The sequence below is a fragment of the Yersinia sp. KBS0713 genome, assembly GCF_005937895.2.
Lineage (GTDB): Bacteria > Pseudomonadota > Gammaproteobacteria > Enterobacterales > Enterobacteriaceae > Yersinia > Yersinia bercovieri.
Window position 1 is genome coordinate 1671802 of sequence record NZ_CP042173.1, and the last position, 115343, is coordinate 1787144.

Below are 115343 nucleotides of genomic sequence, written 5' to 3' on the forward strand. Positions count from 1 at the left end.
CGGCATGTAATTTGTCTTTTTTCTTCCCCCGATAGCGCCAGTTTTGGTAAATGTGCGTGGCATTGCCGACGGCAATAATTTGTGTTCCTCCCATCAGTTTTGCCAAGGTGCAGGCGGCCTCTAATACCAGACGTTTAGGAAATAATCCAAAACATGCTTTGGTGCTGAGGTGAATTTCGTTATGGGGTGTTTCTTTATCGGCACCTTGTAGACCGCCAATAAACAGTGTTTTTTGCTGCTTATAATAAAATAGACTGAAAGTCAGCACCGCCAGAGTTTGTTGTTGCTCATTGGTCAGCATCAGGGTAATTTCGCCCTCCTTATTGAATTTTGAAATAACGGCCAAATAAAGAAAATACTTTTCTTCGTTTTTGCCAGTTAACTCAGCCAATTTATAAGGCGAATGGTGTAAATAGTTATGCAGCAATGATACGGGCATATATTGATTTATTAGCTGGAAATGATCTTGTAGCGCCGCCAGTTTTTGACGATTATTGAAGGTATTCGCCAAATAAGGGCGATGTAATTTACAGGGTAAATCCGGTTGATCGCGTAACATTTTGTTTAGAAAGGGTTGCTCCACCAGTATCGCCAACAGATTTAGGGTCAGTTTGGGGCAAATTAATGTTCTGGCTATAAATTTAAGTCGAAATTGTAATTCATGCCATGAGCCACCTAGCGGCTGGTTGCCTTTGAATAGCAATGTAATCAACCCCCAACAGTTAAGATTATCAGGCGTTGATTTGATGTTATTATTGTTTTGCATGGTTAAAACCCGTTATATCACTGAGCTTTCAGTGGCACTGAAATTTTCAAGCGCCATTGAAACAAAGGGGAACTAAACCAAGTTTCAATGCATCTTAGGTTTCATTGATAGCACGGTGGTATTGATATTTCGTTTAGCTAAATGAGAATTTCCGATGTTAACTTCGGCAATTTAAAGAGTGACATAATAAAGGAAGGTAATTGATTTGATGCAGTTCAGTAGACGTCAGCGCCGATGGCTCATCGTATTTGCTGTATTGATTATTGGTGGTTTTTTCATCACCAGACACCTGATGACCCCTGCGCCGATTCAATATCAGACGGTGAAAGTCGCCAATCGTGATCTGCAACAGAATGTCCTGGCCACAGGCAAACTCGACGCGGTGCGCAAAGTTGATGTGGGTGCGCAGGTCAGTGGTCAGTTGGAGAAACTGTATGTGCAAATTGGCGATCAAGTTGAGCAAGGCCAGTTACTGGCGATGATCGACCCGCAACAGGCGCAGAACCAAATCAAAGAGGTGGAGGCGACACTACAGGATTTGAATGCTCAGTTGGCGCAGGCGAAAGCTGAAATGCAACTGGCTGCGGTGACGCTGCGCCGTCAGCAGGATCTGGCAAAGTTACAGGTGGTATCACGCCAGGATCTGGATCAGGCCAGCACCACGCTGGCGGTAAAAAAAGCGCAAGTTGAAACCATTAATGCGCAAATCAATAAAGCTAAGGCCAGCCTGGATACGGCTAACATTAATCTGGATTATACCAAAATCTCTGCCCCGATGGCTGGCGATGTGGTGCAAATCACCACCTTGCAAGGCCAGACCGTGATTGCGGCGCAACAAGCACCGAATATTCTGACGTTGGCCGATATGAGCACCATGCTGGTAAATGCGCAGGTGTCAGAGGCGGACGTGATTCACCTTAAACCGGGGATGAAAGCCTCGTTTACGGTGTTGGGTGATCCCGAAAAACGTTTTGATGGCGTGTTAAAAGATATTCAGCCAACGCCGGAAAAAGTGAATGATGCCATTTTCTACTCTGCGCGCTTTGAGGTGCCGAATCCCGATCGCGTATTGCGCTTGCAAATGACCGCGCAGGTTTCAATTCAGCTGGCAAAGGTGCCGCAGGCGGTGGTGATCCCCTTATCGGCATTAGGCGAGGAGTTGGGCATCAATCGTTATCAAGTCGCGGTGCTAAAAGAGGGCAAAGAGGAGAAACGTGAAGTGACTATCGGCATTCGCAATAATGTTGATGCGCAGGTCGTTTCAGGTTTGAAGGTCGGCGAGGAGGTCATCGTTAGCCGCGGTGGCACGGAGGAAGCATAATGACGGCATTGCTTGAATTAAAAGGCATTCGTCGTAGTTATCAGTCCGGCGGAGAAACCGTTGACGTATTACAGGATGTCTCACTGACCATAAATGCCGGTGAGTTGGTCGCGATTATTGGTGCCTCTGGCTCGGGTAAGTCGACGCTAATGAACATCTTGGGCTGTCTGGATAAGCCAAGTGCCGGCATCTATCGTGTTGCCGGTCAAGATGTCGCCACATTGGATAATGACGCACTGGCGGCACTGCGGCGCGAGCATTTTGGCTTTATTTTCCAGCGCTATCATCTGCTGCCTCACCTCAGCGCGGCCCATAACGTAGAGGTTCCCGCAGTCTATGCTGGTTTAGGTAAGCATGAACGGCGTGAGCGGGCGAATATGCTGCTAACCCGCCTGGGGCTGGAGGAACGTGTTAACTACCAGCCCAACCAGCTCTCCGGCGGGCAGCAGCAACGGGTCAGTATCGCTCGCGCCTTGATGAATGGTGGGCAGGTCATTCTGGCCGATGAACCGACCGGGGCGCTAGATAGCCACTCCAGTGTTGAGGTGATGGCTATCCTAAAGCAGCTACAGCAGCAGGGGCACACGGTGATTATTGTCACCCATGACCCTAATGTTGCGGCTCAGGCCGAGCGGATCATCGAAATCAAAGATGGCCGCATTATGGCGGATTCAGGCTCGAAAACAGTACCCACGGTTGTGGCTTCTGAGGCGGTGAGTCTGGCACCATCCGCACCATCATGGCAGCAACTGGCAGGCCGTTTTCGTGAGGCATTACTCATGGCCTGGCGTGCGATGTCGGCCAATAAAATGCGCACCGCACTGACCATGCTCGGGATCATTATTGGTATCGCCTCAGTGGTCTCGATATTGGTGGTCGGGGATGCCGCCAAGCAGATGGTGTTGGCCGATATCCGCGCGATTGGCACCAATACCATTGATATCTATCCCGGCAAAGATTATGGCGATGACGACCCCAGCACGCGGCAGGCATTGGTCTATGACGATATGGTGGCGCTAAAAGAGCAATCCTATGTCAGCGCCGTGTCGCCCACCATTTCTGGCAGTATGCGGCTGCGATACGGCAATGTGGATGTCGCAGCCAGTGTCTCGGGGGTCAGTGAGCAGTATTTTCATGTGTATGGCATGAAACTCGAACAGGGGACCCCCATCACCCGTGAGCAGGTTGAACGCCAGTCGCAAGTGGTCGTGATTGACCGCAATACCCAGCGCCGGCTATTTCCGCATATCAAAGATGTGGTTGGGCAAGTGATCCTGGTTGGCAATATGCCCGCAACTGTGGTGGGGGTGGTGGAAGAGAAGCAATCCATGTTCGGTAGCAGTAAAGCGCTGCGAATATGGGTGCCGTACAGCACCATGGCGAGCCGTCTGATGGGGCGCTCCTACTTTGATTCGATCACTATTCGGATTAAAGAGGGCTATAGCAGCAAAGAGGCCGAGCAGCAGCTGGTCCGCTTGCTGACCATGCGCCACGGCAAGAAAGATATATTCACCTACAACATGGATAGCTTGCTGCAAACCGCGGAAAAAACCACCCGCACCATGCAACTGTTCCTGACATTGGTGGCGGTAATTTCACTGGTGGTAGGTGGGATTGGCGTGATGAATATTATGCTGGTTTCAGTGACCGAGAGAACCCGCGAAATCGGTATCCGTATGGCGGTGGGCGCGCGATCCAGTGATGTTATGCAGCAATTCTTAATTGAGGCGATTCTGGTTTGCCTGGTCGGAGGGGCGCTGGGTATCACGCTATCCTTCGCCATTGGACTGATTGTCGAGATGTTTTTACCTAACTGGCAGATTGCTTTCCCACCGGTGGCGTTGTTCAGCGCGTTCTTGTGCTCAACCGTGATTGGCGTGGTATTTGGCTATTTACCGGCACGAAGTGCTGCCAGACTCAATCCGATTGATGCGTTAGCGCGCGAATGATTTACGTGTGAATATTGTGTCGGCTAAATGGCTCTAGCGGCGCGTTTTTAAGTCTGAATTGGAGGTTGACCCTAGCGGCTCTGGTAGCATAATAGAGCAATAAAAATGCCAGTCATGATTGGCTGGCATTTTGAAACGTATTTGATGTTGGTAGCAACAGACCGCTCAGGAAATACCTTAATCACCGGCGTGTTTGAGGTGAGGTATTACCATGATATTTAAGCGAATGAGTGCGTGGTGTCAGGCCAATGCGGCAAGTTCTTGCGGTATGTCTTCTTGCAAGACCACATCTAACCCGAGTGGCACTATCAGACTGGCGTGGTTCCCTTTTGGCCCTTGGTGGACATCAAAGTTAACCATCTGACCGGCTTTTAACGTTCGGTAACCATCCATCTGGATAGTTGAATAGTGAGCGAATATATCTTCGCCACCGCCCTCAGGGCAAATGAAGCCAAAACCTTTGGCGTTATTGAACCATTTAACAGTACCCGTCTCCATACTTCTACGTCCCTCGCAAGGCTATTCTAGTTTGAGATGAGGTAATCGCTGGTTAAAGTGAGCGCAAAGTGGTTAAAACTGTAGTCTTGGTTAACCCAATTTTGGTTAAAACCGCCAATATTGGTTAAAACTACAGCAGCTCACGAAAATACACTCTAGTGGAAATGGTCCCAACGTCAAGGGGAGGGCTTTTGTCTGGCAGGGGCAGTTCTTCAAAGTTTGATGCAGCTAACGCTATTGTGTTCGTTTGGTTACAATTTAACCGCTTTTAAGGCAAAAGAATCGACTTTTTTCTCTGGCGGCGTTATGGCATAAGTGATGTTAAAATAATAATAGATATCTGCATCAAATGGTCTTATAACCGGAGTGAGGTATTGCTCCTGTGTGGTTCAGTGAAACGATGGGCAGGCAATGGGTAAGAATAACGACTGGCTAAATTTTGAACATTTAGTCAAAGATAAACAGAAAGAGGCGCTCAAACCGCCGTCTATGTATAAAGTTATACTTAACAACGACGATTACACACCGATGGAGTTTGTGATTGACGTTCTGCAAAAGTTCTTTTCTTATGATATTGAACGTGCAACACAATTGATGCTCAATGTGCATTACCAAGGAAAGGCGATTTGTGGTGTTTTTACTGCTGAAGTGGCAGAGACAAAAGTCGCACATGTAAATCAATACGCCAGGGAGAACGAGCATCCATTGCTTTGTACGCTGGAAAAAGCCTGATTAAGGCAATTATTGGGAGGTGCCTATGCTCAATCAAGAACTTGAACTCAGTCTCAATATGGCTTTCGCCAGAGCGCGTGAGCACAGACACGAGTTTATGACCGTGGAGCACCTATTGCTGGCATTGCTAAGCAATCCAGCTGCGCGGGAAGCGCTGGAGGCCTGTACGGTTGATCTGGTGGCATTACGCCAGGAATTGGAAGCGTTTATCGAACAAACCACACCTACATTACCTGTCACTGAAGAGGAGCGTGATACCCAACCTACACTCAGTTTCCAGCGGGTGTTACAACGCGCGGTCTTCCACGTTCAGTCATCAGGGCGCAATGAAGTCTCTGGTGCCAACGTGTTGGTTGCCATCTTTAGTGAACAAGAGTCTCAGGCGGCCTACTTGCTGCGCAAGCATGATGTCAGCCGCCTGGATGTCGTGAACTTTATCTCCCACGGCGCCCGTAAGGACGAGCCGGGTCAGGCACCGAATGCAGAAAATCCGGTGAATGAAGAGCAGGCAGGAGGGGAAGACCGTATGGAGAACTTCACCACCAATCTGAATCAACTGGCCCGCGTTGGCGGCATAGACCCACTTATTGGGCGCGATAAAGAGCTGGAACGCGCTATTCAGGTGCTGTGCCGCCGACGTAAAAATAACCCGCTGCTGGTGGGGGAGTCAGGTGTGGGTAAAACTGCCATCGCCGAAGGTCTGGCCTGGCGTATCGTGCAGGGCGATGTACCGGAAGTGATGTCTGAATGCACCCTATACTCACTGGATATCGGCTCGCTACTGGCTGGAACCAAATACCGTGGTGACTTTGAAAAACGCTTCAAAGCGCTGCTGAAACAGTTGGAAAACGATAAAGACAGCATCCTGTTTATCGATGAAATTCATACCATCATTGGCGCTGGCGCTGCCTCTGGTGGGCAGGTCGATGCCGCTAATCTGATTAAGCCGCTGCTTTCTAGTGGCAAAATTCGGGTGATTGGCTCGACTACCTACCAGGAGTTCAGCAATATCTTTGAAAAAGATCGTGCCTTGGCACGTCGTTTCCAGAAAATCGATATTACTGAACCGACGCCAGAAGAGACCGTTCAGATTATCAACGGTTTGAAACCGAAATATGAAGCGCATCATGACGTGCGTTATACCGCGAAAGCGATACGCGCTGCGGTCGAGTTATCGGTTAAATATATCAATGACCGCCATTTGCCGGATAAAGCCATTGATGTGATTGATGAAGCAGGTGCTCGTAGCCGTCTGATGCCCGTTAATAAGCGTAAAAAAACTGTCAATGTATCGGACATCGAATCTGTGGTTGCTCGTATCGCGCGTATTCCGGAAAAAACGGTCTCTGCCAGTGATCGCGATGTGCTGAAAAATCTGAGCGACCGCCTGAACATGCTGGTATTTGGCCAAGATAAGGCAATTGATGCACTGTCTGAAGCGATCAAAATGAGCCGTGCAGGGTTGGGACATGAGCACAAACCTGTCGGCTCGTTCCTGTTTGCTGGCCCAACCGGTGTTGGTAAAACGGAAGTGACGGTGCAGTTGGCTAAGGCGCTGGATATCGAGCTGTTGCGCTTTGATATGTCCGAATATATGGAGCGTCATACTGTTAGCCGCCTGATTGGTGCGCCCCCGGGCTATGTTGGCTACGATCAAGGTGGTCTATTGACCGATGCGGTTATCAAGCATCCTCATGCCGTTTTGCTGCTGGATGAAATTGAAAAAGCTCACCCGGATGTGTTTAACCTGTTATTGCAGGTGATGGATAACGGCACGCTGACGGACAACAATGGCCGTAAAGCTGATTTCCGCAACGTCATTCTGGTGATGACCACCAATGCCGGTGTACGCGAAACGCAGCGCACCTCCATTGGCTTTAAACAGCAGGACAACAGCACTGACGCATTAGAAGAGATCAAAAAAGTGTTTACACCGGAATTCCGTAATCGGTTGGATAACATCATTTGGTTCAATCACTTGTCGCCGACTGTTATCCAGCAGGTGGTGGATAAATTCATCGTTGAGTTGCAGGCGCAATTAGATGCCAAAGGCGTATCACTGGAAGTCAGTGAAGAAGCGCGCAATTGGTTATCTGATAAAGGTTACGATAAGGCGATGGGTGCACGACCAATGGCGCGAGTCATTCAGGAAAACCTAAAGAAACCACTGGCAAATGAGCTGCTATTTGGTTCTTTGGTTGATGGTGGTTCAGTCACTGTCGGGCTTGATAAAGAAAAACAACAGCTGGCTTATGAGTTTCAGAGTGCGCAAAAGCGTAAAACTGAAGGTGCAGTTCACTAAGTCAGTGCGTTAATAAATAAAAAAGGGCAATAAGTTAACAGCTTATCGCCCTTTTTGTTTTTGGGTATTTCGTTTTTCATGGCTGACAAAGCCAGATGAACAGGTAAATAAAAGAAAACGCAAAACGCCCTTGCCATAAATGGGAAGGGCGCCGGAGGGGGACTACATCCTCAGAGCTCGCAAGTCATCGACTTACGACAGATTAGCCGATTAACGGCTACGGAAGACAATGCGGCCTTTGCTCAGGTCGTACGGGGTCAGCTCTACAGTGACTTTGTCACCCGTCAGGATGCGGATATAGTTTTTACGCATTTTACCGGAGATATGAGCGGTTACCACGTGCCCGTTTTCCAATTCAACGCGGAACATGGTGTTCGGCAGCGTATCAAGAACGGTGCCCTGCATTTCAATATTGTCTTCTTTGGCCATCGAATCCTCTAGGTGTAACTACCTTAGTTTTTAACCGGCAAGATAATGCCGAAAAACCCACATTATGTAAAGAAGTGTTGGCGGTCATCACACCATTTCAGCAAAATTAGTCTGCCGGTAAGAGGGGGATAAAGCCTAATGTGGGGTTCTTTTCAACGGTTGAGCTTTACTGCATCGTGGATGAAAAACTCAACGATTGCGGTAACCAGCATTCAGCCGGTAGTGGACTAAACTGGAGTTGACTCAACTGCTGCAAAAAAAAGTTGCGTGGGATCTCAATCGCACCCAGCGACGCAGTGTGAGCGTTGAGGACCTGACAGTCAATCAGTTCTCCACCCTGACGGGTAAAATGATGACAAAAAACCATTAATGCGCTTTTTGATGCATTGTCAGCACGGCTAAACATGGATTCGCCACAAAATAATGCGCCGACTGCAATTCCATACAAACCACCAACCAGTTTGTTTTCCAACCAAACTTCCACTGAGTGGGCATGTCCCAACGCGTGTAGCTCGCAATACGCTTGCTGAACATCATCGCCAATCCACGTCCCCTCATCACGTTGAGAAGCACAGGCGCGGACAACATCCTCAAAAGCATGGTTGAGGGTAAATCGATAAGGACAATGCCGCAAAAAGCGCCGCATACTCCGACTGACATGTAAATCTTCCGGAAACAATACCGCCCGAGGATCAGGTGACCACCATAAAATCATCTCCCCAGGGCTGAACCACGGGAAAATCCCTCGCTGATAGGCGGCTAGTAAGCGGGGCGCAGACAAATCGCCCCCCAGAGCCAGCAACCCGTTTGGTTCGCGCAGAGCCAGCTCAGGTGACGGAAAGGCGAATGATTGAGAAGAGAGCTGTGTGATGCGCATAAATCTCCTTGGCAACGGCTAACAGACCAATTTGGGTATAATCATAAATAATACTGCTTTAGTTTCAGCAGCTTTTAATCATATTAGCTGAAAATTAGCTGATTATCGGCCTGTGCTCAGCCAATTCGGAGACCGTAAAAGCACCATCCTTGCCCTAATATCACGGCCTCAATGGCGTTGATGGAACTGGTAATAACGGCCCTTATTTTGCAATAAACTTTGGTGGTTGCCTTGTTCGACTATCATCCCGCCATCCATTACGCAGATGCGGTCCATATACTCCAGCCCATACAAACGATGAGTCACAATAATTAGGCTTTTCTGGCGACAATGTTGACGTAGCAGCGCTAAAATTTGCTGTTCGGTTTCAGCATCCAACCCTTCGGTTGGTTCATCAAGCAGCAACAGGGGTGTAGGATGTAACAAGGCGCGGGCAATTCCCAAACGCCGCTGTTCACCACCAGACAATGGCCGCCCACCATCCCCCATCCATGCATTCAGCCCTTCGCTGTTATCCAGCAAGTTGGCTAATCCCACTTGCTCTAGCGCCGTTTTTAGCTGTGCATCTGATGCAGAAGGGCAGGCAAGTAACAGGTTTTCACGCAAGGTGCTGCTGAAAATGTGCACCCGCTGGCTGACTACGGTCATCATTTGACGCAATGTGGTTTCATCATATTGGGCCAATGGCATCCCATTGAGTGTGATAGTGCCCTGACTGGCATCCCAGGCACGGGTTAATAACTGCAAGAGTGTGGATTTGCCACAACCAGTGCGGCCCAATAGCGCAATATGCTCTCCTGCGGCCAGTGACAGCGATATATTCTGTAAAACAGGTAAAGATTGCTGTGAGTAGGTAAAACTCAACCCTGTCACTTCCAGCTCCACCTGTAAGGTTGCCGCTGGGCCACTCGCTGGGAATGTCACTTCAGGTTTTTGTTCCATCAACTGAGCGACTCGGGTTGCCGATGCGATAACTTGTCCCAAATGTTGGAATGCACCGGCTACCGGCAGTAGGGCTTCAAACGCAGCCAATGAAGTGAAGACAAACAGCGCCAGCAGTGCGCCAGGCTGGCTATTATCACCAATGCCACCCGCCGCGAGCCATAAAATATAGGTTACGGTCAAACCGGAGGCTAGAATCATGAGTGCTTGCGCCAAACCCGCTAATGAAGCCTGTTGCTTCTGGCGTCCCATCCAGTGCTGCTCAATGTTGTCCAGTGAGGCACGGAAACGACTTAACGCACCGAATACCAATAACTCGGCCTGCCCTTGTAACCAAGAGGTCAGCTGTGAACGATACAGACCGCGCAAATTGGTTAGATCACGGCCAATAGGTTGACCGGCACGGTAGAAAATCAATGGAACCAGCAGTAACAATCCGAGCAGAATCGCACCGAGGGTCAGTGCTAAATTGATGTCCAGATAGCTCAGACCAAAAGTCACTACTGCGATAATGACGATGGCGGCTACCAGTGGTGAGATCACTCGCAGATAGAGATGATCCAGCGTGTCGACATCAGCCACCAGACGGTTTAGCAGCTCACTTTGGCGAAAACGGGCGATACCGGCAGGGGAGAGTGGCAGGATTTTCTGAAAAGCGAAGACCCGCAGATGTGCCAGTACACGAAATGTTGCGTCATGGCTGACAACGCGCTCGGCATAGCGGCCCGCTGTGCGGGTAATCGCCGCACCACGGACACCGGCAGCTGGTAGCAAATAGTTAAATGTGTAGAGTCCAGCAGGGCCAGCGATGGCGGTTCCTGCCAGGAACCAGCCTGATAACGTGAGTAAACCGATACTGGCCAGCAGGGTAACAATTGCCAACACAATGCCCAGACAAATTAGGAACCAATGGCGACGATACAGCGCCAGAAAGGGAAGAAGTACGCGCATGATTAAAGCTCCTCACTGCGGTGGGACAGCAGATTGGCAAATGAACCGGTAGATTGACTCAAGCTGGAGTAATCACCTTGTTGAATCAAAAGGCCATTATCCATTACCCAGATTTGATCATACCCCAGAGTATCTTCCAACTGGTGAGTAACCAGTAAGGTTGTCTGCCTGCGAGACGCTTCCTCTAGTGCTCTCATTACCAACTGTTCACTGTGGGCATCAAGGCTGGCTGTTGGCTCATCTAGCAGCAGTAAACGGCAGGGGTTGAGTAATGCGCGAGCGACCGCGACCCGCTGGGCTTGCCCAACGGAAAGACGAGCAGAGTGGTCGCCGACCTCAGTATCCAACCCTTGTGGTAAATCTGAGAGAAATTCGTTGATATATGCGCGCTCAACCGCTTGCTGCAATTGGCTGTCGTCAGCGTCAGGTTGACCTAGCAAAATATTGGCAACCAGTGTCTGTTCCGGCAAGTGTGGATTTTGCCCGACCCAGCTTAACTGGCTACGCCAGGCTTGTGGTGCCAACTCATGTAATTCAATGCCGTTGACTTTTAACGAGCCACGATAGGGTAAAAAACCCAGTAACAGGTTGAGTAATGAGCTCTTGCCTGCACCGCTCAGGCCCACGATAGCGACACGTCTACCTGCGGACAGGGAGAACGTTAGCGGCCCAGCTAAGCGGGTACCGTTGGGGGCCAAAATCTCCAACTCATCCGCTTCAAGAGTGATGGCATCTGAACCACTCAGTACCTTATCGCCCTGACCTATAGACTCACTCTCACTGCTTAAGAATGTGACCAGTGATTCAGCCGCGCCTACTGCCTGTGCTTTGGCATGGTAGAAGGTTCCTAAATCCCTCAATGGCTGGAAAAACTCAGGTGCCAGAATCAAGACCAGAAAACCAGCAAACAGTGTTACGCCTAAACCGTAGCTGCCAAAATTCAGTTCGCCTAAATAGGAGAAACCAAAGTAAACCGCGACCACGGCAATAGATATGGCCGCGAAAAACTCCAATACAGCTGAGGAGAGGAAGGCCATCCGCAGCACTTCCATGGTACGGCGGCGGAAATCTTCCGAGGAGTTGCGAATTTGGTCTGTTTCTGCCTTGGCACGGTTAAATAACCGCAGGGTATCTAGCCCCCGTAAGCGATCAAGGAAATTGCCACTCAGACGTGCTAACGCGACAAAGTTACGCCGGTTGGCGTCAGCCGCCCCCATCCCGACTAATGCCATGAATAACGGAATCAGCGGCGCGGTGACAAATAAAATCAAACCCGCCGCCCAGTTGATTGGGAAGAGGGCAATTAGAATCAGCACCGGAATAAATACCGCCAGATACATTTGCGGCAGATAGCGGGAGTAGTAATCCTGCATATCTTCAATTTGTTCCAGAATAATGGTCGCCCAACTTCCGGCAGGCTTGCCTTTTACCCAAGCCGGGCCAAGTTGTTCTAATCGGTCTAATACGACTTTACGAATCTGCTGGCGGACTTTCATGCCGCAAATAAATCCTACCCGCTCACGTAACCAACTGATCACGGCACGCAATGCAAAAGTCCCTGCCAGGAGCCAAAAATCGGCAGTTAATGCAGTTCGGGGCAATTTGTCGATAATCAGAGATTGCAGCAAGGTGGCTAGTAACCATGCTTGAGCGATAATCAATAGTCCGCTAAAGAGGCCAAGTAACATGGACAGGCGGAGCCAACGTTGCGCCGGAACGCTTTGTTTTTTCAGCCAACGAATCAACTCATACTGTCGTGTCTTATTCATCAGGCAATTTGTCTGCGCAAATATACCCGTGGTGCTCAGAGATGCAGGGAAGCTAGCAACCTTGACCCATACAAACAAAAAGTCGTGTGAGCATGGTGTTACCTGCAACGCCGATTACTTTGGGTATAACAAGATCAAAAGGTTTGTCACCATTGGAAGTGGCAAACTGCGAAGGGCAATCTTACCTCGTGATGCTATGAGGTGAAACCATAATGCTTGTGATAGTCACCGCATTAGTGGATTTCTATAATTTGCTGTTTTTCATTGGTATGTTCAATGTACAAAAAATACAGAACAAAACAGAAATAAAAACGGGCGGCTCACATAGTGTCAGCTGCCCGATATGTATTCAGTGAAACCCTGATATCAGATTCAATATCAGTGGGCGTTATTTATCGTTCATCAATCCATCAAGATAACGTTCTGCATCTAGCGCAGCCATACAGCCAGTACCCGCTGAGGTGATGGCTTGGCGATAGATGTGATCCATGACATCACCTGCCGCGAACACCCCTGGAATAGAGGTTTGTGTCGCATTGCCCTGAGTACCTGACTGAACTTTGATATAGCCATTCTCTAGCGCCAGTTGGTCACCAAAGATAGCGGTGTTAGGACTATGGCCGATCGCAATGAAGACACCCGCGACGGCTAACTCTTCAGTTTCGTCACTCTGGGTTGATTTCAGGCGAACACCCGTGACACCCATATCATCACCCAGCACTTCGTCTAAGGTTCGATCAGTGTGCAGCACAATGTTGCCGTTCTTCACTTTTTCCATCAGGCGGTCGATCAGTATTTTTTCTGAGCGGAAGCTATCGCGGCGGTGAATTAAATGCACTTCAGCGGCGATATTAGCCAGATAAAGTGCTTCTTCAACCGCAGTATTACCGCCACCGACAACCGCCACTTTTTGATTACGATAGAAGAAACCATCACAGGTTGCACAGGCAGAGACCCCTTTACCTTTAAATGCCTCTTCTGACTCCATGCCCAGATAGCGGGCAGAGGCACCGGTTGCGATAATCAGTGCATCACAGCTGTATTCTGCGCCATCGCCAAATAAGCGGAATGGACGGTTTTGCAAATCAACGCGGTTGATATGGTCAAACAGAATTTCTGTCTGGAATTTTTCTGCATGCTCATGCATCCGTTCCATCAGCGCCGGGCCAGTCAGACCCTCAGGATCACCCGGCCAGTTTTCGACATCGGTGGTGGTGGTCAACTGACCACCTTTTTCCATTCCGGTAATCAATACAGGTTTCAGGTTGGCGCGTGCAGCATAAACTGCGGCGGTATAACCCGCAGGGCCAGAACCCAGAATAATCAATTTGCTATGTTTAGCCGTGCTCATGAATACCTCTTTCCCACAATGGCGGACAATGTTATCGATTGTAGGGAAAATCGTGCATTAAAAAAAGCAAACAAAAATGTTGTTAGCGATTTGTTTGATAGGTAATGCCTATTTAATAATCTAAATGCAGTGAGAATCGACAGTTAACCAATAAAAAAATAGGGCTGATGACAAATTGGACCAAAATTCATTTTTGCATTATGAGGTGAATACCCTCAAAAAGCTTTGACCCCACAAAGAATGTGGCTTGCAAGGTGATAGCTCAAAAAAAGCCGTAATAGCTGGAGGGCAATTTGCACCATTTTATAGCAAATAAACGATGAAAAAATAGCTAAGAGAAGGGCGCTGAGATTTTAATTCTGGCACGTTGTACTGATTTAACTTCTTTTACTTTGACAATCGGCTGCGCATTTGCGAAAACATCATAGGAAGAAGAAATTATCTGCGCGCCATAATTTCAGATTTGGTATCAGTGATGCCAAGCGAAAACCCTGGAATGTTTTCGATTAATGCTGGATGGCATGTGGAGTTAGTTCTCGAACAACTGTAGGGGGGATGTTTCTGCGGTTGTTCGTGATGCGTTATTTCTTCCTCAACGCTAATAATCATCGAGTACCTCGCATACAGTTGGACAGACAGGGTGTGAGATAACAACGTATTGATATATTTGCATAAAACAGGCTGCGGGTCGTTGTCTGTAACAGGCTCTAAATTTAATGACACTTAGGGCATGTCACAGACTCAAGGAAATTAAGAGAGACTATAAGATGATAGATAATAAAAAGCGCCCGGGGAAAGAGCTTGATCGTATTGATCGTAACATCCTGAATGAATTACAAAAGGATGGGCGTATCTCTAACGTTGAGCTTTCAAAACGAGTAGGGTTGTCACCAACACCATGTTTGGAACGGGTTCGCCGCTTAGAGCGTCAGGGCTTCATTCATGGCTATACCGCACTGCTTAATCCACAGTATTTGGATGCATCATTGCTGGTTATCGTTGAGATTACTCTGAATCGTGGCGCTCCGGATGTATTTGAGCAATTTAATGCTGCCGTCAAAAATCTTGAGGAAATTCAAGAGTGTCACCTGGTATCAGGCGATTTCGACTATTTGTTGAAAACCCGAGTACCCGATATGTCTGCTTACCGTACACTACTCGGGGAGACCTTGCTTCGCCTGCCGGGCGTCAACGACACCCGTACCTATGTGGTCATGGAAGAGGTGAAGCAGAGTAACCGCCTAGTAATTAAAACGCGGTAAACAGGCAGGTGCAAAACCTAAGTAATTTGGTTACACTCCTGTTTATTCATACAGTTTCAGCGCCGGGAGGGTTCTCGGCGTTGTTACTCATACCAGTTAACAGGAACCTGGAGAGCCTTTCTTGAGCCAGGAATATACAGAAGACAAAGAAGTTACTCTGAAAAAACTCAGCAGCGCTCGACGTGTGCTTGAGGCTATTTTGATTGTAGTAACTATTCTGGCAGCCTACCTGATGGCGGCGCTGCTGAGTTTCAATCCTTCGGACCCAAGTTGGTCCCAAACTGCCTGGCACGAACCTATCCACAATCTTGGTGGGGGTATTGGTGCCTGGATGGCAGATACACTGTTTTTCACCTTTGGTGTTTTGGCATACGCAATCCCTGCCATTATGGTGATGTTGTGCTGGGCGGCATTTCGTCAGCGCGACGCCAGCGAGCATGTCGATTACTTTGCCCTGTCATTGCGCCTGATTGGCACATTAGCCCTGATTTTAACTTCATGTGGCCTGGCGGCTCTGAACATTGACGATCTTTATTACTTCGCTTCTGGTGGGGTGATTGGCAGCTTATTCAGCAATGCCATGTTGCCGTGGTTCAATGGTGTGGGTGCAACACTAACACTGCTCTGTATTTGGGCTGTTGGTTTGACGCTCTTTACCGGGTGGTCATGGCTGGTCATTGCAGAGAAAATTGGCGGTGTGGTCTTAGGCTCACTGACATTTATGACTAATCGCTCCCGTCGTGAGGAGCGCTATGACGATGATGATTACCAGACCGATGATGTAGAGACTGTCGAGCAAGAAAATGGTCCTGTGGCAGGGAAGGTAGCGGCAGCGGGTGTTGCCGCTGCAACAGGGCTGGCGGCGAGCTCTGCCTATGCAGACGATGACGATATACTCTTCTCCGCACCATCTGTGACTGATGCGCCATTACCGCTGGTTGAAACCGACGATAAATATGATCCACTATTAAGTACGCTACGTGTGACGGATAGTGATGAACAGTCGCCGTTATCTGCGGCTTCTACAGAGAGTGTCGCTGATTCTGTTACTCGTCATGGTGCTGCTGACCCTAGCTATACTCACACCCACACCCACTTTGTCAACGACACTACGGCACCGGTGGTTGAGCATCTGGCCGCGACCCCACCACTCTATTCTTTTGAAATTCCAGAAGAAATACCACCTTCAGTGCCGACTCGCGTTATGTTACCGGCTGAGCACCCTGAGCCTCAAATGGGGTCATGGGATACGCCAGTAGCCGCTGCCAGCCATTCGCCATTTGATTTTTCAACGGCACAACGCCATAGCGGTCAGGTGGAAAATACGCCTCATATGAACCCTGGGCTGGGTTCAACTGTTGATGGATTGACCGCAGCGGGCATGGCCGCTGGCGCTGCATCAACATCTGGGCCAATATCTACCAACGGAATTGTTGCCGCAAGCGCAGCAGCAGCGACATTTATGCCTGCATTTACAGCAACCAGTGATAGCAGTTCCCAGATTAAGCAGGGGATTGGCCCAGAATTACCACGACCGAACCCTGTTCGTATTCCAACGCGGCGTGAGCTAGCTTCTTACGGTATCAAACTGCCTTCTCAGCGAATAGCTGAGCAGGAACAACGTGAGCAGCGCGAGGACGAAACACAAAGTTCTCAAAATCCAGCTCCATTTGGTACAGAGGTCGAGTCTGAAGATGAGGCGGCGTTGCAGCAGGCCATCTTGCGTAAAGCTTTTGTCGACCAACAGTCTGAGCGTTATGGGCAATCAACGGACGCGAGCGTAAACATCTTTTCAGCACCAGAGCCTGAAGATGAACAGGCTTTGCAAGAGGCCGCATTGCGACAGGAGTTTGCTGCGCAACAGCAGCACCGTTATAGTGCGACTCAGCAGGAGGATGCTGCTCATCGTGAGAATGCTAGTTATAGCAAAAATAGTATTTATAGTGAAAACAGTGGGTTGAACGAAAACAGTACAGTTGAAGGAGTGCAATCGGTTGATACCAGCCGTGCCTTCACATTCTCGCCAGTTGCAGATTTAGTGGATGAGACCCCGCGTGAACCACTGTTCACACCTTCTCCGTATGTTGAAACCGCCGCCGAAGAGAGTTTTGCGCCAGAACAGCTGTCGCCACATCAGCAGCCACACTTGCAGCAATCATATTCAGAGCAACCAGCACCGGTTTCACCGAGTTATGTTTCGTCGGCAAATACGCAGTCTGTGCATAGTCAACCGATTGCAGCATCGCCTTATGCTCAGTCAGCGCTACAGTCTGCTGTTCAGCCCACAGCACCAGTGCAATCAGCACAACCCGTGCAACCGATCCCGGCGATGGACAGTCTGATTCACCCATTCCTGATGCGTAATGACCAGCCTTTGGTTAAACCAACGACGCCATTACCGACGCTAGATCTGCTCTCTTCGCCGCCTGCGGAAGAGGAGCCAGTCGACATGTTTGCGTTGGAGCAGACAGCGCGTTTGGTTGAAGCACGGCTTGGCGATTATCGGGTGAAAGCTGAAGTGGTCGGTATCTCTCCAGGGCCGGTCATTACCCGTTTTGAGCTGGATCTGGCACCAGGGGTCAAAGCTTCGCGCATTTCCAATCTTTCCCGCGATTTGGCCCGCTCACTCTCGGCTATTGCGGTGCGTGTTGTGGAAGTTATTCCCGGTAAACCGTATGTCGGGCTGGAACTGCCAAATAAACACCGTCAGACGGTCTATCTGCGGGAAGTGCTTGATTGTGCCAAATTCCGCGATAACCCATCACCATTAGCTATCGTGTTGGGTAAAGATATCGCCGGGCAGCCAGTGGTGGCTGATTTAGCCAAAATGCCTCATTTGTTGGTCGCAGGTACGACTGGTTCGGGTAAATCGGTTGGGGTGAACGCGATGATCCTCAGTATTTTGTATAAAGCCACGCCGGATGAGGTGCGCTTTATCATGATTGACCCGAAAATGTTGGAATTATCGGTCTATGAGGGTATTCCGCATCTGTTAACCGGCGTGGTTACCGATATGAAGGATGCCGCAAATGCACTGCGTTGGTGTGTCGGTGAGATGGAACGGCGCTATAAACTGATGTCTGCATTGGGCGTGCGCAATCTAGCCGGTTATAACGAGCGAGTGGCACAAGCTGAAGCCATGGGGCGGCCAATTCCCGATCCATTCTGGAAGCCATCCGACAGCATGGACATCTCTCCACCCATGTTGGTGAAACTGCCCTATATCGTGGTGATGGTAGATGAGTTTGCTGACCTGATGATGACCGTGGGCAAAAAAGTTGAAGAGCTGATTGCCCGCTTAGCGCAGAAAGCGCGTGCTGCCGGGATTCATCTGGTTCTGGCAACACAGCGCCCGTCAGTGGATGTGATAACGGGTTTGATTAAAGCTAACATTCCTACGCGTATCGCCTTTACGGTCTCCAGCAAAATTGACTCCCGTACCATTCTTGATCAGGGGGGGGCAGAATCACTACTGGGCATGGGGGATATGCTGTATATGGCACCTAACTCATCAATTCCAGTGCGTGTGCACGGTGCCTTTGTCCGTGATCAGGAAGTACATGCTGTCGTTAATGACTGGAAAGCTCGTGGTCGCCCTCAATACATTGAGAGTATTATCAGTGGTGGTGACGAGGGGGAAGGCGGTAGCCTTGGCTTGGACAGTGATGAAGAGTTAGATCCACTGTTCGATCAGGCGGTGAGCTTTGTGTTGGAGAAGCGCCGTGCGTCGATCTCTGGTGTTCAGCGTCAATTCCGAATCGGCTATAATCGTGCTGCACGTATTATTGAGCAGATGGAAGCTCAACAGATTGTGAGTACCCCGGGCCATAATGGCAATCGTGAAGTTTTGGCACCGCCACCTCATGAGTAATCTTTTGTTCTGAGGCTGTTAACCTAGACAGGGCCGCTTTGCGGCCCTTATGCCAAGAAGCATCACCCGTATTTATCAGAGAATTTTATAAGGTATTTAGAATAATGAAAAAACTGCTTGTTGCGTGCTGTCTGTTATCTGGCTTAATTTCAACCTCAGTCTTGGCGGATGCCAGCACTGATCTGCAAGGTCGCCTGAGCAAGGTGAACAGTTTCCATGCTAATTTCTCGCAGAAAGTCACCAGCTCTGAAGGGGCTGCGGTGCAAGAAGGCGAGGGTGAGCTATGGGTAAAACGCCCTAATCTGTTTAACTGGCATATGACCTCACCGGATGAGAGTGTGCTGATTTCCGATGGTGAGACACTGTGGTTCTACAACCCCTTTGTTGAACAAGCTACTGCGACCTGGCTGAAAAATGCCACCGGCAACACACCTTTCATGCTGATTACTCGCAACAACCCAGATGACTGGAAGCAGTACAATGTTAAGCAAAAAGGCGATGACTTTGAGTTGACGCCAAAAAATGCCAGCGGCAATCTGAAGCAATTTACAATAACAGTTACCCCAACAGGCACCATTAAAAGCTTTGCTGCAGTTGAGCAAGATGGGCAGCGCAGCGCGTATACCCTGAAGGGGCAACAAAATAGCTCAGCGGATGCCAGCAAGTTTAAATTTACCCTACCAAAAGGTGTGACGCTGGACGACCAGCGGCAGTGAGGTTTGAGTGAGTAATATGTCCCTCGATTTTTCCCAAAATGAGTTTCAGCCACTGGCCGCGCGGATGCGGCCTTTGACGTTGGATCAATATATTGGTCAGCAGCATCTGCTGGCAGCGGGTAAACCGCTACCGCGGGCAATAGTCGCGGGGCAGTTACACTCGATGATCCTCTGGGGGCCGCCGGGGACCGGCAAAACCACGTTAGCAGAGATTATTGGCCGCTACGGTCAGGCGGATGTTGAGCGTATCTCTGCGGTGACCTCTGGTATTAAAGAGATCCGCGAAGCTATTGAGCGAGCGCGGCAAAATCGTGATGCTGGGCGGCGCACAATATTGTTTGTCGATGAGGTTCATCGCTTCAATAAAAGCCAGCAGGATGCATTTTTACCGCATATTGAAGATGGCACGATCACCTTTATCGGCGCCACCACTGAAAATCCTTCGTTTGAGTTGAACTCGGCACTGCTCTCCCGTGCACGCGTCTACTTGCTGAAATCATTAACTGCCGCAGATATCGAAAAAGTGATTGATCAGGCGATGTCTGACTCTCAGCGTGGCTATGGTGGGCAGAATATCAAACTGCCCGATGAAACCCGCCGCATGATGTCTGAATTAGTGGGGGGGGATGCGCGTCGTGCCTTGAATAGCCTCGAAATGATGGCAGATATGGCAGAAATAGATGCCAACGGGGTACGTGTGCTCACCCCTGATTTGCTAAAAGAGGTCTCTGGCGAACGAAGCGCTCGCTTTGATAATAAAGGCGACCGCTATTACGATTTGATTTCGGCAGTGCATAAGTCTATTCGTGGTTCAGCCCCAGATGCGGCGCTGTACTGGTATGCCCGAATTATCACCGCTGGTGGTGATCCGCTTTATGTCGCCCGGCGTCTGCTGGCGATTGCGTCAGAAGATGTGGGTAACGCAGACCCACGCGCCATGCAAGTGGCAATTTCAGCTTGGGACTGTTTTACCCGAGTAGGGCCAGCAGAAGGTGAGCGGGCGATTGCTCAGGCGATTGTTTATTTGGCCTGTGCGCCGAAGAGTAATGCTGTTTATACCGCGTTTAAAGCAGCGATGCAGGATGCTCGCGATAAACCTGATTTTGATGTTCCAGAGCATCTGCGTAATGCGCCAACCAAACTGATGAAAGAGATGGGGCTGGGGGCTGAATACCGATATGCCCATGATGAGCAACATGCTTATGCTGCGGGTGAGAACTATTTCCCGCCAGAAATGGCCGCTACACGCTACTATTCTCCGTCATCCCGAGGTCTGGAAGGGAAAATCGGTGAAAAGCTGGCATGGTTGGCTGAGCAGGATCAAAATAGCCCGATAAAACGCTACCGCTAGCCCTGTCGTTGCGGTAAGGTTAACGCTATAACCACTTGGTAAGTGGCGGTTTACGTCGCTTACCGCGTTAAATTTTTCTCCCATTAACCATTTATACCCAGAGTTTATCTATACGGAAGTATATATGTGGGTATATCCATAACTACAAGCACAGGACTAGCATGCTCGATCCCAATATGCTGCGCAATGAGCTAGACGCAGTCGCCGAAAAACTGGCTCGCAGAGGTTTTAAACTTGATGTTGAGATGTTGCGCCAACAAGAAGAGCGCCGCAAAGTTTTACAGGTTGAAACAGAAAGTCTGCAAGCAGAACGTAATGCCCGATCGAAACTAATTGGTGCGGCCAAGGCGCGTGGCGAAGATATCGAACCATTGCGTTTGGAAGTCAATGTGCTGGGTGAAAAACTGGATGCGGCTAAGGTCGAACTGGATAAGTTGCAAAACGAAATCCGCGATCTGGCACTCTCTATCCCTAACCTGCCGGATGATTCTGTGCCAGTAGGCAAAGATGAAAACGATAACCTTGAAGTCAGCCGTTGGGGTGAACCACGCAAGTATGACTTTGAGGTGAGAGATCACGTCTCGTTGGGCGAGATGGCCGGCGGCCTCGATTTTGCTGCCGCAGTAAAACTGACCGGTGCACGTTTTGTGGTGATGAAAGGGCAAATTGCCCGTATGCACCGCGCGTTATCCCAGTTTATGCTGGATCTGCATACTGAGAAGCATGGCTATCAGGAAGCTTATGTTCCTTATCTGGTTAACCATGCCACTTTGTATGGTACTGGTCAGTTACCTAAGTTTGGCGAGGATCTGTTCCACACCAAACCACTGGAAGAGGAGTCAGACAGCAGCAACTATGCGCTGATCCCTACAGCTGAAGTCCCGCTGACTAACCTGGTTCGTGATGAGATTCTGGAAGAGGAGTCTCTGCCATTGAAAATGACCGCCCATACACCGTGCTTCCGTTCAGAAGCTGGCTCTTATGGTCGTGATACCCGTGGCTTAATCCGTATGCATCAGTTCGACAAAGTTGAGATGGTGCAGATAACCCGCCCGGAAGATTCAATGGCGGCACTGGAAGAGCTGACCGGTCATGCAGAGAAAGTGCTGCAATTACTGGAACTGCCATACCGTAAAGTGCTGTTGTGCACTGGTGATATGGGCTTTGGCTCCAGCAAGACTTACGATTTGGAAGTGTGGCTGCCAGCGCAGGATACTTACCGCGAAATCTCTTCCTGCTCAAACATGTGGGATTTCCAGGCTCGCCGTATGCAGGCCCGTTGCCGCAATAAAACCGATAGAAAGACCCGTTTGGTTCACACCCTGAATGGTTCTGGTCTGGCAGTCGGCCGTACGCTCGTTGCGGTGCTAGAGAATTACCAGCAGGCTGATGGCCGCATTCAGGTGCCAGAAGTATTGCGCCCGTACATGGGTGGGCTGGAGTTCATTGGTTAAAAAATACGGATTAATAAATTGTGGGTGAACAAAATAGCCGCGATTTATCCTCAGTATTGATCAAGCGCCTACGGGCGCTTTTTCTTTTTAGGTGTACCGATCGAATATCGCCAACTCACTGCTGACAAAAACGAACCAACATATCGTGCTATCCCCACCTGAGAGGGAATTGACTTTTTTATCGCCAGTGGCATGATGCGCTCACTTTCATCGTCCCGACGGCTTCTCTCTTACTATGTCCGCATACTCTCGCCCGGTGCTGCTTCTGCTCTGTGGGCTTTTGCTGTTTACTATCTCTATCGCGGTGTTAAATACATTGGTTCCCCTATGGTTATCCCATCAACAGTTGCCGACCTGGCAAGTGGGGATGGTGAGTTCATCCTATTTTACCGGGAATCTGGTCGGGACCTTGATTGCCGGGCGATTGATCCAACGGCTCGGCTTTAATCGCAGCTACCACTACTCCTGCATTTTGTTTGCGCTGGCGACTTGCGGATTAATGCTTTCTGTCGATTTTTGGAGCTGGCTGGGGTGGCGCTTCTTTGCTGGCGTGGCCTGCGCGCTGATTTGGGTCATTGTTGAGAGTGCGTTACTGCGCAGTGGCACCTTAACCAATCGCGGGCAACTGTTGGCGGCCTACATGATGGTTTACTATCTGGGGACTGTCACCGGGCAACTGCTGTTAGGTGTGGTGTCGACACAACTGCTGAATGTCATCCCTTGGGTCAGTACATTGGTGATTACCGCGATGCTGCCGCTGTTGTTTGCTCACTTCTCACATCAGGATAGTGACGCCACCCATATTGCGGTTTGGCCGATGCTCAAGCGCCGTAGCGCGCGTCTGGGCATCAATGGCTGTATTATCTCAGGTGTACTCTTAGGCTCGCTCTATGGGTTGCTGCCGTTGTATTTATCCCATCAAGGGATGAGTGATGCCAGTGTGGGATGGTGGATGGCATTACTGGTCAGTTCAGGGATTATCGGTCAGTGGCCGATTGGCAAAATGGCTGATCGCTATGGTCGCTTGCTGGTGCTGCGCATTCAAGTATTCGTGGTGATCCTTGGTAGTGTGGCCATTCTGGGCAATTACGCTTTGGCTCCCGCACTCTTTATTTTGGGCTGCGCTGGTTTTACCCTCTATCCAGTGGCGATGGCGTGGGCGTGCGAAAAAGCCAGTGCCGATGAGTTAGTGGCGATGAATCAGGCACTGCTGATGAGCTATACTATCGGCAGTCTGACTGGCCCGACCATGACTTCATTGCTGATGCAACGCTATTCAGACAATTTACTGTTTATCATGATTGCGGGTGTGGCGTTGGTGTATTTGATGATGTTACTGCGCAAACCTGATCAGCAGCAAACACCGTACGCGGCAGTCTAGTCACCAAAAAAATGCCGCCAGTTGGGTATCCAACATGGCGGCATTGATTGAGTCTCTGATTATTGGTTGGCGATCATCAGTAGATTACTTTGTGACCATAGCTTTCCAGAATACCTTTCACGCGGTCCATAATCTCCGCAGTAGGGGGTTTGACCCCATCTAATTTGTACTCTTCGCCCATGGCAATCCATTTATGCTTACCCAACTCATGGTAAGGCAGCAGTTCGATCTTCTCGATATTGGTCATATTCTGGGTGAACTCACCCAACATATGTGCTGATTTATCATCATCCGACCAGCCCGGCACCACCACATAGCGGATCCAGGTTTTCTGGTTACGTTTTGCCAGATAGCGGGCAAACTCCAGAGTGCGATGATTGGAGACACCAACCAGATTTTGATGCACGCTGTCATCCATCTGTTTCAGATCCAGCATCACGAGATCGGTGGCATCAAGTAACTCATCAATGACGGGGTCATAACGGCGCACAAAGCCGTTGGTGTCCAGACAGGTGTGAATACCCTCTTCGTGGCAGGCGCGGAACCAGTCGCGCACGAATTCAGCCTGTAGGATAGCTTCGCCACCGGAGGCGGTCACGCCACCGCCAGAAGCATTCATAAAGTGACGATAAGTGACGGCTTCTTTGACCAACTCTTCAACGGTAACTTCTTTACCGCCATGGGTGTCCCAGGTATCACGGTTATGGCAATACAGGCAGCGCATCAAGCAGCCTTGGAAGAATACGATAAATCGGATCCCAGGGCCGTCAACGGTGCCACAGGATTCGAATGAGTGAATGCGGCCAAGTACGGACATTGCAGGTTACTCCAATACTGAATAAATAAAGGCCCCACAAAGGTGGAGCCTTTTAGTCTAATCTATTTTAGTTAGAACTTATATTGACTGAGTGAATGTACGTGTAATTACATCTTGCTGCTGTTCTTTAGTCAGCGAGTTAAAACGAACAGCGTAACCTGATACACGGATAGTCAACTGCGGATATTTTTCCGGGTTTTCCATCGCATCTAACAGCATTTCACGGTTCATGACGTTCACGTTCAGGTGTTGACCACCTTCGATGGACGCTTCGTGATGGAAGTAACCATCCATCAGACCCGCCAGGTTAGCTTTACGCACTTCGTCGTCTTTACCCAGTGCGTTTGGCACGATAGAGAAGGTGTAAGAGATACCATCTTTAGCGTAAGCAAACGGCAGTTTGGCCACTGAGGTCAGGGAGGCAACCGCACCTTTCTGATCACGGCCATGCATTGGGTTAGCACCAGGACCGAATGGAGCACCGGCGCGGCGGCCATCTGGAGTGTTACCGGTTTTCTTACCATAAACCACGTTAGAGGTAATGGTCAGCACGGATTGAGTTGCAACCGCACCACGGTAAGTACGCAGCTTCTGAATTTTCTTCATGAAGCGCTCAACCAGATCACATGCGATGTCATCAACGCGTGAGTCGTTGTTACCAAACTGTGGATATTCGCCTTCGATATTGAAGTCGATAGCCAAGCCATCAGCATCACGAATGGTGCTTACTTTGGCATATTTGATAGCAGAGAGGGAGTCAGCAGCAACAGACAGACCTGCAATACCACACGCCATAGTGCGATAAACATCACGGTCATGCAGTGCCATCAATGCAGCTTCATAGCTGTATTTGTCGTGCATGTAGTGAATGATGTTCAGCGAGGTAACGTATTGTTTAGCCAGCCAATCCATAAAGTGATCCATGCGTTCCATGACTTTGTCATAGTCCAGCACTTCATCCATCATTGGCGCTTCTTTCGGGCCAACTTGGATCTTCATTTTTTCGTCAACGCCGCCGTTGATTGCGTACAACATGGTTTTCGCCAGGTTAGCACGGGCACCGAAGAACTGCATTTGCTTACCGACAATCATCGGGCTAACACAACAAGCGATAGCATAGTCATCGTTGTTGAAGTCAGGGCGCATCAGATCATCATTTTCATACTGTACAGATGAAGTATCGATAGAGACTTTAGCTGCGTATTTTTTGAAGTTCAGTGGCAGTTTTTCAGACCACAGAATGGTCATGTTCGGCTCTGGAGACGGCCCCATGGTGTACAGGGTGTTCAAGAAGCGGAAGCTGGTTTTGGTCACCAGAGTACGGCCATCAACGCCCATACCTGCCAGTGATTCAGTGGCCCAAATTGGGTCACCAGAGAACAGCTCATCATACTCAGGGGTACGCAGGAAGCGAACCATACGCAGTTTCATAACCAAATGGTCAATCAATTCTTGCGCTTCGATTTCAGTCAGTTTGCCCGCTTTCATGTCACGTTCGATGTAAACGTCAAGGAAAGTAGAAACACGACCGAAGGACATTGCAGCACCGTTTTGCGATTTAACCGCAGCCAGGTAGCCGAAGTAAGTCCACTGTACTGCTTCTTTAGCGTTAGTCGCTGGACCTGAGATATCGCAACCATATTTAGCTGCCATCTCTTTGATCTGAGCCAGAGCACGATGCTGTTCAGCAATCTCTTCGCGCAGCTGGATAGTCATCTCCAGGTCTTTACCGTTCTCCAGATCATCTTGCAAAGAGTTGAACTGAGCCAGTTTGTCTTTCATCAGGTAGTCGATACCGTAAACGGCTACACGACGGTAGTCACCAATGATACGGCCACGGCCATAGGCATCGGGTAAACCGGTCAGTACACCTGATTTACGGCAGTTCAGGATATCTTTGGTGTAGACGTCAAACACACCTTGGTTGTGCGTTTTGCGGTAATCGGTGAAGACTTTTTTCAGTTGCGGGTCAAGTTCACGACCGTAAACTTTGCAAGAGCCTTCTACCATTTTGATGCCGCCGAATGGGATCAGGGCACGTTTTAATGGTTTTTCAGTCTGCAAACCAACGATGGTTTCCAGATCTTTGTTGATATAGCCAGCATCATGAGAGGTGATGGTCGCCACAACGTCGGTATCGAAATCAACTGGCGCATGAGTGCGGTTTTCCAGTTTGATGCCTTCCATGACTTGCGCCCACAGCTTGTCGGTCGCTTCGGTAGAGCCGGCAAGGAAGGATTCGTCGCCTTCATAAGGGGTGTAGTTCTTCTGGATGAAGTCACGAACGTTTACTTCGTTCTGCCAGTCACCCTGGGTAAAGCCTTGCCATGCTTTGGCCAATTTTTCATTAAGTTCGGTCATAATGCATCTACCTTTTAATGTGAATTTCTTCGAAAACCGTGTGCGGCCACACTTAGTGTTGCTGGTCACCGCGCAGATAAATTACCCAGTAAGTCAAACCAACCAACAAACCGCCACCAATGATGTTGCCGATGGTGACTGGAATCAGGTTATCAATAACAAAGTGACTTACAGTTAGGTTAGCAAATTGCTCTGGTGCTGCTCCTATGGATTGCCAAAACTCAGGCGTCGCGAAGTTTTTAATCACGATACCCATAGGAATCATAAACATATTGGCGATGCTATGCTCAAAGCCGCTGGCAACAAACATGCCCACCGGTAAGATCATCGCGAACATTTTGTCCATTATGGTACGGCCGGAGTAACTCATCCAAACCGCCAGGCAAACCATTAAGTTAGCCAAAATCCCCAAACAGACTGCTTCAATAAAAGTATGGTGTAGTTTGTGGTCAGCTGTTTGCAGGACATTCAGCCCCCATTGACCATTTGCCACAGTATATTGGCCGGCGAACCAGATAAGCGCGACGAAGAACAGTGCTCCGCACAAGTTCCCAATATAGACATTAACCCAGTTACAGCCAAGTTGACGCCAGGTAATACGGCCACTGGCTTTGGCGACAGTGGTTAATACAGTAGAGGTGAAAAGGTCACCACCACACACCACCACTAACATTAGCCCCAAGGAGAAACAAATACCACCAACCAACTTGGCAAAGCCGAAAGGCACGCCCGCAGTACCGGTAGTTGCTGTGATATAAAAAACAAACGCAATTGAAATAAACACACCAGCAGTAATCGCTAAATAAAAAGTTTTCAGCGGATGCTTGGTGGCTTTATAGACACCGGCATCTTCAGCTACTTTAGCCATTGCCGCAGGTAATAATGCATCGAAGGGGTTGTCAGCTTTCACACTAACTCTCTTTTTAGGGTTAATAAAGCACAACGAGATACTAGCAAAGCAGTATAGCGTGAAAATTGATATGGATCATATTGCGCGAGTTTAGTTAGGGCTAAATCATTACAAATTGTACGCTTAATAAGGTTAACTTTATGATTTTAAACATAAAAAAATATTTTAAGTTTTACAAATAATTTTGATTGGACTGTTTTGAAGCCGTTGAGAAGGTTAACTAAAAGCGGTATTTGTAGCTGTTTTTATTATTATCGATCATGAAAAATTAACTATTTATTCACCTCTCTGCCTACTTTATCTCGCTGGCAAATAATGTTTGTTTAATAGTGCTGTTTTTCCACATAAGCGGCGTCAGAAAATAACGTTTTTTTATGACAAAAACAATTGTTGGAGTTCAGTGATGGCTATTTATTTTCGTTAGGAATAATTGCAGTAATAAATAGGCGAGGATCTCGAAGATAACCTCTCCCGCAGATGGCTAATTGATCCACGGGAGAGGGTAAAGAGCTTACTCGCCTTTAGCCCAGTAGCGGCGTTTAGCGGCTTGTAACTTGGCATAAGCACCGAGCAGCGCCTGATGTGCAGGTAATGCTTTCAGATCTTCATCGACACTAAACAGGCCGTTGAAGCGCTCCTCACCCGCTAATGCCGCAGAAGCAGCCTCTACCGCTTCCTGGCCATACATCTTCACAAATGCGCTGTGGTACTGCATCGGTTCACGATCAGGCTCTTGAGTCAGCAGCAGCAAGGTTTGCAGACAACGGTAATAGTTGGCCTGTTTTGCCGTAAAGACCGAAGAGTTAAAATCTTGCGTCCACTCCAGCCAAATTAGCCCTTGCTCCAGATCGCCGCCCGCTAATGCCAGCATGGATTTCAGTTCACCCACCCGCAAGGTATACCAGCCGTTATCTTTACCGGTGGCGATACCCAGCAGTTCGCGCACACGGGCGAAGTCGTCCAGCCCCTCATCATCAAGTTGTTGGATCAGTTCCAGATACTGCGCGGGTTGCCAATCACTGTCTGGCAGGGCCAGTAAGGTGTCACGCAGATGCACGCCCATGGTGTTGTTCGCCATCAGCAGGTCTTCGGCAGGGTAAATATCAGACATTCCCGGCACCAGAATGCGGCAGGCGTAAACACCTAAATGTTCGTAGTCAGCAATGTACACTTCAGCATCTTCTTGATTGAAGATGGCCATCAAGGTGGCGAACTCCTCTTCCGTGCTGCCTTTAAAGCTCCAGTCGACAAACGGATAGTCGGCATCCTCTTTAAACATATCCCAGCTGATTAAGCCGCTTGAATCGATAAAGTGAGTTTCTAGGTTGGTATGCTCAGCCACCTCTTCATCATCAAAGGTCGGTGCTGTAAAGACATCCAGATCTTTCAGGCTACGGCCCTGCAATAGCTCAGTCACTGTACGTTCCAGTGCAACACCAAAGTCTGGGTGGGCGCCGAAGGAAGCAAAACAGGTGCCATTTGATGGGTTAAACAGCACCACACAGATAACCGGGTACGCGCCACCTAAAGAAGCATCGTAAGAGAGGATCGGGAAACCCTCCTCTTCCAGTTTGGCGATAGCTTCCACCACCCCCGGATAGCGATTTAACACCTCAGTCGGGATCTCTGGCAAGCTAATGGATTCCGCGATAATGCGGTTTTTTACATAGCGCTCAAAGACTTCCGACAGCGCCTGCACGCGGGCTTCGTTGGCGGTATTACCCGCAGACATGCCGTTTGAAACATACAGGTTGCCGATAATATTCATCGGAATATAGACGGTTTCTAAATCTGACTGGCGGGTGAATGGCAGCGAGCAGATACCGCGTTTGGCATTACCTGACTGCAAATCCACCAGATCACTGGCGACCAACTCCTGTTCAGGGTCGTAAAACGCCAGCAGGCGCTCATCCAGAATACCTTCCGGCAGCAGATCATCCTCAGGGATCGGGAACCACTTTTCATTCGGATAATGAACGAAATCGCCCTCGGCAATGGCTCTGCCCAGATAGAAATCCGCGAAGAAATAGTTGGTGGATAAGCGCTCGAAATATTCACCCAAGGCCGAAGCCAGTGCCGCTTTCTTGCTGGCACCTTTGCCATTGGTAAAGCACAGCGGGCAGTCGCGGTCGCGGATATGTACCGACCAAACGTGAGGAACCGGGTTGAGCCAAGAGGCTTCTTCGATATTAAAGCCGAGGTCACTCAGTTTTTGCTGAAAACGGGAGATGGAGTCTTCCAGCGCGGCATCTTTGCCGGGAATAAAGGTTTGGGTCATTGTCGTCACTTTTTGGCGGTACTAAAAACGCGCGATCATACGGGGTTTTAGTTAATAGCTCCATGTATTCCTAAAGTACAGCAATTGTCACAGTTTTGATGTGGATATTCCGGATAATTCGCTAGCTTATAAATAAATGGAGTCATAAATATGGAATCTATAAAGCTAACGGTACTAGCTGGGATCTTAGCCGGGATCAGCGGTTCGGCCTTTGCGCTACCCAATATTACCTTATTGGCAACCGGGGGAACTATCGCGGGTGGCGGTGATTCAGCCACCAAATCTAACTATACTGCGGGAAAACTGGGGGTCGACGCCTTGGTGAACGCGGTTCCTGAAATGAAAAAACTCGCTAATATTCAGGGCGAGCAAGTGGTAAATATCGGTTCTCAGGATATGAATGATGAAGTCTGGCTAAAGTTGGCGAAAAAAATTAATGCCGATTGTGCCAAAACAGATGGATTCGTGATCACCCATGGCACTGATACATTGGAAGAAACCGCCTATTTCCTTGATTTAACAGTGAAATGCGATAAACCCGTGGTCATGGTTGGCGCAATGCGGCCAGCCACCGCTCTGGGGGCAGATGGCCCGCTGAATCTTTACAATGCAGTGGTGGTTGCCAGTGACGCCAATTCCGCCAAACGTGGCGTGCTGGTGGCGATGAATGACCAGGTGCTCGCGGGCCGTGATGTGATGAAAACCAATACCACCTCGGTACAGACCTTCCAGTCGCCGAATAGCGGATCCCTAGGTTATGTCTATGATGGAAAAGTAAATTATCTGCATCAACCTGCGCCAAGACAACCGGCTTTCGATATCAGCAAGCTGGAGACATTACCGAAAGTTGGCATTATTTATAACTACGCCAATGCGTCTGATGTTCCGGCTAAAGCACTGATTGCCGATGGCTACCAAGGCATTGTTAGCGCCGGTGTTGGCAATGGTAATCTTTATCACACGGTGTTCGATACACTGGCAACAGCGGCTCATAATGGTGTGGCTGTTGTGCGCTCATCCCGTGTGCCGACCGGCTCGACCACCGAAGATGCAGAAGTTGACGATACCAAATATGGTTTTGTTGCCTCTGGCTCTCTGAATCCGCAAAAAGCCCGCGTGTTGCTGCAATTGGCATTAACCCAAACGCAAAAACCGCAAGAGATCCAAAAGCTATTCCACGCCTATTGATCGGGCAATCTTCGACGGAGGCTTCGGCCTCCGTATCATTAAAGCAGCACAGTTTCTCCCTCTCAGGCGAATAACCATTGCAGCAGGCGGACTCGAATGATAAAACCGAGTCAGGATAATGTTGGCAATCTCAGTAGAGTGTGGTGAGGGGAAATGACACAAGTTTATAATTTTAGCGCAGGTCCGGCGATGCTACCGGTTGAGGTTTTACGTCGTGCGGAACAAGAGTTACGTAACTGGCATGGTCTTGGAACGTCGGTGATGGAGATCAGCCACCGCAGTAAAGAATTTATGCAGGTAGCTGAAGAAGCAGAAAAAGATCTGCGCGATCTGATGCAAATTCCGGCTAATTATAAAGTGTTATTCTGCCACGGTGGTGCGCGGGCGCAGTTTGCAGCCGTGCCATTGAACCTGCTCGGCGACAGTAAAAGCGCTGATTATATTGACGGCGGCTACTGGGCACACAGTGCAGTTAAAGAAGCACAGAAATACTGCACACCTAATGTTATTGATGTGACGACCCACGATAACGGTGTGACGGGTATTCAGCCGATGAAACAGTGGAAGTTGAGTGATAATGCTGCCTATGTGCATTACTGCCCGAATGAGACCATTGATGGCCTGGCGATTAATGAAGAGCCTGATTTCGGCAATAAAGTGGTGGTTGCCGACTACTCCTCATCCATTCTCTCTCGCCCGATTGATATCAGCCGCTATGGCGTGATTTATGCGGGTGCACAGAAAAATATTGGTCCAGCGGGCCTGACCGTGGTTATCGTACGTGACGATTTGTTAGGTAAAGCGCGTACTGAGTTGCCATCGATCCTTGATTATAAAGTGCTGGCTGAAAACGACTCTATGTTCAATACCCCGCCAACCTTCGCCTGGTATCTCTCCGGCCTGGTCTTTAAGTGGCTGAAAGAGCAGGGTGGTTTGGGGGCAATGGAAAAACGTAATCAGGCCAAAGCCGAATTACTCTATAGCGCTATCGACAGCACCGGTTTCTACCGCAATCAGGTGGCGAAAGCTAACCGCTCTTGGATGAATGTGCCGTTCCAAATGGCTGATGGGTCATTGGACAAACTGTTCTTGAGTGAGGCTGAAGCGCAAGGCTTGCAAGCTTTGAAAGGGCACCGCGTGGCCGGCGGGATGCGCGCTTCGATCTATAACGCGATGCCAATCGAAGGCGTTAAAGCATTAACAGATTTTATGGCTGACTTTGAACGCCGCCATGGTTGATGGCTGACGGCTCAGGGCCGATATCAACCTGAGCTGACATCACCCATTTACTTATAACGCATTAATTTATAATAATTTAATTTGCTATGACAACAGCTCCGCCCTATGCGGGGCTGTTGCCCATTGAAGACTGGAGAGTACTTTTCCCATGCTGGAATCCCTGACGTTACAACCCATCGCCCTGATTAATGGCACCGTTAATTTACCCGGTTCTAAAAGTGTTTCTAACCGTGCACTGCTTCTGGCCGCGCTGGCCGAAGGGACTACCCAGCTGAATAACCTGTTAGACAGTGATGATATTCGCCATATGCTCAATGCGTTACAGGCGCTGGGGGTGAATGTCCGTCTCTCCGCTGATCGTACCCGCTGTGAAGTTGATGGTGTTGGCGGTAAGTTAGCAGCAGAGAGCCCATTGGAGCTCTTCTTGGGGAATGCGGGAACGGCAATGCGGCCATTGGCAGCCGCCCTGTGCTTGGGTGATAGCGATATTGTGTTAACCGGCGAACCGCGTATGAAAGAGCGGCCAATTGGTCATCTGGTGGATGCATTGCGCCAGGGGGGCGCACAGATTGATTATCTGGAGCAAGAAAACTACCCACCGCTGCGCTTACGTGGCGGCTTCCGTGGCGGCAACCTGACGGTTGATGGCAGTGTCTCCAGCCAATTTCTGACGGCATTGCTCATGGCGGCCCCGCTGGCTGAACAGGACACCGAAATTCAGATTCAGGGGGAGCTGGTTTCCAAGCCCTATATCGATATTACCCTGCATCTGATGAACGCCTTTGGTGTGGATGTCAAGCATGATAATTACCAGATCTTCCATATCAAGGGGGGCCAGAGCTATCGCACTCCAGGGGCCTATTTGGTTGAAGGTGATGCCTCTTCAGCCTCCTATTTCTTAGCCGCCGCTGCGATTAAGGGTGGCACAGTGCGTGTCACAGGTATCGGCAAAAAAAGTGTGCAGGGCGACATCCGGTTTGCTGATGTGCTGGAAAAAATGGGCGCAAAAGTGACTTGGGGCGACGATTACATTGAGTGCAGCCGTGGCGAATTACGCGGCATTGATATGGATATGAACCACATTCCTGATGCGGCAATGACCATTGCGACGACAGCACTATTTGCTGATGGCCCGACAGTCATTCGTAATATCTATAACTGGCGGGTAAAAGAGACAGACCGCTTATCGGCTATGGCAACTGAGCTAAGAAAAGTGGGGGCGCAAGTCGAAGAGGGCGAAGACTATATTCGCGTCGTCCCCCCTGCGCAGTTAATCACCGCAGAAATCGGAACCTATAATGACCACCGCATGGCGATGTGTTTCTCACTGGTGGCGCTATCCGCTATCCCAATAACCATCCTTGACCCTAAATGCACCGCGAAGACCTTCCCTGACTACTTCGAGCAGTTAGCCCGATTGAGTCAGACATCCTGATCATTATTTTTATGATCATAATATTATGATGGGTGCTGCGTGATCTATCAGCATAAAATGGGCGCCCCTAGGTGCCCACTCTTTAGTCGATAACAGACTGTTTTATTACCTGTCATCACTTATCTCTTTAGCGAATCAATAAAAAATAAATATTTTTTCTGGTTATCTTTCCCATCTCTTCTACACTCCTGCCACTGCCATGGTCTTATTTTCAGCAACTGAACCTCGGTGGGGTAACAGTTCACATCGATGCGGCGTATAATGTTGCTCCTGTGTTTGCCCGATGGGGTAGACAAGAGGTTTTGCCTACCGAAAGGAGAGAGAAATGACGGTGACAGCCCCGGTGATAACCGTTGATGGACCAAGTGGTGCAGGAAAAGGTACGCTTTGCAAAGCATTGGCTGAATCGTTGGGCTGGCGTTTGCTAGATTCTGGTGCGATCTACCGAGTTTTGGCTTTGGCGGCACTGCATCATCAGGTTGATATCAGCACCGAAGAGGCATTGGTACCACTTGCCGCACATCTCGATGTTCGTTTTGTCTCACAGAATGGGCAGTTAAAAGTGATTTTAGAAGGTGAGGATGTCAGTAATGAGATCCGCACCGAAACTGTGGGTAACACCGCATCCCAAGCTGCTGCTTTTCCACGTGTTCGTGAGGCATTATTGCGCCGACAACGGGCATTTCGTGAAGCGCCAGGCCTGATTGCCGATGGCCGAGATATGGGTACTGTGGTCTTTCCTGATGCGCCGGTAAAAATATTTCTTGATGCAAGTTCGCAAGAACGTGCGCACCGACGTATGCTACAGTTGCAGGAAAAGGGGTTTAATGTTAACTTTGAACGTCTTTTAGCCGAGATACAGGAGCGAGACTCTCGCGATCGTAATCGGTCTATTGCACCTTTAGTCCCTGCGGCGGATGCGTTGGTACTGGATTCAACCAGTATGTCAATCGAGCAGGTGATCGAACAGGCGCTGGCTTATGCCCAACGAATTCTAGCATTGCCGTTAAAAAAATGACGTCAATGCGGTCAGTTCTGAGCTCTCAACGATTTATTTTTTAATTAAAATTATTTTTGATGAGCACTTTAACCTTACTGCAAGGATATGTGGCGAGGCATGTGAAACAACCCCATCCGGCGGGATGCTAGATGGACGTTAACCTTAAGAATCCTGAAGATTATAAACATGACAGAATCTTTTGCTCAACTCTTTGAAGAATCCCTGAAAACAATTGAAACACGTCCGGGCTCTATCGTCCGTGGTGTTGTTGTTTCTATCGATAAAGATATCGTACTGGTTGACGCCGGTCTGAAATCTGAGTCAGCAATTCCAGCAGAACAGTTCAAGAACGCGCAAGGCGAACTGGAAATTCAAGTCGGCGACGAAGTTGACGTTGCACTGGACGCTGTTGAAGACGGCTTCGGTGAAACTCTGCTGTCCCGTGAGAAAGCTAAGCGTCACGAAGCATGGCTGATGCTGGAAAAGGCTTACGAAGAAGCTGCAACCGTTACTGGTGTGATCAACGGCAAAGTGAAGGGCGGCTTTACAGTCGAACTGAACGGTATCCGTGCGTTCCTGCCTGGTTCACTGGTTGATGTGCGTCCAGTTCGCGATACTCTGCATCTGGAAGGCAAAGAGCTTGAGTTCAAAGTCATCAAGCTGGATCAGAAACGCAACAACGTCGTTGTTTCTCGTCGTGCAGTTATCGAATCTGAGAACAGCGCTGAGCGCGATCAATTGCTGGAAAACCTGCAAGAAGGCATGGAAGTCAAAGGTATCGTTAAGAACCTGACTGACTACGGCGCATTCGTTGATCTGGGTGGCGTTGATGGCTTGCTGCACATTACTGACATGGCTTGGAAACGTGTTAAACACCCAAGCGAAATTGTCAATGTGGGCGACGAAATCACTGTTAAAGTTCTGAAATTCGACCGCGAACGTACTCGTGTATCCCTTGGCTTGAAACAGCTGGGCGAAGATCCATGGGTTGCTATCGCTAAACGTTACCCAGAAAGCACTAAGCTGACTGGCCGTGTAACTAACCTGACTGATTACGGCTGCTTCGTAGAGATCGAAGAGGGCGTTGAAGGTCTGGTACACGTTTCAGAAATGGATTGGACCAACAAAAACATTCACCCGTCTAAAGTTGTTAACGTTGGCGACGTAGTGGAAGTTATGGTTCTGGACATCGATGAAGAGCGTCGTCGTATTTCTCTGGGCCTGAAACAGTGCAAATCTAACCCATGGCAGCTGTTTGCAGAAACCCACAACAAAAACGACCGCGTTGAAGGTAAAATCAAGTCTATCACTGACTTCGGTATCTTCATCGGCCTGGACGGCGGCATCGACGGCCTGGTTCACCTGTCTGACATCTCCTGGAACGTTGCAGGCGAAGAAGCAGTTCGTGAATACAAGAAAGGCGACGAAATCGCAGCTGTTGTTCTGCAAGTTGACGCAGAACGCGAGCGTATCTCCCTGGGCGTAAAACAACTAGCAGAAGACCCGTTCAATAACTACCTGTCTGTTAACAAGAAAGGTGCTATTGTTACTGGTAAAGTAACTGCAGTTGACGCTAAAGGTGCTACAGTTGAATTGGCTGGCGGCGTAGAAGGTTATCTGCGTGCTTCCGAAGCAACTCGCGACCGCGTTGAAGATGCAACGCTGGTTCTGAACGTAGGTGATGAAGTTGAAGCCAAATATACTGGCGTTGACCGCAAAAACCGCGTAATCAGCCTGTCTGTTCGTGCTAAAGACGAAGCTGATGAGAAAGATGCTATTGCTACAGTTAACAACAAGCCAGAAGAAGGCAACTTCTCTAGCGCAATGGCAGAAGCGTTCAAAGCTGCAAAAGGCGAGTAATAACGGGGGGCGGTTTCTCCGCCCCTATACGGTAGTTTAGCTGCAAAGCTTGGAGGTAATATGACCAAGTCTGAACTTATTGAAAGACTTGCTGGCCAGCAATCTCATGTACCGGCTAAGGCCGTTGAGGATGCAGTGAAAGAGATGCTTGAACATATGGCTGGAACACTAGCTGAAGGTGAGCGCATTGAGATCCGAGGATTTGGCAGTTTTTCTCTTCACTACCGTGCTCCGCGTGTTGGCCGTAATCCAAAGACTGGCGCTAAAGTTGAGTTGGAAGGTAAGTACGTTCCACACTTTAAGCCAGGTAAAGAATTGCGTGATCGCGCTAATATCTACGGTTAAGTTGTTTACGACTTACCGCGTTATTATGTGTGCCCAAAGAACGTGGAGTTGTCGCTAACAAGCTGCAACTTCATGTTTTAAGGTATACACGCTGATAAGAAACGGTGCCTCTCGCGGCACCGTTTTTCTTTTTTATCCCTCAATGCTGTTGTCCGTCATATCCGGCCTTCTCGATAAATAAATCACTTCTTTTTTAGATACATCCCGCATTTCCTCCACTGTTTTTGCAACAGGGTAAAAGAGTTAGCGAACTGGCTCTGAACTCCTGCATTTTGTACTGGCAGCATGGTTCATCAACATAGAAAATCCACTTATTCCCTGTGAAATGAACGGATGGCATGAGGCTATCTGGTAGGCGACAATGGACGGTTTATTATTACTTTATCAATCGATCAGGCGGCAGCGGCTGTAGTTGTCGGGTTATTACCCCTTATCTTTCTACCTCAGTTGCCCGGAGCCAATATTATTGGCGCGGTGTTGATGTTAGGCGTGCTACTCGGGTTAATCCGCAATAGCTATTGCCAATTTTTGGCATTAGTCATGATCAGTTTTATATGGGGGAGTTGGCACGGAAATAGGGTGCTGGCACAAATTGGAGCATTAACTCAGGGCGAGCAGCAAATAGTCGCAACAATAAATAGTTCGCGTCTTGCATGGGGCGAAGATAAAAAAGTCCTATTAGGCATTCAACAAGTTAATGGACAACGAGTCTTTCCCCCTATCGCGGTCGTCGTACATGGGGTAAATGCACTTGAGCATCATTGTGCTGGACAACAATGGTCGTTGAGCTTGCGAATGCGGGCTGTTCACAGCTTATTAAATGAAGGTGGCTTTGACAGCCAACGATGGGCGATGGCAAACCGCCATCCATTGCAAGGACGTATCATTAAAGCTGAGTTACTTGATGGGCGTTGCAGTCTGCGCCAGCAGGTCATCAGCGTCATTGAACAGCAACTAGCGCCCTATGATCAGCGGCAGATATTACTGGCGCTGGCTTTTGGTGAAAGGAAGCAGTTGGATAGACCACAATGGGCGCTGTTGCGTGATACAGGGACAGCACACCTGATGGCGATTTCAGGGCTGCACATTGCTTTGGCGGCTCTATTCGGAGGAGTACTGGCACGGGCAGTACAACTCTTATTACCCGCCAGATGGGTTGGGCCACTGTTTCCGCTGATAATTGGTTGGCTGGCGGCAATGATATATGTTTGGCTGGCAGGGGCAAATCCACCAGCAGTCAGGGCTGCCATAGCATTAACTCTGTGGCTGTTGCTCCGGCTATTTGGTATTTCGTGCAGCACATGGCAAGTATGGTTATGGGGGCTGGCGCTAATTTTACTGAGCGAGCCACTCGCCATACTCTCAGACAGTTTGTGGCTCTCCTGTCTGGCGGTATTCAGCTTACTATGTTGGTATCACTGGGTGCCCATTTCCGCTCGCTTTCGGGTGGGGTGGGCTGGGGTGGTTATCCGGTGTTTCCATTTGCAATTCGGCATGATGCTGTTGTTGATGCCACTGCAAATTAGTTTGTTTCATGGTGTCAGCTTATTTTCGATACCAGCAAATTTATGGTCAGTACCACTTATTTCTTTGCTTACTGTACCTTGCGTGTTGCTGGCACTGGCATTCACGCTGCTTCCAACCACGGCTGGCGTATTTTGGTTTATGGCCGATATGTCACTTACCGTGGTTCTCTTACCGCTCAATCAACTGAAAGCGGGGTGGTTGCATACCGGGGCCACATCAGTTGCACTTGGCTATGGTGGCTGGTTAGCCATACTCATCTGGCGTTTTCAATGGTGGCGAAGCTATCCCATTGGGATCATGGTGTTATGTGTCAATTTGGTACTATTCAGTCATAGGCGCGATGAATATCACTGGCGCGTTGATATGCTGGATATTGGGCATGGTCTGGCAATGGTTATTGAGCGTGAGGGGAAAGCGATTATCTTTGACACGGGTAATCGCTGGAGTACGGGCAGCATGGCTGCTGTAGTGGTTCTTCCTTATTTGCGATGGCGCGGCATTACTGTTGAGCAGATTATTCTAAGTCATGACCATCAGGATCATACCGGGGGGCTTGCTGAGATTCAGGCCATTTTTCCACAGGTGAGTGTTCGTGCACCATTTCCCGTCGCCGGTATTGTAAATAGTTTGCCATGTAAACAAGGGGTTACTTGGCAGTGGCAAGGTTTAGATTTTGAGGTTTTGTGGCCTAAAACAGAGGTGATTAATGCCCAAAATGATGATTCATGTGTTATTCGCATTGATGATGGTAAACACAGCTTGTTATTGACCGGTGATCTTGAGACTCAGGGAGAACGGCACTTGATCAAACATTTCCGCACTAAATTAGCTGCAACAGTGCTGCAAGTCCCTCACCACGGCAGTAATACCTCTTCGACAGCGCCTTTTCTGCGGGCAGTAAAACCCGAATTGGCATTTGCTTCTGCCGCGCGCTATAACCAATGGCAGCTACCAACGAAAAAAGTGATTAAGCGCTATCAAAAAAATAACATTATTTGGCGAGAAACATCAGTATCCGGCCAGATAAGTGTTTATTTTTACAGTGATAATTGGCAAGTTAAAAGTTATCGCGAACAATTAATGCCACGTTGGTATCACCAGCGGTTTGGTGTTGGAGGCCATAATGAGTAGAATAGGCCGCTATTTCTTCTGGTGCTGGTATTTGCATGATGAATGATAAAGATCTATCCACTTGGCAGACATTTCGTCGCCTCTGGCCAACGATCACTCCTTATAAGACCGGACTTGTTGTTGCGGCGATAGCATTAATCCTAAATGCCGCCAGTGATACCTTTATGTTGTCGTTGCTGAAACCATTGCTAGACGATGGGTTCGGTCATGCGGATAGCTCAATTTTAAAATGGATGCCATTGGCTGTCATCGGTTTGATGGTTGTTCGTGGGGTAACCGGTTTTATTTCTAGCTACTGTATCTCATGGGTATCGGGCAAAGTGGTGATGCATATTCGCCGCCGATTGTTCAGCCACATGATGGGGATGCCGGTCTCCTTTTTTGACCAGCAATCGACCGGTACACTGTTATCGCGTATTACCTATGACTCCGAGCAGGTAGCGGCATCATCTTCCAGTGCATTGGTGACAGTGGTGCGGGAAGGGGCTTCTATCATCGGTTTGTTCATCATGATGTTTTATTATAGCTGGCAGTTGTCAGTAATTTTAATCGTCATTGCGCCGATTGTTTCAATCTCTATCCGATTGGTTTCTAAGCGTTTTCGTAATATCAGTAAAAATATGCAAAGTACCATGGGTGAAGTGACCACTAGTGCTGAGCAAATGCTGAAAGGGCACAAAGAGGTGTTGATCTTTGGTGGCCAGAAAGTTGAAACCGAACGTTTCGATACCGTCAGTAACCGTATGCGCCAGCAGGGAATGAAACTGGTTTCTGCCTCTTCCATTTCTGATCCGATTATTCAGCTAATTGCCTCTTTTGCCTTGGCATTCGTGCTCTATGCAGCAAGTTTCCCTAGCGTGATGGAAACCCTGACCGCCGGTACTATCACTGTCGTATTCTCTGCAATGATTGCTCTGATGCGTCCATTGAAATCACTTACCAATGTGAATGCACAGTTCCAGCGTGGTATGGCTGCTTGCCAAACGCTATTCACCATTTTGGATATGGAGCAGGAAAAAGACGAGGGTAAACTGGAAGTTGAACGTGCTAAAGGCGAAATCGAATTCCAGCATGTGACCTTCTGCTATCCAGGCAAAGATACCCCAGCACTGAATGATATCAATATGCACATTGAAGCGGGCAAAACCGTGGCATTGGTAGGGCGTTCAGGCTCAGGTAAGTCGACCATCGCCAATTTGCTAACCCGTTTTTATGATGTTAGTGACGGTAGTATTTTGTTGGATGGACACGATCTGCGTGATTACCGACTCGGGGCTTTACGCAACCAAGTTGCGTTAGTCTCGCAAAACGTTCATCTATTCAATGACACAGTAGCGAACAATATTGCTTACGCCCGTGATGATCAGTACAGTCGCGCTGAAATCGAAGAAGCTGCTCGTATGGCGTATGCCATGGACTTTATTAATAAAATGGAGCATGGCCTGGACACTGTTATTGGTGAAAACGGCGTAATGCTTTCCGGGGGCCAGCGTCAGCGAATTGCCATTGCCCGAGCCTTACTACGCGACTGCCCAATCTTGATTCTGGATGAAGCCACTTCGGCGCTGGATACTGAGTCTGAGCGGGCAATTCAGGCCGCCTTGGACGAGCTACAGAAAAATCGCACCTCACTGATTATTGCTCATCGCCTATCAACGATTGAAAAAGCGGATGAAATATTGGTTATTGAAGATGGGCGCATCGTAGAGCGTGGTGTACATGCAGAATTGTTGGCGAAGCAAGGTGCTTATGCCCAACTTAACCGTATGCAGTTCGGCCAATGATTGAGCGTATCTGGTCAGGAGACTCCTGGCTCTATTTGCTGCTGTTACCGCTCTCTTGGTTATACGGCGCAATCAGCTGGATTATCCGGGCCAGTTACCGCTTGGGACTGCGAACCTCCTGGCGCTCGCCAGTTCCGGTTATCATTGTGGGTAACCTGACTGCGGGGGGCAATGGCAAGACGCCTGTCGTCATCTGGCTGGTGGAGCAGTTACAACTGCGGGGCTACCGTGTTGGGGTAGTCTCTCGTGGTTATGGTGGCAAGTCCGCCGTGTATCCGTTAGTGCTGACTAATGAAAGCACCACGGCGCAGGCTGGTGATGAACCGGTGTTGATTTATCAACGCACTGGTGCGCCAGTGGCGGTTGCGCCAAAACGTGCTGAAGCAATCCAGGCGCTACTGCAATCCCATACACTGGACTTTATCATCACCGATGATGGTTTACAGCACTATGCACTACAGCGCGATGTTGAACTGGTAGTCATTGATGGTGTGCGCCGTTTTGGCAACGGCTGGTGGTTACCCGCAGGCCCGATGCGCGAGCGGGCAGGGCGATTGCACTCCGTGGATGCGGTTATCACTAATGGTGGTGTCGCCGCAGCGGGAGAGATCCCAATGCAATTGGTCGCTCGGGAGGCGGTCAATCTGGTGACCGGGGAGCGTCAACCGGCACGGCAGTTACAGCATGTCACTGCTATGGCCGGTATTGGTCATCCTCCGCGTTTTTTTGCCACATTGAGTCTGCTAGGGATTGAGCCTGAAAATGAGTATGCTTTTGCCGACCATCAGGATTATTCATTGGCGCAACTTAGCCCACTGACCACTGGCCCACAAATTTTACTGATGACCGAAAAAGATTCCGTCAAATGCCGGACTTTCGCTCAGCCTAATTGGTGGTACTTGCCAGTAGATGCCCTGTTGCCAGCCGATCAGGCTGAATCATTGTTGCTGAAAATAGAGGCATTATCGCAACATGCAAAATAGCCCAAGGTAATAGCCCAAGGTTATATATTCAACTGGGTGAGCTTCAGGGCTGTTGCACATGCCCTAAGTGAGCGCTGCTGAGTCTCTTCGTACAGTTGTAATTCATTCATCACCGCTATACCCAAATCACGCTGGAAGTTTTGTTGGCTGGAGTGTTCGGCAAAATGACTCTGCCCTTTATCCCCTAAATTCGACTGAAAAATACCGGCAGCACTGACTGGCAGAAAATCCTCATAGACCAAAGGTTCATATTGGATGATCTCGGCGTCAATTAGCTGATCTAGCGTCAACGATTGTATTGATTCAGTCGATACGCTACGGCTTTTCTCTGTGGGGAAATAGCGGAAGAAGGCGAGCTTCTCGGCACGCATCGCCTGATAATTATCAGGAAACTGACTAAATTGCTCGCTAAGAATCGCCATGTACTGCGCGGCATTTTTTTCATTCGCGGGAACCTGCAATTGATCCTGTGCGGCTTGAAGCAAACGGTCATATAGACTGCGGCCCTTGGCTGTCAAGGCGGCCCCGCGTTGCTCTATCTCGCCAAACCGGGCGGTGTGATGCCCTGGAATGAGTTGCCCATCGGTGGAGACAAACGCGATTTTCTCCTCCAGCGCTTTAAAACTGGTTTGCCGTAGCAGTATTGGGCAGTTGCGTGGCGGAGGGCCTTCAATCACCGCTTTGGGGGTAATATTATGCTGAGGCATCGCCAATTGTACGGCGTCAATATCCAAGGTTCGTGGGGTCAGGTGGTTAATATGTGGCCCTTTGAAAGCCACCACATCGGCAATCAGCCGATGCTGGTCATGCAGTTGCTGATAGACTTCAGCACTAACCGTTGCTTGATTATGCCAGCGGAATGTCTCGAGTGATTGAGTGATAAAATCATCGGCCTCGCCACTGGTCAGCCCGCCTGCGGTTTCAGACTGAATAATCAGCTCGATAGCTCGCGAGGTAAAAATTGACCTTTTTGCCAAAATATCGGCAGCTTGTTGCCGCAACTCAGGTTGCTCAATCAACTCCAAACGCAGTAATGACGTAAAAATTCTGAACGGACAGGTTTGTAGCGAAGCTTCATGTACCGCACGGAAGGCTGTCGAGTGCACCGGCACACCCGCAGGAGCCAGATCATAATAGCCGACAGCTTGCATGCCCATCACAGCAAAAAGGCGGCGTAGCATCGCAAGTTCAGTAGCAGTTCCTACGCGAATAGCGCCGTGCCGCTCCATGCTAAGCCGCTCAATCTCTCCTGTTTGGTGCAACTGACGCGCCAGTGTAGGCTGCTGATTTATCGTCTGTTTATTGGTATCGGCAACCAGCTGTAATAAGGTGCCGTAAAGTGGGACTTCGGCCTGATACATATCCGACATGGCGCGGGAGAATCTGGCGCGGATCTCATCGGGATGGATAAATGACGGGTGGCTCATAATCAGGTCGCTCCTTCTTGCCTATCGGGGCCGTCATCGCCAGATAATGGTGTCTGCGGCGCTCGTATGTTCAGTTTTTATTTTAGGTTGATATCGATAAATTAGCTGGTAAGCAGCGGAGAATATTGGTTTTTTATGCGTAGCATCTCATTCATGCTGCGATTTAATGCATACCCCCGGATAAAATTGTTGCATAGTGTATTATATTGTGAGTTAATAGTAGTTGGCCTGTGATACAGACCTATTTATGTGTAAACCTGTACGAGAGTAAAGCAGAGCAGTTCCTCCCAAGACGTTATCTTGCGATACCGCTTCAAAGGCGAATCTTCTAGTATCTCCGATAGTAACTCCCATAAGTAATGTTTATAAACAGCCCCACTACTATTTATTCCCACTAGCGAGTTTCCAATAGCGCTAAGTGCCTTATGGCAGATAAAGCTGCGTGGGTGGTAGTTACAGATATTGGTGCTCTGTCATTCAGAACAGTAATGTTTGGACTATTTTGGAAAATAATCATGCCTCTGTGCTAATTATTTATCTGGATAGCAAAATTTTAAGACCCGTACTTATGCGGGTTTTTTCATACAATCAAGCTCATAGAGGTTTAATCAGAAAACTTTAGGATGGGCAACTGCATCTAAACAATAAATAAAAATGAGTTGTTAGGATGCCCAGTAAAAGGAAATTTATTATGACGTTAAAAATGGGTCGCGTGAAATGGTTCAATCAGTCTGAAGGTTACGGCTTCATTTCACCACACGATGGTGGTTTGGATGTGTATGTGAGTAAGACAGCCATTGCCAACACCAAAAACAGATCACTGAGTGAAGGGCAGGACGTGGAATTCTCTACTTATCGTAGTATTCATGGACCGTCAGCAGCAGATGTGATCGCTTTCTAAGCAAACGGCTACCCAAGGGTAGCCGTTAGTTTTTTTGCCTCTATTCAACCAACACACTGATTGCCGGGCGATTTTGCAGGTGCTTCTATTTGTATTTTTGCAGCTTAGTTGCTGAAGTTAGCAAACAGCGCAATGATTTTATGGAATACTTTCATTTCTTTCTCGATAGATACAATTGTGTGATTTAGGTCACAAATTTTACTCCTCGCCATTCAACATATCAATAACAAAACCAACATTCATCACCCCTGGCTAGGGCGTGTGTTTACTTATCCTGATGCTAATTAACATAACTGTTTGTTATTAATCGTTGATATGCATGACGGTGCCGACGCAGTTAACCTGCATCCGCAGATATGGTATCCTCGACCACTTTCCTGCTGGCTAAACTCCACTCTGGGGGATGTATGGATCATCGTTTACTCGAAATCGTTGCCTGTCCGGTCTGCAACGGCAAGTTGTACTTCAATAAAGAGAATCTTGAACTGGTATGTAAGGCTGACAATCTGGCCTACCCGGTGCGCGATGGCATTCCGGTATTGTTGGAGAACGAAGCCCGCCCACTGTCAATTGATGAGAAGCACGCATGAGTTTCATTGCTATAATTCCCGCCCGTTATGCTTCAACCCGTCTTCCCGGTAAGCCGTTGGCTGATATTGCTGGCAAACCGATGGTCGTCCATGTGATGGAGCGCGCGCTGGCATCCGGTGCTTCTCGGGTGATTGTGGCAACCGATCATCCGGAAGTGGTTAAAGCCGTTGAAGCCGTGGGGGGAGAGGTGTGTCTGACCCGCACAGATCATCAATCAGGTACCGAGCGATTAGCGGAAGTCATTGAGCGTTATGGCTTTGCGGATGATGACATTATCGTCAATGTGCAGGGTGATGAACCCCTGATACCACCGGTCATTATTCGTCAGGTAGCTGATAACCTGGCAGCATGCAGTGCTGGTATGGCAACACTGGCAGTGCCCATTGAAAGCAGCGAAGAAGCATTTAACCCTAATGCCGTCAAAGTGGTGATGGATGCTCAAGGTTATGCGCTCTATTTCTCCCGTGCCGCTATTCCGTGGGAAAGAGAGCGTTTTGCGCAATCAAAAGAGAGCATCGGCGACTGCTTCTTGCGCCATATTGGTATCTACGCCTATCGTGCCGGTTTTATCCGCCGTTATGTTAACTGGGCACCGAGTAAACTCGAGCAAATCGAACTGTTAGAGCAACTGCGTGTGCTGTGGTATGGCGAGAAAATCCACGTGGCGGTCGCCAAATCCGTACCTGCGGTAGGGGTTGATACCCAAGAAGATTTAGATAGAGTTCGGGCGATTATGCTCAACCAGTAGCAGCGGCTAAAGCGCTTAAGCCAGACTCAATGGGGTCTGGCTTTTTTAATGGGGGCTACCCTGCATTGCGCTATTTTATGTTTATTGTGGATATTATTTGATCTGCATTCTGGAAATCTCCTGCCCACCATCCCATTATGAATCATCAATTTTGGCAGATAATTGGATAGAGCCTTATGGAACAGCTGAAAGCTGAATTGAGTGTCGTGCTTGGGGAGTCAGTTACCCGCCTTGAACGCATCAGCGAGCAGCCCTATGCCCATCTGTATGCAATCTATAATCAGCAGGGGCAGGCTATCCCATTATTGGCGAAAAGCTATGTTTGTCAGGGGATTGCCCAGCAAGAGGCCTATAAGTTGTCCATGCTGGCGCGGGAGGGGGACATCCGCTTGCCGACGGTGTACGGCTTAGTTATGACCCATCAATCGCCCTATAAAGAAATTCTGCTGATGGAACGTCTACGTGGCGTTTCGGTAGAAGCACCGACGCGGACCGGCGACCGCTGGAGTGCCTTGATGGATCAAATCGTTGAAGGTGTGTTGGCGTGGCATCGGATTGATAGCCATGGCTGTGTCGGCAATGTAGATAGCACGCAGGAAAATGATTGGTTTAGTTGGTATCAGCAGCGAGTTGAAGTGCTGTGGGCCAGTTTGTCGAATATGAACTCGCCGCTAATGACGTTAGAGGACCGCGCGATACTTTATCGTGCCAGAGCCTCATTGAAGTCACTTTTTGCCGATTTTGACGACAGCTCGGTACTGGTTCACGGCAATCTTACGCTGCGCAGTATGCTCAAAGATGCGCGTAGTGACCAGTTGTTGGCGATGCTCAACCCAGGCCCGATGTTGTGGGCGCCACGTGAATATGACTTATTCCGCCTTAGCGAAGAGGGTATGCCGAGCCAACTTCTCTACCGCTACCTCAGTAAAGCCCCCGTCTCTGAATCCTTCGTTGCCCGCCGTTGGCTCTATACGCTTTGGGAACTCGTCTCGCGCTTTATTCATACCGGCAGTTTAGATCGCGCTTTATTTGATAACGCAGCGCGACAACTTTTACCTTGGCTAAATTAGCGATCTTGGGCGCTGCTGCTATTTTCATCACTCTTATGGCCACTTAATTTTTGCCACATTAGCCCCATTGTCTCATACCAGGCGCGCTCGCTATGACCCAAATAGGCTGCCGCTGGAATAGTGCGTTCCCAGCTATGCAGTGGCGTGGTAATGGCCAACTGATTAGCCGGAGCGGGGATAGGGTGCAATCCAATGGCGGTAAAGAACTTAATTGCACGTGGTAGATGGCTCGCTGAGGTCACCAGTAAAAACGGTTTATCCCCCACCAAAGTCGCCACCGCCGCCGCCTCTTCGACAGTATCTTTCGGTTGTTCTAACGTCACAATATCTGCCGCCGGGACACCTAAACTTTCTGCCACCTGTGCTGCGGTCTTCGCGCTGCTCTGATTGTTGGGGGTACTGGCGCCAGTAAACACCATTTTTGCATTAGGATGGGCGCGATAAAGCCTGACTCCCTCAGTGACTCTTGGCAAACTATTTGCGAATAAATTGGCACTGGGTGGCCAATTCGGATTAAACGTGTAGCCGCCACCAAGGACAACAATGTAATCTACCGGGTCGTTTCCCTGATAAGTGGCGTACTGTTTTTCCAGTGGTAATAGCAGGCGATCCGCGACAGGTTGTAGGCTAATAAGCAATAATAGCAGCCAACTCAATGTAAAAAGTGTTTTGCCACTTTTCTGCCAGCGAGTAAACCACAATAAGATTAATGCCAGTCCCATAACCAGAAGTAGAAAAGGCAGTGGCATTAATAAGCCGCCAACAAATTTTTTTAAGGTGAAAAGCATAAAAATAGGGACCTTTTGACTGAAAAAACGGCATTTGATGAGGATTACCGGTCAAGAAGATTTATTCTAAGTCAGGCTGTGCCAAAATAGCAGGTTCGAAGGCACTCTTTTTACTGTAACTATCGATTTACTCGTCTCTATCAACGGCGATAAATCAATAGTTATAGATATACCCAAAGTCATTGGCGGAGCAGTTGTTCATGCAGGATCGTAATTTCGATGATATTGCCGAAAAGTTCTCCCGCAATATCTACGGTACGACGAAGGGAATGATTCGTCAGGCGGTGGTTTGGCAAGATATTACCGAGCTGTTAGTGCAGTTACCGCAACGGCCGTTACGGATTTTAGATGCCGGAGGCGGCGAAGGGCATATGGCATGTCAACTGGCGGCATTAGGCCACCAGGTTCTATTATGTGACCTCTCTGCTGAGATGATCCAGCGTGCTAAAGCCGCGGCTCAGGAAAAAGGTGTGAGCCACAACATGCAATTTGTACAAAGTGCGGCTCAAGATATCACCCGACATTTAGAACAGCCGGTTGATCTGATATTGTTCCATGCGGTTTTAGAATGGATTGCAGAGCCACAAGAAGTTCTGCAAATACTTTTTAATGCGCTAAAGCTCGGTGGTGCGCTCTCATTGATGTTTTTCAATGCCAATGGGCTGGTAATGCGCAATGCAGTATTAGGTAATTTTCAGTTGGCGATACCGGGTTTAAAAAGGCGTCGACAGCGCTCGCTGTCACCGCAATACCCTTTAGATCCGCCGACGGTATATGGTTGGCTTGAGCAAATGGGTCTATCCATTAGCGGCAAGACGGGAGTCCGGGTGTTTCACGATTACATGAAAAATAAACAGCAACAAGTTGATGAGTTTGCTGAATTATTGGCGTTAGAACAGCGCTATTGCCGGCAGGAGCCGTTTATCAGCCTGGGGCGCTACGTGCATGTCTCGGCGTTTAAGCCGAATCTGAAGGACCCATTATGAGTGAATTTTCCCAGACAGTACCCGAACTGGTCGCCTGGGCGCGAAAAAATGATTTTTCGATTACTCTGCCAACGGAGCGTCTGGCCTTTCTTATGGCGATTGCCACCTTAAACGGTGAGCGGCTGGACGGTGAAATGAGCGAAGGGGAGTTGATCGATGCATTTCGTCACGTCAGCAAAGGTTTTGAACAGACCTCCGAAACCGTGGCGGTGCGGGCCAATAACGCCATCAATGATATGGTGCGCCAGCGGTTACTAAACCGATTTACCAGTGAAATGGCTGACGGCAATGCTATTTACCGTCTGACCCCATTGGGCATTGGTATCACCGATTATTATATTCGTCAGCGCGAATTCTCTACTCTGCGCCTGTCAATGCAGCTGTCTATCGTGGCGCAAGAGCTACAGCGGGCGGCAGAAGCGGCAGAAGAGGGCGGTGATGAATTTCACTGGCACCGCAATGTCTTTGCGCCGCTAAAATATTCAGTGGCTGAAATTTTCGACAGCATTGATATGACGCAGCGCCTGATGGATGAACAGCAGCATAGCGTGAAGGAAGATATCGCCGCGCTGTTGAATCAGGATTGGCGTGCGGCAATTGCCAGTTGCGAAATGTTGCTGTCAGAAACCTCAGGTACACTACGTGAGTTGCAAGATACGCTGGAAGCGGCAGGTGATAAGCTTCAGGCAAATTTATTGCGTATTCAGGAAGCGACCATCGGCAATGCCGGGTTGGATTTGGTCGATAAGCTAGTCTTTGATCTGCAAAGTAAACTTGACCGTATTATCAGTTGGGGTCAACAGGCGATTGACCTGTGGATCGGTTATGACCGCCACGTGCACAAGTTTATTCGTACTGCAATTGATATGGATAAAAACCGAGTATTCGCCCAACGACTGCGCCAATCGGTACAGAACTATTTTGATAGCCCTTGGGCCCTCACCTACGCCAATGCAGATCGCTTGCTGGATATGCGCGATGAAGAGCTGACGTTGCGTAGCGAAGAGGTCACAGGGGAGCTGCCGCCGGATCTGGAGTTTGAAGAGTTCAATGAGATCCGTGAGCAGTTAGCCGCCATGATTGAGCAGGCGTTGCTGGTGTATCAGCAGCAAAAAATGCCGCTCAATTTGGGGGAAGTGATGCGCGACTACCTCGCGCAATATCCGCGTGCTCGTCATTTCGACGTGGCTCGTATCCTGGTCGACCAGGCAGTTCGCCTTGGTGTGGCCGAAGCCGATTTCTCAGGGTTACCTGCCGAATGGCTGGCAATCAATGATTACGGAGCCAAGGTGCAGGCACATGTCATCAACAAATATTGAAGTAGTAATGCCGGTTAAACTGGCTCAGGCATTAGCCAACTCACTGTTTCCCGCGCTGGATAGCCAGTTACGTGCGGGTCGCCATATTGGCATTGATGAGCTGGATAACCATGCTTTTCTGATGGATTTTCAGGAGCAATTGGAAGAGTTCTATACCCGCTATAATGTGGAGTTAATCCGCGCACCAGAAGGTTTCTTCTATCTGCGTCCTCGCTCTACCACCCTTATCCCGCGCTCGGTGCTATCTGAGCTGGATATGATGGTGGGTAAGATCCTGTGTTATCTCTATCTCAGCCCAGAACGTCTGGCCCATGAGGGGATCTTTGCGCAGCAAGAGTTGTACGAAGAGCTATTGAGTCTGGCCGATGAGAGCAAATTGCTGAAGTTTGTTAACCAGCGCTCGACCGGTTCGGATTTGGATAAGCAGAAATTGCAGGAAAAAGTACGAACGTCCCTTAACCGGCTGCGTCGGCTGGGCATGATTTACTTTATGGGCAATGACAGCAGCAAGTTTCGTATCACTGAGGCGGTGTTCCGCTTTGGTGCTGATGTGCGCAGCGGCGATGATCCACGTGAAGCCCAGTTACGCATGATCCGTGATGGCGAGGCCATGGCGGTGGAAAACAGTCTGTCACTCCATGATGAAAGCGATGAAACTGATATCACCATGGGCAATACAACGGACAGTGCAGAGGATGAACAGGAATGATTGAACGCGGTAAATTTCGCTCACTGACCTTGGTTAACTGGAACGGTTTCTTTGCCCGAACATTCGATCTTGATGAATTAGTCACCACGTTATCTGGCGGTAATGGGGCCGGTAAATCGACCGCCATGGCCGCTTTTGTCACAGCATTGATTCCTGACCTGACGTTACTGCACTTTCGTAACACCACCGAAGCCGGTGCCACCAGTGGTTCCCGCGATAAAGGCTTACACGGTAAGTTGCGCGCCGGGGTCTGTTATTCAACTCTGGACGTCGTCAACTCTCGTCATCAGCGGATAGTGGTTGGTGTGCGCTTACAACAAGTCGCAGGGCGTGACCGTAAAGTTGATATCAAGCCTTTCACCATTCAGGGGCTGCCGACCGCTATCCAGCCAACGCAGATCCTTACCGAAGTGGTGGGCGAGCGTCAGGCGCGTGTGCTCTCATTACCAGAGCTAAAAGAGCGCGTCGAAGAGATGGAAGGGGTGCAGTTTAAGCAGTTTAACTCGATCACTGATTACCACTCCCTGATGTTTGATTTGGGGGTGATTCCGAAGCGCTTGCGCTCTTCTGCTGATCGCAGCAAATTCTATCGTTTGATTGAAGCCTCCTTGTACGGCGGTATCTCCAGCGCCATCACCCGCTCACTGCGCGATTACTTATTGCCAGAAAACAGCGGCGTGCGGAAAGCCTTCCAAGACATGGAAGCTGCGCTGCGTGAGAATCGCATGACGCTGGAAGCTATTCGCGTGACTCAGTCTGACCGCGACCTGTTTAAGCATCTGATCTCAGAGGCAACCTCCTACGTTGCCGCTGACTATATGCGCCATGCTAATGAGCGGCGCATTCACCTCGATGGTGCGCTGGTCTTGCGCCGTGACCTGCTTGCCAGCCGCAAGCAACTGATAACTGAGCAGTATCGCCATGTGGAGATGTCCCGCGAGCTAGCTGAGCAAAGTGGTGCAGAATCGGATCTCGAGACTGACTATCAGGCGGCCAGTGACCATCTGAGTTTGGTGCAAACCGCGATGCGCCAGCAGGAAAAAATCGAGCGTTATCAAGGCGATTTGGAAGAGCTGACCTACCGGTTGGAAGAGCAAAGTGAGGTCGTCGGCGAGGCTGGTGAGCAGCAGGCCGATAACGAAGCCCGCGCCGAAGCCGCCGAGCTGGAAGTGGATGAGCTGAAAAGTCAGTTGGCCGATTACCAGCAAGCGCTGGACGTCCAGCAGACCCGCGCCATCCAATACCAGCAGGCGCTGCAAGCACTGGAACGCGCGCGCGCGCTGTGCCAATTACCTGAATTAACAGCCGATAATGCCGAAGAGTGGCTGGAGACCTTCCAGGCCAAAGAGCAGGAAGCGACCGAATCCTTATTGCAGCTTGAGCAAAAACTGAGCGTTGCCGATGCCGCTCACAGCCAATTTGAGCAGGCGTATCAACTGGTGGTGAACATTGCCGGTCAGGTCAGCCGCAGTGAAGCTTGGCAAACCGCCCGTGAACTACTCCGTGACTGGCCATCTCAGCAACATTTGGCTGAGCGGGTGCAACCATTGCGTATGCGCTTGTCCGAACTGGAGCAGCGCTTACGCGCCCAGCAGGACGCCGAGCGTTTGTTGCAGGAGTTTTGCAAACGTCAAGGGCAGGTTTATCAGCCAGAAGAGCTGGAAGAGTTGCAGCGCGAGCTGGAGTCGCAGGTTGAAGAGCTATCCCTGAGTGTCAGCGATGCCGGTGAACGGCGCATGGAGATGCGTCAGGAGCTGGAGCAACTGAAGCTAAAAATTCAGGAGTTGACCGCGCGCGCCCCGGTTTGGCTGGCAGCACAAGATGCCCTGAGCCAACTTAGCGAGCAGAGCGGCGAGGCACTGGAAGATAGCCGCCAAGTCACGGAACACATGCAACAGTTACTGGAGCGTGAGCGTGAAACCACGGTTGAGCGTGATGAAGTGGCGGCGACTAAACGCGCCATTGATGCACAAATCGAGCGGTTGAGCCAGCCGAGTGGCGCTGAAGATGCGCGAATGATTGCGCTGGCCGAGCGTTTTGGTGGTGTGCTGTTATCCGAGATTTATGACGACGTCACTCTCGACGACGCCCCTTACTTCTCTGCGCTTTATGGCCCATCACGCCACGGTATCGTGGTGCCGGATTTGTCATTGGTGCGCGATCAACTGGTCGGTTTGGAAGATTGCCCGGAAGATCTCTATCTCATCGAAGGGGATCCGCAGTCATTTGATGACAGCGTATTTGCCGTCGAAGAGCATGACAAAGCGGTAGTGGTGAAAATCGCCGATCGCCAGTGGCGCTACTCTCGTTACCCAGAAGTGCCGCTGTTTGGTCGCGCTGCCCGTGAAAACCGCTTGGAAGCGCTGTATCAAGAGCGCGACAGTTTGGCTGAACGCTACGCCACCTTATCATTTGATGTGCAAAAAACGCAGCGTCTACATCAAGCATTCAGTCGCTTTATTGGCTCCCATCTGGCGGTGGCGTTTGATGCAGATCCAGAAGCTGAAATTCGTTTGCTGAATACCCGTCGCGGTGAAATAGAACGCGCACTGAATGCACATGAAGATCAAAACCAGCAGCAGCGCCAGCAGTTTACACAAGCCAAAGAGGGAATTTCGGCCCTTAACAGATTGATTCCACTGGTTTCACTGCTACTGGATGATACCTTAACCGATAGAGTCGAAGAGATAACCGAAGAGTTGGCAGAAGCACAGGAAGCGGCCCGTCATATCCAAAAACATGGCGCGGCTCTAACCAAACTTGAACCGCTGTTGGCGGTGTTGCAAAGTGATCCGCAGCAGCACGAACAGTTGCAGGAAAACTATGCTTTGGCCCAGAACAGCCAGCGCCAGGCGAAACAGCAAGCTTTCGCCCTGACCGAGGTGGTTCAGCGCCGTACGCACTTTAGCTATACCGACTCTGCGGGCATGTTGACGGAAAACTCAGATCTTAACGATAAGCTGCGTCAGCGCTTAGAGCAGGCCGAAGCGGAACGCAGCCGTGCTCGTGAGCAGTTACGCCAATATCAGGCGCAGTTTACCCAGTACAACCAAGTTTTGGCTTCGCTAAAAAGTTCTTACGACGCCAAGCGTGAGATGCTGAAGGAGCTGAGTCAGGAGCTGGTGGATATTGGTGTTCAGGCCGATGCCGATGCAGAAGCTCGCGCCCGCACCCGCCGAGATGAGTTGCATGCCGCACTGAGCACTAACCGCTCGCGACGTAATCAGTTGGAAAAACAGATCACCTTCTGTGAAGCCGAGATGGATAGCTTGCAGAAGAAACTGCGCAAGCTGGAGCGCGATTATTATCAGATTCGCGAGCAAGTGGTCAATGCCAAAGCGGGTTGGTGTGCGGTGATGCGGATGGTGAAAGATAATGGCGTTGAGCGCCGCTTGCATCGCCGTGAACTCGCCTATATGGATGGTGACGAGCTGCGGTCAATGTCGGATAAGGCGCTGGGGGCATTGCGTCTGGCGGTTGCCGATAACGAACATCTGCGTGACGTGCTGCGTTTGTCAGAAGATCCGAAGCGGCCTGAACGTAAAATCCAGTTCTATATCGCGGTGTATCAACATCTGCGTGAGCGCATTCGTCAGGATATTATTCGTACTGATGATCCCGTCGAAGCCATTGAGCAAATGGAGATTGAGCTGGGCCGCTTGACGGAAGAGTTGACGGCGCGTGAGCAGAAATTAGCCATCAGTTCCAAAAGTGTGGCAAATATCATCCGTAAAACCATTCAGCGCGAACAGAACCGTATTCGTATGCTGAACCAGGGTTTACAAGCGGTCTCATTTGGTCAGGTGAAGAGTGTGCGGCTGAATGTTAATGTGCGTGAAGCTCACTCTACCTTGCTCGATGTCCTATCCGAGCAGCAAGAGCAGCATCAGGATCTGTTCAACAGCAACCGTCTGACCTTCTCGGAAGCGCTGGCAAAACTGTATCAGCGCCTGAATCCACAAATGGATATGGGGCAGCGCTTGCCGCAAACCATTGGTGAAGAGCTGCTAGATTACCGTAACTATCTGGAGCTGGAGGTCGAGGTTTACCGTGGTGCGGATGGCTGGTTACGTGCAGAGAGTGGTGCATTATCGACCGGTGAAGCTATCGGGACCGGTATGTCTATTCTGGTGATGGTGGTGCAGAGCTGGGAAGAGGAGTCTCGCCGCTTGCGTGGTAAAGATATTTCTCCTTGCCGTTTGCTGTTCCTTGATGAAGCGGCGCGTCTGGATGCGAAATCTATCGCGACATTATTTGAACTGTGTGAGCGATTGGAAATGCAATTAATTATTGCAGCACCAGAAAATATCAGTCCAGAGAAAGGGACAACCTATAAATTGGTACGAAAAGTCTTCCAAAATCATGAGCATGTACATGTGGTTGGCTTAAGAGGCTTTGCGAATGAAATACCGACACTGCCGGTTGAACAACTGCATGGTGGTTAATAGTTGTTCAAATAAAAAGCAGCAATAATTAATCCTACTAAATAGCCGCGTAAAACCGGCTATTTTTATTTCTGCCACATCTTGCGGGTTATATTTTATAAGTGCAGAAAATCTGTTAGCGTAAAGTAATGGTTAAAAATATAGCGTTGGCTACTCACAAGGGCATTTCAGTTTGTATAATCATATTAATGCCCAAAATTTAGAGAGAGCAGCTAATACCGCTGCAATGTCAAGGAAGAAGGGTAACGACAAACTATGGCGTATTTAGATAGTCAGCATACCGGGGGCATAGAATGTCGATAGGGAAACGAAGTCCGCAACGCGCATTAACGTTATATTGCGCTTTAATTTGCAGCCTGATGCCACTATTTACCGCATCGGCAGCGGCACCGATCACAGCAATAGACTCATCTTCAGTGTTGTCTCCGAGCCGTCAGGTGATCCCGGCGACATCAAATATGTCGGTGGCACAAAGCCGTTCACAGTTATTAGCAATATTGCCTAAAACGATTACACCTTTTTATGCGTCTGATTTGGCACTTTTATATGCTGAAAATGCGATGCAACCTATGTGGCAGGATAAAGTTGCCACCCAGCGTTTTCAGCAACAATTAGCCGAAGTGGCGCTCTCCGGTATTCAACCGCAATTTATGCAGTGGGTAAAATGGTTAAGTGATCCTGAGATGACCGGCATGGCCCGTGATATTATTTTATCGGATGCCATGCTGGGGTATTTGCACTTTATCTCAGGTGTGAATGCCAACGGCAGCGTTTGGTTGTACAGCAATGTGCCTTACAAGATGGCGATGCCACCCGCCACCGCGCTAAATCGCTGGAAGCAGGCAGTACAAGAGGGGAGTTCCGCGGCTTATCTGGCGTCATTGGCCCCTCAGCATCCTCAATACGACAAAATGCACAAAGCGCTGAAACAGATGCTGGCTGATCGGCGACCCTGGCCACAGCTGTCCAATGGCCCGAGCTTACGTCCGGGGCAGCTCAGTGATGATATTCCGGCGCTACGTCAAATTCTCGATCGAACCGGCATGTTGCACCCTGTGGCCGCGACGCCGGTAAAAGCGCCAGAGGTTATCCCTGTTGATAATCCTACGGTTGCCGCAGTCAATGACGACCTCTCTGTTGATGAAGAGAAAACCCGCGCTCAGGCCCACAGTCTGGTGGTTAGCCCATCAGCGGCACCTGTTGCTGATATTCCGGTCACCGGAGGGGCTATCACGCCGCCATCTGCACCGTTAACAACTATCGCTACACTTACCGACAATGTCTACACGCCCGAGTTAGTGGCGGCCGTCAAACGTTTTCAACTGTGGCATGGGTTGAGTGATGATGGGGTGATTGGCGCGCGCACCCGCGAGTGGTTAAATGTTTCACCACAAACGCGGGCTACCTTGCTGGCACTGAATATTCAGCGCTTACGTATTTTGCCGGGGCAGGTTGATAACGGCATCATGGTTAACATTCCAAACTATTCGCTGAATTATTATAAGAATGGTGCGGAAGTGCTCTCATCCCGAGTGATTGTTGGCCGTCCAAGCCGCAAAACACCGCTAATGAGTAGCGCGTTAAATAATGTGGTCGTTAATCCACCGTGGAACGTACCGACCTCTCTGGTACGCCAGGATATCGTGCCAAAAGCACGCTATGACGCGGGCTACTTCCAACGTCACGGTTATACCGTGCTGTCTGGGTGGAGTAATGAGGCTGAAGTCGTTGACCCATCAATGATCGATTGGAGCATGATTTCACCTAATAACTTCCCTTATCGTTTGCGTCAGGCCCCAGGTGCCAGTAATTCATTAGGGCGATTCAAATTTAATATGCCAAGCTCTGATGCTATCTATCTGCATGATACGCCGAACCATGGGCTGTTCCAGAAGGATATCCGCGCGCTAAGTTCCGGCTGTGTGAGGGTGAATAAAGCCTCTGATTTAGCCAATATGCTATTGCAAGATGCGGGTTGGAATGATGCGCGGGTCTCATCGACCCTGAAGCAGGGCGATACCACTTACGTCAATATCCGCCAACGTGTTCCGGTACAATTGTATTACCTAACAGCATGGGTTGCTGATGATGGTAAGCCACAATTTAGAACAGATATTTACAATTATGATAAAACGGTGAGATCCGGTGCACAAATCTCACCTCAAGCTGAACTTTTGCTGCAATAAATGCAGTAAAACTCAATAACTAATGGTCTTAATATCGGGTTATCGTCGGGGGGGCCTAAACCAAGGCTCCCTTTAACCGAACATCAACGCACAGTGAATGCGGGCCGAATGCGGGTTGACTGACTTTCCGTAGGCGGTTATGGTTCGGAGCGGCACATTTAGTGCTTTCTTTTGACATTATTGCCAGGTATTAACAGAGAACATGGATAAAATTGATAATCATCGCCGCAAGTGGCTAACATTAGGCGGGGTGGCGCTGGGTATGTCGCTACTACCGGGGCAAGCATTTGCTACGCTTTCGACTCCTCGCCCACGTATCTTGACCCTGAATAATTTGAATACAGGCGAGTCCATAAAAGCAGAGTTTTTTGATGGTCGAAGCTATAACAAAGACGAACTTTCCCGCTTAAATCATCTATTCCGCGATTATCGGGCCAATAAAGTAAAAACCATCGATCCACGCCTGTTTGATCAGCTATATCGTCTACAAGGTCTTCTCGGTACAACTAAACCGGTGCAGCTTATTTCCGGTTACCGCTCCCTTGATACCAATAATGAGCTGCGTGAACGCAGTCGCGGTGTGGCTAAGCACAGTTTCCACACGCAAGGGAAAGCGATGGATTTCCATATTGAAGGTATTCAACTAAGCAATATCCGCAAAGCGGCATTAAAAATGCGCGCAGGTGGTGTAGGATATTACCCTCGCAGTAACTTTGTGCATATTGATACCGGGCCGACTAGAACCTGGTAACGCGAATTTTTATGCCAATGCATTGAACGCTGCATTGGGGGTGGAGCTTATGAAATATCAAATTATTCCAGTCACGGCCTTTAGCCAGAACTGCACCTTAATCTGGTGCGAAGCCACGGGGCAGGCTGCATTGGTCGATCCCGGCGGTGATGCAGACAAAATCATTGCTGAAGTGGCACGCCAAGGGGTCAACGTGAACCAGATTTTGCTGACCCACGGTCATCTGGACCATGTAGGGGCAGCTGCTGAGTTAGCTGCACATTTTGATATCCCTATCTATGGCCCTGAGAAAGAAGATATTTTTTGGTTGGAAGGGCTACCTGCCCAGAGCCGAATGTTTGGGCTAGATGAGTGTGAAACTTTTACCCCAACTCGTTGGCTGGAAGAGGGTGATAAAGTCACCGTCGGCGAAATAGAGTTGTCAGTCCTGCACTGCCCTGGCCATACGCCGGGGCATATTGTTTTCATTGACCAGCAAGGTCGCCTGGCGTTAGTGGGTGATGTTATCTTTAATGGCGGGGTTGGGCGCAGTGATTTTCCGCGTGGTGATCACCAGCAATTGATCAACTCCATTCGGACTAAATTGCTGCCATTGGGCGATGATATAACCTTTATCCCCGGCCATGGCCCAATGTCTACACTAGGGCATGAGCGGCAGACTAATCCATTTATACGTGAAGAACCTGCTATTTGGTGATGACAAATATTTTAGTCGCATTATAAGAGTACACAACCAAAAGGAAGGCACCATTCGGTGTCTTTTTGCATTATATTTAATAAGTGAACAATGTGCTTTGTGAGCCAATCAGCGGCTATTTATTTGTGCTGTTATCATAATAATGATATCCATTGAGCAGAGTGCTATCGCTGCGATATTGACGGGGTATAATGGCCAGATAGCGCCACTAACCAGCAGTAATTGATATTGACGCGGCATGGTTCTTACTGCCGTTTTGAGCTAGTAATATTACGAGCGCTTTTCAATGGGATCCACTATGCCATTTCGTCGTTTCAGACTGAATAAGTTCCTGTCCCGGCTTGGTTTTTCTTGCATGGTATTTTTACTGTTTCTGTTGCTAGGTGCTGTTGTGATTTATGGGCAAACCAAAGCAAATATGCATCAGGATGCAGAGACCAAACTATTACAAGGTAGGGTGCGCTTCGATCAGATATTTAATAACTTGCAACATGCGGCTATCCAAGTCGAAACCGGACTGGGAAAACCTTGCTTGCAAGTTGTACAGAACTTACGGGATCAAGTGGTCATGGTGCCAGATGTTCGCTCTGTCTCTTTTGCCAAGGGTTCGACCATTTATTGCTCCTCAATATATGGCCCGCTTTCTGCCCCTTTTGATTTAAATGTATTTGTCGATGGGCAACTCGAGTTAATGTCGGGTAATGATGTTACACCCGACCGCGCTTTAATGGTGTACCGGCAGGAACGAGGTGATTACAGTATTTTGGTTGCCGTCGATGGCTATTACCTGCGTAGTATCCTTAATCTGCTGAGTGGTGATATTCAGTTGCAACTGAGAGTGGGTAATCAGTGGATGGACGCGGCAGGTGCAGTACATGTCGGCGCGCCTCAGAAGAAGGGGGAGTTACTCTATTTGGCGTCAGATAAGTTTGCTTATTCGTTGAGCACAACACTCTCTAATCAGCAATATTTGGCCTACGTTTGGCAATATACTCAAGGTAGCCTGATATTCTTCATCTTAATGAGTATCGGATCAGCTGTACTTGTTTTTTGGTTATCGGGCCGAGCGGCATCACCCACTCAGGTATTAAAACAGGCATTAGAAAATAACGAGTTTATTCCTTACATGCAGCCCATTGTTTCGGGTAAAGAGAAATATTGGATTGGCTGTGAAGTATTAATGCGCTGGCAACATCCTGGGCAGGGAATGATTCAACCAAATCATTTTATTCCGATGGCCGAGGATAGCGAACTGATTGTGCCAATGACTCGTTCTATTATGCAGCAGGTGAGTGCAAGATTTGCCCCTTATGTAAATCAATTACCGGAAGGTTTCCATTTTGGCTTTAATATTAGCGCCAACCATTGCCGTGATTTGAGCCTATTAGATGACTGCCGTAATTTCATTCAGGCTTTTGGCGGCAATAAAATTAATATTACGCTGGAATTAACCGAGCGCAAATTGATTGTTGCAGATGAGATGACTGACCGATTATTCGCAGAACTCCATGCTCTTGGTGTCTTTATTGCTATTGACGATTTTGGCACCGGACATTCAAGTCTGAGTTACTTGCAGAAGTTTAAAGTCGATTTCTTGAAAATAGACCAAAGTTTTGTCGGCATGATTGGCTCCGATGCGCTCTCAAGTCACATTGTGGGTAATGTTATTGATTTGGCGACCCGACTGGGGTTACAGACGATTGCCGAGGGGGTCGAAAACGACACACAGATGCGTTATTTGCAGGCTCACAATGTTGATTACCTGCAAGGCTATATGTTTGGCCGGCCGATGCCTATGAGCGAATTTGCCAAATATATGTTCCATTAAGAGCTGTTGTTTGATCTGACATATTAAGAAAAATAAAAGGGTACCTGCAAAGGCACCCTTTTACGGTCAGTGACCCGTCATAAAGCACTAATTAGAGCACCGCGACGATAGCTTCACATAGTGGAGCCATGTTGTCCGGCGTCATACCAGCAACGTTGACTCGACCAGAGTTAACCGCGTAAACAGCGAACTCATTACGCAGGCGTAGAACTTGCTCTTTGGTCAGGCCACTGAACGAGAACATGCCATTCTGGTTAATGATAAAGCTGAAATCTTGTTTCGCGCCTTTTTCCTGCAACGTATTCACAAACAACTGACGCATACGGTGGATTCGCTGGCGCATATCGGTCAGTTCTTGTTCCCAAATCGCGCGCAGTGCTGGGGTGCTCAAAATTGTGGCAACTACAGAGGCGCCATGCGCTGGTGGGTTAGAGTAGTTAGCACGGATAACCGCTTTAACCTGACTGAACGCAATATCAGCTACATCGTTGCTGGCTGCAACGACAGTGCAAGCCCCAACACGCTCGTTGTACAGGCCGAAGTTTTTTGAATAAGAGCTGCAAACAATCAACTCTTGATGTGTCGCGGCGAAAATTCGCAGGCCCTGAGCATCTTCTTCCAGCCCTTTGGCAAAGCCCTGATAAGCGAAGTCAAACAGTGGCAACCAACCTTTAGCTACTGACAGTTCAGCCAGTTGGCTCCACTGGGCTTCAGTTGGATCGATGCCGGTTGGGTTATGGCAGCAGCCATGGAACAGCACGACGTCGCCAGCCTGAGCTTCTGACAGGCTATTTAATAGCCCATCGAAATCTAGCGCATGGTTCGCTGCGTCATAATAAGCATACTCAACCACTTCCAGCCCGGCAGCAGCGAAGATATTTTTATGGTTCGGCCAGCTTGGATTACTGACCCAGACACGTTTGGCGCTGGTTTGGTGGGCGATAAAATCAGCAGCGATACGTAACCCGCCAGTCCCACCAGGGGTTTGAGCGGTACGCGCACGTTTATCGGCGATAATGGCGCTCTGGCTACCGAACAACAGTTCCTGAGTGCAACTGGCGAAAGCCGGTAGGCCACCAATATCCAGATAGTTTTTGGTAACTTCGTTTTCCAGCAAATACTGCTCAGCTTTTTTCACGCTGGTGAGCACCGGCGTTTTACCGGTTTCGTCTTTGTAGACGCCGATCCCCAGGTTGATTTTATTAGGGCGGTCATCCGCGCGGAAAATATCGGTCAGGCCCAGAATAGGGTCCGCAGGTGCAGCAGTGATTTTTTCAAACATGTCAGAGGCTTCCATGGCTTAGCGTTAAGCAAACAGAACCATCAGGGTAACGCCAGTTGCGCTCTTTGCCAACCGTTTGCGATAAAAAGAAATGAATGTTGTGAGGCGGGGGGATTCAGGGTGAAAAATCGGCACAATAGAGTCATTGACAGCGGAATATCCCTATATTTTGGCTAAGGATAGAAACAAAAAGGCAGAGCCGAAGCCCTGCCTTTTTTCAACTTATGTCAGCAGATAAACTGCCTGATTAAGTTTAACTTAGAACTGGTAAACCAAGCCAACACCAACAACGTCGTCTGTCATCAGACCGTTAGCATCGGTGAAGTTGTCTTTATCCAGCAAGTTGATTTTGTAATCAACATAGGTGGTCATGTTTTTGTTGAACGCGTAGTAAGTACCAACAGAAACATATTTCAACAGATCATGGTTGTCATCGGTATTGTTGTTCAGGTCCTTACCTTTAGACTGTACATAGCCTAAAGATGGACGCAGACCGAAGTCGAACTGGTATTGTGCGGTGATTTCAATATCACGAGTCTTGTTAGCAACTGAATCATTGCCAAATGGAGTCATGTTTTGAGTTTCAGCATACATTACAGCCAGGTATACGTTGTTTGCGTCGTATTTAGCACCAACGTTCCATGCCTGAGCTTTTTCGCCTTCAGCAAATGTTGGGTTAGTCAGGTGAGCATCTTTCTGCAGGTTAGTACGGTTAGCAGAAGAGAAACCAGCACCGAAGTTCACGCCGTAACCGATATCATAAGTAGAAGAGATACCGAAACCGTCACCGTTCTGAGTAGTCAGGAAGCCATCACGACCAGTTTCGTTTTTGCCTTGATATTGCAGAGCAAAGTTCAGACCATCAACCAGACCGAAGAAGTTGGTGTTACGGTAAGTTGCCAGACCAGTAGAACGGCCAGTCATATAGTTGTCAGAGTTGGAGATTGAATCACCACCAAACACTGGCAGCATGTCGGTCCATGCGTTAACGTCATAGATTACGCCGTAGTTACGGCCGTAGTCGAATGAACCGAACTCAGCAAATTTCAGACCAGCAAAGCCCAGACGGGTTTTGTTGCCTTTGCCTTCTTGAGCTTCAGCGTTGTTAGCCTGAATGTTATATTCCCACTGGCCGTAACCGGTCAGTTGGTCAGTAATTTGGGTTTCACCTTTGAAGCCAAAACGAACATAAGATTTGTCACCGTCTTCGCCTTTGGCATCAGAGAACTGGTGACGCGCGTCAACTTTACCGTACAGGTCAAGTTTGTTGCCGTCTTTGTTGTAGATTTCTGCTGCATTAGCTGCGCCAGCTGCTAACAATGCTGGGATTACTACTGCAAGAATATTGCGCTTCATCATTATTATTACCCTCATTGGTTTTATTCGGACACCTGCCACTGCCGCCAATAATTTTTTTGGAACTATTGTTGAGAGTTTGGTGTCGTCTGTGTCTGAACGCAGTGTTCCATTCGCAGGGCTTATAATCCAGACCGAAAATGCTACCAATTACCTGAATATGTTTCAGTGGGATACTATTTGTTACTAAATGTAAATTTAAGGGAACTTTGTGACTTAGATCTAACTTTAAAAAATGACAAAAGCCAGCTGAGCTGGCTTTTATTTATACAAATAAACATTTTTTTTCGAAATGACGAACTTAGAAGCTGGCATTTCTCGGTGTGCGTGGGAATGGAATGACATCCCGAACGTTCTGAACCCCAGTTACATAGGAGATCAAACGCTCAAATCCAAGGCCAAATCCTGAATGCGGTACAGTGCCGTAGCGACGCAGATCACGATACCACCAATAATCTTCTTTATTGAGGCCCATCTCTTCCAGACGCGCATCCAACACATCTAAGCGCTCTTCACGTTGTGAACCCCCGATGATTTCACCAATTCCCGGCGCCAATACATCCATCGCCGCAACGGTTTTGCCATCTTCGTTCATACGCATATAGAAAGCTTTAATGTCTTTCGGATAGTTTTTAACCACTACCGGTGCTTTAAAGTGTTTCTCAGCCAAATAGCGTTCATGCTCAGAAGATAAATCAATGCCCCAAGAGACGTCATTCTCAAATTTTTGACCTGATGCTTTCAGGATCTCGATAGCGTCGGTGTAGTTAACCTGAGCAAAGTCAGAGGTAACAAAGCGTTGCAAGCGATCTAACGCATCTTTATCTACCCGTTCAGCGAAGAACTTCATATCATCGGCACGTTCGTTCAGTACCGCCTGGAAAACGTATTTCAACATTTTCTCGGCCAAGCCGGCGACATCATCCAGTGAGGCAAAGGCAACCTCTGGCTCTACCATCCAGAATTCAGCCAAATGACGACTGGTATTGGAGTTTTCAGCACGGAAAGTTGGGCCGAAAGTGTAAACCTTAGATAACGCACTGGCGTAGGTTTCACCATTTAGCTGGCCGGACACAGTCAGGAAGGCCTCTTTACCGAAGAAGTCCTCGCTGAAATCGACAGCACCGGTATCAGTGCGTGGCAGATTTTCCAGATCTAAGGTGGAGACACGGAACATTTCACCGGCACCTTCGGTATCTGAAGCGGTGATCAGTGGTGTAGAAACCCAGAAATAGCCATTTTCATCGAAGAAACGATGGATCGCCTGTGCCAAAGTATGGCGAACACGGGCCACTGCACCAATCAGGTTAGTCCGTGGGCGCAAGTGAGCGACTTCACGCAAATATTCGATACTGTGACGTTTTGCCGCCATCGGGTAGGTATCGGGGTCATCAACCCAACCTACCACTTTAATTGCAGTAGCTTGAATTTCAAAACTCTGTCCTTCACCTGGTGAGGCCACCACTGTCCCGGTGACTTCGACTGAACAACCGGTAGTCAGATGCAGCACTTCATCCTGATAATTAGGCAAAGTATTATTCACGACGGCCTGTAACGGGTCAAAGCAGGAACCGTCATAAACGGCAACGAAGGAGATACCCGCTTTAGAATCTCTCCGGGTACGCACCCAACCGCGTACGGTGACTTCACTGTCAACCGCAGCACGGCCTTGCAGTACGTCGACTACAGGCACTACGCTCATAGATTTCTCTCTTTAATAGTTTTGATATAGAAATAGTTAACAACCCAAGAAAATGGGGATATTGCTATGTTACTTGCGACAGTGCAGGACACAAGTAGAAATCACCAGTTTAGTGCAACATTTCTGTGCTTATTTCTGAATAGAGGCGACACAATTCAGGGCTGATTTTAATTGAGGGGGATGGAGTGGTGGGAAAATGTGCAACTCAGGCAAATAGCTGGGCGGTTTCGCGACCCAGCTATTGATCAATAAATACAAAAAAACGGTGCTCGAGGTTAACTGGCTTTCTTGACTAAAGGCAGGGCAAAGGCTTCACGTAACTCATCAACAAAAGCAGGGTCATGACAAATGGTTTTACCAGGGCTATCAGAAAGCTTAGCTACTGGTTTGTCGTTGCACTCAATTAGCTTGATAACAATATTGAGTGGCTTAACCCCGGGGATATCGCAAGTTAAACGCGTACCAATACCAAACACCAATTGAATTCGTTGGTAGAAGTGGCGGTAGAGCGATAATGCTTTTTCCAAGTCCAGATTATCTGAAAACACCAATGTTTTGCTCATTGGGTCAATACCCAGCTTCTCATAATGGGCGATCGCTTTCTCTCCCCATTCGACTGGATCACCCGAGTCATGGCGTAATCCCTGATAGCGACTGGCGAATATTTGATCGAAATCGCGTAAAAAAGCATCCATGGTAATACAGTCGGTCAATGCTACGCCGAGTTGATCGGGATACTCATCCAACCAGACTTGTAGCGCCACGCGCTGGCTGTTGGCCAGAACTGGGCTTATCTGCTGATGCGCCTGGAACCATTCATGGGCCTGAGTGCCCACTGGCGTTAATGCCAACTTGCGTGCTAAATCATAGTTGCTGGTCCCGACCAGATAAGGGAACTCCTCTTTTAAGCTACTGACGATGGCATATTGTATTTCACGCGAAAAACGGCGGCGAGAGCCAAAGTCCATTAACTTAAAGTGAGTAATATCAATATCAGCGCTAAGCAACTTAAACTGTTGCAGCTTGTTGCGCAGTTGCTGGACCGCCTGGGCGGTCGAAACATCCACAGAGCGGCGGCGATGGACAATTTCACTGATCACTGCCAGTAGCGGCACTTCCCATAAAATCGTTTCACACCATAAGCCGGCAATACGAATCTCTAACTTACCGCTGTTATCCGATACAGTGACCTGCTCGGGATTAAAGCGAAAAGTACGCAGCCAGTTCAGATAGTCAGCTTGAAAGAAGGGTAAGCCGGAGAGGTAGAGATACTCATCATCGGTCAGCGCTAATTGGCTCATTAATACTATCTGGTGGCGGATTTCGTCGGCATATTTGCCCAACAGCTCATCACCACGGCAGCGAAATTCAGCGGCAACGGTAATATAGCGATAGCGATGGAACACGGCTTGCTGCATGTGAAGCTTATATGCATCGGTATCAAGCAATGAAGTCAAAATCGGTGAGGCGTCTTGAGTCATGGCGCTATACAGCATCCTCGTAGCAACATTTCCGTAGTCGGCATAAACGATAAAGTCACGGGAGTATACCGAGATTATCCTGTTATTGAAGCTTCATCACACCATAAATGCTAATCCGAGGTCTAGGTTTAAACGTGCCATTAGCTCTGAATCGGAAATAGTAAATAGCTATATCTTTAGGCATTCCCACTCACGGATATCACCCAAGGCGGCAAAGTGGGTATCCAGCGCGGGTAAAGACGCCATGAACGCCGGACAATAACTGCGCTACTGCTCACCAATTGCAAACCTATCATTGACTTGCGAACTGGCGCGAAAAATTCACAATCAGTGCCAGATTTTCCCTAATAGCACGGGTTCTCAACTAGGTTTTTCTAACAATTGTGATACATTGAAACGCTATCTGGGTCTGGGGCGAAGTCAATGGCAGTCATGTTCTTAAGCCCCACCAACTATAAATACAGACCTGATAATCATACTCACAGATGACGTCAAAAGGGTTTCTATGACACAACAGCCGCAAGCTAAATACCGTCACGATTATCGTGCGCCGGATTACACCATCACCGATATCGATCTGGACTTCGCACTGGATGCGCAAAAAACGACGGTAACGGCGGTCAGTAAAGTAAAACGTCAGGCAACCGAAGTGACACCGCTGATCTTAGATGGTGAAGATCTCACGTTAATCAGTATCAGCATTGATGGGCAAGCATGGCCTCATTATCATCTGCAGGATAATTCGCTGATTATTGAGCAATTACCCGCATATTTCACACTGACAATCGTCAATGATATCCACCCGGCGACAAACAGCGCGCTTGAGGGGCTATATCTTTCCGGTGAAGCGTTATGTACCCAGTGTGAGGCCGAAGGCTTCCGGCATATTACCTACTACTTAGACCGCCCTGATGTGCTGGCCCGTTTTACAACCCGCATTGTTGCTGACAAGTCTCGCTATCCGTATCTGCTTTCTAATGGTAACCGGGTAGGGCAAGGGGAACTGGAAGATGGCCGCCATTGGGTAAAATGGGAAGACCCATTCCCAAAACCTTGTTACCTGTTTGCACTGGTTGCCGGTGATTTTGATGTCTTACGCGATAAGTTCATTACCCGTTCTGGCCGTGAAGTGGCACTGGAACTTTTTGTTGATCGGGGCAATTTAGATCGCGCAGACTGGGCGATGACCTCACTGAAGAACTCCATGAAGTGGGATGAGACCCGTTTTGGTCTGGAATATGACCTCGATATCTATATGATCGTTGCGGTTGATTTCTTCAACATGGGTGCCATGGAGAATAAAGGGTTGAATGTATTCAACTCAAAATATGTTCTGGCAAAAGCAGAAACCGCGACAGATAAAGATTATCTGAATATTGAAGCGGTTATTGGTCATGAATATTTCCATAACTGGACCGGCAACCGAGTCACTTGCCGTGATTGGTTCCAGTTAAGTTTGAAAGAAGGGTTAACAGTATTCCGTGATCAAGAGTTTAGCTCTGATTTAGGCTCACGTTCTGTTAATCGCATTGAAAATGTACGCGTCATGCGCGCAGCACAGTTCGCGGAAGACGCCAGCCCAATGGCCCATGCGATTCGCCCAGATAAAGTCATCGAGATGAACAACTTCTATACCCTAACGGTATATGAAAAAGGCTCAGAAGTGATCCGCATGATGCATACCTTGCTAGGTGAACAGCAGTTCCAGGCGGGGATGCAGCTCTATTTTGAGCGCCATGATGGCAGTGCGGCGACCTGTGATGATTTCGTCCAGGCAATGGAAGATGCATCTAATGTTGATCTCTCCTTATTCCGCCGCTGGTATAGTCAATCTGGCACTCCAATACTGACGGTACGTGATGATTATGATGCAGAAAAGCAGCAGTATCATTTGCACGTTAGCCAAAAAACCTTACCAACCGCTGATCAGCCAGAAAAACTGCCATTACATATCCCACTGGATATTGAGCTATATGACAGTAAAGGCAATGTGATCGCGTTGCAAAGAGATGGCTTGCCAGTTCATCATGTGCTGAATGTGACCGAAGCTGAACAGACCTTTACCTTTGATAATGTTGAACATACACCAATCCCATCCTTGCTGCGTGAATTCTCCGCGCCAGTTAAATTGGATTATAGCTATAGCGATCAGCAGCTCACTTTCCTGATGCAGCATGCGCGCAATGAATTCTCTCGTTGGGATGCGGCGCAAAGTCTGTTGGCAACCTATATCAAGCTTAATGTTGCTAAATATCAGCAGAAACAGCCATTGACTCTGCCTGCCCACGTGGCTGATGCCTTCCGCGCAATATTACTTGATGAAAATCTTGATCCTGCGTTAGCCGCACAGATCCTGACACTGCCATCAGAAAATGAAATTGCAGAACTGTTTACCACCATTGATCCGCAGGCTATCAGTGCAGTGCATGAAGCGATTACACGTTGCTTGGCTCAAACACTGTCCGATGAGCTGCTGGCTGTTTATGTGGCGAATTTAACGCCGGTTTATCGCATTGAACACGGTGATATCGCCAAGCGGGCATTGCGCAATACTTGCCTGAGTTATCTGGCATTTGGTGACGAGGAGTTTGCTAACAAGCTGGTCTCTTCACAATATCACCAGGCCGATAATATGACTGATTCGCTGGCAGCAATGGCCGCAGCAGTTGCAGCACAGTTACCTTGCCGCGATGAGTTACTGGCCGCCTTTGATCTTCGCTGGAACCACGATGGCTTGGTGATGGATAAATGGTTTGCGCTGCAAGCGACCAGTCCGGCGGTAGATGTTCTGACTCAGGTGCGGGCTTTGCTTAAGCATCCAGCATTTAGTTTGAGCAATCCAAATCGGACTCGTTCATTGATCGGCAGTTTTGCCTCTGGCAATCCAGCAGCATTTCATGCCAGCGATGGTAGCGGCTATCAATTCCTAGTGGAGATTCTCAGTGATTTGAACACCCGTAACCCGCAGGTTGCTGCACGATTGATTGAGCCTTTGATCCGGCTGAAACGTTATGACGCAGGGCGTCAGGCTCTGATGCGTCAGGCATTGGAACAATTGAAAACGTTGGAAAACTTATCCGGTGATCTGTTCGAGAAGATAACCAAGGCGCTGGCTGCATAAACCTGGCGGTATAGTCTCTGACTAAATAAGAGGCGTAGGGTAAATAGATGACTGACCATAATGAATCACCGGTCAGCCAGATTATCTTCCCCATTAAGGAGGGCAGTAATGCCCTCTCAGGCTGCTAACAAACCCCGATGACGCGATCTGGAACGGGAGAGGACGGGTAGAAGAGTAAAGCGTCTGCGCCAGGGATGGCGCGGCTCGAGCCTCCAGGGAGGGATTGACGGCGTCTTTACGATCTAGCTGTTCTCTCCGCAACCGGCACTTTGTCAATAACCTCAGAGGGCAGTAATGCCCCCTTTATCTCTCATTACCTGCAAATAATTAACACTTTGTTAGCAAGAAAGTGGCGCTTGCGACTCTTTGCGTGGCTTTACTTAGCAAACGTTTACTTTCCCGAAAGATGAATTTACCATTCCCTCATCTATCCGCATGTTGGAAGTCGGTCAACTAACCGCTGTGAATTGGTGTCGCCACACAAATTGAACGCCAATGGTTGTAGAACGACAGAATTAATACCTACCAACGGTTTGTCACCGGTCGCTCAGGAGATCACATGTACTATCCTCTCGTCAAAAAAGCACTCTTTCAGCTTGATCCAGAACGTGCCCATGAATTTACGTTCCGCCAGTTAAAACGTGTTACCGGTACACCGCTTGAGTTTTTGGTACGCCAGTCGGTGCCAACTAAGCCGGTAAGCTGCATGGGTCTGTCATTCAAAAACCCGTTGGGTTTGGCTGCCGGTCTGGATAAAGATGGCGAGTGTATTGATGCGCTAGGCGCAATGGGCTTTGGCTTTATCGAAGTCGGAACAGTGACACCACGACCACAGTCAGGTAATGACAAGCCAAGATTATTCAGGATCGTTGAAGCTGAAGGTTTGATCAACCGGATGGGATTTAATAATCATGGGGTTGATAACTTAATTGAAAATGTCAAAAAATCACATTTTGGCGGTATTTTAGGCATTAATATCGGCAAGAATAAAGATACGCCAGTAGAACAAGGTAAAGAAGATTACTTGATTTGTATGGATAAAATATATCCATACGCGGGATATATTGCGATTAATATTTCCTCACCTAATACACCTGGATTACGATCTTTACAGTACGGTGAGGCATTAGATGACCTATTAGCAGCAATTAAAGATAAACAAACCGAATTGCATGCACGACACAATAAGTACGTTCCGGTTGCAGTAAAGATCGCGCCGGATCTTACGGAAGAAGAATTGATCCAAATAGCTGACAGTTTAGTTCGCCATAATATAGATGGTGTTATTGCCACTAATACAACACTCGATCGCTCTCTAATACAAGGATTAGATTATTGCGAACAAGCCGGTGGTTTAAGTGGTCGACCATTACAATTACGCAGCACTGAAGTGATTCGTCGTTTATCACAAGAGTTGCAAGGGCGTCTGCCAATTATTGGTGTCGGTGGAATTGATTCAGTCACCGCCGCTCGGGAAAAAATGGCTGCCGGTGCGTCATTGATTCAAATTTATTCCGGATTTATCTTCCGTGGACCCGGTTTGATTAAGAATATCGTTACTCATATCTAATTATTTATCTTCATTACATGCCGGGGGGTTTATTTATTCCTCCGGCTCGTCTATATTTTACTCCGGTAGATTAAATATACAGCGAAAGCCTTAAATGAATTTAATCCCCCTTGATGGGTGAATACTCAGTTATTGAGTCAATGATATGGCAGCATGGCGGGAAGGAAAAATATGCGAATTAAACCAGACGATAAATGGCGTTGGTATTTTGATACCGAACATGACCGACTGATGTTGGATTTAGCCAATGGTATGATATTTCGCTCGCGTTTCCCGTCTAAAATGCTCACCCCAGATGCTTTTGATGAATCTGCATTTTGCGTTGACGATGCTGCACTCTATTTTGAATTTGAAGATCAATGCCGCCAAATTAAGTTGAGTAATGAACAACGTTCAGAATTGGTGTTAAATGCACTGGTCGCATTTCGTTACTTAAAGCCGTTAATGCCTAAAAGCTGGTATTTTGCTCAACAGGCTAAATCATTTGCGCCGCAAAATGCTGAACTGGCCGTGGTGAAAGTATTAGATAGCGGAGAGGAGGTTCGTTTGTTAGTGGTTGAGTCAGGTGACTCCGCCAGCTTATGCTTATTAGCGCAGTCTCAGGTAGTATTAGCTGGCCGCCAGTTGGTGCTGGGTGATGCGATAAAGATAATGAACGACCGCTTATTGCCACTCGTGATTGAAGAGATTTATACCGCACCAGCTTTCAACCTTGACCGGGCGGTATAATTCTCGGCAGTTTAAAATCGATTGGCTCTATTAGAGGCTTATTTACCACTGAGTGTAATGTCGCCCTTAGGAATACAGCTACAACAAAGAATCGTTCCGTCATTGCTAATGGCACTCTGTTTTAATGGTGCAACTTCGCCATCCACTAAGGTAATTCTACAACTACCACATATCCCAGCTCGGCATGAATAGGGTATACGGATATTCTGTTGTTCCAGTTGCTCCAACAACACCTGCTGATTATTGCCATTAAAGCGGATGCCATTATATTCAATGGATACCGCTTTGGATTGATCTTGTGGTGCATTAACGCTTTCAATGATGATACCTGCGGCGTAAGGCCGTGGTGGTTTGGTTGACAGAATTTCGACTTCATCGCCGACGCGAATAATACCACTGTTTCTGGCCACCATATTCTGACCAAAATCGATATCGCCATTCTCCGCCGTTCGGAATGTCTGCAGTGTCCGCAATGGCTCGCCGGTTGGATGTTTCCGTCCACGCTCAACGCTGACTGTGGTTAATACACAGCGGCTACATGGCTTAACCAGATCAAAGGTAATATCGCCGACACGGATAACTTTCCAACTGTCCTCGGCAAATGCACTCGCACCGGTCACCACTAAATTTGGCCGAAACTGTTCCAGCTTAATACTGCCGGGGCAGCGCTGTTGCAACTCTTTAAAGGATGCTTCGTTGATCAGCAGGTAAGGGAAGCCATCGGCAAAAGAGAGTGGAACTTCTGGCATCGGTTTTACCCGGCGGGTTAATTCCGTTCCAAGCCAGCGCAATTGCACTTCACGCTGAAAATAACCACTGAGCCAGTTGTTGATATCGGCAGGGGCAATCAGCGCTGTAAAATGATTTCCCCAAACTTCAGTCGGTTCGGCATTGGCTAAAAAATCATTAAAGCGGATACTGGCACTCTCGCCATCGGGGGCGGTGAGATATAAGCCGTCCGACATTAATGCCGGTGTAAACATCACCATCTTTGGATTTTGACGCGCAGTAATAAAAGTGCCATCCGGCTCAGTAATCATGAATACGCGGTCAAAAGCCAATCCGCTGCTGCTGACTTGAGCATGAGAAAGCTGTAAACCGCGCATGGATTTGACTGGATGAACGTAGAGTCGGGAGAGGGTAATCACCATTGCCTCCGTGCGTGTATAAAATTTAGAGGGAGCAACTTTATGACAAGCTGCTGGGATTAGCTATAATGCGCAACAATTTTCTTTTTGGTGATAGTGCGATATGAACTCTCTGTTTGCCAGCACGGCGCGTGGACTGGAAGAACTGTTAAAAAGCGAACTCGAAGCGCTGGGCGCTCACGACTGTAAAATAGTACAGGGTGGGGTACATTTTCAGGGCGACGATCGACTCATGTACCAAAGCTTGCTGTGGAGCCGGCTGGCTTCGCGCATCCTGTTACCGCTTAACGAATTTAAAGTTTACAGTGACTTGGACTTGTACCTTGGGGTGCAGGCGATTGATTGGCCGTCAATCTTTGGTTTAGATAAAACATTTGCCGTGCACTTTAGCGGCGTGAATGACGAAATCCGCAACAGTCAGTATGGTGCGCTGAAAGTCAAAGATGCCATTGTGGATAGCTTTACCCGCAAATTGGATCAGCGCCCGACCGTCGCCAAGCAGCAGCCGGATATCCGCGTTAATGTTTTCCTGCAACGGGATATGGCCAGTGTAGCACTTGATCTCAGTGGCGAAGGTCTGCATCAGCGTGGCTACCGTGACCTGACCGGTCAGGCTCCGCTGAAAGAGAATCTGGCTGCAGCAATCATTCAGCGTTCTGGCTGGCAGCCGGGTACGCCAATGGTCGATCCCATGTGTGGGTCCGGCACCTTGCTGATCGAAGCCGCCATGATGGCATCTGATCGTGCGCCGGGCCTGCATCGGTCACATTGGGGGTTCACTGGCTGGAGCGCGTTTAACGAAGATCTCTGGCGCGAATTGACCACTGAAGCGCAAGTTCGTGCGCGCACCGGTTTGCAAGAGACGACTTCCCGTTTCTTCGGTTCCGATATTGATCGTCGGGTGATTGAGATGGCACGGGCCAACGCCCGTCGTGCCGGGGTATCAGAGCTGATTACCTTTAATGCCAATGACGTCAGTAAACTGGTAAATCCATTGCCAGAAGGGCCTGTGGGCACGGTTATCAGTAACCCGCCTTATGGTGAGCGGCTGGAAAGTGAGCCGGCATTGATTGCGCTGCATAATATGCTCGGCCGCATTATGAAAACCGCATTCGGTGGCTGGCGCCTGTCACTGTTCAGTGCTTCGCCAGAGCTGCTAAGCTGCTTGCAATTACGCGCAGATCGCGAATTTAAAGCTAAAAATGGCCCACTTGATTGTGTGCAGAAAAACTACCAATTAGCGGCCAACCCACAGGGGGCGGGTGGTTTACAGGTGGCGGAGGATTACGCCAACCGTCTGCGTAAGAACGTGAAAAAACTGGATAAGTGGGCCAAACAGCAGGGTATCGAATGCTACCGCCTGTATGATGCCGATTTACCCGATTACAATGTAGCCGTCGATCGCTACGGCAGCAAAGTCGTGGTGCAGGAGTATGCGCCGCCGAAAACCATTGATGCACAAAAAGCGCGTCAGCGCCTGTTTGATGTGATTAATGCCACACTCGCGGTGTTGGATTTACCATCAAATCAGTTGGTGTTGAAAACCCGTGAACGCCAGAAGGGCAAAAACCAATACGAAAAATTGGCACAAAAAGGTGAATTCCTGCTGGTGAGTGAGTATAACGCCAAGCTATGGGTTAACCTGACCGATTACCTCGATACGGGTCTGTTCCTTGATCACCGCATTGCTCGCCAGATGCTGGGCAAAATGAGTCAGGGCAAAGATTTCCTGAATCTGTTTGCCTATACCGGCACGGCAAGCGTCCATGCTGGTCTGGGTGGCGCGCGTAGTACGACCACGGTCGATATGTCGCGTACCTATCTGGAGTGGGCTGAGAAGAATCTGCGGGCGAATGGCTTAACGGGCCAACAGCACCGTTTGATTCAAGCCGATTGCCTCTCTTGGTTGAGTAATACCGATGAGCAATTCGATGTGATCTTCATCGATCCACCGACGTTCTCCAACTCCAAGCGTATGGAGACCACCTTTGATGTTCAGCGCGATCATTTGGTGCTGATGAAAGAACTTAAACGGTTACTGCGCCGTCAGGGGACAATCATGTTCTCTAACAATAAGCGTGGTTTCCAGATGGATTTGGCCGGGATAGAGGCGTTGGGGCTGGAAGCGAAAGAGATAACCGCGCAGACGCAATCTGAAGACTTTGCCCGTAATCGTCAAATTCACAACTGCTGGCTGGTGACTCACCGCCGCGAGGAAAAGTAAAAACTATGTCGTTAATTAGCATGTCCGGTGCCTGGCTCTCCTTCAGCGACGCGCCTTTATTAGATAATACTGAATTGCATATTGAGGCAAACGAGCGCGTTTGTCTGGTGGGCCGCAATGGCGCGGGTAAATCCACCTTGTTGAAAATTCTAAGCAAAGAAGTTCCGCTGGATGATGGCCGTATCATTTATGAGCAGGATTTGATTGTGGCGCGTCTACAACAAGATCCTCCGCGCAATGTGGCCGGCACCGTGTTTGATTTTGTCGCGGAAGGGGTGCAGGAGCAGGCAGAACATCTGAAGGCTTACCATGCCACGCTGCACGATGTAGAGCTTGATCCAAGCGAGAAGAATCTGAATCGCTTGGCCGCGCTACAGGAAATTCTTGACCATCAGGGGCTGTGGCAGTTAGATAGTCGCATCCAGGAAGTGCTGGTTCAGTTGGGGCTATCGGCCGATGCTGAACTCTCATCACTGTCCGGTGGTTGGCTGCGTAAAGCAGCATTAGGCCGCGCACTGGTGAGCTCACCAAAAGTGCTGCTGCTGGATGAACCGACCAACCATTTGGATATTGAAACCATCAACTGGCTGGAAGGTTTCCTGAAAGATTTCCAGGGCAGCATCGTGTTTATCTCCCATGACCGCTCCTTTATCCGCGCAATGGCGACACGCATTGTCGATCTTGATCGCGGTAAATTGGTGTCATGGCCGGGTAACTATGAGCTGTATCTTGCCAGCAAAGAAGAGGCACTGCGGGTTGAAGAGCTGCAAAATGCAGAGTTTGACCGCAAACTGGCGCAAGAAGAGGTGTGGATCCGCCAGGGCATCAAAGCACGACGCACACGTAACGAGGGCCGTGTTCGGGCCTTGAAAGCATTACGGATGGAGCGTTCGGCGCGCCGTGAAGTGATGGGCACTGCCAAGATGCAAGTGGAAGAGACGGTGCGCTCAGGCAAAATCGTCTTTGATCTGGAAAATGTCAATTATCAAGTTGATGGCAAAGTGCTGGTGAAAGATTTTACTGCGCAAGTACAGCGTGGTGACAAAATTGCCTTGGTCGGCCCGAATGGTTGCGGTAAAACCACCTTGCTGAAATTGATGCTCGGTCAGCTTAAAGCGGACAGCGGCAAAGTGCATTGCGGCACCAAACTGGAAGTGGCCTATTTTGACCAGCACCGTGCAGAGCTTGATCCCGAGCGCACGGTAATGGATAACCTGGCCGAAGGTAAACAAGAAGTGATGGTCAATGGTCGTTCACGCCATGTGTTGGGCTATCTGCAAGACTTCCTGTTCCACCCGAAACGTGCCATGACACCAGTGAAAGCCCTGTCTGGTGGTGAGCGTAACCGCCTGTTATTGGCTAAGTTATTCCTTAAGCCAAGTAACTTGTTGATCCTCGATGAACCGACCAATGACCTGGATGTGGAGACACTGGAGCTGTTGGAGGAGATGGTTGATAGCTATCAGGGCACGGTATTGCTGGTGAGTCATGACCGTCAATTCGTTGATAACTCGGTGACTGAATGCTGGATCTTTGAAGGTAACGGTCAAATCAGCAGCTTTGTGGGCGGTTATTATGATGCTCACCAACAGCGTGCTGAGGCAAAACCTATTCGTCAGGTGGCCGCTAAGGTGGAAGAGACCAAAGCTGCCGCACCGGCAAAAAGCAATGCAGCGGCGGTCAAGCGCCCGGGTAAGCTGAGCTATAACTTGCAGCGCGAGCTGGATCAGTTACCGCAGCAGCTAGAAAAGCTGGAAAATGAGATCAGTGGCTTACAGGCTCAGGTTAGCCACTCAAATTTCTTCTCCCGTCCGCATGAAGAGACACAACAGGTCTTGAAAGCATTAGCCGATGCCGAACAGGCGTTAGAAGTTGCGTTTAGTCGTTGGGAAGAGCTGGAAGCTCAGAAAAATGGCTAAAAACGCATAATCACTGCTCTATCAGCTGACACAATAGCCCACGTTATAATGCTATTGTGTCTATTGTTATATTACGCCTCTTGATAGAACGGTGTTCAGCTATGCCCTTCAATGATGAAGGGCATATATAGCCGTAAGGAATGAGATATTGTGTTCTATTATTCAGCCTGAGCACGGCGAGCACTCCGGGCAGTCAGGGGATGTGATCCTGTGCCGGCAGTGCGATATGTCAGTGGCCTTACCCTCCCTGCCTTATGGCACCAAAGCGGTATGTCCGCGCTGTAAGACCACACTGACCGCGCGGTGGGATGAGCCACGTAAGCGCCCGGTTGGTTATGCTATCAGTGCACTGCTTATGCTGTTGCTGGCGAATATGTTCCCCTTCGTTAAAATGCGCGTCGCGGGGATCACCAGTGAAGTCACCCTGATCCAAATACCCAAAGTGATGCTGGCGGATAACTATGCCAGCATGGCAACGCTATTTATGGTGCTGGTGCAGTTGATACCGGCCTTCTGTATGGTGGCAATTATTCTGCTTTGCCTGCGGGTTCGCATGCCCAACCGCTGGAAGGCGTGGATAGCAAAAGCGTTATTCCAATTTAAAACCTGGTGCATGGTGGAGATCTTCCTCGCCGGTGTGCTGGTGAGTTTTGTCAAATTGATGGCCTATGGTGAAATTGGCATCGGCAGCAGTTTTATCCCCTATTGCCTATTCTGTTTGTTGCAAGTGCGCGCTTTCCAATGTGTTGACCGCCACTGGATGTGGCAGGATATTGCGCCGGCACCCGCGTTACCTCATCCATTAATTGCTGGCCGTACCGGTTTGCGCCAAGGGCTGCGCTCCTGCTCCTGCTGTACCGCCATTTTGCCGCAATCTCAGGTGCAATGCCCCCGTTGCCATACGCACGGTTACGTCCGTCGCCGCAACAGTTTGCAGTGGACCATGGCACTGCTTATTACTTCAATCCTGCTCTATATCCCCGCCAATCTGCTACCGATCATGATCACTGAAAGCTTGGGGAACCAAATGGGTTCCACCATTATGTCCGGGGTGATTTTCCTGTGGAGCGAAGGCTCCTATCCGGTGGCGCTGGTGATTTTTATTGCCAGTATTATGGTGCCATCACTAAAAATGCTGGCGATCGGTTGGCTGTGCTGGGATGCGAAAGGCAAGGGCAATACTGATACCGAACGAATGCATTTTATTTATGAAATCGTCGAGTTTGTTGGCCGCTGGTCAATGATTGACGTCTTTGTTATTGCAGTGCTCTCGTCATTAGTCCGTATCGGGCAACTGATGAGTATCTACCCGGCGATCGGGGCGCTACTGTTTGCAATGGTAGTGATCCTGACTATGTTTGCTGCATTAACGTTCGATCCGCGTTTAACCTGGGATCGGATAAGTGACACAACCCAAAAGGAGCCGCAAGGTGACGGACAATAATCCCAGCCAGCATGTGGCGGAAATTGAAAAAATCAAGCGGTGGTCCCCAGTGTGGATCATCCCGATTATCACTGCGCTGATTGGTGCATGGATACTGTTTTATCACTTTAGCCATCAAGGGCCTCAGGTGGTGATGACCACGCTGAATGCTGAGGGTATTGAAGCGGGTAAAACAAAAATAAAGAGCCGTAGTGTGGATGTCGGCATCGTTGAGCAGGTCACGCTAAGTAAAGATCTCAACCATGTGATCGTGCAGGCGCGGCTGAATTCAGGTATGAATACCCTGTTGCACGCCGATACCGTGTTCTGGGTGGTCAAGCCACAGATTGGGCGCGAGGGTATTTCTGGCCTTGGGACACTGCTTTCTGGTGCTTACATTGAGCTGCAACCCGGCAGCAAAGGCAGAACATTAGATGAGTTCACCTTACTGGACTCCCCGCCACTGGCCTCACCCGATGCGAAAGGGCTGCGCATCACACTGGATAGCGAACAAGCAGGGCAGTTGAATGCTGGCGACCCGGTGTTGTTCCGTGGCTATCGCGTCGGTTCGGTGGAAACCAGCACTTTCGATGCTAAATCACGCCTGATGCGCTATCAGCTATTTATTGGCGCGCCTTATGATAGCCTGGTCACCACCAATGTCCGTTTTTGGAAGGACAGTGGTGTCGCCGTTGACCTCTCCTCGCAGGGGATGCGAGTCGAAATGGCATCGCTGGCAACCTTGTTCAGTGGCGGTGTGAGCTTTGATGTCCCTGATGGTTTAGAACTGGGCAAGCCAATCACGGCAGATAAGCCCGAGTTTAAGCTGTTTGATAACCGCAGTAGCATCCAAAACTCACTCTATACGGAACATGAAGACTTCTTGCTGTTCTTCTCCGATTCAGTCCGTGGTTTGCAGTCGGGGGCGCCAGTAGAGTTCCGCGGGATCCGCGTGGGTACTGTCGGCGATGTTCCATTCTTCACCGATGGGATGAGGCAGCGCCTGGATAATGATTTCCGCATTCCGGTGCTTATTCGTATTGAACCGGGCCGTTTCCGCAAAGATTTAGGTCCAGATGCCAATTTCGAACAGCTACTGAAAACCGCCAAACAGCGCGGTCTGCGGGCCTCATTGAAATCGGGTAACTTGTTGACCGGTGCACTGTTTATTGATCTGGATTTCTACCCAGATGCCAAACCGTGGAAAGGGCCGTTGGAAGTGGCGGGTTATCCATTGCTGCCAACAGTTAGTGGCGGCTTAGCGCAGATGCAGCAAAAAGTGATGCAAACACTGGATAAGATTAATAATCTGCCGCTAGACCCAATGCTCAATGAGGTCACAAAAACGCTGGTTGAGAGTCAGAGAACCATGCGTGAGACGCAGAAAACCCTGGAGTCACTGACGGCTATTACCACCAGTCCGGCGATGAAAGATCTGCCACAAGATCTGCAAAAAACCTTGAATGAGCTGAATCGCAGCATGAAAGGCTTCCAGCCTGGTTCTCCGGCCTACAATAAAATGGTCGGCGATATGCAGCGGTTAGATCAGGTCTTGCGTGAGTTACAGCCGGTATTGCGGACGCTGAATGAGAAGAGTAACGCGCTGGTATTTGAAGCAGCAGGAAGTCAGGACCCTCAGCCTAAGAAGGCCAAAAAATGATGAAATGGATGGCAGTTATCGCCGCGCTGTTACTCAGCGCTTGCAGCAGCGAACCTAGCAAAACTTATTATCAGTTACCGGCAATGAGTGCGCCTGCTACCGCCAGTAGCAGCGTGGCATCAAGGCAACTGTGGATTGAGCATGTTGGTGTCGCTGATTATCTCGCTGCGACAGGGGTGGTCTATCAAACCAACGATGTGCAATATGTGATTGCGACCAACAACCTATGGGCCAGCCCACTGGATCAACAGTTGCAGCAAACTTTGGTCACCAATCTGAGTAATGCACTGCCGGGTTGGTTGGTCTCTTCCCAGCCGCTGGATAGCGATCAGGATGTCCTCAATGTGACCGTCACTGGGTTCCATGGGCGTTATGATGGCCGTGCCATCATCCGTGGTGTCTGGATCCTGAAACATCAGGGGCAACTGATTAAGCAGCCATTCGATTTGGAGCTGAAGCAGAGCGAAGATGGTTATGATGCCCTGATCCGCACCCTGGCTGCGGGCTGGCAGCAAGAAGCTGGGACGATTGCCGCCCAGTTGCAGCGGGTTAAATAATATATTGTTCTAAAACAATCTAATCCTCTTTCATTGGTAATAATAAAATTGCTATGAAAGAGGATTCTCATTAAATATCAATCCATTACCTCCAACCACCCTAAATCAATCACTTAGCGTATTCTGCGGGCATAGCTCACAAATGTGACATTGGCGTGAATTTTGCGCATTGCTTTTCTGTTTCTTAAGGACTATCACTTAACTGTGATTGCACATAAAGTGGTCACTGTTTTCTTTCCACCAGACCGAAAGATGAGGGAAACGAGGCATGAAGAGACAGAAAAGAGATCGCCTGGAAAGGGCGTTGTCACGTGGGTATCAGGCAGGTATTTCAGGGCGTTCGAGGGAAATTTGTCCCTATCAAGCTTTAGACGCTAGATCGCATTGGTTAGGAGGTTGGCGACAAGCCATGGAGGACAGGGCTGTGACCGCTTAAGCGGCTCTCTGTCAGACTAAGGGATAACCTCCGCTTTATGCGCATATTGCGGAGGTTGTTAATTAGCCCTTGTACTTAATGATGCCGTGTTGTTGGCTACTCTAATTATCCCACCCAGCGTTTCAGCAAGATACTGGCGTTGACTCCGCCAAAACCAAAACCATTTGAAAGCGCATAGGTCATCTCATGTGGCAGAGCTTTACCCGCCACGATATTCAGCCCCTTAGCCGCAGGATCCAGATTTTCCAGATTCAGCGTGGCGGGAACGATTTGATCGCGTAATGCCAGCACGGTGAAAATGGTTTCCAGCCCACCAGCGGCACCCAATAAATGGCCAGTGGCCGATTTGGTTGATGTCACCGCTAGTGTATCGCCCTCACCAAACAGATGCTTAATGGCATTGATTTCGCCAAGATCACCTACCGGTGTTGAGGTTGCATGAGCATTTAGATGCTGAACCTGCGCCGGTGAAATCCCCGCCTGACGCAAAGCAATCTTCATCGCCCGATAAGCACCGTCGCCATCTTCAGCGCCAGAGGTCATGTGATAGGCATCGGCACTAGTACCATAGCCGACAATCTCAGCCAAAGGCTGCGCACCACGGGCCAGGGCATGTTCCAACTCCTCGATAACCAGCAAACCGGCCCCTTCGCCCATCACAAAACCATCGCGTGCACTATCAAAAGGGCGCGAGGCTTTTTCAGGGGCCTCATTTGAGCCGGTTGATAATGCACGTGCTGCGGCAAAGCCAGCCAAACTGACTTTATCAATCGCGGCCTCAGCACCGCCACATAAGGCAATATCAGCTTCATCGTTGCGAATCATCCGCACGGCATCACCGATAGCTTGCACACCTGCGGCGCAGGCAGTGACAGGTGCGCCAATCGGGCCTTTGAAGTGATGCTTAATCGAGACGTGACCGGCGGCCAGATTCACCAAAAATGAAGGCACAGTGAAAGGGGATAGCCGCTTCGGCCCACGACTGTCAGTGGTGCGCACGGCATGGGCGATAGCGGGGAAACCGCCAATACCCGAACCTATAACAGTGGCGGTGCGCTCCTGTTTCTCTACGTCATCCGCTTGCCAGCCTGCATGAGCAATGGCTTCATCCGCTGCGGCCATAGCAAATTCAATAAAGCGATCCATCTTCTTTTGATCTTTTGGTGCAACAGCTTTATCAGGATCAAAACCTGCTGCGGGGTCGGCCGCAAGAGTTGGGACTTGTCCGCCAATTTTGGTCGGTAAATCGCCGACAATCTCATCGGGCAGCACACGGATGCCCGATTGTCCGGCCAGCAGACGTTGCCAAACAGCTTCGCTACCACAGCCTAATGGGGAGACCACACCCATTCCTGTAATTACTACACGGCGCGTATTCATCATTTTTCCTTTTGAAGCCCAATTGAGTGGGGTGGCTGCCTGGCATCGTCTGACTGCTTGCCTTGCATCAGTGCCAACCGTTGATTAATTATATCGCTCCTGACGGAGCCTGCCGCAAGAGTGACATCTTGCGCACGAATAGGTTGCCCGGAGTGTCTGTCGAGCAATATGGGCTCGACAGGTGTGCCAGTGCGGCGATCCACAAGGAGCACTGCGGGGCCTTCCGGCGCAAAATGCTGATTACCCCAGTGAAACAGGGCTGCAATGACAGGGAAGAGGTCAGTGCCCCGCTCGGTCAGTAAATACTCATAGCGGGCGGGGCGGGGATTATAGAGCCGCTTTTCAAAGATGCCGCTCTCCACCAGATATTTTAAGCGGCGAGTGAGGATGGTTGGTGAGAGCTGCAAACTTTGCTGGAATTCATCAAATCGCGTTAACCCTTGAAAGGCATCACGAATGATCAATATGCTCCACCACTCTCCTACTCGCTCAAGAGAGCGGGCCACCGGACAGGGCATATCTTCAAAACGAGTTCTTTGCATACCATGCACTCTCACTTGGTTACAGTGGATTTAGCTGGCCCATGACCTGAAAATTAGCAGGTCGCCCTGTGACTACGTTTATTGTAGTTACTGAGTAAAAAAAATGCCGTTGGGCATCAAAATAGTGAGTCATCAGTATAACAGTGGGGGGGATGTTACGATCCCCCGCACAAGGAGAGCAGATAAAATACTAGAAAGCGTTGGTGTCTTTAAACAAACCCACTTTCAAGTCGGTGGCGGTGTAAATCACTTTGCCATCAACTAATACTTCACCGTCCGCAACACCCATGATTAATTTACGCATAATAATACGTTTGAAATTAATACGATACGTCACTTTTTTGGCATCAGGCAGCACCTGTCCGGTGAATTTAACTTCACCCACCCCCAGAGCACGACCTTTCCCTTCGCCGCCCAACCAGCCAAGATAGAAACCAACCAACTGCCACATGGCATCAAGGCCCAGGCAACCAGGCATTACAGGGTCACCGATAAAGTGGCAACCGAAGAACCATAGGTCCGGATTGATATCCAGTTCCGCTTCCACATAACCTTTACCATAGGTGCCGCCGTCTTCTGTCATTTTGACGACACGGTCCATCATTAACATATTGCCTGCTGGCAACGGTGGCCCGCCAGCGCCAAACAGTTCGCCACGGCCTGATGCTTCAAGGTCTTCTTTTGTATAGGATTCGCGTTTATCTACCATGTTCTCAGTAAGCCTTATTTTAGTGAAGTGCGCAGAATAGCGTACAGCTGTACGCTGAGCAAGTCCGATCAGCCCTGGTTGAACCAGTTCAACCAACGTAATGGCCACGGCCAACGACGCCTGTCCAGCGGATTTACCTGCGAGATTCGCTCTTGAATTATACCCAACAGACTCGGTTGTTGCTCATCGGCATAGACCACGCCCGTTAATATCGGCAGCGCTTCAGCCACCGTATCAACTGCCCACAGATGGAATTGACCATTTTGCACGGCTTCAATCACCGCCTGATTAAGGCACAAATGACGGACATTGGTGGAGGGTAAAATCACCCCCTGAGTGCCCGTTAGCCCACGGCGCTGGCAAGCCTCGAAGAAACCTTCGATCTTTTCATTCACGCCGCCAATAGGCTGCACATTACCAAACTGGTCAACAGAACCTGTCACGGCAATTTGTTGGTTGATTGGCTGCTGCGAGAGCGCACTGATCAACGCGCAAAGTTCAGCGAGTGATGCACTGTCGCCGTCCACTTCACCATAAGATTGCTCAAAAACAATGGAAGCGGAGAATGGTAGCGGCTGATCGAGATCCAGTTCTGAATGCAAAAATGCCTGCATGATCATCATGCCTTTAGCATGAATATTGCCACCCAGTTCAGCTTTTCGTTCAACATCAACAAACTCGCCATCACCTAAGTGAACAACACAACTGATACGTGCCGGCTCGCCAAAGGCATAAGGGTGGCCTGGGTACTCCAGCACCGACAGGCCGTTAATTTGGCCGACAACTTGCCCTTCAGTATCCACCAGAATTTGGCCTAGCTCTATCTCATCCTGCATCCGCTCGGCGAGGTAGCTATGCCGCCAATCGCGGGCATTCAGTGCCGTTTCCAGCGCGTTGGCGGTAATGGTGTCCTCTTCGACATACAGTGCCGCTTCAGCTAGCTGGTGGGTTAGCCATTGTGGACACAGTGGTAGGCTGCCTTGGTCACCGCTGTAACGTACCGCCTGGCGAAACAGTACCGGCCAGGCATCGACAGAGAGGGGCGGCAGCTGCTTTTGTTGCAATAGCGCATTGATATAGCCGCACCATAAGGTCATGCCATCAATATCGACCAGTGGCAGCTCGACTTCAAACTCACCATAAATAGCCAATTCGCCCAGTTCAGGTTCCATATCATGGAAATCGCCAAGACCGAGACGGTCACCAACCAGAATCAGGCGCAGATCCAATGGCATAGAGGGAATCTGTACCGGCAGAGGGCGGGTTTCATCAGGAGAGAGCCAGTCAAAACGTTGTTGGGCAATCATCTGTTTTAGGCGCAGCCACATTAATGGTTGCGCCTGTAGAGCACGTACCGACAGGATCAAGATGCCGCCATTAGCCTGATGAACCAAGCCGGGTTGCAAACTGATTTGATCTTTATGCCATCTAACACAACCAAACAGTTGCTCTGGCTCGACCCACTCCTGATAGAGGCAGCGTGATTGTGCCGCAAACAGCTCGTCACCACGTTGTGCTGGCTGCCAGGTGACTTGGTGACCATTTATCAGATAATCGCCACCAAACAGGGCTGAAGCCGCAGGTTGCAGCTCTTTAACCGCCTGTGCAATTAGTGCCAGATACTCAGTGCTCTCTTGAGCTTTGATCAGCATGAAACGCGGTTGAGACTGTGGATGACAGAACAGCGTCATGCCATTTTCTAACCGGGGCTGAATCACGGCAAAAGGAACAGGCTCCAATTGGGAGGCAGTAGCGAATAACGCTTCATATGGCGTTGTGTTCGGCAGCAGTGACTGCCATTCAAGTCGGTTATTGGTCAAAGTAATAGATGCAATCGTCAAAAAGGGAAAGGGCGATTATACAAGAATAAAGCAGGCTGCATACACGTAGAGTAGCAGTTGGTGGCAAGGAGTAAGACATCGGCAGTATTCCGTACAAAAAACAATCTATTCATGTGCTTTTAGTAGGGTGAAATTCTGTGTAAAGCTGTTATGCTTGATTTAAGTTACGCGGTCACTAAAGAGCTCACGATGAAATATCAACAACTGGAAAATTTGGAAAGTGGTTGGAAATGGGCGTATTTGGTAAAAAAACACCGTGAAGGTGAAGCCATTACCCGACATATCGAAAACAGTGCAGCTACGGACGCCGTAGAGCAACTGATTAAGCTGGAAAGTGAGCCAGTGAAGGTGTTGGAGTGGATTGATGCACATATGAACCAGCAACTGGCGACTCGGATGAAGCAGACAATCCGCGCCAGACGTAAGCGGCATTTTAATGCAGAGCATCAACATACCCGCAAAAAATCAATCGATTTAGAGTTTTTGGTCTGGCAACGTTTGGCAGCCCTTGCCCGGCGTCGTGGTAATACGCTTTCGGAGACAGTGGTTCAGTTGATTGAAGATGCTGAGCGCAAAGAGAAATATGCCCACCAGATGTCCTCTTTGAAACAGGATTTGCAGGATATTCTTGGTAAAGAGAGTTAATCTGTCTGGTATTCGGAATTTGAGATTACTCCGGAAACACCATAAGAAAAGACTCTGTGACCCAGCAGTGCTTATTCTCATAAAAAAAACCCCGCAAAGCGGGGTTTTTTACGAAAGCTGTAAACTTAAGCCTGTGGCTGAGTTACAACTTCTTTGTAGCCTTTAACTTCGATCTCTACGCGACGATCTGGTGCCAGGCACTCGATCAAAGCAGCACGTGGTTTCACGTTGTCACAGGTGTTACCTGTAACTGGGTTCGCTTGGCCTTCACCGCGAGCGGTGATTTTTTCAGCAGGGATACCTTTAGAAACCAGGTAATCACGCACGCTGTCAGCACGACGCTGAGACAGAGCTAAGTTAGGAGCTGGTTGACCGATACGGTCAGCAAAGCCCAGAACCACTACAGAACCATCTTTAGGATCGATAGAGCTCAGCTGAGAATACAGTTGGTCCAGAGCTTGCTGGCCTTCTGGTTTCAGAGTTGACTTGTTGAAAGCGAACAGCACGTCAGATTTCAGTGTGAAACGCTTAGTATCAACAACTGGCGCTGGAGCTGGAGCTGGCGCTACTGGCACAACTGCATCATCCTGACCGAAACGGTAAGATACACCTACGCTCAGCATGCCATTGTCTGGACGAGCACCAACGGTAGCACGGTCACCGATGTTGTTAACCCACTGGTATTCCATACGGGTTGCCCAGTTTTTGGTCCAAGCGTATTCAGCGCCCAGAGCAACCAATGGAGAAACACCGGTGTCGTGGCCACTAGTGCGGTCGCCATTGACAGAACTGGTAGCATCTGCACGCCAAACCATACCACCCAGACGAGTGTAAACGTCCAGATCTTGTGCAACAGGGTAGCTCAGTTTAGCAGCTAACTGTACGCCTTGTGCTTTGAAAGCACCGTTGTTGGTGTCGCCTTTATAAGGCATACGGCCAAGCCAGTCGTATCCCATTTCAAAGCCCAGGTATTGGTTCGCTTGGTAACCCAAGAACGCACCAGCACCCACTTGGTCTTTATGAGTTGGGCCGTCATTTTCAATGATGGAACCAGTATCTTGGAACTGGGACCAGCCCAGTTTACCACCGGTGTACCAGGTGTTATCTTTCGGTGCGGCTTGCGCTACTGTAGCGAAACCAGCCAGTGCCACTGCTAATGCGATAGCTGTCTTTTTCATTTTACGCCTCGTTATCATCCAAATAGGCAATGAGCTTTAAAAAGCCAAGCCCTTGGTTAAAATTCTTCGTTAAGGTTTTAACGCTCCCGTTAAGCACGCTGCCAGTATGATTTGGCATTTTAGAGCAACCTTAGCGATGTAAAGTCTACAACGTGGCGAGAAAGTTACAAGTGTGATGTAATAAACGGCCTGAAAAAAAAGCGAAATAGTACATAATCTTTAACGATTTAGTGGTAAAAAGCAGCCTTTTCTATGCGACATTTTCTGCTGGAAGCCGCATTCCGACTCGCTTTATGTCAGTTCCACAGGAGTAAGCGCTAAATATTGTAATAATTCATGGGATAAATCCTAAATTCACTTAATGATACAAAGAAGAATGAATTTTTAACGTTGCGCACTGTCCTTGACCCGTTTTTGTGTCATTCAAAGGGTGCATAACAAACCCATAAGCATTTCCTAACTTTGCTGCTAAACGTAAACGAATACGATCATCGTCTGATAGCTCCGGTAGCCAGCCAAGCACAACACTATAATTCCCCGTCAATAATGCTTTTTCCATCGCATCAACAGTCGACAATGGATTGATTTGCCTTAGCTGAACAACCTTATGCGCTGGTAAACCTGATTGCTGTAACCAGATACGGCTCAATTTCTGTTGCGGTGTTAACCATAAGAGCCATCGAGATTGCTTACCAAGCTGTTGTAATAAAGGGAGTAATAGCTGGGTTACCGCAGGTTGGTTTTCACTGTACACAAGTTCACTGATAAGGCCACTATCTGTTGGAGCATCAACTCTTTGTGCGGCATCGCGGGTAACAAGAGAATGATAATTAGCATGATAAGGTTTTAGTGATTGAGTACGCATAATGAACCTCGCCTGTAGTATCCTGTATGTATATACAGTAGTCGCTGTTTATTCGAAGATCAACTAAATTTTTACAAGACGCTTCGCATAATTGCGAAGTAAACCCGTGCAAATTCATTTTGTATTTGGCTAGGCAATCCATTTTGCGTATTTTCTAATTAGTTGTTCCTCTTACACTTATTGCAACTAAATAGGGACGTTAGTTCGGATTTTTACTAAAGGAGTAGTTATGGAAAACGCATCAGAAAACAAAATCATGCAGGCACGAGATTGCTTTAATTTTTTAGGCCAGATCACAGTTCGCTCACTGTTTGGCGGCTATGGACTATTGGCTAATGGGATTATGTTTGCTGTGGTTTCTGAGGGGGAACTGTATTTACGTGCCAATGATCAGGTTGAGGGGCTATTTCGCGCGAGGGGGATGACGAACCTTGTTTACGCCAAACGTGGGATACCGATTTTGCTGCGCTACTATCGGGTCGATGCTTTTTTATGGGAGGATGAACGCACGCTGCGTAATTTTGCAGAGCGCGCTTATCAGGAGGCCAGAACTGAGGTTTTAAGCAAAAAAGGCCCCACAGTCAGACTGAAGGATTTACCCAATCTTAGTGCTAGCCTTGAGCGGTTATTATGGAAGGTCGGCATTAAGAATGCAGCGGAGTTGCGGCTTGAGGGCGCTAAGCGCTGTTATTTGAAATTACGTGCGGTACGACACTCGCTTGGGATAAATGTTTTGTTGTCACTGGCGGGGGCTATCAGTGGCTACCACTATGCTGCATTGCCGTTGATGATACGTGTTGAGCTAGTTGAATGGTTTGAGACACACATCAGCGCAGTCTATGAAACAGCATAACCACGGGCCATCGAGGATGGCCCGTGGTTAACTAACGAGTCTGGCTGATTTGCTTATTCAGTTCACTAAGTTCAGGTAACAGCTCCAGCAGTAAACCAATCTGCTGTAAAACCAATTGATCTTTACTCTCCGGCTCAGGGTTACACTCTTGCAGTCGGGTAGATAAGCCCGCTAATACCTGTGCCATTTTCGAACTGTCTGGTTGCTCTTGCTCAAGAGTGCCCTCGATATAACAAATAGCATCGTTAAGTAAATTCAGTGTGGCGGTATTGGTCAGTTTCTCACGATGAGCGCCCAGCGCGGAGATATAACTGAGCATGGTGTGGTTCAGGCAGAGTAAACGGAATGCCGCCTCTTGAGTCTCGTTATCACTCTTGGGCTCTGCTGACATATTTGAAATGACGGAGGCTAACTCGGCATCACAATTATGAGCATCACGGCGCGCTATGCGATAGGGCAGGCTGTTATCTTTACCTTGATAGTATTGCACCAGAATTGCATCCAGATAGCGGCAATTCGCATTAAGTGTTTTGTGGACCACCGTCGGAAGTTGGCGGAACTTCCAGTCAGGCCAGATAAAGCTCACAGCGACCCAGGCAATAGCGCACCCCAGTAAAGTGTCGAATACTCGTGGTGCAGCAACCTCAAACCCTTCGCCTAGCAGGTTAAAACATAACAAAACCAGCAGGGTAATAAACATCGTGGCGTGAGCATACTGCACATTACGGAAGGCAAAAAAGAGCACCCCGGTAATCACAATCAGGATTAATTGCCCCTCAATGGATGGCACGAAATAGAGGATAGGCAAACCGATAAGTATGCCGGCCAGAGTACCGACGATGCGCAGTGCAAGGCGGCGGCGTGTTGCATTATAGTTGGGCTGACAGACAAAAAGGCTGGTTAGCAAGATCCAATAGCCGTGGCGCATACCGGTAAACTGAATGAATGCATAGCCGATACAGAGCACGACGGACATGCGGACTGCGTGGCGAAAGAGTGCCGATTTTGGTGTCAGATGGCGGCTGATGCGCAGCTTAATATCACTCCAACCGGTGAGGTGGTCGTCAGACAAACGGCTTTCTGGCTGTGGGCCTTCGGCGAGTACCTGCTCTGATTCAATTCCAGCCAGTTGAGCATCAATCGCCCGCAAGTTTTTCAGCAAATGGGAAAGTGCTTTAACTTGCTGCACATTCTCGTTTTGAGCCAGCTCTCTGGCCAGTGCCGCATCTAAAAAAGTAAAGGCTCGCTCAAAGCGAGGATCATGCTGATATTTTTGTCTCATCAAGATAGATTGCGAAAGCTGCATACAGGCTCTGGCTTGCATACTTAATAAGCGCTGAAAGCGGAATAGCACATCGCTATAGCGGAATTTCTCCCGTAGCGCTTGATATTGGACATGCGATGAACTGGCACGTTCATGGATATCTTGCGCCACAAAATAGTAGTGCAGGGTGCGCCGCGTCCCACGCTGGCCCCGGTCACCTTTTAGCCGCGTCACCAGCGAGGCTTTGGCTTGATTCAACGTTGCGACTAAAGTGCTGTTGGCCATCGCCACATCAATAATAGGTTGATCGACCCCAGGCTCAATATCGGGATCAAATAGATTGGCTTTGGCTTCCAAATAGCGGGCAAGCTGCTGATAACAGCGGGCCAAATTATCCTGTAAGGGGCGGATAGGAAAAATAAGATGCCCGCACAAGGTCAGTAGGTTGTACCAAACGGCACCCAGCAGCAGTAACAGTGGCTGCTGATACCAAATATGGTACATCGAGGTGCCGAGCATGGTGTAGATGGCGATTAACAATGCACCAAAAGCAATGGTTGCGTAGCGTTGGCCTAAGGCACCCAGCAGAATGAAACCACAGGTTGAGAAGGTCAGGCCAAGGGCAAAGAGCCAGGGATAAGGGAATAAAAGCTCAATGGAGGCTGAGGCGACAAAAAAACAGATCAGCGTAATGAATAGGTTACGTAACCGCCCGGTCAGGCGGTCATCAAGGTCAGTCAGTGCTGCGGCAACAACGCCTAGGGTCAGTGGAATGGTCAGTTTAGGTTGATCAATCCACCATGGAACCGCTGTTACTCCCGCCAACGCGATAAAGATACGGACATGATAAAGCAGACTACTATTGTAGACATAACGGCGTAAAGCAGTGACGAAAGTGAGCACAAAAAACCTCTAAAACTGAAATTCAGCGTTGCTGATACTGGCGTTGAGCATTGGCTATTCTTGCCTGTTGCGCCATTTCGACTGAAACGACACGGCGACCCACTGGCCATAGTGCGATAGCAGCAATCTTAAAATTGGCAATCCCCACCGGGATCCCGATGATGGTTATACACTGCACAATACCGGTGACGATATGTGATAAGCAGAGCCACCAGCCAAATAGCACAAACCAGACAATATTTAATAGAGAACCACCCGCAGTTAGCAAAGCATTACTTTTTTCTGGGTATAATTCATTGACATGGATCGCCTCATTGCCATAAGGGAGAAATGATAACTTGGTAATCTCCCAGCAAGAGCGGGTTAATGGTAAGGTGAAAATCAGAATGACGCTGACGACTGTGGCTAACAGCCAGCCCAACGTGGTGAAGAAACCACCTAAAACAAAATTAAGAATGTTCAGTACAGTACGCATAATGATTAATCTACCAGGCTGAATATAAAAACCGCAATGCGGATGAGTGATAACACCGACTAACCATGTTATACGGATAGCACGGGTGAGTTTCCTTTTTCAACTATCGGATACCTATTGTTTAAACTCAATTATTTTATTTACACTCCATTATGTTATTTCAATTCACTTAATACGAGTTTGGCGCGCAGATATGGAACTTAAAGCGACATCTTTTGGCAAGCATCTGGCTCAGCACCCCTATAATCGGGTGCGCTTGCTAAATGCGGGCATTGAAGTATGCGGTGATAAACATCAATACCTGATTCCGTTTAACCAGTTGGTTAACATTCAATGTAAGCGCGGTATTGTCTGGGGCGAGATGGAATTTGAACTGCCAAATCAGCAGGTTGTGCGTTTGCATGGCACTGAATGGCAGGAGACCCAACGTTTTTATCATCACTTACTGGGCATCTGGCAGCAATGGAGTGAGGAGATGAGCCGGGTTTGTGTTGAGGTTTTGCATAAACAAGTCGAATCAATTAAGCGAATTGAACAGCAGGATAAATGGTTTAAACGTAGCGAATTAGGTCAGGTACAAAACGCTATTCGTGAGGCTTTCGCGGCGTTACCTATGCCCGAACAGCGATTAATGGCGTTTGACTCTTGTCGTGCGGATTATGAGCTCTGTTTGGGCTGGTTGCAGCAAGGTAACCGTAGTGTAGAGCGCCGTAATCAGCAATGGACTAACCGAATGCTGGAGGAGCATCAAGATCTCTTCCAGAGTGTTGAAAGCTCGCCACTGAATGAGTCGCAGAGTCGTGCGGTGGTCAACGGTGAAGATTCGGTGTTGGTACTGGCAGGCGCGGGCAGTGGTAAAACGTCGGTGCTGGTGGCCCGCGCGGCCTGGCTATTACGCCGTAATGAAGCACGACCTGAGCAGATCTTGCTGCTGGCGTTTGGCCGCCAGGCGGCTGACGAAATGAATAGCCGCATCAAGCAGCGGTTGGCGGTGGATGATATTCAGGCCAAAACCTTCCATGCACTTGCGTTGCAGATTATCCAGCAAGGCAGCCGCAAAACCCCCGCTATCAGTAAATTGGAATCTGACAGCAAAGCCAGAAGATCGCTGTTGATTCAGCATTGGCAGCAGCAGTGCAGCGAAAAGAAAGCGCAGGCTAAAGGGTGGCGTGAGTGGCTAACCCATGAGTTGGCATGGGAAGTCAGTGAAGGTGATTTTTGGCAGGATAAACGACTGGCGGCGCGGCTGGCAGGGCGACTTGAGCGCTGGTTAGGATTGATGCGGATGCATGGCGGTAGTCAGGCCGAAATGATTGAGCAGGCTGATGAGGAGGTACGCGATCTCTTCCAGAAACGCATACGTTTAATGGCACCCTTACTAAAAGCATGGAAAACAGCGCTGAAAGAGGAGGGGGCCGTCGATTTCTCCGGGCTGATTCATCAGGCGGTAAATTTGCTGGAGAAAGGGCGGTTTGTTAGCCCGTGGAAACACATTTTGGTCGATGAGTTTCAGGATGTCTCGCCGCAACGGGCCATGCTACTGACCGCGCTGCGTAAGCAAAATAAGCAAACTTGCCTGTTTGCAGTCGGTGATGATTGGCAGGCAATTTACCGGTTCAGCGGCGCAGAGCTCTCCCTCACGACGGCGTTTAGTCAGCATTTTGGCGAGGGCGCTGAATGTGCACTGGATACGACCTACCGTTTTAATGATCGCATCGGTGAGATTGCTAACCGGTTTATCCAGCAAAATCCCTATCAATTGAAAAAACCACTGAATAGCTTAAGCAAAGGCAATAAAAAGTCGGTGATGATTTTACCGAGCGAACAACTTGAGACATTGCTGGATAAGCTCAGTGGCTTTGTTAAGGGTGACGAGCGTATTCTGATCTTGGCGCGTTATCATCATCTGCGGCCCGATATTTTGTCAAAGGCGGCAACACGCTGGCCAAAGTTAATCATTGATTTTATGACGATTCATGCCAGTAAAGGGCAACAGGCTGATTATGTAATTATTGCTGGTTTACATCAGGGGAGTGATGGTTTTCCTGCCGTGGCACGGGAGTCAATTTTGGAAGATGTGCTGCTACCGGCACCGGAGGATTTCCCTGATGCAGAAGAGCGGCGTTTGCTTTATGTCGCCATGACCCGAGCAAAACATCAAGTATGGCTGCTGCAAGACACGGCTAATCCCTCTGTTTTTATTCAGCAACTGGGTGAATTAGGTGTCCCGGTTCAGCGCAAACCCTAGCTAAAATGAAGCCCGATGGGTCATCACCGGGCTTCATGATTATTTCAGGCGTTGCTTCAAATAGTGATCATAATCAGGGATAGCGATGGTCACTTCACTGCTGAACAAAGCTGAGCCAATTAAGAAATCTGCGGTTGAGCGGTTAGTGGCCACGGGAATATTCCAAACCGTCGCCAGGCGCAGCAGGGCTTTTACATCTGGATCATGGGGAACCGCATTGAGCGGGTCCCAGAAGAAGATAAGGATATCGATTTTTTTCTCAGATATCAGTGCGCCCACCTCCTGATCCCCCCCCATTGGGCCACTAAGCAAACAGTGGACATCAATCCCCGTGGCGTTTTGAACCAGATTGCCGGTGGTGCCAGTGGCATAAAGTTCGTGCTGTGCCAAAAGATCTCGGTTTGCCATGACCCACTCAAGCAGTGATTTTTTGCAGTGGTCATGGGAAACAAGGGCAATATGCTTACGTGCCGCAATAGTGCGGGTGGTGAGTTCCATCAAAATATCCTTCAATAAGAGCCAGCGGTTTGCTGACAGATTACTGAAATGGCTATTTTGTGCATAGCGCTAACGCAAAGAAATGCGAAGAAACAAGCATAACCTGATATTTAAGAGCAGCCTAAACGGGACTCACTACTTAGCGGGTGGTTTTTTTGCCCATAGCAGGAAGCGCTGTTGGGTTTCGGCATCGGCTTGCAGGAACCAATATTGCAGCATCTGTTCAGCGACATTCTCACCTTGCAGACGGGTTGTCTTCTGTGTTGCATTTGTACCTGCAACCGCAATGGTGGTCCCCGGCACGGCACTTACTGGTGACGGCGGTATTGTGGCAAATGAGGGAACGGAAGCACTGTATTGCCCGACGTTATAGGTGGCCATTGCGGTTTCAAGTGTTGTCGCAGTGTTGAGATTCTCTTCGTGCAGCACATCGTGGCGCACCGACAACGGGCGGCCATTATCGCCAATAAGCTGAAATATAGGGTTTTTAGAGAACTTATTCCCATCTCGTTCAGTCTCGATAGCGGGTAGTTTGATGGCAACTGAGCGAATATTGCGGGTATTAAACACCACCACCAGTGGCGGAGATGCATACAATATTTTCGGTTCTGCCGGCAGCGGTTTTGCCACTTTGAACAGGATTTGATGCTGGCCGCTGTTTAGCTCCAAACTATCGGCCCCTTTTAGCAAGGAGCCAGACATATTTTTGCCATCGACCACCAACAGGTCAATTTCCGGTGCAAGTTTTAAGGTCGTGGCTAACGCTGAAGTGCTACAGCAAACGGCCAAAATCCCTGCGACCACCAGACCAAATTTCATGTGTTGCTCCTGAAGGTGATATCCACTTACATTGTCAGACAGGCTAGATTATGTGTCAAAGTCTTTCCGTGCGCCCACACTTATTTACTTTCTGAAATATTCAGTATAAATGTGTCATCATTATCCTAATGAATTCTAAAGATAAAAGAGGCAATCTAACAGTTATTAGTGCTATATCTATTAAACGAAATCAATTAGACCGGGTTTATTCTCAATTTTCCACATGATGTACACTTAGACGTCGCCTAATATTTATCATTCCACCTAAATGCAAATGGATAGGAATATTCTTTTAGCGCATCAGAGGAGCTGAAAAATGCACGATAAAGAGATTGCTGACACTCTCCAGCAGGTAAAAACAGTTGCGCTAGTCGGGGCAAGTGATAACCCATCGCGTCCCAGTTATAGTGTTATGGCTTATCTGCTACAGCAGGGGTATCAGGTTATCCCTGTCAGTCCGAAACTAGCGGGAAAAACGTTACTGGGGCAGCAGGTATACGCTGAACTGGCGGATATCCCTCATGCAATTGATATGGTGGATGTCTTTCGTAACACCGAAGCTGCGTATGGCGTGGCACAGGAGGCGATAGCCATCGGTGCTAAAGTGCTATGGCTGCAAATCGGTGTGATTAATGAGTTGGCGGCAACATTGGCGGCGGATGCGGGGCTAAAGGTGGTTATGGATCGCTGCCCGAAAATTGAAATACCTCGGCTGGGCTTAGAAAAAGAGTAATATTCGCACCTATTGGGGCAACTCCCCGCCATAAAAAGCCCGGCAGGGTGCACCGGGTTTTATTGATATGCCTTGAGACTAAGGTGTCTGGAGACTCAGTTTCGTAGACGTGGGGCCTGTAATTGATGGCGAATGGACGCCGCCAGTTCATCCAACGACGGCTGCTCTGGGTGAGCATCCACATCTTCATAAGTCAGCTGTGCTTCAGCGAGATAAGTATGTACCGGTTGCCCCTCATCATCCTCAATGACCACGTGATACCAGGGTGATGAGCGCAAAGTATCATTGTTTGCAACTTCATCAGGTTCAGGTGGCTCAAGAGAATATTCAGGATCGATATCAATTACCACACCCAAATAGCCGTGCAGGCTGTGGCGGACCTGTTGCCCAATACCAAATTTGCTGGCGATCATGATAACCTCCTGAAAAACATTACCCTGCCTTCTATATGAGGGCGTTGCGGGGTATTTCAAGTCACACTATCCGACAAGCGAAGCCTTTTAGGTACAAACCTTCCGGATATGTTGCAATTACCGGATGATCTGCGGCCTGACGGAACTGCTCTATAAATTGTATATCATTGCCTGCATCTAACGCGGCATCTGCCAAAATTTTCTGGAATAAATCTGTTGGCATTAATCCTGAGCAGGAGAAGCTTAATAAGATCCCACCCGGACGCAATAGCTGTATCGCTAACATGTTGATATCTTTATAACCACGACAGGCGCTCGCCAGCTGACTCTTATTTTCCACAAATTTTGGTGGGTCCATAATGATCATGTCAAACTTCTCCCCCTGTGCGCGATAATTGCGCAGCAGTTGGAACACATCATCACGCACGAACTCAGTTTTGCTCATATCCAACTGATTCAGTTCAATATTTTGCTTTGCGATATCCAGCACTGATTGCGAAGTATCAACACTGATAACTTGTTGGCAATTGCCCATTAGCGCGGCGACAGCAAAAGCCCCGGTATAGGAGAAGCAGTTCAGAACACGGCGGCCATCGGCGTAACGACGTGCAGCCAGGCGGCTATCGCGCTGATCCAAATAAAAGCCTGTTTTATGACCTTGCTGAATATCAACCAATAACTGCATACCGTTTTCGCTGATTGGCAACAGAGCAGGGGGCATTTCGCCGCAAACTGTCCCTTGGGTCAGTGGTAAGCCCTCTTTTTTACGTACCGAAACATCAGAGCGGTCGTAAATAGAGCATTCCGGGTAGCATTGCTGCAACGCGCTGACCAGTGCAGCCCGCTGATATTCGGCACCGGCAGATAGCAACTGTAATACCAGGAAATTCTGGAAGCGATCAATGGTGATACCCGGCAGGCCATCAGATTCACCGGCAATCAGACGGTAGCCATTCAAGCCATCTCGCTGTGCCAGCCAATCCCGCCAGCGCTGTGCTTGCTGTAGACGGCGGACAAAGAATTCGCGGTCTATCACTTCATCTTGTTGGAACGTCCAGACGCGTGCCAGAATTTGTGATTCCGGAGAGTAGGCACCGCGAGCCAGCCATTTACCTTGGCTATCAAGGATATCGATAGTTTCACCGGGAAGGGCATCGCCTTCAAGGCGCAGAACTGCCCCAGAGAAGATCCATGGATGGCGACGAAGTAAGGACTTTTCACGTCCTTTGGCAAGAATCAGGCGTAAGGTCATAATTAAGTGGCTGCCAGCTAGCTAAAAAAGAGCGGTATTGTCGGAGTATGAGCCGGAAAATGCAAATTATCACGTTGATGAGGGGTTGATATGGCAAAAATATGCACGGCTGCCTATGTTTACGGCATCGTCCAGGGGGTCGGTTTCCGCTATAGCACACAACGTCAGGCCCAGAGACTGGGGGTAACAGGTTATGCCAGAAATTGTGATGATGGCAGTGTAGAGGTGCTGGCTTACGGTGAGCAAGAAGCCGTAGATAGCTTGATGGCGTGGATTAAGCAGGGGGGGCCACGTGGGGCGCGGGTGGATCGCTTGCTGACCGAACCTCATCCCACCACGCCGTTTACAACATTTGACATTCGCTATTAATTCGCCAGTCGGCGGGTGCCATGGCGGCAATGGTGCCGCCTATTAAATACATTTTACGGGTTTGGGTAAACCTGCAATCTTCGTCGCTTGTTTTGCTGGCCCTTTGGGGAATAAACGATAGAGATATCGACTATTACCTCTCTCTTCACCATATTTCTGTGCCATGGCTTTAACCAGCATACGGATGGCGGGAGAGGTATTGAATTCCTGATAAAAAGCGCGCACAAAACGCACCACTTCCCAGTGAGGATCTGTCAGTGTGATGCCCTCCTGTTCAGCTAAAATCGCGGCTAAAGCTTCGCTCCAGTCTGCGCTGTTTTTCAGATAACCCTGCGCGTCGGTCTCAATACACCGACCTTCAAACTCCAACATATCACCTCGGTGATTAAATCAATGAAACGGCCGCTAATTTAGCAAATATTTGCCCACAGCCCAAAGAAATCTCTCTATTCATCTGCCAGGGGCGGCAGTACGAGATAAAAGTGCGGGTTGTTGCGCAGCGAATCATCAGTCATGACGATTAATTCATCACTCGATATTCAGATGGCGGCTTTTTGGCCGATTAAACACAAACAAGCTTTACAAGCGGCAGTGCTCTGTTTATAGTTCGGTCCGTTGCGGAGGGGTGGCCGAGTGGCTGAAGGCAACGGTCTTGAAAACCGTCGACGGGTAACCGTTCGAGAGTTCGAATCTCTCCTCCTCCGCCATCTTCGAATCCCAATCTCTTGAAAAGATTGGGATTTTTTGTTTGTGATTTTTTCTGGTATGCCATCGGGTATGCCATGTCCCATTCGCTGTGATTAGACTGAATTGATTGAGATTAGGATAGATACAGTCTGCGATGAAGATAAGTACCCACAATTCGGCTTGATAGAAATCGGGTCAATCGGTTCTGAGAGTATCGAATTTAGATGCTGCTAAATTTTTGTCGAAAGCATCTGTGGATAGTGTTTCGCCACGATATCATTCATCTTATCAATCAATTCAGGCTTCCTAAATGTCAGATGCGCTGAGCCCTTCATAAAGTATTTTATCGAAAAGTAATCGTCTTCATAAACTTTCGCTATATGCGGATTGGCACTGATCAGCGCATAAAGCCGAGTTGTCACATCGCCCCGATTATCGGGGATAGCCTTAGCGGAAACGGCGATGTACAGGATAAAGCAGTTGTTCGGTGGTTCGCTGACGTTGCGTGACTACGATGGTCAGGTTGCAGAGGCTTTGGCCATGGTGCGTGCGCTGAACAAAATGACGAAGGCAGGCATGCCAGAAAGCGTGCGTATTATCTGACAACTGCAACCGGCTACGAAGATGCTTGCCCAAAATCTGATTTATTCAACAAAGCCAGCTATCCAATGAAATAGCTGCGCTTTATATTTTCTTACTTTGGCAATAAAACTGCTCACACTCAATAATACCGATTCATGCCTCAGGTCGACTTTGTCATTGGATTATTCGCATTAATACGAAACCGATACCAAGAATCCGATAATCCGAGCTTCCGGTAAGCTGCATAGGCGATACCGCTTTGGGTGGGATGAAAGTGATGCTATCGGCGCTCTCACCTTCGAGGTCAACATCCAGACGGATTTCAGAGGCACCTGTAGTGAGCGGAATACGGTATTCACGACTGCCTATCCTGACGAGAGTCGGTTCATGATCCTGCGCGCCAAAAGCTCGAGCATTCAGTATAAGAGAGAATTTCTGCGGCAGTGGGTCGGTAAATTTGAAAACGGCTTGTTGGGATGACCAGCGTCCCCACGGCTCGAGCCCATACAGACCTTGGGCGTCGTCTATAAAGTCAGGCAAGCCGGCTCGGGTAAAGTCTATTCCGCTCATCAAGTCTGCGCTGTAGCGTGGGCCTAAAGCGTCTGCAATGTACCCTGCCTCTCGCTGAATTTGCTTTGCTGTCAGACTTGCCAAGTCTGGATGCGCGCTGTTATCCAGCTTATAGAATACCAATTCTTTGTTGTCACTCTGAAGCAGCGGCGGTTGTTGTAGCAACTGAGATAATTCTTTAATAATCGCTTCGCCGTTGTCTGCATAGCCGCGACGATCGATATAAATGCCATCGAAGCCGAGTTTGCGGATGACCTCAATCTGATGCGACATTGGCTCTTTTCCCAGCGCACGATAGAACAAATCACCTGGCCGCCCCTTCGTACCGCCGTAGCTCCAATGCAGGTCTTTCGAATGCAGCACACCAGCCATCATTTGGTAACTGCGTAAGCGGTGCATTATCGGTGTTTCAGGAAAGCCTATGTAAGGCAACTGATAAACCGCACCCCCCGCAGGGAGCGCTTTTTCGATAGATTGGATAAAGTCTCTGTCGTTATCGAACCAAGCCTTAACGGGCGAATTATAGTTTTTGCGGATTGGCAAGGTTTGGTCGTACATACCCACGAATAACAGTACTACTGCAATGGCTACCGACTGATTGGCAAACCGTGGTGCTTTCTTCTGCAATAAAAGCTGGAGCGAGATGAAGAAGAAAAGTAGGGCGCCGCAAGCGATGAAAATGCTGTCTCTATTCCAACCCCTTATCAACGGGGAAATGACCATCGCAAATAGCGAACCTAAGCCGCCTACAGTTGCAAACAGGAACAGCACAAATGTCGTGACCGCCAGAAGGCGAAGCCTATCATCGGATCCCGTCCGTGCAGGGATGAAGATTAGGTAAAACAACGCCATCATAAAGCCCGCAGCACCGATGATACCCAACGAGGCAGTAGCATTTTCGTTGACTAAGGGGGTTTGTTGATACTTCTGGGCAATCTCTCTAAATTGTGAAATCCGGTGGTCCGCCCGTGGCATCAACAACTGCATCATCTTCAGCCCATAGACTTCAGATTCGACAATTGAACGCTGAGCCATCTCCGGGTTAGGACCGTCCTTATAAGTCCCAAGTACGTTAGGCGCGATGTTTAACATCACGCCCAAAATGGTTGCACTGATGAGTAGCGCCGCTTTTTTCGCACCGTGGGAGCTTCGAGATTTGATAGCGTTCATGACACCGGCTGTGGCGAGAATAATCACCCCGAACAAAGCGTAATACACCCCGAAGGAGGCGAGAACCAGCATGCCTACAGCGGACGCCACGAGTTTGCGAAGCGTCGATTTAAGTCCTGTGTAATAGGTAGGTCCGCGGGTCAGATAGATATCTAATGCCAGATAGAAAAACAGCGGGGCGACAAAATACCAAGTGTAAAAAAGATGCCCTAACCGAAAGAAGTGGAAGGAGGCAAATGCGTAAAGGACGCTCATCGCCACGGCAAAACTGCGATTCAGAGAGAAAGCCCGAGCGGTCACGTAGGTGGCAACGAAGCAGGAAGCAAATCCAAATAAAAAGAAAAGATTCACGCCACCTACCCAGTCGCCACTCATCAACGCGAATACTTTGATCAATAAGTGAGCGCCAGAATCTGAGCCTGGGAAGTCTCGGAAGCTTGAACCGAATGGATAACCACTTCGGACGTTATCGAACAGCCAGCCTTCCGTGACTCTTTGCGCCATCCAAGCATGGAACAATCCATCATCCGAATAGGCATAGGGGGTTGTCAGGTTGGGTATCAAGCCGTCGGGCAGGCCACTCATGAAAATACTTGCGAGGAAGAAAGTCGCAATCATCCCGATGATTATCAGCTTCCAGTCGGCAGCAAACGTCATCCGCCATGTTGGATAAGCACTCATCTCAGTTTCACTATGGGCACTTGGTTTAATTAGAGATTTCAATGCATTCCCCAGGGTGGTTAGTCAAAATTAACGCGTTCGCTTTCGATGACTAACGGCATATTGCGGATTTTGGTGTGAACCGATCCCAAGTACTCCCCAAGCATCCCCAAGAACAGGATCTGTACCGAGCTGAAAAAGAACAAAGAAATGAGCAATGGCGCGATACCCATTTGGAAGGAGTTCCAGAATACCAACTTCGCGATCAAGAACCCAAATGCGGCCAACAGGCTTAATCCTGCGAGCATTGCGCCGCCTATCACCATCAGCCGTAGCGGCACTTTGGAGTGATTGGTAATACCCAGCATGGCAATGTCATACAACGTGTAGAAATTGTTCTTGGTTATGCCGCGCATGCGCCGCGGTTGCTTGAATGGCACGGTCGCGATCGGGAAGCCTATCTCACACAGCAGACCACGGAAATAGGGATAAGGGTCGTCAATCTTCTTCAGTATGTCCAGAACGGCCCGGTCGAATAGACCCGCTCCCGTGGCATTCTGCACCAACGGCACTTCGGAGATACGCGTGACGAAGCGATAGTAGATACGGCGTGCGAAGAACATTAGGCGCGACTCTTCACTTTCCGGTTTCACCGCCATGACTGTCTTGAAGCCCTCCTCCCACTTTTTCACGAACTCTTCGATCATTTCGGGCGGGTCTTGCAGGTCAGAGGCAATCAATATTGCGGCATCGCCCCGAGCCTGAAGCAAAGCATAGTACGGCGAGCGGATATGGCCGAAGTTTCGCGCGTTCAGGATGAGCTTTACCCGCTTGTCTTGGGCCGCCAATGCACGCAACTTGACGAGGCTGTTATCAGTTGAGCAGTTGTCGATGAAGATATGTTCGTAATCGTAGTCAAGACGTGCCATAACGTCGACGATGCGCTGGTAAAGTTCATCAATATTGGCTTCTTCGTTGTAGCAAGGTGTCACTATGCTGATGAGTTTACGCATGATTGAATATATACCTGTTATTAATGACAAATGAGAGTAGAGCCATCGGCACAATTAATGCGATGCCAGCTAAATAGGGGGTCGCGCCCAGTGATGTAAGCGCAGCAATACCTGCTACGTTGGCACCGTAAACAACGATATACCCAGCCACGAAACGGAAGATGAGACTATTTTTTTTCGAGCCAAACACCAAGGCACCGATGCTTTTAAAGTTGAACAAGACGCCGAGGATCGTGGCCAGTAGTAGAGCCATGCTGTAATGCAGACCGAGGTAGAGAAAGGCAGCAAAACAGCCGTAACCGAACGCTGCATTCATCACCCCCACCAACAAAAAACGGACCAGCTTTACCTCTAGAAGTGCGCTAATCCGTGGGCATGCTTTTTCAGTCTTCTGCATGCAGTGCCTGCCTGATCTCATGCATCACACCGCTCAGCGAAGAATCGGTGGGTACATAGCCGAATAATTGCTCGGCCTTGCGATTGTACGAATAGTAATGAGCCTTTTGGCCTGTGGCATTCACCTGAGACTGCTCACCGACAATCGTAAAGTTCAGACCGAACTGCTCGCCCAAAGCTGCGAGCAACTCAAATTTCCCTACGGGCGCGAGGCTGTAACAGTCCACAGCACTGTTGCATGCAGGCGCTTGCAGTATTCGGTCGATTAACTGCATGAAGTCAGCAGGGGTAAGGTAGTCTCGCAGCATGTCATCCGGTGCAACTTCCAGAACCGTCCCCGCATGCAGTGCCCTTAGGATGTCACTAAGGAAGAACCGTGCCTCGCGCGCCTGACGATGACTGAAATAGCTGAATACACGAACATCGACGATAGCCGCATCCGGCAGTGCTCGATGACGACACTCAGTCTGGAATTTGGCAGCGCCATACCAGTGCTGGGGCAATAGGGCATTGATTGGAAAAACTGCCGTCGAGGTCTCTGTGACCGGGGCTGCAAAATTGGAACCATAGGCGGCGCCGCTACTGAGATAGATGTATTTGCACTCAGGGTGGCTGCGCAGATAGGCCAAGGCAAGGTTGTCATAGTGTTCGGTGACGGTAAAAATGGCTTGACCCATTTGTAACGCTCTGGCCGGATCGCCTACGCCAACGAAATTGATGATCGCGTCGAACTGGTCGCTATCATCAAAACTGTCGTAGGTGACGACGGCAAACCCCTTGCGCGCCGCAGTCTCTTGAAGCTCGGCATCCAACGTGCTGGACGCGCGGACGAACAGGGTGCACTGATAAGTCGTCGACGGAATGCTGGCTATCAGGTCCTTGGCGATATGGCTGCTCGCTCCTAGGATGGCGAGTCTCATTGACCCAGCTCCAGTAGCGGCGACTGTTCGTTGATGGGACGGCCGAACTCCAGACGTGGTCGGCACTCTCGCGCATCTGGCATCAATACCTCAAGCAGCATCGGCTTTCCACTCGCTAGGAACTCAGACACCGCTGCCTTGAAGGTTTCCAGGTCGCTCAAGCTCCGCGAATCGATGCCATAGGCAGCACCCAGTGCTTGGAATTGCGATGTGTAGCCATCCCAGTAAGTGGAGGAGTTACGACCCTCGAAATACATTTCCTGAAAGCCTCGTACCATGCCTAGGGAATGGTTGTTCAATACCACCGTGAGAATGGGGAGACGCTCACGGGCGATGATATCCAGCTCTTGAATATTCAGTTGGGCGCCGCCATCACCAGTAATCACCACAACTGGCTTGCCACCAGCGATACAGGCACCCACCGCAGAGGGAATGGCAAAGCCCATCGTACCTAGGCCACCAGAATGGTGCATAGCCTGACGAGAGCCTAGGCGCAAGGTGTGCGCGGCCCACATCTGGTTGTTGCCCACATCGACGACGTAATCTAGCGCTTGGCCTTCAGCCAGCTCGTTGAGGGTACTGAACAGTTTGAAAGGGCTGATACTCCAGTCCGTATACTCGTCCTTGAACGACTGCTCGAACACCTGCGCTAGGTGCGTTTGCCAAGCAGTGGGGACGGATCGTAGGTTTGGAGCATGGGTGACGAAAGAGGCAAATACCGCCTCAAGGTTGGCATTGATCGACTGTTGCGCTTTTACCCTGTTATCCAACTGGGCAGCGTCCAGATCGAACTGCACGATATGCGCATTGTGCGCGAAGGTTTCCGTCTTTGCGCCGGTTTGGCGCACATCCATGCGGCTGCCGAACACGATCAACAGGTCGCAGTTCTGCACTGCATAATTAGCCGCTCGGGTGCCATAGGCCCCCAGCATTCCAAGGTAATGCTCGCTGGCAGGTAGTTTCTCGGCACCCTTAAGGCTTGCGACGTGAGGGATGCCCAGTTTACTGACCTCGCTCAACCATTGGCTGAACCCAGGTACATTTACTGCGCCGCCACCAATAAGGAAAACGGGTTTCTGCGCTTTTTCCAACAACGCCCATACATCGTCGTACGGGGCGCTTTGCTCCGGTGCCAACGAAGACTCGTAGGCCCAGACGCTTAATAATTCATCCAATACTGCCTCGTCCACCTCGGCTCGCTGGATGTCCATGGGTATGTCCAGCAATACAGGGCCTGGGCGACCTGATCGAGCGATGGTAATCGCTTTGAGCAAGCAGGGAATCAGTTCATCAATGTGCCCGACTTGATGAGCATACTTGGTGATACTCTTCACCAACGCGACGCTATCGAGCTCTTGAAAACCCTGTTGACGGATGGCCCGTTCCCCTTTGAGCTCATGCGTATTGACCTGGCCGGTCAGGAACAGACACGGGTGGCTGTCCAGCCAGCAATCGGCAATTCCCGTGATCAAGTTCGTGGCACCTGGGCCACTAGTGCCCAATGCCACGCCCATCACTTTGTGATTTGTCGCACGTGCGACAGCAGATGCAGCGAAGGCGGCGCCTTGCTCATGGTGCATTGATACCAATTTGGTTTTGCCAAGCAAGTTAATGCTATCCACCAAATGGGTGATCATTCCACCAATGAGCTCAAAACCATAAATGACTTGGGTGTCCGCTAGGACTTTTGCTACTGCATCTGATGCTTTCATAAGTTAGAAACCGATCCCGAAGAACTCTTCCAGTTTTTCACCAACGTAATCGAAATGTTCCTGACCCAACGACGGTTGTACGCCCAGCCAGAAGGTCTGGTTCATGGTGCGATCGGTGTTGGTCAGTTCGCCCACCACGCGGAATTCCACATCATGGAAGTACGGCTGGCGAGTCAGGTTGCCTGCGAAAAGAAGCCGAGTGCCGATCTTGTGTTGATCAAGAAACTTTAGCAAGTCTACACGCTTAACGCCTGCAGTTTCTTTCAAGGTCACTGGGAAACCGAACCAAGATGGGTCACTGTTAGGCGTAGGCTCGGCGATTTCCAAGAAGGCGCTGAGGCTGGACAAACGCTCTTTCAGTAGCTTGAAGTTGCGCTTGCGGGTCTCGATGAATGTCGGCGCGCTTTCCAACTGGGCCAAGCCGCAGGCGGCTTGCATGTCAGTGATTTTCAGGTTGTAGCCCAAGTGTGCGTACACATACTTGTGATCGTAACCTTGTGGCAGGCTACCGAATTTCTGTCCGAAACGATTGCCGCAGGTGTCGTCGCAACCTGGCGCGCAATAGCAGTCACGGCCCCAATCACGGAACGACTCGGCGATCAGTCTCAGTTGAGCGTTGTTCGTAAACACAGCGCCACCTTCACCCATGGTGATGTGGTGGGCAGGGTAGAAGCTGAGCGTGGCGATATCGCCAAAGGTACCGACCATTTTGCCGTCGTATGTCGCGCCCAGCGCGTCACAGCAATCTTCGACCAGCCACAGGTTGTACTTTTCACACAGTGCTTTCACCTTGCTCAGATTGAATGGGTTGCCCAAGGTGTGAGCGAGCATGATGGCCTTGGTCTTCGGCGTGATGGCGGCTTCGATCAAGTCTGCATTGATGTTGTGGGTGTTCATTTCAACATCGACGAACACAGGGATCGCGCCGAACTGAACGATCGGGTTAACAGTAGTCGGGAAACCCGCAGCAACGCCAATGACTTCGTCGCCTTTTTTGATTGCACGATCACCCAGTTTCGGTGAAGTTAGGGTGCTGAACGCAACCAAGTTGGCCGAAGAACCTGAGTTCACGGTCAGCAGGTAGTTCACGCCCAAAAACGCAGCTAGTTTCTTCTCGAATTCAGCGTTGAAACGACCAGTGGTCAGCCAGCCGTCCAGCGAGGCCTCAACCATCAGTTGCAGTTCACGTGCGCCGATTACTTTACCCGATGGAGGGATGACAGTTTCGCCCCCGACAAAAGGTTTAGCCGCCAAGGCAGTTTGGGCGTAGCGCTCAACGAGTTGGCTGATTTCCTGACGGAGCATATCGGGGGTCATAGTATTTCCTGTTCAATCTAATTATCGGTTAAGTGCCAGTGGCATAGCTGCCATGTAGCTATTGATTTCTTCGATGCAACGGGCATGCATGTCATCGCTCTGCAACCAGGCGCGATGCCAGTTGACGATGCGAGTGAGTGTCGTCTCCAAGCCCCATGTTGGTTCCCACTTCAGGTGAGTGCGGACCTTGGATATATCCAGTTTTAAATAGCGTGCTTCGTGCGGTTGCGGGTCGCTGTCAAGCTGCCAGCTAGCGCCATCCCCCCAGGCCTGCACCATGTGATCGAGTATCCATTCGACTGGTTGAGCATCTTCGTCGCGAGGACCGAAGTTCCAGCCCTGAGCAAATGATTGGCCATGCTCCCATAGGTGTTGGGCCAGAACAAGGTAACCGCTTAGCGGCTCAAGTACGTGCTGCCAAGGGCGGGTGGCCTTCGGGTTACGCACGACAACGGGCTTGCTCTGTTCGACAGCACGCAGGATGTCCGGAATCAACCGGTCGTCGGCCCAATCGCCTCCCCCGATGACATTGCCGGCGCGTGCCGAGGCCAATGCAGCGGAGTGTTCGGTATTAAAGAATGAGTTGCGATAAGCACTGGTGACCAATTCCACACAGCCCTTACTGTTGCTGTACGGATCGTGGCCACCCATGGGTTCATTCTCGCGATAGCCCCATTCCCATTCTTGGTTCTCGTAACATTTGTCGGTGGTGACATTCACGATAGCACGTAGGGCGGGACACTTACGCGCGGCCTCCAACACATGAACGGTGCCCATGACGTTGGTGGAGTAGGTTTCGACAGGCTCGCGGTACGACAGTCTAACCAGCGGTTGAGCCGCCATGTGAATCAGTATGTCTGGATTGAAGGCAACCATGCTATCAGTAACGGCATGTAGGTCACGAATGTCGCCTATCTGCGACTCTATACCCCTTTCAACCTGTGCCTGTTCGAACAATGAAGGCGTAGTTGGCGGCGCTAAGGCAAAGCCTTTCACCTGAGCACCCATGTCCTGTAGCCATAAAGCCAGCCAACTACCCTTGAAACCAGTATGACCGGTGAGGAAGACCTTTTTACCTTTCCAGAAGTCAGCGGAGACAGAAGCTTTCATATCGTTCTCAGTCCCAGGTTTTCCAAGGTGCGTTGCCGCTCTGCCACAACTTCTCAAGCAGATTTTTGTCGTGCAGGGTGTCCATCGGTTGCCAGAAGCCCGGGTGCTCGAAGGCCATCAGTTGGCCCTGTTCGGCGAGGCTCATCAGCGGGCCCTGTTCCCAGACCGTGCTGTCCCCTTCTAGGTAATCTAGCACCTGAGGAGAAAGCACAAAGAAGCCGCCATTGATCATGGCGCCATCGCCTTTAGGTTTTTCCTTGAAGTTCAGAACTTGGCCTTCATTCATATCCAGCGCGCCAAAGCGGCCTGGTGGAAAAGTCGCGGTGAGCGTGGCAGCTTTGCCGTGGCTCTTGTGGAAGGCGACGGCAGCGCTGATGTCCATGCTTCCCACGCCATCACCGTAGGTGAAGCAAAAAGCCTCTTCATCGCGCACATAGTCTGCCACACGGCGCAGGCGGCCACCGGTCATCGACGTTTCGCCCGTGTCGACCAATGTCACATGCCAGTCTTCAGCACGCTGATCGTGAATCTTCATGGTGTTTTCGCGCATGTTGAACGTGATGTCCGACGTATGCAGGAAGTAGTTAGCGAAGTATTCCTTGATCATGTAACCCTTGTAGCCACAGCAAATGATGAAATCATTGATGCCATGGGAAGAGTACATTTTCATGATGTGCCACAGAATCGGCTTGCCGCCGATTTTAACCATAGGCTTCGGCCGCGTACCGGTTTCTTCGCTTAAACGCGTGCCGAGCCCACCAGCCAGAATGACCGCTTTCATAACCGTTCCTTATTAGTATTAGTTCGAACTCACGAATGCATCGGAGTAAAAGTGTTTCACAGGTAACCCAGCAATAGTCAGTGCTTCGCGGGCGGAATGAATCATGCTTTCCGAACCACAGGCGTAAACCACCGCCTTAGTGAGGTCGATTCCATCATCCAGCAGGACGTTCTGTACGTAGCCTGTACGCCCCTGCCAGTCCGCGCCGGCTCGCGACAATACCGGAATAAACACCGCGTTCAGACTCTCGAAATGGGGGGCCCAATAAATATCATCTACGGTACGCCCGCCCCAGTATATGAGAATTTTCTTACCTTCTGCCAGAGCCGGGTTGTTTAGCAGTTGCTCAAGCATCGCCTTCACTGGCGCAATACCGGTGCCAGTAGCGAGAAACACGATTGTGCTGGCGTCTTTGTCTCGCAAGCAGAAGGTGCCGAGTGGGCCTTCTAGACGAAGTAGATCATTCGGTTTGGCGCTGCCGAACCAGTATCTTGACATCGCGCCTTGTTCGACTTCGCGGATCTGCAGTTCCAGCTTACCGTCGGTGCGTGGGGCATTGGCAATAGAGTAGCTGCGACGCAGGCCGCCATCACCGATCACATCCAGATATTGACCCGGAAGGTAATGCAGCTTGCTGGCGGGAGGCACTCGCAAGAGTACTTCCACAACGTTATCAGCCAAACGGGTGATCGTATCAATGCGGCAAGGGAGAGTTTTGACCTCGATGTCGCCCAGAGCGCCAATGTCTTCGGCATCAATCTCGACATCGCTTATGGCATGGCGGCAGCAGGTAAGAATCACTCCCGCTGCAATTTCCTCGGTAGTCAGTGACGTTTCTTCCCTGTGAGCTTCAGTATCACCGCTGAGTACGGTGGCTTTGCACACGCCGCAACGACCCGTGCGACAGCTGTATTCCAATGTAATGCCCGCTGCTTTGGCGCTGTCCAGCAGCGAAGTGCCAAGGTCGGAACTGAATGTCTGTCCATCATGAAGTTTTACTGAAACCATGGATTACCGGATTCGAATTTTGAAAGTCTATTAGAATATACTATCTATTTAGGGGTTGCCATTATTATGAGCTTAAGCAGGAATGCGTCGATCTCGGACAACCCGCGCAGCGGTGTTGAACGTCGCTTGCGACGGCCCCGAAGGGGTGAGTCCTGCTGGCAGGGCGAATAATCGAACGGCGTTCGATGGAGAGTCAAACGCCAGAAAGCAAAAAACCAGCCGTTAAGCTGGTTTCTCTAAATGGTGCCGGAATCGAAATAAACTACATTATGCGTTGTTATTAAACGATATTATTGTATTCGATAAATGTAGAGGCCCCCGTTAAGGCCCCCGGAATGTTTTGCATCAAAAAGGGAATAGGTTTGATGATTTTTTCTCCTGCGAGAATATTACATATCATTCAGGGGGGGCCGCATCACGGAACCACCCTGAACATCAACTATAATGTAATCTGAGGATGTTTAATACCGCATGCATGGGCATACCTGACCAATGTGTCAAGGCTCGCTTTAACGATATTAGACTCCATGCGAGAAACAGTGGGCGGCGTTACCCCCATGCGTTCTGCAACCTGTGCACGGGTTAATCCTGCATGGCGACGCCATTCTGCCAGCATGATCTGTAAACGCTCTTTACGCTCTTCGGCTTCATAAGCGGCTTGTACTTCTGGGTCAGACATTAAATCAGCCCTGACGGTATCCCAGGCAATGCCTTTAACTTTTGTCATATAGCATCTCCTCTAATCGCTCAAACGCGAGGGTTATCTCCCCTGACGGTAATTTCTGCGTTTTCTTGATGAACACGCGCAGCAGATAGATATTTTTTCCTTTCTGATAAACATACAATCCCCTGGCAATATCGGTTCCCATCGTTCTGAGTTCAAACAAACCGTCTCTGACGGGTTTGCTGTCGGGCTCTCGTAATGCCGTGGCATTCATTTTAAGCTTATCAATCAGGCGGATCATTTTAGCCCTGATGACTGGCGGTAAACCTGCTATTTCATCAGGCACTTCATCATGTAAAATTACATTAAACACAGAATACTCCTCTATAGAGAAATATTGCCTTTTAAGCTAAGTTAAGTCAAATGCTAATTAACGTGTGATCAACTCGATTAGCCTGACCTTCAACATACCCGGTAAGATCTGGGCTATCGCTTCAGTTTTCTACAGAGGTTTTATGATCCGCCAGACGTACTTGTCAGCCAGCCATACAAAGAAAGTAAAAAGGAGTTCGCATTACCTGGCTGTACGTTCCGGCAGCAAGCCTGGGTAATGTTTCGCCACGATATCATTCATCTTACCAATCAATTCAGGCTTCCTAAATGTCAGATGCGCTGAGCCCTTCATAAAGTATTTTATCGAAAAGTAATCGTCTTCATAAACTTTCGCTATATGCGGATTGGCACTCATATGTTCATACAGCCGAGTTGTCACATCGCCCCGGTTATCCGGGATAGCCTTACTGTCCAGCAAATACAACATGCGTTCCAGGTCTGCCAACTGGTCTCGCCGGGAACCGTGGTTCAGGGTAAAGCCCCATCGGTTGCAACTGACTAGATTGCTGATGATCAGCTTTTTACCAAATCGGCATGGGCTATTGGTTTTATAGTGCCAAGACAACCCTTTGAATAAATTGATGACCCCGCGTGGCTTTGTTGAATAAATCAGATTTTGGGCAAGCATCTTCGTAGCCGGTTGCAGTTGTCAGATAATACGCACGCTTTCTGGCATGCCTGCCTTCGTCATTTTGTTCAGCGCACGCACCATGGCCAAAGCCTCTGCAACCTGACCATCGTAGTCACGCAACGTCAGCGAACCACCGAACAACTGCTTTATACTGTACATCGCCGTTTCCGCTATCGACCGACGGTTGTAATCTGTTGTCCATTTCCACCGTGCATTGCTCCCGCTCAGCCGTTGATTCGCAACAGCACGATTACGGTCTGCATACTCACCTGACCAGTAGCCAGCTCCCTTCTGGGGAGGAATGAGCGCGCTGATTTTCTTGCGACGTAGTTCGTCATGACATCGCCGTGTATCGTAAGCTCCGTCCGCCGCCGCTGACCTGATTTTTCGGTGGGTCTGCCGGATAAGTCCCGGGAAAGCTTCAGCGTCCGTGACGTTGTTCAGCGACAGGTCCGCGCAGATGACTTCATGCGTACTCGCATCAACAGCCAGATGCAGTTTTCGCCAGATACGACGGCGCTCTTTGCCGTGCTTTTTGACTTTCCACTCCCCCTCACCGAAGACTTTTAAGCCGGTGGTGTCGATAACCAGATGCGCAATTTCACCCCGGGTGGGCGTTTTAAAACTGACATTAACCGACTTTGCCCGCTTGCTGACACCGGTGTAATCCGGACAGCGAAGAGGAACATCCATCATGGCAAAAATGGAATCAATAAAGCCCTGTGCGGCTCGCAGGGTCAGGCGGAATACACGTTTAACGACCAGGACAGTGGTGATGGCGAGATCAGAATAGTGCTGAGGCCGTCCCCGCGGTTGATGAGGGCCTTGTTGTAGTTGCGCCAGTTAGTGACTTTAAACTTCTGCTTTGTCATGGGACGACCAGTGTTGCCGGATGATGCGTGATCTGATCCTTTAACTCAGTAAAAGTTCGATTTATTCAACAAAGCCATTTGATGGCAATAGTGCAGATATAAACATTATTGCCACCCTCACAGCTGCTTTCTATTTTCTATTTCAGCTATTTCAGCTATTTCAGCTATTTCAACTCCTGAACCTGTTTGTTTAATTGCCATGACAGTAGCGGAGTAAATGCTTGCCACCGATTAAAGGTTTTCTCCTGTTCCGCGTCCATTGGTTGAGCGGCGCCCAGTAATAGCCCCTGTTTATCGGCCCAGGGATGGAACTCCCCTTTGCCCGCTAAAGTGAAACTCCCTTGCTCAGTGATCAACAGTTCAGGGTTGTAGCCCTGACACCAGAGCGCATCCGGCTTTTCAGACAGTAAATCGCAACCGGTCCGGTAGTAGGGGGCTTCTGACAGGCTAAGTTGATACAACGTCGGCCAGATATCTTTATGGCTGCCCACACGGGATGCATCAAAATGGCGGTTCTGACGATAGCCCTGAGGGACATAAAGATAGAATGGAACTGCGCGGCTAAGGGCCAGTTCTCTGTTGTCAGGATAGCTGATACCACGAATATTATGGTCACCCGTCGCGGCAATAATCGTGTGCTCACCTAATGGCTGCTTTTTTACCCAACTGATAAATTGCCCTAGTTGATCATTGGTGTAACGCAGGGTATGGAATACCTCATCCAGCTGCTTACCGCTAGCCAGATTGCTCAGCCGCAGTTTTTCCGCATCGGACAATTTGATATCGGTCTTCGCATAGCTATTAGGCGCTTTGAATGGCGGATGATGGGTAGTCGACATTGACATGATCAAGACGTGCTCACCCACTTTGTCGGCCTGAGCTAAACGCTCTTTGATGTAGCGGAACATAAATTCATCAGGGACACCCCAGGTGCTGGCTTCGGCTTCTGGATAGCGCTTTTTCAAACCGTTTTGTTCAACAAATTCACTGACGCCTAAGTGAGGCAGGAACTGATTCAGATTGCGCCAGGAGCCGTTACCTGAAGTGACGAAAATGATTTTATAGCCGTTAGCCAGAAAGGGCTTAAACATATTGCTCGAAAAATCAGTATCTTGAGCGTAGGACTGGCTAATGTTACTGTTTGGGCTGCGGACAAAGAAGCGGCTTAGGCTATCAATAGTGCCATTCCCTTCGGAGATAAAACGGCTAAAGCGCCAGTCAGTTTGCCAGTGCTGTTTTAGTGCGCCGAATAGGTCACGATCCGGGCGGTCATACTCTTCAAGGTGATAGCCCATACTCTCCATCACGGTGAAAACAACATTAGGTGGGGATTTTTTCGCGATAGGGTTAGGGAGCGTTTTCGCCATAAATGGCTTGAAACTCGCCTCGGTGGGCTGAGCTAAAAACTGACTAAGTAGCTCTTCCCCCTGCTGGTTGGTGGCTGGAGGGAAATTGCTATATTCACGATGGGCCTTAACCGCCCAGGTCAGGGCCATTGGGCCGCTCGGCGTCAGCATATTCAATAAGTTAACATCTGAAACCTGGGCATCTGACTGTCGAAGCGGAAAGGTTCCCAGAGAGCCGCGTGTGCCGATAAAACTGGCGGCCAGAATAACCAGCGTTGAAATGGCGGCCACGGCGATACAGCTGCGTTGTTCAGGCCAACTGCTAATTTTTTGCTGCCAGCGGCGACAGATCCACAAAATTGCGACCACAAACAGCGTTAGGCAAATCACGCTGCGAATAACCGGATAGTCACTCCACAGGGTTTTTAGCACCGCGACGGTATCATCTTCCGCCAGCCCGAAAATAAAGATATCAATCGGCCGCTGATAGGTCGCGTAATAGAAAATGTTTCCCACGGTGAGTATGGTGACGAGGGTGCCCAGGAGGGTGGCAAACCAGGGCCAAAAACGCTGCCAGAGGTGAAAGCTGCTTTTATTGAGCGCCAGCAGACCCGCAATTAATAAGCAGGGAACAAACATCAAGCTGGCGATGCGAACATCAAACAGCCCACCGATGAAAAACATACGCTG

At 49.3% G+C, this 115343-nt stretch carries 88 protein-coding genes, 1 tRNA gene and 4 pseudogenes (2 of these 93 only partly in view); 47 read left to right on the forward strand and 46 right to left on the reverse strand.

Translation table 11 applies throughout. From position 1 onward, the window contains the following. Nucleotides 1-766, reverse strand: the 5' portion of a protein-coding gene (locus tag FFE93_RS07910) for a VirK/YbjX family protein (RefSeq protein ID WP_138775013.1). The gene continues 194 nt to the left of window position 1, outside the view; 766 of the gene's 960 nt are visible here — the first part of the coding sequence; the start codon lies at nucleotides 764-766; its stop codon lies off the left edge, out of view. Nucleotides 767-974: 208 nt separating this feature from the next. Here FFE93_RS07910 and macA point away from each other — a divergent pair, with 208 nt between their 5' ends. Together macA and macB are read left to right on the forward strand one after the other, a co-directional pair. After that, entirely contained in the window at nucleotides 975-2087 is a 1113-nt protein-coding gene (gene macA, locus FFE93_RS07915; protein ID WP_032898063.1) for a macrolide transporter subunit MacA, read from the forward strand. Next, nucleotides 2087-4036 (forward strand): macrolide ABC transporter ATP-binding protein/permease MacB, encoded by a 1950-nt coding sequence (gene macB / locus FFE93_RS07920; protein WP_057646923.1) that lies wholly within the window; start codon nucleotides 2087-2089, stop codon nucleotides 4034-4036. The genes macA and macB overlap by 1 nt, the downstream gene beginning before the upstream one ends. A gap of 240 nt (nucleotides 4037-4276) precedes the next feature. On the opposite strand, the gene cspD is transcribed toward macB, so the two are convergent. Continuing rightward, the gene (gene cspD / locus FFE93_RS07925) at nucleotides 4277-4534 is read right to left on the reverse strand and encodes a cold shock-like protein CspD (RefSeq protein ID WP_005275069.1); all 258 of its coding nucleotides are present in this window, start codon (nucleotides 4532-4534) and stop codon (nucleotides 4277-4279) included. Between the two features lie 411 nt (nucleotides 4535-4945). Between cspD and clpS the strand changes: the two genes are divergently transcribed. Continuing rightward, complete coding sequence (clpS, locus tag FFE93_RS07930; protein ID WP_004873731.1) at nucleotides 4946-5266, forward strand: ATP-dependent Clp protease adapter ClpS; 321 nt, start codon at nucleotides 4946-4948, stop codon at nucleotides 5264-5266. Between the two features lie 25 nt (nucleotides 5267-5291). After that, on the forward strand, nucleotides 5292-7568 hold the full coding sequence (gene clpA / locus FFE93_RS07935) for an ATP-dependent Clp protease ATP-binding subunit ClpA (protein WP_005275070.1): 2277 nt from the start codon (nucleotides 5292-5294) through the stop codon (nucleotides 7566-7568). A 210-nt stretch (nucleotides 7569-7778) separates the two neighbouring features. Here the strand turns inward: clpA and infA are convergent, their stop codons facing one another. The 5 genes from infA to trxB form a co-directional block, all read right to left on the reverse strand. Continuing rightward, the gene (gene infA, locus FFE93_RS07940; RefSeq protein ID WP_002211347.1) at nucleotides 7779-7997 is read right to left on the reverse strand and encodes a translation initiation factor IF-1; all 219 of its coding nucleotides are present in this window, start codon (nucleotides 7995-7997) and stop codon (nucleotides 7779-7781) included. Nucleotides 7998-8163: 166 nt separating this feature from the next. Continuing rightward, nucleotides 8164-8874, reverse strand: coding sequence for a leucyl/phenylalanyl-tRNA--protein transferase (gene aat, locus FFE93_RS07945; protein WP_005275073.1), 711 nt, complete (start codon nucleotides 8872-8874; stop codon nucleotides 8164-8166). A gap of 168 nt (nucleotides 8875-9042) precedes the next feature. Next, nucleotides 9043-10767 carry a heme ABC transporter ATP-binding protein/permease CydC gene (gene cydC, locus FFE93_RS07950; RefSeq protein ID WP_138775014.1) on the reverse strand — a complete coding sequence of 575 codons (1725 nt, stop codon included), beginning with the start codon at nucleotides 10765-10767 and terminating at the stop codon, nucleotides 9043-9045. A gap of 2 nt (nucleotides 10768-10769) precedes the next feature. Then, entirely contained in the window at nucleotides 10770-12536 is a 1767-nt protein-coding gene (gene cydD, locus FFE93_RS07955; RefSeq protein WP_138775015.1) for a heme ABC transporter permease/ATP-binding protein CydD, read from the reverse strand. A gap of 388 nt (nucleotides 12537-12924) precedes the next feature. Beyond that, nucleotides 12925-13887 (reverse strand): thioredoxin-disulfide reductase, encoded by a 963-nt coding sequence (gene trxB / locus FFE93_RS07960; protein WP_005275079.1) that lies wholly within the window; start codon nucleotides 13885-13887, stop codon nucleotides 12925-12927. Nucleotides 13888-14654: 767 nt separating this feature from the next. On the opposite strand from trxB, the gene lrp reads away from it, so the two are divergent. The 6 genes from lrp (at nucleotide 14655) to FFE93_RS07990 (ending at nucleotide 23922) form a co-directional block, all read left to right on the forward strand. Next, nucleotides 14655-15149, forward strand: coding sequence for a leucine-responsive transcriptional regulator Lrp (gene lrp, locus FFE93_RS07965; protein ID WP_002211340.1), 495 nt, complete (start codon nucleotides 14655-14657; stop codon nucleotides 15147-15149). A 121-nt stretch (nucleotides 15150-15270) separates the two neighbouring features. Further along, nucleotides 15271-19020 carry a DNA translocase FtsK 4TM domain-containing protein gene (locus tag FFE93_RS07970; RefSeq protein ID WP_138775016.1) on the forward strand — a complete coding sequence of 1250 codons (3750 nt, stop codon included), beginning with the start codon at nucleotides 15271-15273 and terminating at the stop codon, nucleotides 19018-19020. Nucleotides 19021-19124: 104 nt separating this feature from the next. Beyond that, nucleotides 19125-19736 carry an outer membrane lipoprotein chaperone LolA gene (gene lolA, locus FFE93_RS07975; protein ID WP_005275087.1) on the forward strand — a complete coding sequence of 204 codons (612 nt, stop codon included), beginning with the start codon at nucleotides 19125-19127 and terminating at the stop codon, nucleotides 19734-19736. Nucleotides 19737-19743: 7 nt separating this feature from the next. Then, the gene (locus FFE93_RS07980; RefSeq protein ID WP_049601435.1) at nucleotides 19744-21087 is read left to right on the forward strand and encodes a replication-associated recombination protein A; all 1344 of its coding nucleotides are present in this window, start codon (nucleotides 19744-19746) and stop codon (nucleotides 21085-21087) included. Nucleotides 21088-21248: 161 nt separating this feature from the next. Further along, nucleotides 21249-22541 carry a serine--tRNA ligase gene (gene serS, locus FFE93_RS07985; protein ID WP_005275091.1) on the forward strand — a complete coding sequence of 431 codons (1293 nt, stop codon included), beginning with the start codon at nucleotides 21249-21251 and terminating at the stop codon, nucleotides 22539-22541. Between the two features lie 235 nt (nucleotides 22542-22776). Next, entirely contained in the window at nucleotides 22777-23922 is a 1146-nt protein-coding gene (locus tag FFE93_RS07990; RefSeq protein ID WP_049601432.1) for an MFS transporter, read from the forward strand. Nucleotides 23923-23998: 76 nt separating this feature from the next. Here FFE93_RS07990 and pflA read toward each other — a convergent pair whose 3' ends face one another. The 4 genes from pflA to ycaO all read right to left on the reverse strand — a co-directional run bounded on the left by pflA (nucleotide 23999) and on the right by ycaO (nucleotide 30288). Continuing rightward, nucleotides 23999-24739 (reverse strand): pyruvate formate lyase 1-activating protein, encoded by a 741-nt coding sequence (gene pflA, locus FFE93_RS07995; RefSeq protein WP_005171041.1) that lies wholly within the window; start codon nucleotides 24737-24739, stop codon nucleotides 23999-24001. Between the two features lie 78 nt (nucleotides 24740-24817). Further along, nucleotides 24818-27100: a formate C-acetyltransferase gene (pflB, locus tag FFE93_RS08000; RefSeq protein ID WP_005275094.1), complete on the reverse strand. Its 2283-nt coding sequence runs from the start codon at nucleotides 27098-27100 to the stop codon at nucleotides 24818-24820. 52 nt (nucleotides 27101-27152) lie between these two features. Then, nucleotides 27153-28010 (reverse strand): formate transporter FocA, encoded by an 858-nt coding sequence (gene focA / locus FFE93_RS08005; RefSeq protein ID WP_005275097.1) that lies wholly within the window; start codon nucleotides 28008-28010, stop codon nucleotides 27153-27155. 511 nt (nucleotides 28011-28521) lie between these two features. Continuing rightward, nucleotides 28522-30288: a 30S ribosomal protein S12 methylthiotransferase accessory factor YcaO gene (ycaO, locus tag FFE93_RS08010; RefSeq protein WP_099460418.1), complete on the reverse strand. Its 1767-nt coding sequence runs from the start codon at nucleotides 30286-30288 to the stop codon at nucleotides 28522-28524. 150 nt (nucleotides 30289-30438) lie between these two features. Between ycaO and ansB the strand changes: the two genes are divergently transcribed. From ansB to lpxK, 9 genes are all read left to right on the forward strand, one after another. Next, nucleotides 30439-31476, forward strand: coding sequence for an L-asparaginase 2 (ansB, locus tag FFE93_RS08015; RefSeq protein WP_005275106.1), 1038 nt, complete (start codon nucleotides 30439-30441; stop codon nucleotides 31474-31476). A gap of 153 nt (nucleotides 31477-31629) precedes the next feature. Next, entirely contained in the window at nucleotides 31630-32715 is a 1086-nt protein-coding gene (gene serC, locus FFE93_RS08020; protein ID WP_005275109.1) for a 3-phosphoserine/phosphohydroxythreonine transaminase, read from the forward strand. Between the two features lie 148 nt (nucleotides 32716-32863). Further along, nucleotides 32864-34150 (forward strand): 3-phosphoshikimate 1-carboxyvinyltransferase, encoded by a 1287-nt coding sequence (aroA, locus tag FFE93_RS08025; protein ID WP_138775017.1) that lies wholly within the window; start codon nucleotides 32864-32866, stop codon nucleotides 34148-34150. Between the two features lie 325 nt (nucleotides 34151-34475). Continuing rightward, nucleotides 34476-35168, forward strand: a complete 693-nt coding sequence (gene cmk / locus FFE93_RS08030) for a (d)CMP kinase (RefSeq protein ID WP_005275113.1) — start codon at nucleotides 34476-34478, stop codon at nucleotides 35166-35168. 168 nt (nucleotides 35169-35336) lie between these two features. After that, nucleotides 35337-37010 (forward strand): 30S ribosomal protein S1, encoded by a 1674-nt coding sequence (rpsA, locus tag FFE93_RS08035; RefSeq protein ID WP_004391091.1) that lies wholly within the window; start codon nucleotides 35337-35339, stop codon nucleotides 37008-37010. A gap of 60 nt (nucleotides 37011-37070) precedes the next feature. Further along, nucleotides 37071-37355, forward strand: a complete 285-nt coding sequence (gene ihfB, locus FFE93_RS08040) for an integration host factor subunit beta (protein WP_005184672.1) — start codon at nucleotides 37071-37073, stop codon at nucleotides 37353-37355. Nucleotides 37356-37727: 372 nt separating this feature from the next. After that, nucleotides 37728-40013: a ComEC family protein gene (locus tag FFE93_RS08045; RefSeq protein WP_032898066.1), complete on the forward strand. Its 2286-nt coding sequence runs from the start codon at nucleotides 37728-37730 to the stop codon at nucleotides 40011-40013. A 35-nt stretch (nucleotides 40014-40048) separates the two neighbouring features. Next, complete coding sequence (gene msbA / locus FFE93_RS08050) at nucleotides 40049-41797, forward strand: lipid A ABC transporter ATP-binding protein/permease MsbA (protein ID WP_005275123.1); 1749 nt, start codon at nucleotides 40049-40051, stop codon at nucleotides 41795-41797. After that, entirely contained in the window at nucleotides 41794-42780 is a 987-nt protein-coding gene (gene lpxK / locus FFE93_RS08055) for a tetraacyldisaccharide 4'-kinase (RefSeq protein ID WP_057646906.1), read from the forward strand. Before msbA ends, lpxK begins: the two co-directional genes overlap by 4 nt. Nucleotides 42781-42800: 20 nt before the next feature. On the opposite strand, the gene FFE93_RS08060 is transcribed toward lpxK, so the two are convergent. Continuing rightward, nucleotides 42801-44207, reverse strand: a complete 1407-nt coding sequence (locus FFE93_RS08060; protein WP_138775018.1) for a VOC family protein — start codon at nucleotides 44205-44207, stop codon at nucleotides 42801-42803. Nucleotides 44208-44898: 691 nt separating this feature from the next. Here FFE93_RS08060 and FFE93_RS08070 point away from each other — a divergent pair. From FFE93_RS08070 to FFE93_RS08085, 4 genes are all read left to right on the forward strand, one after another. Continuing rightward, a complete protein-coding gene (locus FFE93_RS08070; protein ID WP_032898068.1) occupies nucleotides 44899-45108 on the forward strand; it encodes a cold-shock protein in 210 nt (69 codons plus the stop codon). A gap of 407 nt (nucleotides 45109-45515) precedes the next feature. Further along, nucleotides 45516-45698 (forward strand): Trm112 family protein, encoded by a 183-nt coding sequence (locus FFE93_RS08075; RefSeq protein WP_004700032.1) that lies wholly within the window; start codon nucleotides 45516-45518, stop codon nucleotides 45696-45698. After that, entirely contained in the window at nucleotides 45695-46447 is a 753-nt protein-coding gene (gene kdsB, locus FFE93_RS08080; protein ID WP_138775020.1) for a 3-deoxy-manno-octulosonate cytidylyltransferase, read from the forward strand. The genes FFE93_RS08075 and kdsB overlap by 4 nt, the downstream gene beginning before the upstream one ends. Nucleotides 46448-46623: 176 nt before the next feature. Continuing rightward, nucleotides 46624-47517 carry a YcbJ family phosphotransferase gene (locus FFE93_RS08085; protein ID WP_049601410.1) on the forward strand — a complete coding sequence of 298 codons (894 nt, stop codon included), beginning with the start codon at nucleotides 46624-46626 and terminating at the stop codon, nucleotides 47515-47517. On the opposite strand, the gene elyC is transcribed toward FFE93_RS08085, so the two are convergent. Further along, on the reverse strand, nucleotides 47514-48305 hold the full coding sequence (elyC, locus tag FFE93_RS08090) for an envelope biogenesis factor ElyC (protein ID WP_005278317.1): 792 nt from the start codon (nucleotides 48303-48305) through the stop codon (nucleotides 47514-47516). The genes FFE93_RS08085 and elyC overlap by 4 nt on opposite strands. A 200-nt stretch (nucleotides 48306-48505) precedes the next feature. On the opposite strand from elyC, the gene cmoM reads away from it, so the two are divergent. The 8 genes from cmoM (at nucleotide 48506) to FFE93_RS08130 (ending at nucleotide 61226) form a co-directional block, all read left to right on the forward strand. Further along, entirely contained in the window at nucleotides 48506-49291 is a 786-nt protein-coding gene (gene cmoM, locus FFE93_RS08095; protein ID WP_138775021.1) for a tRNA uridine 5-oxyacetic acid(34) methyltransferase CmoM, read from the forward strand. After that, nucleotides 49288-50610: a chromosome partition protein MukF gene (gene mukF / locus FFE93_RS08100; protein ID WP_032813150.1), complete on the forward strand. Its 1323-nt coding sequence runs from the start codon at nucleotides 49288-49290 to the stop codon at nucleotides 50608-50610. Before cmoM ends, mukF begins: the two co-directional genes overlap by 4 nt. Beyond that, a complete protein-coding gene (gene mukE / locus FFE93_RS08105) occupies nucleotides 50591-51319 on the forward strand; it encodes a chromosome partition protein MukE (RefSeq protein ID WP_049601407.1) in 729 nt (242 codons plus the stop codon). Before mukF ends, mukE begins: the two co-directional genes overlap by 20 nt. Continuing rightward, nucleotides 51316-55764, forward strand: coding sequence for a chromosome partition protein MukB (mukB, locus tag FFE93_RS08110; protein WP_049601404.1), 4449 nt, complete (start codon nucleotides 51316-51318; stop codon nucleotides 55762-55764). Before mukE ends, mukB begins: the two co-directional genes overlap by 4 nt. 293 nt (nucleotides 55765-56057) lie before the next feature. After that, the gene (gene ldtD / locus FFE93_RS08115) at nucleotides 56058-57950 is read left to right on the forward strand and encodes a L,D-transpeptidase (RefSeq protein ID WP_049601401.1); all 1893 of its coding nucleotides are present in this window, start codon (nucleotides 56058-56060) and stop codon (nucleotides 57948-57950) included. 202 nt (nucleotides 57951-58152) lie between these two features. Further along, nucleotides 58153-58701 (forward strand): YcbK family protein, encoded by a 549-nt coding sequence (locus tag FFE93_RS08120; RefSeq protein WP_005278337.1) that lies wholly within the window; start codon nucleotides 58153-58155, stop codon nucleotides 58699-58701. A gap of 49 nt (nucleotides 58702-58750) precedes the next feature. Beyond that, nucleotides 58751-59398, forward strand: a complete 648-nt coding sequence (locus tag FFE93_RS08125) for an MBL fold metallo-hydrolase (protein ID WP_005278338.1) — start codon at nucleotides 58751-58753, stop codon at nucleotides 59396-59398. Between the two features lie 298 nt (nucleotides 59399-59696). Beyond that, on the forward strand, nucleotides 59697-61226 hold the full coding sequence (locus tag FFE93_RS08130) for a cyclic diguanylate phosphodiesterase (RefSeq protein WP_049601399.1): 1530 nt from the start codon (nucleotides 59697-59699) through the stop codon (nucleotides 61224-61226). A gap of 91 nt (nucleotides 61227-61317) precedes the next feature. Here the strand turns inward: FFE93_RS08130 and FFE93_RS08135 are convergent, their stop codons facing one another. The 4 genes from FFE93_RS08135 to pncB form a co-directional block, all read right to left on the reverse strand. Continuing rightward, the gene (locus FFE93_RS08135; RefSeq protein ID WP_049601396.1) at nucleotides 61318-62508 is read right to left on the reverse strand and encodes an amino acid aminotransferase; all 1191 of its coding nucleotides are present in this window, start codon (nucleotides 62506-62508) and stop codon (nucleotides 61318-61320) included. A gap of 258 nt (nucleotides 62509-62766) precedes the next feature. After that, nucleotides 62767-63864: a porin OmpF gene (gene ompF, locus FFE93_RS08140; RefSeq protein WP_186367716.1), complete on the reverse strand. Its 1098-nt coding sequence runs from the start codon at nucleotides 63862-63864 to the stop codon at nucleotides 62767-62769. Nucleotides 63865-64165: 301 nt separating this feature from the next. Then, nucleotides 64166-65566: an asparagine--tRNA ligase gene (gene asnS / locus FFE93_RS08145; RefSeq protein ID WP_004873772.1), complete on the reverse strand. Its 1401-nt coding sequence runs from the start codon at nucleotides 65564-65566 to the stop codon at nucleotides 64166-64168. 275 nt (nucleotides 65567-65841) lie between these two features. After that, nucleotides 65842-67047 carry a nicotinate phosphoribosyltransferase gene (gene pncB, locus FFE93_RS08150; RefSeq protein ID WP_138775022.1) on the reverse strand — a complete coding sequence of 402 codons (1206 nt, stop codon included), beginning with the start codon at nucleotides 67045-67047 and terminating at the stop codon, nucleotides 65842-65844. A gap of 505 nt (nucleotides 67048-67552) precedes the next feature. Between pncB and pepN the strand changes: the two genes are divergently transcribed. The 3 genes from pepN (at nucleotide 67553) to FFE93_RS08165 (ending at nucleotide 72467) form a co-directional block, all read left to right on the forward strand. After that, nucleotides 67553-70168 (forward strand): aminopeptidase N, encoded by a 2616-nt coding sequence (gene pepN / locus FFE93_RS08155; protein ID WP_005278370.1) that lies wholly within the window; start codon nucleotides 67553-67555, stop codon nucleotides 70166-70168. 559 nt (nucleotides 70169-70727) lie between these two features. Beyond that, nucleotides 70728-71738, forward strand: coding sequence for a quinone-dependent dihydroorotate dehydrogenase (gene pyrD, locus FFE93_RS08160; RefSeq protein ID WP_054872801.1), 1011 nt, complete (start codon nucleotides 70728-70730; stop codon nucleotides 71736-71738). A gap of 171 nt (nucleotides 71739-71909) precedes the next feature. Further along, nucleotides 71910-72467 carry a cell division protein ZapC gene (locus FFE93_RS08165; RefSeq protein WP_032898811.1) on the forward strand — a complete coding sequence of 186 codons (558 nt, stop codon included), beginning with the start codon at nucleotides 71910-71912 and terminating at the stop codon, nucleotides 72465-72467. 38 nt (nucleotides 72468-72505) lie between these two features. Here the strand turns inward: FFE93_RS08165 and FFE93_RS08170 are convergent, their stop codons facing one another. After that, the gene (locus tag FFE93_RS08170; RefSeq protein WP_005278766.1) at nucleotides 72506-73618 is read right to left on the reverse strand and encodes a YcbX family protein; all 1113 of its coding nucleotides are present in this window, start codon (nucleotides 73616-73618) and stop codon (nucleotides 72506-72508) included. 100 nt (nucleotides 73619-73718) lie between these two features. On the opposite strand from FFE93_RS08170, the gene rlmKL reads away from it, so the two are divergent. The 6 genes from rlmKL (at nucleotide 73719) to rmf (ending at nucleotide 81834) form a co-directional block, all read left to right on the forward strand. Further along, a complete protein-coding gene (rlmKL, locus tag FFE93_RS08175; protein ID WP_049601392.1) occupies nucleotides 73719-75839 on the forward strand; it encodes a bifunctional 23S rRNA (guanine(2069)-N(7))-methyltransferase RlmK/23S rRNA (guanine(2445)-N(2))-methyltransferase RlmL in 2121 nt (706 codons plus the stop codon). A gap of 5 nt (nucleotides 75840-75844) precedes the next feature. Continuing rightward, a complete protein-coding gene (locus FFE93_RS08180; RefSeq protein WP_032898813.1) occupies nucleotides 75845-77758 on the forward strand; it encodes an ABC transporter ATP-binding protein in 1914 nt (637 codons plus the stop codon). Nucleotides 77759-77984: 226 nt separating this feature from the next. Further along, entirely contained in the window at nucleotides 77985-79202 is a 1218-nt protein-coding gene (pqiA, locus tag FFE93_RS08185) for a membrane integrity-associated transporter subunit PqiA (RefSeq protein WP_409994337.1), read from the forward strand. After that, entirely contained in the window at nucleotides 79189-80841 is a 1653-nt protein-coding gene (gene pqiB / locus FFE93_RS08190; RefSeq protein WP_049601389.1) for an intermembrane transport protein PqiB, read from the forward strand. The genes pqiA and pqiB overlap by 14 nt, the downstream gene beginning before the upstream one ends. Next, complete coding sequence (pqiC, locus tag FFE93_RS08195; RefSeq protein ID WP_032898817.1) at nucleotides 80838-81398, forward strand: membrane integrity-associated transporter subunit PqiC; 561 nt, start codon at nucleotides 80838-80840, stop codon at nucleotides 81396-81398. Before pqiB ends, pqiC begins: the two co-directional genes overlap by 4 nt. Before the next feature lie 268 nt (nucleotides 81399-81666). Then, the gene (gene rmf, locus FFE93_RS08200; protein ID WP_005170911.1) at nucleotides 81667-81834 is read left to right on the forward strand and encodes a ribosome modulation factor; all 168 of its coding nucleotides are present in this window, start codon (nucleotides 81667-81669) and stop codon (nucleotides 81832-81834) included. Nucleotides 81835-81939: 105 nt separating this feature from the next. Here rmf and fabF read toward each other — a convergent pair whose 3' ends face one another. The 4 genes from fabF to FFE93_RS08220 form a co-directional block, all read right to left on the reverse strand. Next, nucleotides 81940-83214 carry a beta-ketoacyl-ACP synthase II gene (gene fabF, locus FFE93_RS08205; RefSeq protein ID WP_049601385.1) on the reverse strand — a complete coding sequence of 425 codons (1275 nt, stop codon included), beginning with the start codon at nucleotides 83212-83214 and terminating at the stop codon, nucleotides 81940-81942. Next, nucleotides 83214-83756: a winged helix-turn-helix transcriptional regulator gene (locus FFE93_RS08210; RefSeq protein WP_049601381.1), complete on the reverse strand. Its 543-nt coding sequence runs from the start codon at nucleotides 83754-83756 to the stop codon at nucleotides 83214-83216. The genes fabF and FFE93_RS08210 overlap by 1 nt, the downstream gene beginning before the upstream one ends. A 190-nt stretch (nucleotides 83757-83946) precedes the next feature. Beyond that, nucleotides 83947-84465: a bifunctional 3-hydroxydecanoyl-ACP dehydratase/trans-2-decenoyl-ACP isomerase gene (fabA, locus tag FFE93_RS08215; protein ID WP_005160035.1), complete on the reverse strand. Its 519-nt coding sequence runs from the start codon at nucleotides 84463-84465 to the stop codon at nucleotides 83947-83949. Nucleotides 84466-84533: 68 nt separating this feature from the next. Next, nucleotides 84534-86285, reverse strand: a complete 1752-nt coding sequence (locus FFE93_RS08220) for a Lon protease family protein (RefSeq protein WP_032898822.1) — start codon at nucleotides 86283-86285, stop codon at nucleotides 84534-84536. 210 nt (nucleotides 86286-86495) lie between these two features. Between FFE93_RS08220 and matP the strand changes: the two genes are divergently transcribed. Next, nucleotides 86496-86951, forward strand: a complete 456-nt coding sequence (gene matP, locus FFE93_RS08225; protein WP_032898824.1) for a macrodomain Ter protein MatP — start codon at nucleotides 86496-86498, stop codon at nucleotides 86949-86951. A gap of 125 nt (nucleotides 86952-87076) precedes the next feature. Here matP and ompA read toward each other — a convergent pair whose 3' ends face one another. Both ompA and sulA read right to left on the reverse strand, forming a co-directional pair. Continuing rightward, nucleotides 87077-88129: a porin OmpA gene (gene ompA / locus FFE93_RS08230; protein WP_054872804.1), complete on the reverse strand. Its 1053-nt coding sequence runs from the start codon at nucleotides 88127-88129 to the stop codon at nucleotides 87077-87079. A 358-nt stretch (nucleotides 88130-88487) separates the two neighbouring features. Further along, nucleotides 88488-88994: an SOS-induced cell division inhibitor SulA gene (gene sulA, locus FFE93_RS08235; protein WP_005278795.1), complete on the reverse strand. Its 507-nt coding sequence runs from the start codon at nucleotides 88992-88994 to the stop codon at nucleotides 88488-88490. A gap of 229 nt (nucleotides 88995-89223) precedes the next feature. Here sulA and FFE93_RS08240 point away from each other — a divergent pair, with 229 nt between their 5' ends. Beyond that, nucleotides 89224-89847 carry a TfoX/Sxy family DNA transformation protein gene (locus tag FFE93_RS08240; protein ID WP_005278797.1) on the forward strand — a complete coding sequence of 208 codons (624 nt, stop codon included), beginning with the start codon at nucleotides 89224-89226 and terminating at the stop codon, nucleotides 89845-89847. A 31-nt stretch (nucleotides 89848-89878) separates the two neighbouring features. Here the strand turns inward: FFE93_RS08240 and yccS are convergent, their stop codons facing one another. Both yccS and FFE93_RS08250 read right to left on the reverse strand, forming a co-directional pair. After that, nucleotides 89879-92014, reverse strand: coding sequence for a YccS family putative transporter (gene yccS, locus FFE93_RS08245; RefSeq protein ID WP_057646894.1), 2136 nt, complete (start codon nucleotides 92012-92014; stop codon nucleotides 89879-89881). 22 nt (nucleotides 92015-92036) lie between these two features. After that, nucleotides 92037-92489, reverse strand: a complete 453-nt coding sequence (locus FFE93_RS08250; protein WP_005279908.1) for a YccF domain-containing protein — start codon at nucleotides 92487-92489, stop codon at nucleotides 92037-92039. A gap of 193 nt (nucleotides 92490-92682) precedes the next feature. Here FFE93_RS08250 and helD point away from each other — a divergent pair, with 193 nt between their 5' ends. After that, on the forward strand, nucleotides 92683-94737 hold the full coding sequence (gene helD / locus FFE93_RS08255; protein WP_005279909.1) for a DNA helicase IV: 2055 nt from the start codon (nucleotides 92683-92685) through the stop codon (nucleotides 94735-94737). Between the two features lie 39 nt (nucleotides 94738-94776). On the opposite strand, the gene FFE93_RS08260 is transcribed toward helD, so the two are convergent. Both FFE93_RS08260 and FFE93_RS08265 read right to left on the reverse strand, forming a co-directional pair. Continuing rightward, complete coding sequence (locus FFE93_RS08260; protein ID WP_005279811.1) at nucleotides 94777-95235, reverse strand: methylglyoxal synthase; 459 nt, start codon at nucleotides 95233-95235, stop codon at nucleotides 94777-94779. Between the two features lie 135 nt (nucleotides 95236-95370). Further along, entirely contained in the window at nucleotides 95371-96054 is a 684-nt protein-coding gene (locus FFE93_RS08265) for a DUF2057 family protein (protein ID WP_005279810.1), read from the reverse strand. A gap of 316 nt (nucleotides 96055-96370) precedes the next feature. On the opposite strand from FFE93_RS08265, the gene FFE93_RS08270 reads away from it, so the two are divergent. After that, on the forward strand, nucleotides 96371-96787 hold the full coding sequence (locus tag FFE93_RS08270) for a CoA-binding protein (protein WP_005279808.1): 417 nt from the start codon (nucleotides 96371-96373) through the stop codon (nucleotides 96785-96787). Nucleotides 96788-96882: 95 nt separating this feature from the next. Here the strand turns inward: FFE93_RS08270 and hspQ are convergent, their stop codons facing one another. Both hspQ and rlmI read right to left on the reverse strand, forming a co-directional pair. Further along, entirely contained in the window at nucleotides 96883-97200 is a 318-nt protein-coding gene (hspQ, locus tag FFE93_RS08275; protein ID WP_004873797.1) for a heat shock protein HspQ, read from the reverse strand. A 61-nt stretch (nucleotides 97201-97261) separates the two neighbouring features. Continuing rightward, entirely contained in the window at nucleotides 97262-98452 is a 1191-nt protein-coding gene (gene rlmI, locus FFE93_RS08280; RefSeq protein WP_138775024.1) for a 23S rRNA (cytosine(1962)-C(5))-methyltransferase RlmI, read from the reverse strand. A 90-nt stretch (nucleotides 98453-98542) separates the two neighbouring features. Between rlmI and yccX the strand changes: the two genes are divergently transcribed. After that, nucleotides 98543-98821, forward strand: coding sequence for an acylphosphatase (yccX, locus tag FFE93_RS08285; protein WP_054872808.1), 279 nt, complete (start codon nucleotides 98543-98545; stop codon nucleotides 98819-98821). Nucleotides 98822-98863: 42 nt separating this feature from the next. On the opposite strand, the gene tusE is transcribed toward yccX, so the two are convergent. Then, nucleotides 98864-99193, reverse strand: coding sequence for a sulfurtransferase TusE (gene tusE, locus FFE93_RS08290; protein ID WP_054872809.1), 330 nt, complete (start codon nucleotides 99191-99193; stop codon nucleotides 98864-98866). Nucleotides 99194-99440: 247 nt separating this feature from the next. Here tusE and FFE93_RS08295 point away from each other — a divergent pair. Then, nucleotides 99441-99528 (forward strand) — tRNA-Ser (locus FFE93_RS08295). A 210-nt stretch (nucleotides 99529-99738) separates the two neighbouring features. Here the strand turns inward: FFE93_RS08295 and FFE93_RS08300 are convergent. Beyond that, nucleotides 99739-99966: pseudogene (locus FFE93_RS08300) on the reverse strand (DUF4942 domain-containing protein); the annotation flags it as partial. On the opposite strand from FFE93_RS08300, the pseudogene FFE93_RS08305 reads away from it, so the two are divergent. Further along, a pseudogene (locus FFE93_RS08305) lies at nucleotides 99953-100111 on the forward strand (IS5/IS1182 family transposase); the annotation flags it as partial. The pseudogenes FFE93_RS08300 and FFE93_RS08305 overlap by 14 nt on opposite strands. 153 nt (nucleotides 100112-100264) lie before the next feature. Here the strand turns inward: FFE93_RS08305 and FFE93_RS08310 are convergent. The 14 genes and pseudogenes from FFE93_RS08310 to FFE93_RS08375 all read right to left on the reverse strand — a co-directional run. Then, nucleotides 100265-102511 (reverse strand): DUF7024 domain-containing protein, encoded by a 2247-nt coding sequence (locus tag FFE93_RS08310; protein WP_138775025.1) that lies wholly within the window; start codon nucleotides 102509-102511, stop codon nucleotides 100265-100267. 59 nt (nucleotides 102512-102570) lie between these two features. Beyond that, complete coding sequence (locus FFE93_RS08315) at nucleotides 102571-103503, reverse strand: glycosyltransferase family 2 protein (protein WP_050319164.1); 933 nt, start codon at nucleotides 103501-103503, stop codon at nucleotides 102571-102573. Beyond that, nucleotides 103496-103900 (reverse strand): GtrA family protein, encoded by a 405-nt coding sequence (locus FFE93_RS08320; RefSeq protein ID WP_032899094.1) that lies wholly within the window; start codon nucleotides 103898-103900, stop codon nucleotides 103496-103498. The genes FFE93_RS08315 and FFE93_RS08320 overlap by 8 nt, the downstream gene beginning before the upstream one ends. Beyond that, nucleotides 103887-104819 (reverse strand): NAD-dependent epimerase/dehydratase family protein, encoded by a 933-nt coding sequence (locus FFE93_RS08325; RefSeq protein WP_049601362.1) that lies wholly within the window; start codon nucleotides 104817-104819, stop codon nucleotides 103887-103889. Before FFE93_RS08325 ends, FFE93_RS08320 begins: the two co-directional genes overlap by 14 nt. Continuing rightward, on the reverse strand, nucleotides 104816-106531 hold the full coding sequence (locus FFE93_RS08330) for a thiamine pyrophosphate-binding protein (protein WP_005279595.1): 1716 nt from the start codon (nucleotides 106529-106531) through the stop codon (nucleotides 104816-104818). Before FFE93_RS08330 ends, FFE93_RS08325 begins: the two co-directional genes overlap by 4 nt. A gap of 3 nt (nucleotides 106532-106534) precedes the next feature. Further along, entirely contained in the window at nucleotides 106535-107848 is a 1314-nt protein-coding gene (gene rfbH / locus FFE93_RS08335) for a lipopolysaccharide biosynthesis protein RfbH (RefSeq protein WP_005279592.1), read from the reverse strand. Between the two features lie 21 nt (nucleotides 107849-107869). Then, nucleotides 107870-108958, reverse strand: coding sequence for a CDP-glucose 4,6-dehydratase (rfbG, locus tag FFE93_RS08340; protein ID WP_054872810.1), 1089 nt, complete (start codon nucleotides 108956-108958; stop codon nucleotides 107870-107872). A gap of 7 nt (nucleotides 108959-108965) precedes the next feature. Further along, the gene (gene rfbF, locus FFE93_RS08345) at nucleotides 108966-109739 is read right to left on the reverse strand and encodes a glucose-1-phosphate cytidylyltransferase (RefSeq protein WP_032899091.1); all 774 of its coding nucleotides are present in this window, start codon (nucleotides 109737-109739) and stop codon (nucleotides 108966-108968) included. An 18-nt stretch (nucleotides 109740-109757) separates the two neighbouring features. Then, nucleotides 109758-110747, reverse strand: a complete 990-nt coding sequence (locus FFE93_RS08350; protein ID WP_005279585.1) for an FAD-binding oxidoreductase — start codon at nucleotides 110745-110747, stop codon at nucleotides 109758-109760. 439 nt (nucleotides 110748-111186) lie between these two features. Beyond that, nucleotides 111187-111474 (reverse strand): helix-turn-helix domain-containing protein, encoded by a 288-nt coding sequence (locus tag FFE93_RS08355; RefSeq protein ID WP_012104592.1) that lies wholly within the window; start codon nucleotides 111472-111474, stop codon nucleotides 111187-111189. Continuing rightward, entirely contained in the window at nucleotides 111461-111784 is a 324-nt protein-coding gene (locus FFE93_RS08360) for a type II toxin-antitoxin system RelE/ParE family toxin (protein WP_004722490.1), read from the reverse strand. Before FFE93_RS08360 ends, FFE93_RS08355 begins: the two co-directional genes overlap by 14 nt. 201 nt (nucleotides 111785-111985) lie before the next feature. Continuing rightward, nucleotides 111986-112396, reverse strand: a pseudogene (locus FFE93_RS08365) (DUF4942 domain-containing protein); the annotation flags it as partial. A 57-nt stretch (nucleotides 112397-112453) separates the two neighbouring features. After that, a pseudogene (locus tag FFE93_RS08370) lies at nucleotides 112454-113372 on the reverse strand (IS5 family transposase). Nucleotides 113373-113471: 99 nt separating this feature from the next. After that, nucleotides 113472-115343, reverse strand: partial view of an LTA synthase family protein gene (locus FFE93_RS08375; protein ID WP_138775026.1) — the 3' portion only. It continues 144 nt past the right edge of the window; only the last 1872 of its 2016 coding nucleotides appear in the window; its start codon lies beyond the right edge, outside the window; it ends in the stop codon at nucleotides 113472-113474.

What these genes read in the sequence shown, in the direction of transcription:
- pflB (WP_005275094.1), bottom strand. Translation starts at nt 27,100, where the DNA reads ATGACCGAACTTAATGAAAAATTGGCCAAAGCATGGCAAGGCTTTACC.
- ompF (WP_186367716.1), bottom strand. Translation starts at nt 63,864, where the DNA reads ATGAAGCGCAATATTCTTGCAGTAGTAATCCCAGCATTGTTAGCAGCT.
- lrp (WP_002211340.1), top strand. Translation starts at nt 14,655, where the DNA reads ATGATAGATAATAAAAAGCGCCCGGGGAAAGAGCTTGATCGTATTGAT.
- lolA (WP_005275087.1), top strand. Translation starts at nt 19,125, where the DNA reads ATGAAAAAACTGCTTGTTGCGTGCTGTCTGTTATCTGGCTTAATTTCA.
- elyC (WP_005278317.1), bottom strand. Translation starts at nt 48,305, where the DNA reads ATGCTTTTCACCTTAAAAAAATTTGTTGGCGGCTTATTAATGCCACTG.
- FFE93_RS08210 (WP_049601381.1), bottom strand. Translation starts at nt 83,756, where the DNA reads ATGCAAAGAACTCGTTTTGAAGATATGCCCTGTCCGGTGGCCCGCTCT.
- FFE93_RS08240 (WP_005278797.1), top strand. Translation starts at nt 89,224, where the DNA reads ATGGAAAACGCATCAGAAAACAAAATCATGCAGGCACGAGATTGCTTT.
- ansB (WP_005275106.1), top strand. Translation starts at nt 30,439, where the DNA reads ATGGAATCTATAAAGCTAACGGTACTAGCTGGGATCTTAGCCGGGATC.
- FFE93_RS08070 (WP_032898068.1), top strand. Translation starts at nt 44,899, where the DNA reads ATGACGTTAAAAATGGGTCGCGTGAAATGGTTCAATCAGTCTGAAGGT.
- rlmKL (WP_049601392.1), top strand. Translation starts at nt 73,719, where the DNA reads ATGAACTCTCTGTTTGCCAGCACGGCGCGTGGACTGGAAGAACTGTTA.
- msbA (WP_005275123.1), top strand. Translation starts at nt 40,049, where the DNA reads ATGATGAATGATAAAGATCTATCCACTTGGCAGACATTTCGTCGCCTC.
- FFE93_RS08330 (WP_005279595.1), bottom strand. Translation starts at nt 106,531, where the DNA reads ATGAAAGCATCAGATGCAGTAGCAAAAGTCCTAGCGGACACCCAAGTC.
- FFE93_RS08355 (WP_012104592.1), bottom strand. Translation starts at nt 111,474, where the DNA reads ATGACAAAAGTTAAAGGCATTGCCTGGGATACCGTCAGGGCTGATTTA.
- rmf (WP_005170911.1), top strand. Translation starts at nt 81,667, where the DNA reads ATGAAGAGACAGAAAAGAGATCGCCTGGAAAGGGCGTTGTCACGTGGG.
- FFE93_RS08060 (WP_138775018.1), bottom strand. Translation starts at nt 44,207, where the DNA reads ATGAGCCACCCGTCATTTATCCATCCCGATGAGATCCGCGCCAGATTC.
- lpxK (WP_057646906.1), top strand. Translation starts at nt 41,794, where the DNA reads ATGATTGAGCGTATCTGGTCAGGAGACTCCTGGCTCTATTTGCTGCTG.
- sulA (WP_005278795.1), bottom strand. Translation starts at nt 88,994, where the DNA reads ATGCGTACTCAATCACTAAAACCTTATCATGCTAATTATCATTCTCTT.
- cmoM (WP_138775021.1), top strand. Translation starts at nt 48,506, where the DNA reads ATGCAGGATCGTAATTTCGATGATATTGCCGAAAAGTTCTCCCGCAAT.
- pepN (WP_005278370.1), top strand. Translation starts at nt 67,553, where the DNA reads ATGACACAACAGCCGCAAGCTAAATACCGTCACGATTATCGTGCGCCG.
- fabF (WP_049601385.1), bottom strand. Translation starts at nt 83,214, where the DNA reads ATGAATACGCGCCGTGTAGTAATTACAGGAATGGGTGTGGTCTCCCCA.
- FFE93_RS07990 (WP_049601432.1), top strand. Translation starts at nt 22,777, where the DNA reads ATGTCCGCATACTCTCGCCCGGTGCTGCTTCTGCTCTGTGGGCTTTTG.
- pqiC (WP_032898817.1), top strand. Translation starts at nt 80,838, where the DNA reads ATGATGAAATGGATGGCAGTTATCGCCGCGCTGTTACTCAGCGCTTGC.
- FFE93_RS08265 (WP_005279810.1), bottom strand. Translation starts at nt 96,054, where the DNA reads ATGAAATTTGGTCTGGTGGTCGCAGGGATTTTGGCCGTTTGCTGTAGC.
- cydD (WP_138775015.1), bottom strand. Translation starts at nt 12,536, where the DNA reads ATGAATAAGACACGACAGTATGAGTTGATTCGTTGGCTGAAAAAACAA.
- FFE93_RS08085 (WP_049601410.1), top strand. Translation starts at nt 46,624, where the DNA reads ATGGAACAGCTGAAAGCTGAATTGAGTGTCGTGCTTGGGGAGTCAGTT.
- matP (WP_032898824.1), top strand. Translation starts at nt 86,496, where the DNA reads ATGAAATATCAACAACTGGAAAATTTGGAAAGTGGTTGGAAATGGGCG.
- serS (WP_005275091.1), top strand. Translation starts at nt 21,249, where the DNA reads ATGCTCGATCCCAATATGCTGCGCAATGAGCTAGACGCAGTCGCCGAA.
- FFE93_RS08165 (WP_032898811.1), top strand. Translation starts at nt 71,910, where the DNA reads ATGCGAATTAAACCAGACGATAAATGGCGTTGGTATTTTGATACCGAA.
- clpA (WP_005275070.1), top strand. Translation starts at nt 5,292, where the DNA reads ATGCTCAATCAAGAACTTGAACTCAGTCTCAATATGGCTTTCGCCAGA.
- pncB (WP_138775022.1), bottom strand. Translation starts at nt 67,047, where the DNA reads ATGACTCAAGACGCCTCACCGATTTTGACTTCATTGCTTGATACCGAT.
- macB (WP_057646923.1), top strand. Translation starts at nt 2,087, where the DNA reads ATGACGGCATTGCTTGAATTAAAAGGCATTCGTCGTAGTTATCAGTCC.
- yccX (WP_054872808.1), top strand. Translation starts at nt 98,543, where the DNA reads ATGGCAAAAATATGCACGGCTGCCTATGTTTACGGCATCGTCCAGGGG.
- macA (WP_032898063.1), top strand. Translation starts at nt 975, where the DNA reads ATGCAGTTCAGTAGACGTCAGCGCCGATGGCTCATCGTATTTGCTGTA.
- aat (WP_005275073.1), bottom strand. Translation starts at nt 8,874, where the DNA reads ATGCGCATCACACAGCTCTCTTCTCAATCATTCGCCTTTCCGTCACCT.
- rfbF (WP_032899091.1), bottom strand. Translation starts at nt 109,739, where the DNA reads ATGAAAGCGGTCATTCTGGCTGGTGGGCTCGGCACGCGTTTAAGCGAA.
- FFE93_RS08180 (WP_032898813.1), top strand. Translation starts at nt 75,845, where the DNA reads ATGTCGTTAATTAGCATGTCCGGTGCCTGGCTCTCCTTCAGCGACGCG.
- FFE93_RS08315 (WP_050319164.1), bottom strand. Translation starts at nt 103,503, where the DNA reads ATGCGTAAACTCATCAGCATAGTGACACCTTGCTACAACGAAGAAGCC.
- cspD (WP_005275069.1), bottom strand. Translation starts at nt 4,534, where the DNA reads ATGGAGACGGGTACTGTTAAATGGTTCAATAACGCCAAAGGTTTTGGC.
- tusE (WP_054872809.1), bottom strand. Translation starts at nt 99,193, where the DNA reads ATGTTGGAGTTTGAAGGTCGGTGTATTGAGACCGACGCGCAGGGTTAT.
- pqiA (WP_409994337.1), top strand. Translation starts at nt 77,985, where the DNA reads ATGTCAGTGGCCTTACCCTCCCTGCCTTATGGCACCAAAGCGGTATGT.
- FFE93_RS08120 (WP_005278337.1), top strand. Translation starts at nt 58,153, where the DNA reads ATGGATAAAATTGATAATCATCGCCGCAAGTGGCTAACATTAGGCGGG.
- FFE93_RS08125 (WP_005278338.1), top strand. Translation starts at nt 58,751, where the DNA reads ATGAAATATCAAATTATTCCAGTCACGGCCTTTAGCCAGAACTGCACC.
- cmk (WP_005275113.1), top strand. Translation starts at nt 34,476, where the DNA reads ATGACGGTGACAGCCCCGGTGATAACCGTTGATGGACCAAGTGGTGCA.
- ldtD (WP_049601401.1), top strand. Translation starts at nt 56,058, where the DNA reads ATGTCGATAGGGAAACGAAGTCCGCAACGCGCATTAACGTTATATTGC.
- clpS (WP_004873731.1), top strand. Translation starts at nt 4,946, where the DNA reads ATGGGTAAGAATAACGACTGGCTAAATTTTGAACATTTAGTCAAAGAT.
- trxB (WP_005275079.1), bottom strand. Translation starts at nt 13,887, where the DNA reads ATGAGCACGGCTAAACATAGCAAATTGATTATTCTGGGTTCTGGCCCT.
- ihfB (WP_005184672.1), top strand. Translation starts at nt 37,071, where the DNA reads ATGACCAAGTCTGAACTTATTGAAAGACTTGCTGGCCAGCAATCTCAT.
- FFE93_RS08170 (WP_005278766.1), bottom strand. Translation starts at nt 73,618, where the DNA reads ATGGTGATTACCCTCTCCCGACTCTACGTTCATCCAGTCAAATCCATG.
- ompA (WP_054872804.1), bottom strand. Translation starts at nt 88,129, where the DNA reads ATGAAAAAGACAGCTATCGCATTAGCAGTGGCACTGGCTGGTTTCGCT.
- helD (WP_005279909.1), top strand. Translation starts at nt 92,683, where the DNA reads ATGGAACTTAAAGCGACATCTTTTGGCAAGCATCTGGCTCAGCACCCC.
- FFE93_RS08270 (WP_005279808.1), top strand. Translation starts at nt 96,371, where the DNA reads ATGCACGATAAAGAGATTGCTGACACTCTCCAGCAGGTAAAAACAGTT.
- asnS (WP_004873772.1), bottom strand. Translation starts at nt 65,566, where the DNA reads ATGAGCGTAGTGCCTGTAGTCGACGTACTGCAAGGCCGTGCTGCGGTT.
- serC (WP_005275109.1), top strand. Translation starts at nt 31,630, where the DNA reads ATGACACAAGTTTATAATTTTAGCGCAGGTCCGGCGATGCTACCGGTT.
- FFE93_RS08320 (WP_032899094.1), bottom strand. Translation starts at nt 103,900, where the DNA reads ATGCAGAAGACTGAAAAAGCATGCCCACGGATTAGCGCACTTCTAGAG.
- fabA (WP_005160035.1), bottom strand. Translation starts at nt 84,465, where the DNA reads ATGGTAGATAAACGCGAATCCTATACAAAAGAAGACCTTGAAGCATCA.
- mukB (WP_049601404.1), top strand. Translation starts at nt 51,316, where the DNA reads ATGATTGAACGCGGTAAATTTCGCTCACTGACCTTGGTTAACTGGAAC.
- FFE93_RS08130 (WP_049601399.1), top strand. Translation starts at nt 59,697, where the DNA reads ATGCCATTTCGTCGTTTCAGACTGAATAAGTTCCTGTCCCGGCTTGGT.
- rfbG (WP_054872810.1), bottom strand. Translation starts at nt 108,958, where the DNA reads ATGAAAGCTTCTGTCTCCGCTGACTTCTGGAAAGGTAAAAAGGTCTTC.
- mukF (WP_032813150.1), top strand. Translation starts at nt 49,288, where the DNA reads ATGAGTGAATTTTCCCAGACAGTACCCGAACTGGTCGCCTGGGCGCGA.
- hspQ (WP_004873797.1), bottom strand. Translation starts at nt 97,200, where the DNA reads ATGATCGCCAGCAAATTTGGTATTGGGCAACAGGTCCGCCACAGCCTG.
- FFE93_RS08325 (WP_049601362.1), bottom strand. Translation starts at nt 104,819, where the DNA reads ATGAGACTCGCCATCCTAGGAGCGAGCAGCCATATCGCCAAGGACCTG.
- pyrD (WP_054872801.1), top strand. Translation starts at nt 70,728, where the DNA reads ATGTACTATCCTCTCGTCAAAAAAGCACTCTTTCAGCTTGATCCAGAA.
- FFE93_RS08135 (WP_049601396.1), bottom strand. Translation starts at nt 62,508, where the DNA reads ATGTTTGAAAAAATCACTGCTGCACCTGCGGACCCTATTCTGGGCCTG.
- aroA (WP_138775017.1), top strand. Translation starts at nt 32,864, where the DNA reads ATGCTGGAATCCCTGACGTTACAACCCATCGCCCTGATTAATGGCACC.
- FFE93_RS08075 (WP_004700032.1), top strand. Translation starts at nt 45,516, where the DNA reads ATGGATCATCGTTTACTCGAAATCGTTGCCTGTCCGGTCTGCAACGGC.
- rpsA (WP_004391091.1), top strand. Translation starts at nt 35,337, where the DNA reads ATGACAGAATCTTTTGCTCAACTCTTTGAAGAATCCCTGAAAACAATT.
- infA (WP_002211347.1), bottom strand. Translation starts at nt 7,997, where the DNA reads ATGGCCAAAGAAGACAATATTGAAATGCAGGGCACCGTTCTTGATACG.
- kdsB (WP_138775020.1), top strand. Translation starts at nt 45,695, where the DNA reads ATGAGTTTCATTGCTATAATTCCCGCCCGTTATGCTTCAACCCGTCTT.
- FFE93_RS08350 (WP_005279585.1), bottom strand. Translation starts at nt 110,747, where the DNA reads ATGGTTTCAGTAAAACTTCATGATGGACAGACATTCAGTTCCGACCTT.
- FFE93_RS08310 (WP_138775025.1), bottom strand. Translation starts at nt 102,511, where the DNA reads ATGAGTGCTTATCCAACATGGCGGATGACGTTTGCTGCCGACTGGAAG.
- ycaO (WP_099460418.1), bottom strand. Translation starts at nt 30,288, where the DNA reads ATGACCCAAACCTTTATTCCCGGCAAAGATGCCGCGCTGGAAGACTCC.
- rfbH (WP_005279592.1), bottom strand. Translation starts at nt 107,848, where the DNA reads ATGACCCCCGATATGCTCCGTCAGGAAATCAGCCAACTCGTTGAGCGC.
- cydC (WP_138775014.1), bottom strand. Translation starts at nt 10,767, where the DNA reads ATGCGCGTACTTCTTCCCTTTCTGGCGCTGTATCGTCGCCATTGGTTC.
- mukE (WP_049601407.1), top strand. Translation starts at nt 50,591, where the DNA reads ATGTCATCAACAAATATTGAAGTAGTAATGCCGGTTAAACTGGCTCAG.
- FFE93_RS08250 (WP_005279908.1), bottom strand. Translation starts at nt 92,489, where the DNA reads ATGCGTACTGTACTGAACATTCTTAATTTTGTTTTAGGTGGTTTCTTC.
- FFE93_RS08260 (WP_005279811.1), bottom strand. Translation starts at nt 95,235, where the DNA reads ATGGAACTCACCACCCGCACTATTGCGGCACGTAAGCATATTGCCCTT.
- rlmI (WP_138775024.1), bottom strand. Translation starts at nt 98,452, where the DNA reads ATGACCTTACGCCTGATTCTTGCCAAAGGACGTGAAAAGTCCTTACTT.
- pflA (WP_005171041.1), bottom strand. Translation starts at nt 24,739, where the DNA reads ATGTCCGTACTTGGCCGCATTCACTCATTCGAATCCTGTGGCACCGTT.